The organism is Pseudarthrobacter enclensis (genome assembly GCF_030811655.1).
GTDB classification, from domain to species: Bacteria; Actinomycetota; Actinomycetes; order Actinomycetales; family Micrococcaceae; genus Arthrobacter; species Arthrobacter enclensis_A.
On record NZ_JAUSRE010000014.1, the window covers coordinates 1 to 111585 of the forward strand.

112 protein-coding genes (1 of these 112 only partly in view) are annotated in these 111585 nt (G+C 66.6%); 43 read left to right on the forward strand and 69 right to left on the reverse strand.

Translation table 11 applies throughout. The features are described from left to right. Positions 1-153: 153 nt before the first annotated feature. Positions 154-1986 carry a gamma-glutamyltransferase gene (gene ggt, locus J2X98_RS13695; RefSeq protein ID WP_307309073.1) on the reverse strand — a complete coding sequence of 611 codons (1833 nt, stop codon included), beginning with the start codon at positions 1984-1986 and terminating at the stop codon, positions 154-156. An 87-nt stretch (positions 1987-2073) separates the two neighbouring features. On the opposite strand from ggt, the gene J2X98_RS13700 reads away from it, so the two are divergent. Both J2X98_RS13700 and J2X98_RS13705 read left to right on the forward strand, forming a co-directional pair. Further along, a complete protein-coding gene (locus J2X98_RS13700; protein WP_141945087.1) occupies positions 2074-3021 on the forward strand; it encodes an L-lactate dehydrogenase in 948 nt (315 codons plus the stop codon). Between the two features lie 115 nt (positions 3022-3136). After that, the gene (locus tag J2X98_RS13705) at positions 3137-4453 is read left to right on the forward strand and encodes an ATP-binding protein (RefSeq protein WP_141945085.1); all 1317 of its coding nucleotides are present in this window, start codon (positions 3137-3139) and stop codon (positions 4451-4453) included. Here J2X98_RS13705 and J2X98_RS13710 read toward each other — a convergent pair. Then, positions 4450-5058, reverse strand: coding sequence for an HD domain-containing protein (locus tag J2X98_RS13710; RefSeq protein ID WP_141945083.1), 609 nt, complete (start codon positions 5056-5058; stop codon positions 4450-4452). The two genes, J2X98_RS13705 and J2X98_RS13710, sit on opposite strands and share 4 nt — an antisense overlap. 28 nt (positions 5059-5086) lie before the next feature. Continuing rightward, on the reverse strand, positions 5087-5968 hold the full coding sequence (gluQRS, locus tag J2X98_RS13715; protein WP_307309079.1) for a tRNA glutamyl-Q(34) synthetase GluQRS: 882 nt from the start codon (positions 5966-5968) through the stop codon (positions 5087-5089). Between the two features lie 326 nt (positions 5969-6294). Between gluQRS and J2X98_RS13720 the strand changes: the two genes are divergently transcribed. Further along, positions 6295-6756: an Lrp/AsnC family transcriptional regulator gene (locus J2X98_RS13720; RefSeq protein WP_174237621.1), complete on the forward strand. Its 462-nt coding sequence runs from the start codon at positions 6295-6297 to the stop codon at positions 6754-6756. An 11-nt stretch (positions 6757-6767) separates the two neighbouring features. On the opposite strand, the gene J2X98_RS13725 is transcribed toward J2X98_RS13720, so the two are convergent. Then, entirely contained in the window at positions 6768-7223 is a 456-nt protein-coding gene (locus J2X98_RS13725; protein WP_307309082.1) for an Lrp/AsnC family transcriptional regulator, read from the reverse strand. A gap of 106 nt (positions 7224-7329) precedes the next feature. On the opposite strand from J2X98_RS13725, the gene J2X98_RS13730 reads away from it, so the two are divergent. Next, positions 7330-7986 carry a LysE family translocator gene (locus J2X98_RS13730; RefSeq protein ID WP_307309085.1) on the forward strand — a complete coding sequence of 219 codons (657 nt, stop codon included), beginning with the start codon at positions 7330-7332 and terminating at the stop codon, positions 7984-7986. Here J2X98_RS13730 and J2X98_RS13735 read toward each other — a convergent pair. From J2X98_RS13735 to J2X98_RS13755, 5 genes are all read right to left on the reverse strand, one after another. After that, positions 7983-8960: a hypothetical protein gene (locus J2X98_RS13735; protein WP_307309088.1), complete on the reverse strand. Its 978-nt coding sequence runs from the start codon at positions 8958-8960 to the stop codon at positions 7983-7985. The genes J2X98_RS13730 and J2X98_RS13735 overlap by 4 nt on opposite strands. A 43-nt stretch (positions 8961-9003) precedes the next feature. Then, positions 9004-9507, reverse strand: coding sequence for a DUF456 domain-containing protein (locus J2X98_RS13740; RefSeq protein WP_307309091.1), 504 nt, complete (start codon positions 9505-9507; stop codon positions 9004-9006). 94 nt (positions 9508-9601) lie between these two features. Continuing rightward, positions 9602-10801 carry an NAD(P)-dependent malic enzyme gene (locus tag J2X98_RS13745; RefSeq protein WP_307309094.1) on the reverse strand — a complete coding sequence of 400 codons (1200 nt, stop codon included), beginning with the start codon at positions 10799-10801 and terminating at the stop codon, positions 9602-9604. 287 nt (positions 10802-11088) lie between these two features. Continuing rightward, positions 11089-11697, reverse strand: a complete 609-nt coding sequence (locus J2X98_RS13750; protein WP_307309097.1) for a TetR/AcrR family transcriptional regulator — start codon at positions 11695-11697, stop codon at positions 11089-11091. A gap of 136 nt (positions 11698-11833) precedes the next feature. Then, positions 11834-13120, reverse strand: coding sequence for an MFS transporter (locus J2X98_RS13755; RefSeq protein WP_307309101.1), 1287 nt, complete (start codon positions 13118-13120; stop codon positions 11834-11836). A 126-nt stretch (positions 13121-13246) separates the two neighbouring features. Here J2X98_RS13755 and rraA point away from each other — a divergent pair, with 126 nt between their 5' ends. From rraA to J2X98_RS13770, 3 genes are all read left to right on the forward strand, one after another. After that, positions 13247-13741, forward strand: a complete 495-nt coding sequence (gene rraA / locus J2X98_RS13760; protein WP_307309104.1) for a ribonuclease E activity regulator RraA — start codon at positions 13247-13249, stop codon at positions 13739-13741. Between the two features lie 96 nt (positions 13742-13837). Further along, a complete protein-coding gene (locus J2X98_RS13765; RefSeq protein ID WP_141945065.1) occupies positions 13838-15502 on the forward strand; it encodes an MDR family MFS transporter in 1665 nt (554 codons plus the stop codon). A gap of 200 nt (positions 15503-15702) precedes the next feature. Beyond that, the gene (locus J2X98_RS13770) at positions 15703-17142 is read left to right on the forward strand and encodes a sugar porter family MFS transporter (RefSeq protein WP_307309110.1); all 1440 of its coding nucleotides are present in this window, start codon (positions 15703-15705) and stop codon (positions 17140-17142) included. Positions 17143-17297: 155 nt separating this feature from the next. Here J2X98_RS13770 and J2X98_RS13775 read toward each other — a convergent pair whose 3' ends face one another. From J2X98_RS13775 to J2X98_RS13800, 6 genes are all read right to left on the reverse strand, one after another. After that, on the reverse strand, positions 17298-18524 hold the full coding sequence (locus tag J2X98_RS13775) for an MFS transporter (protein WP_307309113.1): 1227 nt from the start codon (positions 18522-18524) through the stop codon (positions 17298-17300). A 43-nt stretch (positions 18525-18567) separates the two neighbouring features. Beyond that, positions 18568-19008: a MarR family winged helix-turn-helix transcriptional regulator gene (locus tag J2X98_RS13780; protein WP_307309329.1), complete on the reverse strand. Its 441-nt coding sequence runs from the start codon at positions 19006-19008 to the stop codon at positions 18568-18570. A 41-nt stretch (positions 19009-19049) separates the two neighbouring features. Continuing rightward, positions 19050-19541, reverse strand: a complete 492-nt coding sequence (locus J2X98_RS13785) for a GNAT family N-acetyltransferase (protein ID WP_307309331.1) — start codon at positions 19539-19541, stop codon at positions 19050-19052. Between the two features lie 179 nt (positions 19542-19720). Further along, positions 19721-20884, reverse strand: coding sequence for a mannitol-1-phosphate 5-dehydrogenase (locus J2X98_RS13790; RefSeq protein ID WP_307309115.1), 1164 nt, complete (start codon positions 20882-20884; stop codon positions 19721-19723). Beyond that, positions 20884-22929: a PTS mannitol transporter subunit IICBA gene (locus tag J2X98_RS13795; protein ID WP_141945058.1), complete on the reverse strand. Its 2046-nt coding sequence runs from the start codon at positions 22927-22929 to the stop codon at positions 20884-20886. Before J2X98_RS13795 ends, J2X98_RS13790 begins: the two co-directional genes overlap by 1 nt. 87 nt (positions 22930-23016) lie before the next feature. Further along, positions 23017-23745: a TetR/AcrR family transcriptional regulator gene (locus tag J2X98_RS13800; RefSeq protein ID WP_141945056.1), complete on the reverse strand. Its 729-nt coding sequence runs from the start codon at positions 23743-23745 to the stop codon at positions 23017-23019. A gap of 161 nt (positions 23746-23906) precedes the next feature. Between J2X98_RS13800 and ptsP the strand changes: the two genes are divergently transcribed. From ptsP to J2X98_RS13815, 3 genes are read left to right on the forward strand one after another with little or no spacing between them, the layout of a single operon-like run. Beyond that, positions 23907-25592: a phosphoenolpyruvate--protein phosphotransferase gene (gene ptsP / locus J2X98_RS13805; RefSeq protein ID WP_307309120.1), complete on the forward strand. Its 1686-nt coding sequence runs from the start codon at positions 23907-23909 to the stop codon at positions 25590-25592. Between the two features lie 36 nt (positions 25593-25628). Next, the gene (locus J2X98_RS13810) at positions 25629-26066 is read left to right on the forward strand and encodes a helix-turn-helix domain-containing protein (protein ID WP_307309123.1); all 438 of its coding nucleotides are present in this window, start codon (positions 25629-25631) and stop codon (positions 26064-26066) included. A 59-nt stretch (positions 26067-26125) separates the two neighbouring features. After that, complete coding sequence (locus J2X98_RS13815; RefSeq protein WP_307309126.1) at positions 26126-26899, forward strand: alpha/beta fold hydrolase; 774 nt, start codon at positions 26126-26128, stop codon at positions 26897-26899. A gap of 24 nt (positions 26900-26923) precedes the next feature. Here J2X98_RS13815 and J2X98_RS13820 read toward each other — a convergent pair whose 3' ends face one another. After that, complete coding sequence (locus J2X98_RS13820) at positions 26924-28144, reverse strand: PucR family transcriptional regulator (protein ID WP_141945050.1); 1221 nt, start codon at positions 28142-28144, stop codon at positions 26924-26926. A 233-nt stretch (positions 28145-28377) separates the two neighbouring features. Here J2X98_RS13820 and ald point away from each other — a divergent pair, with 233 nt between their 5' ends. Further along, positions 28378-29496, forward strand: a complete 1119-nt coding sequence (gene ald / locus J2X98_RS13825; RefSeq protein ID WP_141946682.1) for an alanine dehydrogenase — start codon at positions 28378-28380, stop codon at positions 29494-29496. Between the two features lie 72 nt (positions 29497-29568). On the opposite strand, the gene J2X98_RS13830 is transcribed toward ald, so the two are convergent. The 6 genes from J2X98_RS13830 to J2X98_RS13855 form a co-directional block, all read right to left on the reverse strand. Further along, a complete protein-coding gene (locus J2X98_RS13830) occupies positions 29569-30630 on the reverse strand; it encodes a Gfo/Idh/MocA family protein (RefSeq protein ID WP_307309128.1) in 1062 nt (353 codons plus the stop codon). Between the two features lie 87 nt (positions 30631-30717). After that, positions 30718-32433 carry an ABC transporter family substrate-binding protein gene (locus tag J2X98_RS13835; RefSeq protein WP_141945046.1) on the reverse strand — a complete coding sequence of 572 codons (1716 nt, stop codon included), beginning with the start codon at positions 32431-32433 and terminating at the stop codon, positions 30718-30720. 10 nt (positions 32434-32443) lie between these two features. Next, complete coding sequence (locus J2X98_RS13840) at positions 32444-34681, reverse strand: ABC transporter ATP-binding protein (RefSeq protein ID WP_307309133.1); 2238 nt, start codon at positions 34679-34681, stop codon at positions 32444-32446. After that, positions 34678-35667 carry an ABC transporter permease gene (locus tag J2X98_RS13845; RefSeq protein ID WP_141945042.1) on the reverse strand — a complete coding sequence of 330 codons (990 nt, stop codon included), beginning with the start codon at positions 35665-35667 and terminating at the stop codon, positions 34678-34680. The genes J2X98_RS13840 and J2X98_RS13845 overlap by 4 nt, the downstream gene beginning before the upstream one ends. Positions 35668-35669: 2 nt before the next feature. Beyond that, positions 35670-36653, reverse strand: coding sequence for an ABC transporter permease (locus J2X98_RS13850; RefSeq protein ID WP_141945040.1), 984 nt, complete (start codon positions 36651-36653; stop codon positions 35670-35672). Between the two features lie 266 nt (positions 36654-36919). Then, a complete protein-coding gene (locus J2X98_RS13855; RefSeq protein ID WP_307309139.1) occupies positions 36920-37531 on the reverse strand; it encodes a TetR/AcrR family transcriptional regulator in 612 nt (203 codons plus the stop codon). Positions 37532-37650: 119 nt separating this feature from the next. Between J2X98_RS13855 and J2X98_RS13860 the strand changes: the two genes are divergently transcribed. The 4 genes from J2X98_RS13860 (at position 37651) to J2X98_RS13875 (ending at position 40674) form a co-directional block, all read left to right on the forward strand. Then, the gene (locus J2X98_RS13860; RefSeq protein ID WP_307309143.1) at positions 37651-38208 is read left to right on the forward strand and encodes an NAD(P)H-dependent oxidoreductase; all 558 of its coding nucleotides are present in this window, start codon (positions 37651-37653) and stop codon (positions 38206-38208) included. A gap of 187 nt (positions 38209-38395) precedes the next feature. Continuing rightward, the gene (locus J2X98_RS13865; protein WP_307309145.1) at positions 38396-39688 is read left to right on the forward strand and encodes an aminotransferase-like domain-containing protein; all 1293 of its coding nucleotides are present in this window, start codon (positions 38396-38398) and stop codon (positions 39686-39688) included. A 44-nt stretch (positions 39689-39732) separates the two neighbouring features. After that, positions 39733-40161, forward strand: coding sequence for a universal stress protein (locus tag J2X98_RS13870; RefSeq protein WP_307309148.1), 429 nt, complete (start codon positions 39733-39735; stop codon positions 40159-40161). Positions 40162-40338: 177 nt separating this feature from the next. Further along, positions 40339-40674 carry a hypothetical protein gene (locus J2X98_RS13875; RefSeq protein ID WP_141946678.1) on the forward strand — a complete coding sequence of 112 codons (336 nt, stop codon included), beginning with the start codon at positions 40339-40341 and terminating at the stop codon, positions 40672-40674. Positions 40675-40720: 46 nt separating this feature from the next. Here the strand turns inward: J2X98_RS13875 and J2X98_RS13880 are convergent, their stop codons facing one another. The 5 genes from J2X98_RS13880 to J2X98_RS13900 form a co-directional block, all read right to left on the reverse strand. Continuing rightward, positions 40721-41338, reverse strand: a complete 618-nt coding sequence (locus tag J2X98_RS13880) for a phosphatase PAP2 family protein (protein ID WP_307309151.1) — start codon at positions 41336-41338, stop codon at positions 40721-40723. 3 nt (positions 41339-41341) lie between these two features. Continuing rightward, entirely contained in the window at positions 41342-42826 is a 1485-nt protein-coding gene (locus J2X98_RS13885) for a dihydrolipoamide acetyltransferase family protein (protein ID WP_307309154.1), read from the reverse strand. A 7-nt stretch (positions 42827-42833) separates the two neighbouring features. Continuing rightward, positions 42834-43814, reverse strand: coding sequence for an alpha-ketoacid dehydrogenase subunit beta (locus J2X98_RS13890; protein WP_141945029.1), 981 nt, complete (start codon positions 43812-43814; stop codon positions 42834-42836). Further along, positions 43814-45046, reverse strand: coding sequence for a pyruvate dehydrogenase (acetyl-transferring) E1 component subunit alpha (pdhA, locus tag J2X98_RS13895; RefSeq protein ID WP_307309161.1), 1233 nt, complete (start codon positions 45044-45046; stop codon positions 43814-43816). The genes J2X98_RS13890 and pdhA overlap by 1 nt, the downstream gene beginning before the upstream one ends. 150 nt (positions 45047-45196) lie before the next feature. Continuing rightward, entirely contained in the window at positions 45197-46315 is a 1119-nt protein-coding gene (locus J2X98_RS13900; RefSeq protein WP_141945025.1) for a histidinol-phosphate transaminase, read from the reverse strand. Between the two features lie 103 nt (positions 46316-46418). Between J2X98_RS13900 and J2X98_RS13905 the strand changes: the two genes are divergently transcribed. Both J2X98_RS13905 and J2X98_RS13910 read left to right on the forward strand, forming a co-directional pair. Continuing rightward, positions 46419-46844, forward strand: a complete 426-nt coding sequence (locus J2X98_RS13905; RefSeq protein ID WP_307309164.1) for a phage holin family protein — start codon at positions 46419-46421, stop codon at positions 46842-46844. Positions 46845-47037: 193 nt separating this feature from the next. After that, positions 47038-47949 carry a hypothetical protein gene (locus tag J2X98_RS13910; protein WP_307309167.1) on the forward strand — a complete coding sequence of 304 codons (912 nt, stop codon included), beginning with the start codon at positions 47038-47040 and terminating at the stop codon, positions 47947-47949. A gap of 60 nt (positions 47950-48009) precedes the next feature. Here the strand turns inward: J2X98_RS13910 and J2X98_RS13915 are convergent, their stop codons facing one another. Further along, entirely contained in the window at positions 48010-49386 is a 1377-nt protein-coding gene (locus tag J2X98_RS13915; RefSeq protein ID WP_307309170.1) for a hypothetical protein, read from the reverse strand. Further along, a complete protein-coding gene (locus J2X98_RS13920) occupies positions 49383-49673 on the reverse strand; it encodes a hypothetical protein (protein ID WP_307309173.1) in 291 nt (96 codons plus the stop codon). Before J2X98_RS13920 ends, J2X98_RS13915 begins: the two co-directional genes overlap by 4 nt. Positions 49674-49854: 181 nt before the next feature. On the opposite strand from J2X98_RS13920, the gene purB reads away from it, so the two are divergent. Continuing rightward, positions 49855-51297 (forward strand): adenylosuccinate lyase, encoded by a 1443-nt coding sequence (gene purB, locus J2X98_RS13925; RefSeq protein WP_307309176.1) that lies wholly within the window; start codon positions 49855-49857, stop codon positions 51295-51297. Between the two features lie 137 nt (positions 51298-51434). After that, entirely contained in the window at positions 51435-52112 is a 678-nt protein-coding gene (locus J2X98_RS13930) for a histidine phosphatase family protein (RefSeq protein ID WP_141945015.1), read from the forward strand. On the opposite strand, the gene J2X98_RS13935 is transcribed toward J2X98_RS13930, so the two are convergent. From J2X98_RS13935 to J2X98_RS13945, 3 genes are all read right to left on the reverse strand, one after another. After that, positions 52109-53098, reverse strand: coding sequence for a serine/threonine-protein kinase (locus tag J2X98_RS13935; protein WP_307309180.1), 990 nt, complete (start codon positions 53096-53098; stop codon positions 52109-52111). The genes J2X98_RS13930 and J2X98_RS13935 overlap by 4 nt on opposite strands. Continuing rightward, positions 53095-53400: a hypothetical protein gene (locus J2X98_RS13940; protein ID WP_141946674.1), complete on the reverse strand. Its 306-nt coding sequence runs from the start codon at positions 53398-53400 to the stop codon at positions 53095-53097. Before J2X98_RS13940 ends, J2X98_RS13935 begins: the two co-directional genes overlap by 4 nt. Before the next feature lie 76 nt (positions 53401-53476). Next, positions 53477-53992 (reverse strand): MarR family winged helix-turn-helix transcriptional regulator, encoded by a 516-nt coding sequence (locus tag J2X98_RS13945; RefSeq protein ID WP_307309182.1) that lies wholly within the window; start codon positions 53990-53992, stop codon positions 53477-53479. Between the two features lie 159 nt (positions 53993-54151). Between J2X98_RS13945 and J2X98_RS13950 the strand changes: the two genes are divergently transcribed. Together J2X98_RS13950 and J2X98_RS13955 are read left to right on the forward strand one after the other, a co-directional pair. Beyond that, positions 54152-54655 (forward strand): GNAT family N-acetyltransferase, encoded by a 504-nt coding sequence (locus J2X98_RS13950; RefSeq protein WP_307309185.1) that lies wholly within the window; start codon positions 54152-54154, stop codon positions 54653-54655. A gap of 67 nt (positions 54656-54722) precedes the next feature. Next, the gene (locus J2X98_RS13955) at positions 54723-55157 is read left to right on the forward strand and encodes an acyl-CoA thioesterase (RefSeq protein ID WP_141945006.1); all 435 of its coding nucleotides are present in this window, start codon (positions 54723-54725) and stop codon (positions 55155-55157) included. Positions 55158-55208: 51 nt separating this feature from the next. Here J2X98_RS13955 and J2X98_RS13960 read toward each other — a convergent pair whose 3' ends face one another. Continuing rightward, positions 55209-56270: an FAD-dependent monooxygenase gene (locus J2X98_RS13960; RefSeq protein WP_307309190.1), complete on the reverse strand. Its 1062-nt coding sequence runs from the start codon at positions 56268-56270 to the stop codon at positions 55209-55211. Positions 56271-56319: 49 nt separating this feature from the next. On the opposite strand from J2X98_RS13960, the gene J2X98_RS13965 reads away from it, so the two are divergent. Further along, the gene (locus J2X98_RS13965) at positions 56320-56859 is read left to right on the forward strand and encodes a TetR/AcrR family transcriptional regulator (protein WP_141945000.1); all 540 of its coding nucleotides are present in this window, start codon (positions 56320-56322) and stop codon (positions 56857-56859) included. 27 nt (positions 56860-56886) lie between these two features. On the opposite strand, the gene J2X98_RS13970 is transcribed toward J2X98_RS13965, so the two are convergent. From J2X98_RS13970 to J2X98_RS13980, 3 genes are all read right to left on the reverse strand, one after another. Further along, complete coding sequence (locus J2X98_RS13970) at positions 56887-58077, reverse strand: 4-hydroxybenzoate 3-monooxygenase (RefSeq protein ID WP_307309194.1); 1191 nt, start codon at positions 58075-58077, stop codon at positions 56887-56889. Positions 58078-58190: 113 nt separating this feature from the next. Continuing rightward, on the reverse strand, positions 58191-58934 hold the full coding sequence (locus J2X98_RS13975; RefSeq protein WP_307309196.1) for an IclR family transcriptional regulator: 744 nt from the start codon (positions 58932-58934) through the stop codon (positions 58191-58193). 104 nt (positions 58935-59038) lie between these two features. Further along, positions 59039-60103 (reverse strand): FUSC family protein, encoded by a 1065-nt coding sequence (locus tag J2X98_RS13980; protein ID WP_307309198.1) that lies wholly within the window; start codon positions 60101-60103, stop codon positions 59039-59041. 154 nt (positions 60104-60257) lie between these two features. Here J2X98_RS13980 and J2X98_RS13985 point away from each other — a divergent pair, with 154 nt between their 5' ends. The 6 genes from J2X98_RS13985 to J2X98_RS14010 all read left to right on the forward strand — a co-directional run bounded on the left by J2X98_RS13985 (position 60258) and on the right by J2X98_RS14010 (position 66452). Continuing rightward, on the forward strand, positions 60258-61094 hold the full coding sequence (locus J2X98_RS13985) for an ACT domain-containing protein (protein ID WP_307309201.1): 837 nt from the start codon (positions 60258-60260) through the stop codon (positions 61092-61094). Between the two features lie 259 nt (positions 61095-61353). Continuing rightward, on the forward strand, positions 61354-62712 hold the full coding sequence (locus J2X98_RS13990; protein WP_307309204.1) for an MFS transporter: 1359 nt from the start codon (positions 61354-61356) through the stop codon (positions 62710-62712). A 79-nt stretch (positions 62713-62791) separates the two neighbouring features. Beyond that, complete coding sequence (locus J2X98_RS13995; RefSeq protein WP_307309207.1) at positions 62792-63475, forward strand: GntR family transcriptional regulator; 684 nt, start codon at positions 62792-62794, stop codon at positions 63473-63475. Next, positions 63472-64260: an aspartate/glutamate racemase family protein gene (locus tag J2X98_RS14000; protein WP_307309210.1), complete on the forward strand. Its 789-nt coding sequence runs from the start codon at positions 63472-63474 to the stop codon at positions 64258-64260. The genes J2X98_RS13995 and J2X98_RS14000 overlap by 4 nt, the downstream gene beginning before the upstream one ends. A gap of 30 nt (positions 64261-64290) precedes the next feature. Further along, positions 64291-65718 carry an amidohydrolase family protein gene (locus J2X98_RS14005; protein WP_307309213.1) on the forward strand — a complete coding sequence of 476 codons (1428 nt, stop codon included), beginning with the start codon at positions 64291-64293 and terminating at the stop codon, positions 65716-65718. An 8-nt stretch (positions 65719-65726) separates the two neighbouring features. After that, entirely contained in the window at positions 65727-66452 is a 726-nt protein-coding gene (locus J2X98_RS14010; RefSeq protein ID WP_307309216.1) for a maleate cis-trans isomerase family protein, read from the forward strand. Positions 66453-66473: 21 nt separating this feature from the next. Here the strand turns inward: J2X98_RS14010 and J2X98_RS14015 are convergent, their stop codons facing one another. The 6 genes from J2X98_RS14015 to J2X98_RS14040 form a co-directional block, all read right to left on the reverse strand. Further along, positions 66474-67394 carry a diacylglycerol/lipid kinase family protein gene (locus tag J2X98_RS14015; protein ID WP_307309219.1) on the reverse strand — a complete coding sequence of 307 codons (921 nt, stop codon included), beginning with the start codon at positions 67392-67394 and terminating at the stop codon, positions 66474-66476. Between the two features lie 82 nt (positions 67395-67476). Continuing rightward, complete coding sequence (locus tag J2X98_RS14020; protein ID WP_307309222.1) at positions 67477-68850, reverse strand: NAD(P)(+) transhydrogenase (Re/Si-specific) subunit beta; 1374 nt, start codon at positions 68848-68850, stop codon at positions 67477-67479. Beyond that, positions 68847-69167 (reverse strand): NAD(P) transhydrogenase subunit alpha, encoded by a 321-nt coding sequence (locus J2X98_RS14025; RefSeq protein ID WP_141944961.1) that lies wholly within the window; start codon positions 69165-69167, stop codon positions 68847-68849. Before J2X98_RS14025 ends, J2X98_RS14020 begins: the two co-directional genes overlap by 4 nt. Continuing rightward, on the reverse strand, positions 69167-70363 hold the full coding sequence (locus J2X98_RS14030; RefSeq protein ID WP_307309226.1) for a Re/Si-specific NAD(P)(+) transhydrogenase subunit alpha: 1197 nt from the start codon (positions 70361-70363) through the stop codon (positions 69167-69169). The genes J2X98_RS14025 and J2X98_RS14030 overlap by 1 nt, the downstream gene beginning before the upstream one ends. Positions 70364-70506: 143 nt before the next feature. Then, complete coding sequence (locus tag J2X98_RS14035) at positions 70507-71319, reverse strand: IclR family transcriptional regulator domain-containing protein (protein ID WP_307309332.1); 813 nt, start codon at positions 71317-71319, stop codon at positions 70507-70509. Positions 71320-71427: 108 nt separating this feature from the next. Beyond that, positions 71428-72264, reverse strand: a complete 837-nt coding sequence (locus J2X98_RS14040) for a shikimate dehydrogenase family protein (RefSeq protein ID WP_307309230.1) — start codon at positions 72262-72264, stop codon at positions 71428-71430. Positions 72265-72408: 144 nt separating this feature from the next. On the opposite strand from J2X98_RS14040, the gene J2X98_RS14045 reads away from it, so the two are divergent. Continuing rightward, positions 72409-73746: an MFS transporter gene (locus J2X98_RS14045; protein WP_307309232.1), complete on the forward strand. Its 1338-nt coding sequence runs from the start codon at positions 72409-72411 to the stop codon at positions 73744-73746. Between the two features lie 78 nt (positions 73747-73824). On the opposite strand, the gene J2X98_RS14050 is transcribed toward J2X98_RS14045, so the two are convergent. The 16 genes from J2X98_RS14050 to J2X98_RS14125 form a co-directional block, all read right to left on the reverse strand. Next, the gene (locus J2X98_RS14050) at positions 73825-74250 is read right to left on the reverse strand and encodes a hypothetical protein (RefSeq protein WP_141944954.1); all 426 of its coding nucleotides are present in this window, start codon (positions 74248-74250) and stop codon (positions 73825-73827) included. Positions 74251-74257: 7 nt separating this feature from the next. Next, complete coding sequence (locus J2X98_RS14055; protein ID WP_141944952.1) at positions 74258-75499, reverse strand: ABC transporter permease; 1242 nt, start codon at positions 75497-75499, stop codon at positions 74258-74260. After that, a complete protein-coding gene (locus J2X98_RS14060) occupies positions 75496-76215 on the reverse strand; it encodes an ABC transporter ATP-binding protein (RefSeq protein ID WP_307309241.1) in 720 nt (239 codons plus the stop codon). Before J2X98_RS14060 ends, J2X98_RS14055 begins: the two co-directional genes overlap by 4 nt. A gap of 2 nt (positions 76216-76217) precedes the next feature. Beyond that, positions 76218-77747 carry an efflux RND transporter periplasmic adaptor subunit gene (locus J2X98_RS14065; protein ID WP_307309244.1) on the reverse strand — a complete coding sequence of 510 codons (1530 nt, stop codon included), beginning with the start codon at positions 77745-77747 and terminating at the stop codon, positions 76218-76220. Positions 77748-77856: 109 nt separating this feature from the next. Then, on the reverse strand, positions 77857-78669 hold the full coding sequence (locus J2X98_RS14070) for an IclR family transcriptional regulator domain-containing protein (protein WP_307309247.1): 813 nt from the start codon (positions 78667-78669) through the stop codon (positions 77857-77859). A 23-nt stretch (positions 78670-78692) separates the two neighbouring features. Beyond that, positions 78693-79367, reverse strand: coding sequence for a 3-oxoacid CoA-transferase subunit B (locus J2X98_RS14075; protein WP_141944941.1), 675 nt, complete (start codon positions 79365-79367; stop codon positions 78693-78695). Between the two features lies 1 nt (position 79368). After that, entirely contained in the window at positions 79369-80070 is a 702-nt protein-coding gene (locus J2X98_RS14080; protein WP_307309253.1) for a 3-oxoacid CoA-transferase subunit A, read from the reverse strand. A 3-nt stretch (positions 80071-80073) separates the two neighbouring features. Then, positions 80074-81270, reverse strand: coding sequence for a thiolase family protein (locus J2X98_RS14085; protein ID WP_307309256.1), 1197 nt, complete (start codon positions 81268-81270; stop codon positions 80074-80076). Beyond that, a complete protein-coding gene (gene pcaC, locus J2X98_RS14090; protein ID WP_141944935.1) occupies positions 81267-81707 on the reverse strand; it encodes a 4-carboxymuconolactone decarboxylase in 441 nt (146 codons plus the stop codon). The genes J2X98_RS14085 and pcaC overlap by 4 nt, the downstream gene beginning before the upstream one ends. Beyond that, complete coding sequence (locus tag J2X98_RS14095) at positions 81704-82522, reverse strand: alpha/beta fold hydrolase (RefSeq protein ID WP_307309260.1); 819 nt, start codon at positions 82520-82522, stop codon at positions 81704-81706. The genes pcaC and J2X98_RS14095 overlap by 4 nt, the downstream gene beginning before the upstream one ends. Next, the gene (locus J2X98_RS14100; RefSeq protein ID WP_307309262.1) at positions 82515-83987 is read right to left on the reverse strand and encodes a lyase family protein; all 1473 of its coding nucleotides are present in this window, start codon (positions 83985-83987) and stop codon (positions 82515-82517) included. The genes J2X98_RS14095 and J2X98_RS14100 overlap by 8 nt, the downstream gene beginning before the upstream one ends. After that, complete coding sequence (gene pcaG, locus J2X98_RS14105) at positions 83984-84541, reverse strand: protocatechuate 3,4-dioxygenase subunit alpha (RefSeq protein WP_141944929.1); 558 nt, start codon at positions 84539-84541, stop codon at positions 83984-83986. The genes J2X98_RS14100 and pcaG overlap by 4 nt, the downstream gene beginning before the upstream one ends. A gap of 2 nt (positions 84542-84543) precedes the next feature. Next, positions 84544-85413 (reverse strand): protocatechuate 3,4-dioxygenase subunit beta, encoded by an 870-nt coding sequence (gene pcaH / locus J2X98_RS14110; protein WP_307309265.1) that lies wholly within the window; start codon positions 85411-85413, stop codon positions 84544-84546. A 45-nt stretch (positions 85414-85458) separates the two neighbouring features. Continuing rightward, positions 85459-87342, reverse strand: a complete 1884-nt coding sequence (locus J2X98_RS14115) for a bifunctional sugar phosphate isomerase/epimerase/4-hydroxyphenylpyruvate dioxygenase family protein (RefSeq protein WP_307309268.1) — start codon at positions 87340-87342, stop codon at positions 85459-85461. Further along, positions 87342-88223, reverse strand: coding sequence for a shikimate dehydrogenase (locus J2X98_RS14120; protein WP_307309271.1), 882 nt, complete (start codon positions 88221-88223; stop codon positions 87342-87344). The genes J2X98_RS14115 and J2X98_RS14120 overlap by 1 nt, the downstream gene beginning before the upstream one ends. A 149-nt stretch (positions 88224-88372) precedes the next feature. Further along, complete coding sequence (locus J2X98_RS14125) at positions 88373-89236, reverse strand: IclR family transcriptional regulator (protein ID WP_373460890.1); 864 nt, start codon at positions 89234-89236, stop codon at positions 88373-88375. Positions 89237-89469: 233 nt separating this feature from the next. Here J2X98_RS14125 and J2X98_RS14130 point away from each other — a divergent pair, with 233 nt between their 5' ends. After that, positions 89470-90789 carry an MFS transporter gene (locus J2X98_RS14130; protein WP_307309274.1) on the forward strand — a complete coding sequence of 440 codons (1320 nt, stop codon included), beginning with the start codon at positions 89470-89472 and terminating at the stop codon, positions 90787-90789. Positions 90790-90893: 104 nt separating this feature from the next. Here J2X98_RS14130 and J2X98_RS14135 read toward each other — a convergent pair whose 3' ends face one another. Both J2X98_RS14135 and J2X98_RS14140 read right to left on the reverse strand, forming a co-directional pair. Further along, the gene (locus J2X98_RS14135; protein ID WP_141944918.1) at positions 90894-91979 is read right to left on the reverse strand and encodes an ATP-dependent DNA ligase; all 1086 of its coding nucleotides are present in this window, start codon (positions 91977-91979) and stop codon (positions 90894-90896) included. 52 nt (positions 91980-92031) lie between these two features. Continuing rightward, entirely contained in the window at positions 92032-92955 is a 924-nt protein-coding gene (locus tag J2X98_RS14140; RefSeq protein WP_141944917.1) for an AEC family transporter, read from the reverse strand. A 151-nt stretch (positions 92956-93106) separates the two neighbouring features. On the opposite strand from J2X98_RS14140, the gene J2X98_RS14145 reads away from it, so the two are divergent. Both J2X98_RS14145 and J2X98_RS14150 read left to right on the forward strand, forming a co-directional pair. Further along, a complete protein-coding gene (locus tag J2X98_RS14145; protein WP_307309280.1) occupies positions 93107-94357 on the forward strand; it encodes a pyridoxal phosphate-dependent aminotransferase in 1251 nt (416 codons plus the stop codon). A gap of 105 nt (positions 94358-94462) precedes the next feature. Next, a complete protein-coding gene (locus tag J2X98_RS14150) occupies positions 94463-94699 on the forward strand; it encodes a hypothetical protein (RefSeq protein WP_141944914.1) in 237 nt (78 codons plus the stop codon). Between the two features lie 78 nt (positions 94700-94777). Here J2X98_RS14150 and J2X98_RS14155 read toward each other — a convergent pair whose 3' ends face one another. From J2X98_RS14155 to J2X98_RS14165, 3 genes are all read right to left on the reverse strand, one after another. After that, positions 94778-95098, reverse strand: a complete 321-nt coding sequence (locus J2X98_RS14155) for a MoaD/ThiS family protein (RefSeq protein WP_373460891.1) — start codon at positions 95096-95098, stop codon at positions 94778-94780. Next, complete coding sequence (locus tag J2X98_RS14160; protein ID WP_307309284.1) at positions 95058-96167, reverse strand: WD40/YVTN/BNR-like repeat-containing protein; 1110 nt, start codon at positions 96165-96167, stop codon at positions 95058-95060. Before J2X98_RS14160 ends, J2X98_RS14155 begins: the two co-directional genes overlap by 41 nt. Positions 96168-96233: 66 nt before the next feature. Next, on the reverse strand, positions 96234-96434 hold the full coding sequence (locus J2X98_RS14165; protein WP_141944910.1) for a hypothetical protein: 201 nt from the start codon (positions 96432-96434) through the stop codon (positions 96234-96236). A gap of 275 nt (positions 96435-96709) precedes the next feature. Between J2X98_RS14165 and J2X98_RS14170 the strand changes: the two genes are divergently transcribed. The 6 genes from J2X98_RS14170 (at position 96710) to J2X98_RS14195 (ending at position 102462) form a co-directional block, all read left to right on the forward strand. Next, on the forward strand, positions 96710-97678 hold the full coding sequence (locus J2X98_RS14170; RefSeq protein WP_307309287.1) for a hypothetical protein: 969 nt from the start codon (positions 96710-96712) through the stop codon (positions 97676-97678). Between the two features lie 101 nt (positions 97679-97779). Next, positions 97780-98541, forward strand: coding sequence for a class F sortase (locus J2X98_RS14175; protein WP_307309290.1), 762 nt, complete (start codon positions 97780-97782; stop codon positions 98539-98541). 81 nt (positions 98542-98622) lie between these two features. Then, entirely contained in the window at positions 98623-99135 is a 513-nt protein-coding gene (locus tag J2X98_RS14180; RefSeq protein WP_307309293.1) for a universal stress protein, read from the forward strand. A 306-nt stretch (positions 99136-99441) separates the two neighbouring features. Next, entirely contained in the window at positions 99442-99807 is a 366-nt protein-coding gene (locus J2X98_RS14185; RefSeq protein ID WP_141944902.1) for a metal-sensitive transcriptional regulator, read from the forward strand. A 56-nt stretch (positions 99808-99863) separates the two neighbouring features. Continuing rightward, the gene (locus J2X98_RS14190) at positions 99864-100091 is read left to right on the forward strand and encodes a heavy-metal-associated domain-containing protein (RefSeq protein ID WP_307309297.1); all 228 of its coding nucleotides are present in this window, start codon (positions 99864-99866) and stop codon (positions 100089-100091) included. 25 nt (positions 100092-100116) lie between these two features. Continuing rightward, positions 100117-102462, forward strand: coding sequence for a heavy metal translocating P-type ATPase (locus J2X98_RS14195; RefSeq protein ID WP_307309300.1), 2346 nt, complete (start codon positions 100117-100119; stop codon positions 102460-102462). Here the strand turns inward: J2X98_RS14195 and J2X98_RS14200 are convergent. Beyond that, positions 102443-102715: a DUF2277 domain-containing protein gene (locus tag J2X98_RS14200; protein WP_221384378.1), complete on the reverse strand. Its 273-nt coding sequence runs from the start codon at positions 102713-102715 to the stop codon at positions 102443-102445. The two genes, J2X98_RS14195 and J2X98_RS14200, sit on opposite strands and share 20 nt — an antisense overlap. 213 nt (positions 102716-102928) lie before the next feature. Here J2X98_RS14200 and J2X98_RS14205 point away from each other — a divergent pair, with 213 nt between their 5' ends. Further along, positions 102929-103192 (forward strand): WXG100 family type VII secretion target, encoded by a 264-nt coding sequence (locus J2X98_RS14205; RefSeq protein ID WP_141944894.1) that lies wholly within the window; start codon positions 102929-102931, stop codon positions 103190-103192. Positions 103193-103343: 151 nt separating this feature from the next. On the opposite strand, the gene J2X98_RS14210 is transcribed toward J2X98_RS14205, so the two are convergent. Beyond that, entirely contained in the window at positions 103344-104378 is a 1035-nt protein-coding gene (locus J2X98_RS14210; RefSeq protein ID WP_307309307.1) for an EamA family transporter, read from the reverse strand. A 71-nt stretch (positions 104379-104449) separates the two neighbouring features. On the opposite strand from J2X98_RS14210, the gene J2X98_RS14215 reads away from it, so the two are divergent. Further along, positions 104450-104995 (forward strand): CGNR zinc finger domain-containing protein, encoded by a 546-nt coding sequence (locus J2X98_RS14215; protein ID WP_307309310.1) that lies wholly within the window; start codon positions 104450-104452, stop codon positions 104993-104995. Between the two features lies 1 nt (position 104996). Here J2X98_RS14215 and J2X98_RS14220 read toward each other — a convergent pair whose 3' ends face one another. The 3 genes from J2X98_RS14220 to J2X98_RS14230 all read right to left on the reverse strand — a co-directional run bounded on the left by J2X98_RS14220 (position 104997) and on the right by J2X98_RS14230 (position 107507). Beyond that, the gene (locus tag J2X98_RS14220; protein ID WP_307309312.1) at positions 104997-105374 is read right to left on the reverse strand and encodes a hypothetical protein; all 378 of its coding nucleotides are present in this window, start codon (positions 105372-105374) and stop codon (positions 104997-104999) included. Positions 105375-105473: 99 nt separating this feature from the next. Then, complete coding sequence (locus tag J2X98_RS14225; RefSeq protein WP_174237557.1) at positions 105474-106058, reverse strand: hypothetical protein; 585 nt, start codon at positions 106056-106058, stop codon at positions 105474-105476. A 78-nt stretch (positions 106059-106136) separates the two neighbouring features. Next, positions 106137-107507 (reverse strand): MATE family efflux transporter, encoded by a 1371-nt coding sequence (locus tag J2X98_RS14230; protein WP_373460892.1) that lies wholly within the window; start codon positions 107505-107507, stop codon positions 106137-106139. Positions 107508-107615: 108 nt separating this feature from the next. Here J2X98_RS14230 and J2X98_RS14235 point away from each other — a divergent pair, with 108 nt between their 5' ends. Continuing rightward, positions 107616-108050 (forward strand): DoxX family protein, encoded by a 435-nt coding sequence (locus J2X98_RS14235; protein WP_307309315.1) that lies wholly within the window; start codon positions 107616-107618, stop codon positions 108048-108050. Positions 108051-108179: 129 nt separating this feature from the next. Then, a complete protein-coding gene (locus J2X98_RS14240) occupies positions 108180-109178 on the forward strand; it encodes an acyl-CoA thioesterase (RefSeq protein ID WP_141944885.1) in 999 nt (332 codons plus the stop codon). Here J2X98_RS14240 and dnaB read toward each other — a convergent pair. Beyond that, on the reverse strand, positions 109175-110557 hold the full coding sequence (gene dnaB / locus J2X98_RS14245; protein ID WP_141944884.1) for a replicative DNA helicase: 1383 nt from the start codon (positions 110555-110557) through the stop codon (positions 109175-109177). The two genes, J2X98_RS14240 and dnaB, sit on opposite strands and share 4 nt — an antisense overlap. 751 nt (positions 110558-111308) lie before the next feature. Between dnaB and J2X98_RS14250 the strand changes: the two genes are divergently transcribed. After that, positions 111309-111585, forward strand: the start of a protein-coding gene (locus tag J2X98_RS14250) for a hypothetical protein (RefSeq protein WP_307309319.1). It continues 290 nt past the right edge of the window; the window shows 277 of its 567 coding nt (coding positions 1-277); it begins with the start codon at positions 111309-111311; its stop codon lies beyond the right edge, outside the window.

Consider the following 111585-nt stretch of genomic DNA (forward strand, 5'->3'; position numbering starts at 1 on the left):
CGCCCCCCCCCCCCCGCCCCCGGGCCCCCCCCCGGCGCCCCCCCCACACAAACAACAAACCCCCCCCCCCCCCCCCCCGGGGGGGGGGGGGGGGGCGGCCCCCCCCCCCCCCCCCCCCCCGCCGTCGGGGTTTAAACGGGCGGTTCCTTTCGGTTACTTCTCCGGTTTCACCACCATGGCCGAGCCGCCGCCGCGCCTGACGGGTTCCGCGGCAGCCAGGGTGCGTCCGTCCTCCAGGAACTCGATGGCGGTGGCTGCCCCGATCTCCGAGGCGGACGTGAACGAGTCGCCGGAGGGGGTCAGCTTGTGGCCAAAGCGGGACGTCAGTGCCGCGCCGTACTTGTCGATGAAGGCAGGCTCAGCGGTGACACTCGCCGTGTTCCGCTGAGAGGCGCGGGGCGCCGCGATGGCGTCCGGGGTACTCATGCCCAGGTCAATGCGGTTGACGATGGTCTGCAGGACGGTGGTGATGATGGTGGAACCGCCCGGGGAGCCCAGCGCCAGGAAAGGCTTGCCGTCCTCCAGCAGGATGGTGGGTGACATGGAGGAACGCGGCCGCTTGCCAGGCTCAATCCGGTTGGGGTCCGTGGCGCTGTAGACCGCCGAGAAGTCCGTGAGCTCGTTATTGAGCAGGAAACCGCGGCCGGGAACAACCATGCCGGAACCGCCGGTCTGTTCAATGGTCAGCGTGTACTCCACCACGTTGCCCCACTTGTCGGAGACGGTCATGTTGGTGGTTGAAATGTTCTCCGTGTCCTTTTCATCGGCGAGCGCTGCCGGCTTGGCCGGGCAGCTGGCGTCGTAGTTGGCCACGTCCCCGGGCAGCACCGGCTTGGCTGCGGCGTGGTTCGGGTCCAGCTGGCAGGCCCGTTCCTTTCCGAAGATGGGATCGGTCAATTCTTTGGTGGGCACATTTACGAACGCCGGATCGCCCACGTACTTGCCACGGTCGGCGAAGGCCAGGGCGCTGGCTTCGAGGTAGTGGTGCAGCACGGCGGGCTGATCAGCCTTCAGGCCCGGGAGATCGAACACGTCCAGGATGTTAAGCGACTCCCCTACCGTGGTGCCGCCGCTGCTGGACGGAGCCATGCCGTACACGTCATACCCGCGGTAGTTCACGTGGGTGGGGTCCTGGTCCACAGCCTTGTAGTTGGCCAGGTCCTCGGCGGTCATGGAACCCACCGGGACCGGCAGCGTGGTGTCAGGGGACTTCGGCGGGCTCTGGACGGTCTTGGCGATCTCGTCGGCCAGCGGTCCGTTGTAGAACGCGTCCATGCCGTCGCGGGCCAGCATGCGGTAGGTGTCGGCGAGGTCGTGGTTCTTGAAGACCGAGCCCACCTCCGGCAGCTTGCCGCCCTGCAGGTACAGGTCCTTGGTGGAGGTAAATGCCTCGAACCGGGCCTGGTTGTCTTTGGTTTGGTTGCGGAAGGTATCGTCCACTACGAAGCCCCGGTCGGCCACTTTGATAGCCGGCTTCAGGGCGTCCCCGAGGCTCAGCGTTCCCCACCGCTCCAGGGCGCGTTCCCACGTGGCAGGGGTGCCGGGGACGCCCACGGAGACGCCGCTGGTGACGAGTTCCGGAGTGAACCTGTACGGCTTGTTGGTGGCGGGGTCTATGAAGGCATCCGGCTTGATCCCTGCCGGTGCCGTTTCCCGCCCGTCGATGGTGCTGACCTTCCCGGACTTTGCGTCGTAGTAGACAAAGTAGCCTCCACCGCCGATTCCGGCGCTGTACGGCTCAGTGACTCCCAGGGTTGCGGCCGCGGCGACGGCAGCGTCAACCGCGTTCCCACCCTTGCGAAGGACCTCGATGGCCGCCGCCGACGCTTCAGGATCGACGGTGCTGACCGCCCCGCCATACCCGGTGGCAGTGGGGTTTTTGTCGGTATGCCGGGGATCGGCTGACGCGGGGCTCATGGCTCCCGTGGTGACGCTCATCGCCAGCGCCGCAGTAACAGCTGCGAGCCGGCGTCCGAGATGTGGCATGGTGGCTCCTAGGTGGGGGTCGAGTGATGTGGGCCACGCTACTCTTCGGGTAGGACAGTCTCAACGACTCCGGGAAGGACGGGGACCATGGCAGGATCCAAACTGGCAGTTGTCGGCGCCGGCAGCGTGGGTACCTCGCTGGCCTACGCCGCGCTGATCCGCGGCTCGGCAGCCAATATCGCATTGTTCGATGTCAACGCGCCCAAAGCGGAGGCGGAAGCCCTGGACCTGGCGCACGGCAGCCAGTTCGCCGCGGCCTCGGCCGCTGTCAGCGGAGGCGGGGATATCGCGGTGACCGAGGGCGCCGACGTCGTGGTCATTACGGCGGGCGCCAAGCAGAACCCCGGCCAGAGCAGACTGGACCTGGCCGGCACCAATGTGCGGATCCTGGAGCAGCTGATGCCGCAACTTCTGGACCGTGCCCCTGACGCGGTCTACGTCCTGGTGACGAATCCCTGCGACGTCCTGACGGTGGCCGCCCAGCGCATTTCCGGCCTGCCCGCGGAACGGATCTTCTCCTCCGGCACGGTGCTGGACACCTCCCGGCTGCGCTGGCTCCTGGCCCGCCGTGCGGGGGTTTCAGTCACCAGCGTCCACGCCAGCATGGTTGGTGAACACGGCGACACGGAATTCCCCCTGTGGTCAGGGGCCACCATTGGTCCCGTCCCCATCCGCGAGTGGACTGAAGGCGGGGAGCGGATCTTCACCTCCGAATATCTGGCCACCACCGCCCGGGAAGTGGTGCAGGCCGCCTACAAGGTCATCGCCGGGAAGGGCGCGACGAACTACGCCATCGGCCTGTCCGGCGCCAGGATCGTCGAGGCGTTGCTTCGGGACGATAATGCCGTCCTGCCCGTCTCCACCGTACTGTCCGGGCTTCACGGGATCTCCGGGGTGGCACTCTCCCTCCCCAGCGTGGTGGGCCGCGGGGGCGTGCACCGGGTCCTGGAAACACCCATGGACGACGGCGAGCTGGCGGCCCTGCGGCATTCCGCTGACACCCTGCGCAACACCATGGACGCACTGGGCATTTGAGCGCGTGAGCCTGCGTAATGCAACGGCGCCGCAACCCTGCGCCGCAAAGGTTCGCATAAGCTCACAACAGAAATGCACGCTGAACGGCTCAACGACGAACCAACAGGAGTAACGCATGACCAACTGGCGGATCAGGGATTTCCACTCGGCCGACCTGGACGGGATCCTGCACCTGTGGGAGACCCTGAAGGCCAACAACGTCGAACCCGTCTACGCCCTGTCCGAGGTCCTCGCATCCTGCGAGAAGGACCATGCCGTGGTGGCGGTACAGGGCGAACAGGTGGTGGGCGCCGCAGTGGGACGCGCCGCGCACGACCAGGGCTGGATCGTGTTCCTGGCCACCCTGCCCGAGTACCGCGGCCGGGGCATCGGCACCTCGCTGCTGGCCGCCGTCGAAAACCGGATGGCCCCGCACGGGCTGAACAAGCTCTCCGCCCTGATGCCCGAATCCGAGACCCGGGTGGAGGCCTTCCTGGGCCGCGGCTTCGCGCTGAAAAAGAACCTGCGCTACTTCGAACGCACCATCCCGGTCCAGCGCCAGGAACTCGGCGCCCTGGGCCAGCTCGGGGGCCGCGTCCTGGCCCGCGACCTGTGGGAAAACGTCGCCGGAATGCACCGGGAGAAGGAACTGCTGGAACGCCGCCTGGTCCTCCCCCTCGCGGAGGCGGACCTGGCTGATGAGTTCGGCGTGGTGCCGCCGCGCGCCGTCGTCCTCTTCGGTCCGCCCGGTACCGGCAAGACCACCTTCGCCAAGGCCATCGCCTCCCGCCTGGAGTGGCCATTCGTTGAAGTCTTCCCCTCCCGTCTGGCCGGCGACCCCCGGGGCCTGGCAGGTGCGCTGCGGGAGACCTTCCTGGAGATTGCTGAGCTGGAACATGCCGTGGTGTTCATCGACGAGGTGGAGGAGATCGCCTCGCAGCGTGCCGGGGACCCGCCGTCACCGCTGCAGGGCGTCACCAACGAGCTGCTCAAGATCATCCCGGCGTTCCGCGAGCAGCCGGGCCGGCTCCTGGTCTGCGCCACCAACTTCATCCGCGCCCTGGACTCGGCCTTCCTCCGGCACGGCCGGTTCGACTACGTCATCCCCATCGGCCTGCCGGACCGGCAGGCCCGCGCGGCCATGTGGCAGCGGTTCATCCCCGCCACCGTGGTGGACGGCGTGGACGTGGAGCTCCTGGTGGAACGGACCGAGGGCTTCTCCCCCGCTGACATTGAGTATGCCGCCCGCAGCGCCTCACAGCGCGCGCTGGAAAAGGCAGTGTACGACGACGGCGGGCTGGCCTCCGGAGGCGACGTTTCCGTCCGCGAGGCGGTGCGGAAGGGACCCTCCACCCAGGACTACCTCGACGCCATCGGTGATACCCGCACCACCGTGAGCCCCGAAGTGCAGGCGGATTTCCTGGAAGACATCGAGGCCCTGGGCCGGGTCTAATCCCCCGGCCCGGCGCCGTACCGGAGGTTTTCGTAGTCGGTGTCGTCCGCCTCGTCCAACTCTGCGTCGAATTCCTCCAGCAGCCAAGGGTTGACGCGGGCCAGGATCTTGCGGATCTCCTGCTCTTCGACGGCGGCGTAAAGTACCGGTCGGGCGTCCCGGTATTTGGTGACAGGCGGCTTGTCGGGCCACTTTTCGGCCAGCGCCTGGACGCGTTCGGGCAGTGAGTTGTGGGCATTGTCGGCGATCTTGACCAGGGCAGCATCATGGTCCCGGGCTATCTCACGAATCCCCGACAGGTAGTCATCGGGGTTGCTGTGCAGCCGGTTGGTGACCCGTTCAATGATGTCCACCGAGCGCTTTGGAACCCCCATGTCCAGCAACGCCTGCCGGGTCATCGGGGTGTCTTCGGCAATGTCGTGAAGGTAGCCGGCGATCCGGATGTCGTCGTCGAAATCCGCCAGCGCGTCCCCCACCGCCAACACGTGGTCTTTGTAAGGCCGCTTGAGCTTGTCCTTCTGGCGGTTGTGCGCCACCTCCGCCAGGACGCGGGCCGTCTCGGGCGTGAAACTGCTGGCGGCGCGGTGCTGCGGGGAATCTGGCATGCCTCCAGCCTACGGGGTGGAGCAAGTGCTAAGGGGCGGACCAGACCCACGGTTCCCGTGGCAGGCGGCTGGGATCGAACACTGCCAGGGCCCGTTCGAGTGGTCCGGGCGGGAGCCCCAGTGAGTCCAGAAGGCAGTCCCGCACAGCGCCGGAAGTAATACCCTCCGCTGCCAGGTCCGCGAGCGTCACTGCACCGTCGCGCTTGGCCAGCCTGGCGCCGTCGTGGTTCACCACTAACGGAACATGCGCATATTCCGGAACCGGAATACTTAGCAGCGACGCGAGATAGGCCTGGCGGGGGGTGGAGGGAAGCAGGTCGTCGCCGCGGACCACCTGATCGATGCCTTGTTCGGCATCGTCCACCACCACGGCGAGGTTGTAAGCGGTCACGCCGTCGCTCCGGCGCAGCACAAAGTCATCCACCGCTCCCGTGTATTCGCCGCGGAGGACGTCCCGCACGGTGTAGTCCGCCACGCCGGCGCGCAGGCGGATTGCGGCAGGGCGCATGGACCGCTTGTACTCCAGCTCCGCCGGGTCCAGGTCGCGGCATGTTCCGGGGTAGGCGCCCTGGGGCGAATGCGGGGCCGACGGCGCCTCCTGGATCTCGCGGCGCGTGCAGAAGCACTCGTAGGTCAGGCCCGCCTCCTCCAGGCGGCCAATCGCCTGGGCATATAGGCTTTCCCGGTCTGTCTGCCGGACGACGTCCCCGTCCCAGGTCACGCCCATTGCGGCCAAGTCGCGGAGCTGCACTGCCTCGGCTCCTGCCCGGGCGCGGTCCAGGTCCTCCATCCGTAACAGGAAACTGCGGCCCGTGGACCGGGCGAAGAGCCACGCAAGGATGGCCGTCCGCAGGTTGCCCACGTGCAGTTCGCCGGAGGGGCTGGGGGCAAAGCGGCCGGCGGAGGTCATACCCCCACCCTAGACGGCACAACACAAGAGCCCCTCAGCTACCGATGACTGCGGAAATCCGACCGTCGGTAGCTCAGGGGCTCTTGCCGTGTATGCAGAGTGAGAGTGGTGTGAACAAGCCTCAATCAGCGGCGGCCTCCTTGCGGGAAGCGGTGTCCAGGGTGCCGGGTGGTGTGCCGGGAATCTGTAGCCTGCGGGCAGCAGCGGTAGCTTTTGCCCTTGTTGCCACTATTCCAGCAGGAACCCTACAGTTGGAGCAACAAGCGTCATCTATATTGGTCACTCTGACCAGTTCGCGGAGTTACAGCAGGCAGGAAGTGGTCAAACTGCAGGAACTGGATGCCACAGACAAGCGGATCCTCAGCGCCCTCGATGAGGATCCCCGCGTCCCGGTCATGGTCCTGGCGCAGCGGTTGGGGCTGGCACGCGGGACGGTCCAGTCGAGGCTGGAGCGGATGTCGGCGTCCGGTGCCCTCCGGCCCAACAGCAGCAGGGTGCTCCCGGCGGCACTTGGCCGGGGGGTGGCGGCCGCCGTCAGCGCCGAGCTGGACCAGAGCCACCTCAACGAGGCCATCGCCGCCCTGCGCAAAATACCCGAGGTCCTGGAGTGCCATGCTCCTGCCGGCGACACGGACCTCCTCATCCGCGTGGTGGCCAAAAGCCCGGACGATCTCTACCGCGTATCCGAGGAAATACGGCTCTGCCCCGGCATTGTCCGGACGTCCACCAGCATGTTCCTCCGCGAGGTCATCCCCTACCGCACCACAGGGCTCCTCGGGGACCAGTAGGAGGAGCTTGGCTACACAGGCGGACCGGCGTTGGATTTCAGGTTCTTCATAACCAGCGTTGAGGTCAGCCGCTCCACCCCGGGCAGGGATGTGAGCTCCGTGTCGTAAAAGCGCTGGTAGGCCGGCAGGTCTGCCGCGATGATCTTCAGCAGGTAGTCCGGTGAACCGAACAGCCGCTGGGCCTCAATGATGTTGGGATTCTCCGCCACCCGGTTCTCGAAGATCTCCATGGTGGATCTGTCCACCTGGCGCAGCGTGACAAACACGATCGCCTCGAACCCCAGGCCCACGGCAGCGGGGTCAACGTCTGCTTTATATCCGCGGATGACTCCGGACTGTTCCAGTTCCCGCAGCCTCCGGTGGCAGGGTGCCACGGTCAGTCCCACCTTCGCGGCGAGCGCAGTGGCCGTCATCCGGCCGTCCTCCTGAAGGTGGCGCAAGATAGTTCTGTCGATCGCGTCAATCACGCAATAAACCTATCGCCTCCGCTGCGGGTCCGGCGAAAAAAGGACAGCACTTTTGGGCGGATTCTCCCTATGGTTGCTCCTGAGAGCCCTTAGACAGGAGAACCCGATGAACCCCCAGCTGTTCCTGGCCTTCTTGGTGGTGGCTGCAGCCCTCGCCTGCACCCCGGGAGTGGACTGGGCCTACACCATCGCTGCGGGTCTTCGGCAACGCAGTTTCGTTCCCGCGGTTGCCGGCCTCTGCGGCGGGTATGTCCTCCACACGGTCCTTCTGATGGCAGGGCTGGCCGCCGTACTGGCGGGGATGCCCGGCGTCCTCGGCTGGATCACCCTGGCGGGCGCGGGCTACCTGCTGTGGCTCGGGGTAGCCACCCTTCGCTCCTGGCGTGGCGCCAGCTTCAGCGCCGATGCCGGCGGAGGTTCCGGTACCCAGCTGCGCACGTTCCTGCAGGGCATGGGCACCAGCGGGATCAACCCCAAGGGCCTGCTTTTCTACGTGGCCCTCATTCCGCAGTTCATCAGTGCCGACGCCGCCCTGCCCGTGCCGGTGCAGTCGGGGTTGCTCGGCATGACGTTCGTTGCCTTGGTGGGCGTTGTTTACACGGTGGTGGCCCTGCTCTCGCGCACGCTTCTGCAGAGCCGCCCGGGTGCCGCCCGGGCTGTCACCCTGGCCAGTGGCATCATCATGGTGGCGCTGGGAGTGGTACTGCTCGGTGAGCAGCTGCTGCCGCTGCTGGCCAGCCGGTCCGTGGACCTGGTTGGCTAGTCGCCGCTGAGTTCCTTCCAGTCCTGCTCCCAGATCCGGCGCATTTCCTCGTCCTTGCGGATGGGGGACGGAGCTTCCAGCTCCCGCTGCGGTTCGGGGTCCCCGCGCCGGCGTCCCCAGTCGCGCGGGTTCAGCGATCGGCGGCTTGATTCCAGGACCAGCAGCGCCCGGTCGGTCAGCGCGTCATTGCGAAGGGCAAGATGTGTCTTGCGGCGGCGCAGGACCTCGGCAATCGCCTGGTGCGCCGCATCCAGCCGGCCTTCCCGGCGCAGGGCGCGGGCACGGACAAGCAGCAGGGCAGCGGAGAGATCGTCCGCGTTCAGCAGTCCCTCCGTCCAGTCGATGACGGTTCGGCTGCGGCCGAGCGTGAGGGCCAGGGAACAGCGTGCAAGGGCCACGGGGAGCGACGGCGGCAGCCCGGTCAGCGCGTCGAGCGCCGCTTCCGTGCGGCCAGTCTCGCGCAGCGAGTGGGCCAGGGCCAGGAACACCGATTCCTCACTGAACAGCACGGGAATCTCCACCCGCTCGGCCAGTTCGATCCTGGTGACAATGCGGGTGAGGTAGGTGGAGGAGTAGCGGTTGGCTTCGTCGTCGTTCCTGGTGGTGAGCCCGCGCTGGAGGAGCTCGGACGCGCGCAGGTACCCGCCGTGCTTGTACACCAGCAGCCCGGCCATCAGGTAGCAGAGTCCGGCCCAGCCGGGGTAGGCGCGCGCCAGCGTGATGAGGCGGTCCGGCTCGCGGCTGGTGAAGACGGCCTCGTGGACGGCCCTGGCCGGCTTGGGCATCAGCCGTTTAAGCCGCGGCACCTCGCCGTCGATGGAGAGCAGTGCCGCGTTGCGTCCACCCAGGACCTCTGTCAGCAGGCCGCCCACTCCGCCGGCGAGGTCATGGACCGGGGTGCGGAGCTGGGCCCGCCCAAAGGGGGTGAGGTCGCGGCTGTCCCAGTAGATCGGTGCAGTTTCCCCGGCGCTCATCTTTCCATGCTAACCGCGAAGAGGTAAGGGCCGGGCGGTGTGGTCAGCTCCCGGATGCAGTAATCCACACCCCGATGATCCAGGTGCTGGCAGCGAGGCAGGCCAGCGCGAATTCAGCGAGCATGCCCAGGCCTGTTGCCTTCAAGGCAGCCCAGCTGGACCGCGCCGCCGTCGGGAAGTTGCGGGTCCGGAGGAACTCACTGACCAGCAGGCCGGCAGCGAAGCCCGCGAAGAGGCCCACTACCGGGATGACGAACATGCCCACCACGCCGGCCGCGAGGGCCACCACGACGCTGCGGCTGGGAATGGCGTGCTGCTTGAGTTTCCTGCCCGTGAGGAGGGCACCGGCCGCCATCCCGGCGGCAACGAAGACCATAGCCACGGCGAAGATGACCCACCCCACCGTCCCGGCCCCTCCCCAGATGGCCCAGGCCAGCAGGCTCACGGCGATCAGGACGCTGCCGGGCAAAACCGGAATGATGATCCCGGCGACCCCCACCAGGATCGCCAGGCCGCACAGGATGGTCACCACGGTTTCGGAGCTCATGGACCCCAGTCTAGGGGGACGCTTTTAACGCCCGACGGCGGTGCCTCCCCTTCAAAAGGAGGCACCCCCGTCGTGGTTTCGGCAGGAAGAAGCCTTACTCCGCTTCCGCGGCTGCAGCGACGGCGGCGGTGACCGCGGGGGCCACACGCGGGTCCAGTGGGCTGGGGACGATGTAGTCGGCCGACAGGTCCTCGGCGGCAAGGTCCGCAATCGCACGGGCGGCCGCAAGCTTCATGGCCGGCGTGATGCGGCGGGCGCCGGCATCCAGGGCACCGCGGAAAATGCCGGGGAACGCCAGCACGTTGTTGATCTGGTTGGGGAAATCGCTGCGGCCGGTGGCCACAACGGCTGCATACTTCACCGCCACCTCGGGCAGGACTTCGGGGTCCGGGTTGGAGAGGGCGAAGACGATGGCGTCCTCGTTCATCGAGGCCAGGTGGGACTCGTCCAGCTTGGAGGAGGAGACACCGATGAAGACGTCGGCTCCCGCCAGCGCTTCGGCCGGTCCGCCGGTGACGCCCCGGGGGTTGCTGCGGCCGGCAATGTCCGCCTTCTTGCTCCCGGGGCTGGCGGCCAGGTCCTCCCGGCCGGAGTTGATGACCCCCCGGGAGTCGAGCAGCACGACGTCGCTGATGCCTGCTGCGAGCAGGATTTCGGCGACGGCGATGCCGGCGGCGCCTGCGCCGGACACCACTACTTTGAGGCCTTCCAGGCCGCGGCCGGTCACCTTGGCGGCGTTGGTCAGGGCGGCGAGGGCCACGACGGCGGTACCGTGCTGGTCGTCATGCATGACCGGGCAGTCCAGGGCTTCGATCAGCTTTTCCTCCAGCTCGAAGCAGCGCGGCGCGGAAATGTCTTCCAGGTTCACAGCGCCGAAGCTGGGGCGGAGCCGGACCAGGGTTTCCACAATCTCGTCCACGTCGGTGGTGTTGAGGACCAGCGGGATGGAGTCAAGGTCGCCGAAGGTCTTAAAGAGCGCGGACTTGCCCTCCATGACAGGCAGCGAGGCGCTGGCACCAATGTTGCCCAGGCCCAGGACGGCGGTGCCATCGCTGACGACGACCACCAGGCGCTCGGCCCAGGTCAGGGTCCGCGCCAGTTCGGGCCGGGCGTGGATGGCACGGCTGACCTCGGCCACACCCGGGGTGTAGGCGATCGAAAGGTCCCGCTTGTTGGACAGCGGGACGGTGCTGGTCACGGACAGCTTGCCGCCCTGGTGGGCGCCGAAGATCTCGTCCTCGGTGAGGGCCGTGGCTGCTGAATTGTCGGTGGCGGTGATTGCGTCAATGGACACGTCATTGTCTCCTGGTGCTCGCCGTGGGCACACGGCACATGGGGCTGGAGCCCGGCCGGGCCCAAGCGGGGAAAGAAGTGCGACAGGAAACCCAGGGGTGGTGGGTCCATGGGAACGCCGGGGATGTTTCCGCCCTGCCGCTCCGGTGCCTCCATGGTAGGCAGGCGTGGAACGGCAGGGAGGAGCCTCTTGACACGGCATCGCAATGCCAAAACGATTAATCAGCCCTGTTAGTGATCCACATCACGGGATTATGGCGTATTTAATCCGCTTTTGGTCTAGACCAGTTACGCGGACTTACCTACTGTGAAGCCGGATTCCGCGTCCGGGGAGAGTCTGCCGCAGGCCTTTTTCAGGTCCTCCTCGGCTTCGAAGAGGGAAAGCCGCCGATTGCGCACGGACTGGACCAGACCAGTGACTGTCAGGAGGAGGACCCGGGCGCCCACAGCGTCCCCGCAGGCTCCCGCCACGAGTTTTTCACTAAGTGCGTCTATCTCGCGCAGGAGTTCGGTGGTGTCCTTTTCGGGGACGTATACGCCCCGGCTGAGGCACTGCTCCACTGCGGGCTGCATGACGCGCATGTGGAAGATCTCCATCAGCAGGCCGGAGAGGGCACGGCCACGGAAGCGCGGCGAGGAACCGCGGGCACCGGACTGCAGCTCGTCCAGCTGCTGCCGGTACAGGGCGAGCATCAGGTGCGTGGGTGAGGGGAAGTAGCGGTAGAGCGTACCCAGCGGCACGTCGGCTTTCTCTGCGACCTGGGAAAGTTCCACGGCATCAAGTCCCGTGCGCGCAAACCCTGCAGCTGTCTCCAGGATCCGGGCGTAGCGGAGGCGCTGGCGTGGAGCGGAAGGCCGGGCGGCCATGGGCGGATGGTCTGAAAAAGTCTCGGGCATCAGCATTCCGGGGTTGTGTTTTAGCGGCTGCGGCCAGGAGCGCCCCCACTTCCGTACCGCCCTGCAGCCGCTTCAACTATACGGCACACCTCCGTGCCCTAATTCGTCAGCCAGCCTTACTATCGGTACTTCCGGGTCACCTGACGCACTTGATTTTCACCACGAAGACGGCGCCGAGCAGCCCAATAACGGCAGCCGTGAGGAACAGCGTGCGGTAGCCGCCCCAATACGTCACGGCCACCAGCGCCAGGGTGGGAGCCACCACCTGGGGCAGCGAGTTGGCCACATTGATGACCCCCATGTCCCGGCCCCGGCTGACGGCGAACGGCAGGACCTGTGTCAGCAGCGCAAAGTCGACTGCCAGGTAGGCGCCAAAGCCGATGCCGAGCACTGCGGCTCCGGCGAGCGCGCCGGGCCACACGGGGAAGAAGGCCATGATGGCCCCGGCCATGGCGATAGTGGCGGACGACCCAATGACGAAAGGCTTCCGCCTGCCCGCCCGGTCGCTCCAGGGCCCGGCCGCCACGGCAGTGATCATCACCATCGCCGCGTATATCCCGGTCAGGACCAGCACCCCGGCTGCGGGATCCTCATAGCCGATGACATCGCGCAGGAAGAAGAGCAGGTACACGATGGTCAGTTGGTTGCCCACGTTGACCAGGAAGCGGGTAAGCCAGGCCCATGCGAAGTCCGGGTGACGCACGGGGCTGATCCAGAAGCCCCTCAGGAACCCGGCAATCCGGAACCTGGCGTTGGCGTCCCCGGGCAAAGCCGGGTCGTTCCGGTGGAACAGGTACGGCAGCACGGACAGCAGCAGGGCGGCAGCGCACAGCCAGTAGCCCACCATGAAGTTTCCTGACACCACGGCGCCGAAAACGGCGCCGGTCAGGATGCCAAGGGTCTGGCCCATCGCCGCCAGTCCGCCCACTCCCCCGCGCTGGACCACGGGAACACGGTCCGGGACCGCGGCCGTGATGGCGGCATACGCGGCGTTTGCCCCGAGCTGCACCAGGCACCAGAACAGCACCATCAGCGCCACGGCAGCCGAGAAAGACATGGCCAGCAGCGCCGCCGTTGCCAGCACGGCTCCGGCCAGCACCCACGGGGCACGGCGGCCAAAGCGCGAAGTGGTACGGTCCGAGAGCGCACCGAAGAGCGGATTGGCCACCAGGGAGACGGCAGCGCCGCACGCCGTCACCAGTGACAGGATTGCTTCCTTGCCCGGCGCGTCGATACTGATTGCCTGCTGGCCGATGAACACGTTGATGGGACCGAAGAACGCGGCATTGATACCCACGTTGACCAGCACCAGGCCCGTTACCCAGCGTGCGGTAACTTTTTCCACCGGCTCCGCGAGCGCCGCCGTCGGGCTTTTGCCTGCCGGAGCACCGTGCGGCGGCGCGGGCATGTTGGACAGACTCATTGGCGTAGCTCCCCTTGGTGCGGCCGGTGGGCGGTGGGATCAGACTATCGTGGGCGTTGGCTGGGCCCGCGAACCTGCGCCGGCCCGCTTGCCCGCGAGCCAAGTCCAAGCATGGAGGAGAACCAGATGAGCGCACCTACACCGGCTGGAGGCACAGCGGTGAACACCGCGGACCTCTACGACGAGCGCGGCGACGGGCTGGCGTCCGTCTCACTGCAGTTCCAGTCGCTGGGCGGACGTTCACACTTCAGCGGCCCCGTCCGGACCATCCGCTGTTTCCAGGACAACGCCCTGGTGAAGTCCACCCTGGGCTCGCCCGGCAATGGCGCGGTGCTGGTGGTGGACGGCGGCGGCTCGCTGGGCACCGCCCTGATGGGGGACATGATCGCCGAAAGCGCCGTGGCCAACGGGTGGGCCGGCGTCGTCATTAATGGCGCCATCCGGGACCGGGTGGCCATCGCCCGGCTGGACCTTGGCGTCAAGGCCCTGGGCAGCAATCCGCGGAAGAGCCTGAAAACCGGCGCCGGCGAGGTGGACGTGGACCTGGTGATCGACGGCGTGACCTTCCGCCCCGGAGCCACCATCTGGTGCGATCCGGACGGCATCCTCGTGGAACCGTAGGAGGAATTTTGGCGGCCAGGGAATAGAAAGAACAGCTAAGATAGTTACTGAAAGCAACTATCGCTGCTTAAGTCCCTTTCTTCCCTTGGAGCACCCATGTCCAAAGCCACTGCCGCGCCCGGCGCCGGAGAAGTCCTGACGCGCCGCCAGATCGTCACAGTGATGGTGGGCCTGATGCTGGGCATGTTCCTGGCATCCCTTGACCAGACCATCGTCTCCACGTCCATCTACACCATTGCCAACGACCTGGACGGGCTCTCCCTGCAGGCCTGGGCCACCACCGCCTACCTGATTACGTCCACCGTCAGCACGCCGCTGTACGGCAAGCTGAGCGACATCTTCGGACGCCGCCCGCTGTACCTGACCGCCATCGCCGTGTTCCTGGTGGGCTCGCTCTACGCCGGGTCGGTCCATTCGATGACCGAACTGGCCATAGCCCGCGGCATCCAGGGCCTGGGCGCCGGCGGCCTGCTGGCACTGGCGCTGACCATCATCGGCGACATCGTCTCGCTCAAGGACCGCGCAAAGTTCCAGGGCTACTTCATGTCCGTCTTCGGGATCTCCTCGGTCCTGGGTCCGGTGGTGGGCGGCGCCTTTGCCGGTTCAGCCAACATCCTGGGCTTCGACGGCTGGCGCTGGGTGTTCTTCATCAACATCCCCATCGGCCTCGCCGCCCTGACGGTGGTGTTCCTGTTCCTGCACCTGCCTGCAAAGCACCTGAAACAGAAGATCGACTACTGGGGCGCCGCCGCCATCACCGTGGCCATCGTGCCGCTCCTCCTGGTCGCTGAGCAGGGCCGCACCTGGGGCTGGACCTCCACCAACTCCTTCCTCTGCTACGGGCTGGGCGCCGTGGGCATTGCCTGGTTCCTGCTGGCCGAAAAGCGGGCCGGCGACTACGCCCTGATCCCGCTGCGGCTCTTCCACAACGTGACGTTCGGGCTCTCCTCGCTGCTGAACTTCATCATCGGCATCGGCATGTTCGGCGCCATCGCCATGCTCCCCATGTACCTGCAGCTGGTGAAGGGCCTCACTCCCACCGAAGCGGGCCTGATGATGATCACCTTCACCGTGGGCATCCTGTTCGGCTCCATCACGGCAGGCCGCACCATCTCGGCGTCCGGCACGTTCCGCATCTTCCCCATCATGGGCACAGGCATCCTGACCGCCGCCGCCCTGGTGATGGGCTTCTCCCTCGGGGTGGACACCGGCCTCTGGGTGCCGGGCCTGATCGCCGTGTTCTTCGGCGTGGGCCTGGGCTTCTGCATGCAGCCCCTCACCCTGGCCATGCAGACCTCGGTTCCGCCGCGGGACATGGGCGTGGGAACGTCCTCCGCGGCGTTCTTCCGCTCCATGGGCGGCGCGGTGGGAACCGCCGTCTTCATCTCCATGCTGTTCAGCCTGGCCGCTGACAGGATTGCCGAGGGCATGAAGACCGCCACCACCGATCCGGCCTACCTGGCAGTCCTGAAGGACCCGGCAGTCGCGTCGGACCCGGCCAACGCCAAGCTGTACGACTTCTTCAAGAACGGCGCGTCCAACGATTCGCTGAACGACACCAGCTGGCTGCACACCGCCAACAGCACCCTGACCAGGCCCATCACCGAGGGCTTCGCCACCTCCATCGACACGGTGATGCTGACCGCCGCGGCCCTGACCGGCCTGGCGTTCCTCATCAGCTTCGCCTTGCCCCGGAAGAAGCTGACCGACCAGAAAGCATCCCCGCAGGACGAGGACAACATGCAGATTCCGGCCCACTAGGCCGGAAGGGCAGGGAACGGACGACGACGGCGGCACGGCCCGCCGTCGTCGTCCTGCTTTAAGGAGGACAAGAGGCGCCAAGTGGAACATGGGCCGGTGACGTGCCACACTGTTTAGCGCGTGTGCGCCGGCCCCTCTGGCCGGTACCGCAGCCGACGACGTCCGCACCGCATCCATAGAACCCAAACCCAGGGAGAACCATGCCCACTGCACAGGAGCAGACCACCACCGGGATACCGCGGCGGGTGATCTGGCTGGCGCTCGCGGGGGCGGTGGGCGGATTCCTCTTCGGCTTTGACTCGTCCGTGGTCAACGGCGCCGTGGACGCCATGAAGGAAGAATTCGCGCTGTCCGAGGCTGTCACCGGCTTCGCCGTCGCCATCGCCCTGCTGGGCTGTGCCGCCGGAGCCTTCCTGGCAGGCAAGGTGGCCGACCGGTATGGACGCATCCCGGCCATGAAGCTGGGCGCCCTGCTGTTCCTGGTCAGCGCCATCGGTACGGGATTCGCGTTCGGCGTGTGGGACCTGGTGTTCTGGCGCCTGGTAGGCGGACTGGGCATCGGCCTGGCCTCCGTGATCGCACCCGCATACATCTCCGAGATTTCGCCGCGCAAGGTCCGCGGCCGCCTCGCGTCGCTGCAGCAGCTGGCCATCACCACCGGTATCTTTGCCGCCCTGCTCTCGGACGCGCTCTTTGCCACCAGTGCAGGCGGCGCGGACCAGTCGTTCTGGCTGGGCATCGAGTCGTGGCGGTGGATGTTCCTGGCCGCTGCCGTACCGGCCGTCGTCTACGGCTGGGTCGCCTTCACCCTGCCCGAGTCCCCGCGGTTCCTGGTCTTCCAGGGCAAGGAGGACGAGGCCCGGAAGATCTTCGCCTCCATCGCCCCCGGGGAGGACACCGACCGGCATATCCGTGACATCCGGGAGGCCATCGAGGAAGACAAGCTGGCGGGCCAAAAAGGTTCCATCCGCGGTAAGACGTTCGGCCTGCAGGCAGTGGTCTGGGTGGGCATCATCCTGTCCGTGCTGCAGCAGTTCGTGGGCATCAACGTGATCTTCTACTACTCCACCACGCTGTGGAAGGCCGTGGGCTTCCAGGAAAAGGACTCCCTGGCCATCTCGGTGGCCACCTCCATCACCAACATCCTGGTAACCCTGGTGGCCATCGCTTTGGTGGACCGCGTGGGGCGCCGCCCCATCCTCCTGACCGGCTCCGTGGGCATGGCCGTGTCCCTCGGCGCCATGGCGCTGGCGTTCTCCTCGGCAAAGGGCAGCGGCGAAGACATCACCCTGCCCGGCGCCTGGGGACCCATCGCGCTGGTGGCCGCCAACGTCTTCGTGGTCAGCTTCGGCGCGTCATGGGGGCCGCTGGTGTGGGTGCTCCTCGGCGAGATCTTCCCCTCCAAGATCCGTGCCCGTGCGCTCGGCCTGGCGGCTGCGGCACAGTGGGTGGCCAACTTCGTGATCACCCTCAGCTTCCCGGTGATGGCCGCGGTTTCGCTGCCGCTGACCTACGCCATGTACGCCCTGTTCGCCGCGGCGTCCTTCTTCTTTGTCATGTTCAAGGTGCCGGAGACCAACGGCATGTCCCTGGAACAGGCCGACACCCTGTTCGTACCCAAGGGATCCGCCAAGGCCTAGGAACGCCCCATCACGTTCCGCGGTTTATCCCCCGACGCCCCATCACGTTCCGCGGTTTATCCCCCGACGCTCCATCAGCTTCCGCGGTTAAACAGCAAACCCTCCATCACATGTCGTGATGGAGGGTTTGCTGTTTCCTGCGGGGGGAACGGCGGTTAGACGACGTGCGGTTCGTGCGAGGACAGGTAGGCGCGGCCGCCAAACGCGATCGCGATGGCCACCACCATGGCCACGGCCCCGGCGAAGAACGGTACCTGCGGGCCAAAGTGCTCGCCCAGCTGCGCGGCCGCGAACGGGGCCAGGGCGCCGCCCATCCAGCGGACAAAGTTGTAGCCGGAGGATGCCACGGGGCGGGGTGAGTCAGAGACGCCCATGGCCAGCTCGGTATAGATGGTGTTGTTGACTCCCAGCAGGGCGCCGGCAACAATCACCAGGACGACGACGGCAGGAACGGAGTGCCCGGCCGCCAGTCCCAGCCCGGCCAGGTCCAGCATGAGCAGGAACAGCGTGCCCGTGAGTACCTTGACGGCGCCGAAGCGGGCCTGCAGCGGGGGTGCCACGAAGACGGAGAATACGGCCACGGCCACCCCCCAGCCGAAGAAGACGCCGCCAATGCCGTAGGCATTCATGCCCAGGATGAACGGCGTGAAGGCCAGGATGGTGAAGAAGCCGTAGTTGTAGAACAGGCCGCTTGCCGCCGTCGTCCGCAGGCCCTTGTGCCCGAGTGCCAGCAGGGGGTCGCGCAGGCGGACCTTGCGCTCGGGCAGCGGGGTCTTGGGCAGCAGGGCGATCAGGGCGATGAACGCGGCAGCCATCAGCACGGCGGTGCCGAAGAACGGGGCGCGCCACTGCCAGCCGCCGAGAAGGGCGCCGAGCAGCGGGCCGAGGGAAATGCCCAGGCCCAGGGCGGCTTCGTACAGGATGATGGCCGTTCCGGCGCCGCCGCTGGCCACGCCCACGATCACGGCGAGGGCGGTGGCCACGAACAGGGCATTGCCCAGCCCCCAGCCGGCACGGAAGCCCACCAACTCCCCGACGCTTCCGGACAGGCCGGACAGCGAGGAGAAGACGACGATCACGGCCAGGCCGATCAGCAGGGTCTTCTTGCCGCCGATCCGGGAGGAAACGAAGCCCGTGATCAGCATGGCCAGCGCGGTGACCATGAAGTAGCTGGTGAAGAGCAGGGAGACCTGGCTGGGCGTTGCCTCGAGGTTGGTGGCGATGGCGGGGAGGATGGGATCCACCAGGCCGATGCCCATGAAGGCGAACACTGCGGCGAGGGCGGTGGCCCACACCGCCTTGGGCTGCTTCAGGAACGAGGCCTTTTCAGCCTGCAGGGTGTTTTCTGGTGCCTGCAGGGTTTCTGCGAGCTGGCCGTCCATGGAGGTTACTCCTAAGTTCGAGGCTGGTTTGGTACTGATCAGTTCAGTTCTGGATGAATGCATTGATCTTGTCGATGACCGGCAGGGCGTCCGCCAGGGCTTTGCGGTCCTGGTCGGTGAGGGTGCCGAGGATCTCGGCCATCACCTGGTTGCGGCGCTTGTTCGCGGAGTCGACGGCGGCACGGCCTTCGTCAGTCAGGATCACCCGGACAGCGCGGGAGTCGGTTGGGTCCGGCTCCCGCCGGGCAAGGCCGGCGCGTTCAAGCTTGATGATCTGCTCCGTAGCGCTGGGTACACGCACGCCGAGGTTCCGGGCAATCTCGCCGACGCGCTGGCCTTCTCCCATCAACATCTTGAGGGTGCTGAGCTGGGCGGCGCTGAGTTCACCGTCGGCGTCCAGGCGCCGAACGAGGTAAACACCGTGTCGGAGGGCTTCGCGGAACCCGCTGGCGAGTTCCTGCAGTTGGGCATCGTTCGTATTCATCATTAGGTAGCCTAACAGTTAGGGTACCTAACGGTCAAGGGTTAAAGCTTCAGCTTCATGCCCACATGGCTTCCTTCGAACCCGAGCTGCCCGTAGAACCGTTGGGCCGCTGAACGGCTCGCATGGGTGGTCAGCTGCATCAGGCTGCAGCCGCGCCTCCTTGACTCCCCGATTGCCCACCCCACCATGAGCTTCCCCACGCCCTGGCCGCGAAGTGCTGCCGCTACCCGGACGCCCTCAAGCTGCGAGCGCCAGGCTCCCTGCCTGGAGATGCCGGGGAGGAAGCTCAGCTGGAAGGTGGCAACCACCGGGCCGCCCGGTTCGCCTGGCGGCACCAGCCCGCCCACCAGCAGCAGGTGGTTGGGATCGGCCTCGATCGCCTCGAAAGCGCGCAGGTACGGCTCCATGTCCTCGGCAATTTCGCGGCCTGCGCCCAGGGCATCGTCTGCCAGCAGCCGCACCATGGCAGGCAGGTCGTCGCGGGTGGCATGGCGCAGGCGGAACGTGCCGCCTTCAACCTCGGCGGTGAACACGACAGGAGCGGCATCGTCAGTAGGGATCACCCGCCCAGCTTGGCACAGGAAAAGAACGACGCCGGCACTCGCGGAAGTGCCGGCGTCGTCCTGATGCGGCGTTGCCGGAATTCCTGCAGGATCTGATGGAGCGTGGCGTCAGGGGGTGCAGGAAGTGATGGCGCGTGGCAGGGGGTGGCTCAGGCGGGGGTGCCTGCCATTTCCGCCTGCCGTTCCTCCACCAAGGTGGCAACGGCGTCGAACAGCGGGTGCCCGGGCTCGAGGCCGGTGATCCTGGCCGTGGCGTCAGAGGGATTCTCGGACCCCAGGATGGCCGCGAGCTCGGTGGCCTCGGCATCGGCGGGATCGTTGAACCGAAGGGCGGACGCAATGGCACCCAGCAGGGCCTCCGGCACCACGCCGCGTTCGGCGAGTTCCGCGGCCGGGCCGATGAAGCGCTCGTGCCGGCCCAGCTTCCGGAGAGGAGCCCGGCCCACCCGGTTTACGGTGTCCGGCAGGTACGGGTTGGTGAACCTGGCCAGGATCTTCCGGACGTAGGCCTCCTGCTCATCGTTGCTGAACTCGTGCTTGGCCACCAGGAGCTGCTTGGTCTCCTCCAGCACTGCGCGCACATCCTCGGCCACGTCCTGGTCCGCCATGGCCTCGGAGATTTTCTCCAGGCCTGCTTCGAACCCGAAGTACGCCGCCGAGGCGTGCCCGGTGTTGACCGTGAACAGCTTCCGTTCGATGTACGGCGAAAGGTCGTCCACGAAGGTGGCTCCGGGGATTACCGGGGCGGCATCACCAAAGGCGGTCCGGTCGATGACCCACTCGTAGAAGGTTTCCACGGTAACGTCCAGGCCCTGCCCCGCCTCCTGGTTGGGCACGATCCGGTCCACGGCGGTGTTGGCGAAAACCGCCTTCCCATCCAGCACAGCGGCGGTGACCCCCGGCTGGGAGGCCACCTCCTTTGCCAGGATGTCCGTGGCGTTGATCGCGTTCTCGCAGGCCATCACCTGCAGGGGCGCCATGCCGGGCTCCCTGGCAACGATGCCCTTGGCGATCACGGGCGCCACGAACTTCAGGATGTGCGGCCCCACGGCGGTGGTGACGATGTCCGCCGTCGCAATTTCCTGGACCAGCTCCGCTTCCTGGGCGTTGGAGTTCAGGGCCCGGAAGTTGTCCACCGTGCGCACCGCGGGGTTCTCGCCCACCTCATGCACGGCGTAGCTGTCCGCTTCCTTGAGCCGGTTGATGAGTTCCTCAGCGACGTCCGCGAACACCACCTCGTAGCCTGCGTCGTGCAGGAGCAGGCCCACGAAGCCGCGGCCGATGTTGCCGGCACCAAAATGTACTGCCTTCACTACGCGTTGACCTTTCCGAAGAGCTCCAGGACTTCGTCCTCGGACGTGGCAGCCTCAAGCCGTGCCACCTGCTCCTTGTTCGTGAAGACCTTGGCGATGGAGGACAGGATGTGCAGGTGTTCGTTGTTGATGCCTGCGACACCCACCACGAACTTAACTTCCTTGCCGTTCCAGTCGATGCCTTCGGGGTAGCGGATGACGGACACTGCCGACTTGCGGATGTGGTCCTTGGCGGCGTTGGTGCCGTGCGGGATGGCAAGGAAGCTGCCCATGTAGGTGGACACCGATTCCTCGCGTTCGTGCATGGCGGCGATGTAGCCTTCGTCCACGGCGCCACGGGCCAGCAGCAGCCTGCCCGCCTCGTCAATTGCGGCGTCGCGGGTGGTGGCGGAACCGGTCAGGATTACGCTTTCGCGCGCCAGGATCTCCGGGGAGCCTGCCGGTGCCGCGGCAGCGGCTGCGGGCTGGGCGTCCAGCGGCGCGTCGGCGGCGTGCGCGCCGTGGGTGGCACCGGCGTCGCCTGCTTCGCCCTCGGTGTTGCTCTCCCGGACCAGCTCTACGATCTCGTCATAGCGCGGGCTGTTCATGAAGTTGTCCACGGAGTAGTGGACGGCACTGGAGGTGACCGGCTTGGCGCGTTCGGTCAGGTCCTGGTGGGTGACCACAACGTCGTAGGTGTCGCTGAGGTTGGCGATGGAGGCGTTGGTGACCTTGACGTCCGGGAACCCGGCCGCCTTGATCTTGTTCCGCAGCACCGAGGCGCCCATGGCGCTGGAGCCCATGCCGGCGTCGCAAGCGAAGACGATGTTCCGCACCGGGCCGGCGAGGACGCCCACTCCGCCGCGGCCGGCGGCAGCGGCGCCTGCGGCAGTCCCTGCACCGGCACCGGTGAGCGTGGAAGCAACGGAGCTCTTCTTGCCCTTCATTGCCTCCATGCGGGAAGTGGCGTCGCCGAGGTCCGCCTCGTCACTGTGCTTGGTGGTCCGCAGGATCACCGAGGAGACCAGGAAGGACACCGTCGCGGCGAGCACCACCGACAGGATCACGCCGAAGTAACTGTCGCGGGAGGTCTGCGCCAGCACGGCGAAGATGGAACCAGGCGCGGCCGGTGCCACGAGGCCCGAGTTGGTGATGGCCAGGGTGGCGATGCCGGTCATGCCGCCGGCGATCGTGCCCAGGATCAGCAGCGGGCGCATCAGGACGTACGGGAAGTAGATCTCGTGGATGCCGCCGAAGAACTGGATGATGGCCGCGCCGGGCGCCGATGCCTTGGCAGCGCCTCGGCCGAAGAACGTGTAAGCGAGCAGCAGGCCCAGGCCGGGGCCGGGGTTGGCCTCCAGCAGGAACAGGATGGACTTGCCCTGCTCCAGGGACTGCTGCACGCCCAGCGGGGTGAGCACGCCGTGGTTGATGGCGTTGTTGAGGAACAGGACCTTGGCGGGTTCGATGAAGATGCTGGTCAGCGGCAGCAGGCCGTTGTGGACCAGGAACTGCACGAAGTTTCCCGCGGCCGTACTGAAGGCGGTAACCAGGGGCGATATGCCGTAGAAGCCCAGCAATGCCAGGAGCGCACCCCAGATGCCTGCGGAGAAGTTGTTGACCAGCATTTCGAAGCCGGGGCGGATCTTGCCGTCCCAGATCATGTCGATCTTCTTCATGGTCCAGCCGCCCAGGGGGCCCATGATCATGGCGCCGATGAACATCGGGATGCCGGCGCCCACGATCACGCCCATGGTGCCGATGGCACCGACCACGCCGCCGCGGACGTCGTAGACCATCTTGCCGCCGGTGTAACCGATGAGCAGCGGCAGGAGGTAGGTGATCATGGGGCCTACCAGGCCAATATTGGGCTTTCCATCAGTCTCGCCGAAACCACCGAGCTGCGGAACGGGCAGCCAGCCCTTCTCGATGAAGAGGGCGGTGATGATGCCCCAGGCGATGAACGCGCCAATGTTGGGCATGATCATGCCGGACAGGAATGTCCCGAACTTTTGGACGTGCACGCGCGCGCTGGTGCGGGGTTTTGCAACTGTCTCTGTTGCCATGTGATTTCCTAACCGTCATTCCTGCTGCTCCGCAGGATTGGTCCGATGATTACGACGACGTACTGCTGGGTATTGCGGGTTGTGGGGCTAACCGGCCGGGCTTGTGGAGATCCGGTGCAGCCATTCGAGGAAAAGCTTGAGTTCCGAGCTGGAAAGCTGGTCAGAGTGCGAGGCCTGAAGTGCGGCGTTCAGGGCGATCGCTGCCACCACCACCGAGGACTTCCCGGTGCCGCCCGTGGCCGGGCCGCTGGCGGGCTCGGCGGACACCGCGAAGATCATGGCGTCCCGGGTCATGGTGGACAGTTCAAGGTTGCGTTCGGTGGCGGGCTCCGCAATCAGCATCAGCGTCACGCCCACGTTGGCCGCCAGGATGGACCTGGCCGCCTCCCTGGGCTGGACGTTGAGCTGGCCCGCCGCCGCTGCCTTGTTCAGCATCTCCTCCATCAGTGCCTCGGCGTCAGCCACGATGGCCGGCCGGCTTTCCGGGCGGATGTTGCCGAACATCACCAGGTACAACTCGGGCTGGTTCAGGCCGAACTGGACGTGGTTGTCCCACATTCTCCGGATGTCCTCAAGAGGCTGTCCGGAGGGGGCGAAGTCCCTTTCGCCCGCGACATATTCTTCAAACCCTGCGGCGACGACGGCGTCGAACAGACCTTCCTTGTCACCGAAGTGGTGGTACAGCGTAGGAGCCGACACCCCTGCCAGCTGGGTGATCTGGCGGGTGGAGACCGGAGCCCCCGCGGAATTTGCCAGCAGTTCCGCGGCAGCACGGAGCAGCCGCATTTTGGGGGGAAGCTGGCCATCCAAACTCATAACCGCTACCCTAGCACCTATAGCGTTGCTATATGAACTGAATCACATACAATTTTTTCAGGCACGTTTCCTGCCCCTGGACGTAGCAGTCCTCCGGCGGACCCGGCACGGCGCCGGAGAACTTGGCGGGCCTGTCTACCGGCAGAGAATGAGGACCTTCAGTGCAGAACTTCCCAGGAGTAGGCGTCAGCCCCGGCCGTATCATCGGCACCATCCGGCAGATGCCCAAACCCATCAGTGAGCCTCCCGCCGGTGAACAGCTGGCACCGGACACCACTGCCGAGGAAGCCACTGCAGCACTGAAGGCGGCCTCCCAGGCCGTCCATGACGAACTGAAGGAGCGCGCCGCGCACGCCGTAGGCGATGGCAAGGCGGTACTGGAAGCCACGGCGCTCATGGCCAAGGACACCATGCTGATCAAGGGTGCGGCCAAGCTGGTGGCCCGGGGCACCTCCGCCGAACGGGCCATTTGGGAATCCGGCTCCTCCGTGTCCGAAATGCTGCACAACCTGGGCGGTTACATGGCCGAGCGCGCCACCGACGTCCTGGACGTCCGCGCACGCATCGTGGCCGAGTTGCGGGGCGTGCCCGCACCCGGCATTCCCGCCTCCAGCACCCCGTTCGTCCTGGTGGCGGAGGACCTTGCCCCTGCCGACACCGCCACGCTTGATCCCAACAAGGTGCTGGCACTGGTTACCGCGGGCGGCGGCCCCCAGTCGCACACCGCCATCATCGCCCGCTCCCTGGGCCTGCCGGCCGTGGTTGCTGCCGTGGGCGTCGACGAACTGCCGGACGGCACCGAGGTGTACGTGGACGGCGCGGCCGGCCTCATCACCGCCGAGCCCGATGAATCCCTCCGCGCGACGGCTGAGGCATGGGCTGCCACGGCGTCGCTGCTGGCTGAGTTCACCGGCACGGGCACGACGGCGGACGGCCACGAAGTGCCGTTGCTCGCCAACGTGGGCGGCGGCAAGGACGCAGAAGCGGCCGCGAAGCTGGGCGCCCAGGGCGTGGGCCTGTTCCGCACGGAGTTCTGCTTCCTGGAACGGGACACCGAACCGTCCGTTGAGGAACAGGCGGCCGCCTACAAGAGCGTCTTCGATGCCTTCCCGGGCAAGAAGGTGGTCCTGCGCACCCTGGACGCGGGCGCCGACAAGCCGCTGCCCTTCCTCACCGACTCCACGGAGCCCAACCCGGCCCTCGGCGTCCGCGGCTACCGCACCGACTTCACCACCCCCGGCGTCCTGGACCGGCAGCTCGAAGCCATTGCACTGGCGCAGCAGCAGTCCGAAGCCGACGTCTGGGTCATGGCCCCCATGATCTCCACAGCGGAGGAAGCCTCCCGCTTCGCATCCATGTGCGCAGACGCCGGGATCAAGACCCCAGGCGTGATGGTTGAGGTCCCCTCGGCTGCCCTGACCGCCGAGTCCATACTCCGCGAAGTCGCCTTCGCCAGCCTGGGCACCAATGACCTCACCCAGTACGCCATGGCCGCGGACCGCCAGCTCGGCCCGCTGGCCAACCTGAACACCCCGTGGCAGCCCGCGGTCCTGCGCCTCGTGGGGCTGACGGTGGAGGGGTCCCGGGCGGAAGGCCACAACAAGCCCGTTGGCGTCTGTGGTGAGGCTGCCGCGGACCCGGCCCTCGCCGTCGTCCTCACCGGCCTTGGCGTCAGCACCCTCTCCATGACGGCGCGTTCGCTCGCCGCTGTGGCAGCGGTCCTGAAGACAGTCACCCTGTCCGACGCCCAGGAACTGGCCAAGCTGGCCCTGTCCGCACCGAGCGCCACCGAAGCCCGCGCGTGGGTGCGGGAGAAGCTGCCCGTACTCGAGGAGCTGGGCCTCTAACCCCGCCGCCGGCCGCACGCGGGATAGGCTACGTCCATGGCACTGATAGCCCCCCGCGTCACGGCCGGCCTCCCTGCCGGTGAGGCCCGCAGCCTTGCGCGCTCCCTCGAGGACAGCAATGACATCACCGTCTTCGTGGACGGCACCGTCCACCGCCTGCCCGGGCAGGCCCGGGACGCCGTCGTGGACCTGCTCGCCAGGCTCAGCCGCGGCGAAACTGTGACGGTCAGCAGCGTGGAGGAGATGCTCACCACCTCACGGGCAGCCGAACTCGCGGGCATTTCGCACACCTACCTGCGGAACATGACGGACCGCGGCGAGATTCCCGTGGAGTACCGGGGGTCGCACCGCCGGATCCGGACAGCCGACATCATGGCGTGGCTGGAGCAACAGAAGGCCGCCGCCCAAAAACACGCGGACCAAAAGCACAAACACGAGAAGGCTGCCGCGGACCCCGCCGGCGCAGGTAAATAGTGCTGCCCCGCTTGTTCCGCGTGCGGGGCCGGAAGGACCCGCGGCTTCAGGCAACCGAGGTGGAAGCAAACGGACTCAGGGGCCGCATCCTCTGGGCCGGCAGAACTCCCGCCCCGGGACCGGACGCCGCCGGCTCCGCAGCACCCGCCTACATCCTCATCCACGGCATCGGCGTTTCCCACCGCTACCTCCGGCGGCTCCACCACGAACTCGCCGCCGTTGCCCCCACCTATTCCCTGGATTTGCCGGGCTTTGCCGGCACGCCAAAACCCGGGCGGCAGCTGTCCGTGGCGGACTATGGCGCCTTCATCGCCCAGGCGCTGAAAGCGAACGGCATCAGGTCGTACATCCTGGTGGGCCACTCCATGGGCGCACAGTTCGCCATCGAGACGGCCCTCTACGCCCCCGGGCAGGCGCAGCGGCTGGTCCTGATGGGTCCGGTCGTGGACGCGCGGCACCGTAGTATCCGGCGGCAGGGCCTGGCGCTGTTCCTGGACGCGCTCCTCCGGGAAAGTGCCTCCTCCAACTGGCTCGTCTTCTCGGACTACTTCCGCTGCGGCCCGCGCTGGTACTTCACTATGTTGCCCGTGATGTTGGCCTACCCCACGGAGTCGAGGCTGGCAGGGATCAACGTTCCCGTGCTGGTCCTGCGCGGCAACCATGACCAGGTGGCCGGTGCCGACTGGTCGCTCCGGCTTTCGCAGGTGGTGCCGCAGGGCAGCTTCGTTGAAATTGCCCGGGCAGGACACGTGGCCCAGCACCTGCGCCCGCGCGAAGTGGCAGCCGCGATCAGGTCCTTTGCCGGTTCACCGGATGGAGCGGCCGCCGGGTAGCTCTGGTCCCGGGCCTTGATTTCCTCAGATGCGCGGCCGCGACGCCCACCGGCGCATCTTGAGTGCGGCGTGCAGTTCCAGCCGGGGCAGGCCCTTCAACGGGTCCACCCCCAGCAGCTGCCGGATCCGGCCCAGCCTGTTGTAAATGCTGCTGCGGTGCAGGTGGAGCCTGGTGGCCACGTCCTGGACGGAACCGTCGTTGTCATAGAGCAGCTCAAGGACAGGGATGAGCTCGCCGTTGCGGTCATGGTCCTCCAGCATCCGGAAGTACACGGAGCCCGAGTCAGCCCAGGCGCCCACCCCTCCCCCGGCCGAGGCCAGGAGCTGGTACACGCCGGTGGACCGGCAGTCCACCAGCTCGCCAAGCTGGGAATCCACCGCCGCCGCCTGGGCTGCCACCCGGGACTGCCGGTACGCCTCCGAGAGCTGGCGGGTTTTGGCAAAGCCCTCGCTGATGCCCAGGATGATCCGGTGCACCGGGCGGCCGGAACGCTTGGCCAGCTCAAGCTGGTAGTGGACCAAAAGCTGGGCGTGGTTGGCCCGGCCCGTGGTCTCGCGGAACAACACCACGGAGTGCGTTTCCGTTCCGGCACTGAAGAGCGCGGCATCCATTCCCACCGTTGCCTGCAGGGCGGTGGACCGATGGATCAGGGTGGACGCGATGGGGTCAGGTCCGCTGGCCCATCCGTCCGCGTCCAGCACTGTGACCATCTGCCATGGACCCCGGCCCTGGACTTCCTTCCAGCCCGCCACCGCGGCCACCGCATTGGGCTCCCCGGAACATGCCAGCAGGAACTCCCGCTCACGGCCCCGGCGGAACTCGGATTCAGCCGTATTTGAGTCAAGCAGAAGGCCTGACAGCAGCTCAAGCTCATGGTTGACGCCCGGCAACTGCGTGAGGATCGCCGTCGGGCTTTCCTCTGCCGACTCCTGCTGCACCCACAGGTAGCCCACTCTGAAACCCCGGACCATCAGCGGGACGCAGACGCGGCCCAGCATGCCGAGCTCCGGGTTGGCGGGAATCACGACGGGGCGGACGGCCGTGGCGATTCCGTGCGAGAGCTGCCATGCGCTCACGTCCGCCGGGACCTTCTTGCTCAACAGGAAATTCACGCGCACCCTGTCGGCATGCGACTGGTTGGAGCTGTAGGCGAGCAGGAGTCCGTCCAGGTCCTCAAGGGACAACCCGCGGCCCAGCTTCTGGGCCACCTGCTCGACGAGCTGTTCCACATCCTGCTGCTGCATGGGGCAACACTACTGCCTTGGCGGCGCGACAGACGAACCAACAGGAGGCGACACCTGACGCTTCAGGACTCGACAGGTGTCGAGCCGACGGTACGAAAAACCGCGGAATATCAAGGTTGTTAACGTCCCAGGTTTGACGGCCCATGTCGCCTGGCTCACAGCCGGATTTATCGTTGAAACACGAAAGCATTTCCGCATTTCCGGCCCACCGGCCCTACAAACTGGAGCAGACGATGATCATCGGCGTCCCCAAAGAAATCAAGAACAACGAATTCCGGGTGGCCATCACCGCCGCCGGTGTCCACGAATTCCTTACGCACGGCCACACCGTCCTCGTAGAGCGCGGGGCCGGCCTGGGTTCGGGCATCACCGACGAGGAATACTCGATCGCCGGCGCCGAGATCGTCAACGAAGCCGATGACGTCTGGGCACGCGCCGACATGGTGATGAAGGTCAAGGAGCCCATCAAGTCCGAGTACCACCGCTTCCGCAAGGGCCTGATCCTCTTCACCTACCTGCACCTGGCAGCCGAGCCGGAACTGACCAAGGAACTCATCAACTCCGGCGTCACCGCCATCGCCTACGAAACCGTCCAGGAGGGCCGCTCCCTCCCGCTGCTGGCACCGATGTCCGAAGTTGCCGGCCGCCTGTCCGTCCAGGTCGGCGCCACCTCGCTGATGGCCCCCGCCGGCGGCAAGGGCGTGCTCATGGGCGGCGTGCCCGGCGTCCGCCCCGCCAAGGTGGTTGTCCTGGGCGCCGGTGTTGCCGGCACCAACGCAGCAGCCATGGCTCTGGGCCTGGGCGCCGACGTCACCATCCTGGACATCAACATTAACCGCCTGCGCGAACTGGACGCCCTGTACCAGGGCCGGCTGAAGACGGTGGCCTCCAACAAGTACGAGATCGAAAAGTCCGTGGTGGACGCGGACCTGGTCATCGGCTCGGTCCTGATCCCCGGTGCCAAGGCCCCCAAGCTGGTCACCAACGACCTCGTGGCCCGGATGAAGCCCGGCTCGGTCCTGGTGGACATCGCCGTGGACCAGGGCGGCTGCTTCGAGGACACCCACCCCACCACGCACCAGGAACCCACCTACAAGGTGCACAACACCATCTTCTACTGCGTCGCCAACATGCCGGGCGCCGTCCCCAACACCTCCACCTACGCTCTGACCAACGTCACCCTGCGCTACGCGGTTTCGCTGGCGAACCTGGGCGTCAAGGCCGCCTTCGACCGCGACCCCGCCCTCGCCGCCGGGCTCAACATCGCCGCCGGCCACGTGGCTCACCACTCCGTGTCCGAGGCCCACGGACTGCCCCTCGTCGCTGACTGGCACGAGCTGGTTTCCGCCTAGTCACCCTTCATCGATTGCTCCGTAGTTGTCCTTTTGAACGCTCAGAACGGCAATTACGGAGCAATCGATCACTCATTTAAATACGCGTGCGGCTTCGATAACCTTCAGGACCTCCACGGCATCCTCCGGGTTTACGGGAAGGGGCAACTGTGAACTGGCGCCGCCGTCGAGGATTTTCGCTGCCAGCATGCGGTAGAACTCGGGGTAGTTCCCCCGTTCCGTGGGGAGCCGGTCCAGGTGTGCGTCCCGGCCCAGGAACCCGGCCCATTCCGTGTCTTCCCGGCCGTAGGCAGGGTCCAAAGGGCTGCCACCGGCAGCAAGGTAGGGCTCCTGAGGGTCCACGCCGTTCTTGGTGAAGCCGCCGATGGAGCCAAGGACACGGAAGCGGGGCCCCTGCTGTGCGCACAGCACATTCATGCTGAGGTGGCTGGTCACCCCGGAATCATGGCGCAGAACCAGGAAAACATCGTCATCCGCACGCTCGTCGGACCGCCGCGCCTTCAGCTCGGCGTGGAGCACCGTGGCGGGTCCAAACAGCTGCAGGGCCTGGTCGATGAGGTGGCTGCCAAGATCGAAGAGCACCCCACCTCCGTCCGCCGCCGTGGCCCGCGCCTTCCACGCCTTGGCGATGGCCGGGGACCAGCGCTCGAAACGTGATTCGAACCGGGTCACGGCGCCGAAGGCCTGGGCAGCCAGCAACTTCTGCAGGGTGAGGAAATCGCCGTCCCACCTCCGGTTGTGGAACACGGTCAGCACCCGGCCCAGCTGCCGCGCCAGCTCAACCAGCTCCTGCCCCTGCGCGCTGGTGACCGCGAACGGTTTGTCCACCACAACATCCAGCCCTGCTTCCAGGGCGGCCCTGGCCAGCGGATGGTGCGTCGCCGGCGGCGTGGCCAGCACCACCAGGTCAAGGTCCGTTGCCCGTTTAAGGACCTCCGCCAAGTCGCGCACCACATCAACCCCCGGAAGCCGGGATGAGGCACCCGCCTGCCGCCCGGCGTCGGACGTTGCAATGACGTCCAGCGAATAGCTGGGGTCGGCAGACAGCAGCGGGGCGTGGAATACGCTCCCTGCCAGCCCGTAGCCGACGACGGCGGTGCGGATGCTGCGCGGGGAGCCTTCGGTTCCGGTCATGGAAGCTACGCTACCCCTCGGTGCGCACTGTTAAACAGGGCCGGCACCCCTGGCCACCAGGGGTGCCGGCCTGTCCGCTGGGCTGTGTTACTTCTTTTCCCAGCCGATGGTGGTCCAGTCCGGAACCTGGGACAGGCTCTGGAACAGCGACGGGCCGTAGTTGGCCAGGCCGGAACGGACGAAGGAGATCTGCGGGCCGTTGAAGACCACGCCCATGGAGTAGTACTTGGCCATGTGCTCCTTCTCCACGTCCATGGCTGCCTTGTTGCGGGCGGCGTTGTCCTCGATGGAAGCGAGGTCGGCGATCTTCTTATCCAGCTCGGCGTCGCCCAGCTTGTTCTCGTTGACCTTGGAGTCGTAGTACTGCTTGACCGCATCAGTGGCATCGGGACCAACGGTGTAGCCGGAAATGCTCAGATCGAATTCGCGGCTGCCCAGGACCTTGCCGAAGTCGGCGGAGGCGCGCTGGTCAATCCCGACATCCATGCCGCCCGCCTGGAGCTGCTTCTGCAGGGTCTGGGCCACTGCGAGGGTGGTGGGATCGTCACCGAAGTTGCTGATCTTGAAGGCAGCGGGCTTGCCGTCCTTTTCCATGATGCCGTTGGCGTTGGCCGTGTAGCCGGCGTCGGTGAGGACCTTCTTGGCGGCATCGGGTCCGGTCTCCTTGACCGGGTAGTTGTCCTGGTAGTAGTCGGAAAACGGCATCAGCATCATGGATCCGGAGCTGGGCTCCTCCCAGTTGAGGCCGTTGAAGCGGACCTTCCGGAGGGCTTCGCGGTCCACGGCGGCGAAGATTGCCTTGCGCACGTTGACGTCGGTGATGCGCTGGGCGTTGAGGTTCAGGCCGCCGGCAAAGAGCCGCTGGCCGCGCCGGATGTCGGTGTCCTTAGTGCCGTCAAGCTGCTTGTAGAGGGAGATGGTGTTGGCGTTCATGGCGTCGATCTCGCCGTTCTTGAACGCAGCAATCTGCGCGCTGGTCTCCAGCTGGCGGAAGGTCACGTTGGACAGGACGGGCTTCTGGCCCCACCACTTGTCGTTCGGCACCATGGTCACCGTCTTGGCCGCGGCATCGTACTGGTCCAGCTTGAAGGGACCGGCCATCCACTCGGGGTGCAGGTTGCCGTTGAAGCCCTCGTTGAAGATCTTGGGGGTGTTGACGGCGGGGTGGATGAGGCCGAAGAAAAGCGAATCCACCGGGAACACCGGACGGCTGGTCTTGACAATGACTTCCTTGTCGTTGCTGCCGGCCTCGACGGAATCGACGAACTCGTAGGCGCCTGAGCTGACGATGTCATAGCCGGCGTCCGGGCTCTTGAGGATGTTCCAGGTGTTCTTGAAGGCCCTGACGTCGATGGGGGTGCCGTCATTGTAGGTGGCCTTGGGGTTCACCTTGATGGTGATGGTCTGCTTGCCGTCCTTGACCACGCTGTCCACCGACTCGCAGAAATCCGGGTTGGGGGTGACCTTGCCCTTGAAGTCCACCTTCCAGCAGCCGCCAATGCCGCCGCTGTTCATTGCCACCGGGTTCATGGGGACCTGAAGTGCGGAGTTGTCAGCGCTGTTGCCGTTGTTGGAGAAGCCGTTGAAGTCAGGGCCGATGTTGCCCACGGGAAGGGTGACCTTGCCGCCCTGCTGAAGATCGGCTGCCGGCTTCTCGTTAATGCTGATCAGTTTGGAGAGGTCGCTCCCCGAGTCCTGTCCCTTTGCTGTCTCCGGGCCGCTGGCACCGCCACCGCCGCAGGCCGTCAGCGCCAGGGCCGCAGCAATGGCTGCAGCTCCGGCGATCCTGTTCAGTTTCCTCATGGTTTTCCCTTCATTGTGGTGCGAGTGGTGGTGCTTGGGGTCGAGAAATCTCAGGGGGAATGGTGCTCCGCGTTTCGTGGACCACCAGCATGTCCTCATCCAGTTCCCCGTCAGGGAAGAAGCATGCGAACCGCTGGTCTGCGGTGGAGGCCGCGGCTTCCAGTGGCGGTTCCAGGGTGAGGCACTTTTCCTGCTTGGCCGGCGGCAGCGCCGCAAAGACGGGACAACGGGTGGCGAAGTTGCACCCCTTGGGAGCCTGCAGCGGCGAGGGCAGGTCGCCCTGGAGGATGATCCGTTCGCGGGTGCGTTCCAGCTGCGGGTCCGGTACGGGGATGGCGGAGAGGAGCGCGCGGGTGTAGGGGTGCCGGGGGTTATCGAAGACGCGGTCCACCGCGCCGATCTCCACGATCTTCCCGAGGTACATGACCGCCACGCGGTTGGAGATGTGGCGCACCACCGATAGATCGTGCGCCACGAGCAGGTAGCTCAGGCCCAGGTCTGCGCGCAGGTGGTCCAGCAGGTTGATAACGCCGGCCTGGACAGACACGTCAAGGGCTGAGACGGGCTCGTCCAGGACCACCAGCTTGGGGTTCACCGCGAGGGCCCGGGCGATTCCGATCCGCTGGCGCTGGCCGCCGGAGAACTGGTTGGGGAAGCGGTTGACGTGGTCCGGCTGCAGGCCCACCAGCTTCATCAGTTCCATGATCCGTTTCCTGATGGCCTCCCGGCCCATGCCGGCGTTCTCCAGGGGTTCGGCCAGGACTTCGTAGACGGTGAACCGGGGATCCAGCGCGCCGGTGGGGTCCTGGAACACCATCTGGAGTTCGCGCCGCATCCCGGCTTTGGTCTTAGCGTCGGCCGCCTGCTTGTTGCTGAGGCTCCCGATCACCACCTCGCCGTCCTGGCCGGGGTGGAACTCCATGATTTCCAGCAGGGTGGTGGTCTTTCCCGAGCCCGACTCGCCCACAATGGAGAAGCACTCGCCTTCGCGGATGTCGAAGCTCACGCCGTCCACGGCCTTGACGGTGCCGATTTTCCGCTTGATCAGGGCACCCCTGGTCAAGGAGAAGTGCTTGCGCACCTCCTTGAGCTGCAGCACGGTCCGGCGCTCCTCCCGGGGTACTGTGTCGAAGCGGGACACCGGCACCGGCGGGGCAGCGAACACGTCGTGGACATCCACGGAGCCGCCAAGGGATCCCGACTTGATGCAGGCGGCACGGTGCAGCGTACCAGCGCCGACCGGTTCCAGGTCCGGCTCACCGTCGAGGCATGCGTCCGACGCGAGCGGGCAGCGGGGGGCGAACGAGCAACCCGTGGGAGGGGTCAGGAGGTTCGGCGGCATCCCTTCGATGGGAACCAGCGAGGTCTTTTCCGTCACGTCCACCCGGGGGACGGCGCCGAGCAGCCCCAGGGTGTAGGGCATACGGGGACTGTAGTAGATATCGTCCACGGCGCCGGTTTCCACCGGCTTTCCCGCGTACATGACCATGATGTCGTCTGCCATCCCGGCCACCACACCAAGATCGTGCGTGATCATGACGACGGCGGCGCCGGTCTCCTCCTGCGCCGTGTGGAGCACCTCAAGGACCTGGGCCTGGATGGTAACGTCCAGGGCCGTCGTCGGCTCATCGGCGATCAGGACGCGCGGGTTGTTGGCGATGGCAATGGCAATCATGACGCGCTGGCGCATCCCGCCGGAGAATTCGTGCGGGAACGCCTTCAACCGTTCCCTGGGGCTTGGAATACCCACCATGGCCAGGAGTTCGACGGCGCGTGCTTCCTTTGCCTTCCTGCTCATGGCGGGGTGGTGGATGGTCAGCGCCTCGATGATTTGCGTGCCGACGGTAAACACAGGGGTCAGCGAGGAGAGGGGGTCCTGGAAGACCATGGCAAGGTCGTTGCCGCGGAACGCGCACATGTCCTTGTCGCTCAGTCCCAGCAGTTCCCGGCCCTTGAGCCGTACGGAACCGGAGACCTGGGCCGTTGGCGGGAGCAGTCCCATGATGGCCAGCGAGGTGACGGACTTGCCCGACCCCGATTCACCCACGATTCCCAGCGTCTTCCCGGGCAGGAGGTCGAAGTCGACGCCCCTGACAGCGTGGACCACGCCATTTTCGGAGTTGAACCGGACATTCAGGCCCCGAACGGACAGGACGGCATCGGCAGGGGCATGCAGCCCCGCCGCGTGCAGGCGCTCCACGCCGGCCCGGGCTGGTTCGGTGGCTCCGGTGGTGGTTTTGCTGCTCATGCCGCCTTCTTTTCCGCGCTGGTCTTGCGGGCTTTGGCCTTCTTGGCTTTTCCGGTGGAACTTGAGCTGGGATCAAAGGCGTCCCGCAGGCCATCGTTCATCATGGCCAGGGAGCCGGTCAGCAGGAACATCACCGTGAGTGGTACCCAGAACATCCAGGGGAAGGTCTGCACCTGGGAGGTGGCGCCCCCGATCAGTACGCCGAGGCTCACGTCCGGCACCTTGATGCCGATGCCGATGAACGAAAAGGCCACCTCGGCCAGGATCGCCGCCGTGACGCCGCGGGTGATGTCCAGGATCAGGAGGGAACCAATGTTCGGAACCAGGTGCCGCCACACGATGCGCCGCGGCGGGACGCCCATGTACTGGGCTGCCTTGACGAAGTCCCGCTGCATCAGCGACATCGACATGGAACGGATCAGGCGAGCCGTTCCCATCCAGCTGAACACCAGCAGGACGATGATCAGCAGCAGCCAGGAAGGAACGTCGCGCTTAAGGCCCGCACCTCCGCCGCTGGTGGCGACGGCGACCACCAGGAGCGCCGGCATCATGATCAGCGCCTCCAGGATGAACAGCATCACCTTGTCCACCTTGCCGCCGAAGTAGGCCATGGTGCAGCCGTAGACGGCGGCGATCAGGACTGACACCAGGCCCACCACAAGGCCGATGAGGATGGAGATCCTGGTGCCCTCGACGGTCATGGCATAGAGGTCGATTCCCGCCTGGGACGTCCCAAGATAGTGGTCGGCGGACGGCGGCATCCCGATGTTGAAGGGGTCGATGGTTTCCTTGTCCCACGGCGTGAAGAACCCGCCGATGAACGAGAAGACCGTCAGGGCCACAAAGATGGCGAGGCCCGCCACTGCCGTCCTGTTGCGCAGGAACCGGCGGAAGATGATGGTGTTCTTGCCGATGACGACGTCGGCACTTTCCAGGTGCGCGTCCTGCGCCACCGCTGCCGGGTCAACGGCGTTCAGGTTGGTCATGGCTACTGCACCCGTACTCTGGGGTCGACAAGCGTGGTGGCGAAGTCCGCCAGGATGGCGCCGATGGCGAAGATGACAGAGCCGTAGGCCAGCGTTGCCGTGGCTGCGTTGACGTCCTGCAGGGAGATGGCGTCGATGCTCCAGGAGCCAACGCCGGGCCAGGCGAAGATCTTTTCGGCGAAAAACCCGCCGGCGAAAATGGCCGGGACGGTGAAAGCGATGCTCTGGGCCACGGGGATGAAGGAAACGCGGAGGGCGTGCCGGGCGATTGCCCGGTTCCGGCTTAAGCCCTTGGCCCGGGCGGTCCGGACAAAGTCTGCATTGACGTTGTCCAGCAGGTATTGCCGCTGCGCGATCTGGTAGGCGCCCCAGCCCACCAGCGTGATGGCAACCGTGGGCACCACATAATGCGCCAGCAGGTCAACGAACTGGGGCCATCCGGGGGCAACCCCTGGCGTGGAGATGCCGGTGACGAAGAAGATCCGGTCACCCACGGTTTCGTTGATGCTGATGGCACCCAACTGCACCAGGAAGTAGGCGATGGGAGCAGGAACGATGTAGGCGAGGTAACTATAGGACGTTATGACGCGGTCCTGGAACTTGTACTGCCGCGCCGCCGAGTAGACACCCAGTGCGACCCCGATGACGAGGGTCAGGATGATGGACGCCAGGAAGAGCCGGGTGGAAATCCAGACCCGGTCCCCGAACTCGGCGTTGATGTATGCCCCATTGGGACTCCGGCCCCAGTCCCAGCGGGTAACAATTGCGGTGAGCCAGTCCACGTAGCGCTGCCACGGGCTGAGGTCCGGGTCCAGGCCCTTCAACCGCATGGAGTTGGCGACTTGTTCCGGAGTGGGCCGGGGAATGCGTTCCTGCTCCAGAAGCGCCGGCTTAAGCGAGCTGACCGCCAGGAAATAGCCGGCGGACGTGGTGAGGAAGATCATCACCACATACGTGATGCCGCGCTTGGCGAGGTACTTGAGCATGGGCGCCGCTGCATCCTTCCGTCTTCCCCGGACGAGTACGGATTGTGCCGCCTGACCGGGTCCTGCACCAGCGGTAACTGGCCTTCCCGCAGCCTCATGGGCCTGTCCTGGTGGACTATGTCGCGGGTCACATTCCAGAGGAAACTATCACAAGGCCCAAGCCGAAAAGGGCGCGAATACCCCGAAATCCGGCGCGCCGTATCAGATCGTTATGAATAGTTCTGTGAAGTTGTTTTGACTGGACGCAGGGAACCGCAATGCGTATTCTACGTGGCCATTACAACCCGTGTGACAAGATCACGCCACGACACTGCCAGTCGCTCAGTTGTGACGCCATGCTGACGGATGAGGTGCAGGAGCCGCTCCGGGTCCAGAGTGGCGGTCAGGGATCCGGCCATCAGCCACGGTTCCGGTGAACGGAAGCCCGCCTCGCGAAGCAGCATCTCCACATGCCGGTTCCAGAGAGCAACGGCCGGGACCTCGAACCTTCCCCTGGCTGCGTGGCCGGCGGCCAGGACCAGGTCCCCGTACTCCACCACGTAGGCAATCCGCTCGGCCCCAAAGGCCAGGAGACGGTCCAGTGGTGGGGCGCCGGGTCCCAGTGGCGGCGGCCCGAACAGGAAGCGTGCCTGGAAGGCGGCCTCGGAGTCGTCCAGGAGGGTCAGCATCAGTCCGGCCCGGCTGCCGAACCGCCGGAAGACCGTACCCTTGCCCACGCCGGCACGCTCCGCCAAGCGGTCCATGGTGAGTGCGGCCACGCCACCCTCCTCAATGAGATCGCGGGCGGCCAGCAGGAGGCGCTCCCGGTTCCTGGCGGCATCACTGCGTTCCGCGGCTGCTGCCGGCGTCATGTCCGGGCGCACTGGGATGGAACTCACAAGGACAGTGTAGTCATCGGGAATACAACCGGACCGTGGTCCGTTTAGTCTGGTGAAGGCTCCCCGAGCCCCAGTTTCCACCGCAAGCGGCCCCCGCCGCCCAGCTATCAGGAGTTCCCATGACCAAGAGCACAGTCTTGACCCTTGTCGGCAGCCTCCGCGCCGAGTCCACCAACCAGAAGCTGGCCGAGGCAATCCAGCTCAACGCCCCCGAGCAGGTTGACGTCGTCATCCACGAAAGCCTGGGCAACATCCCGTTCTACAACGAGGACATCGACGTGGAGGGCAAGGTTCCGGCTGCCGCAGCGGCACTGCGCGCAGCAGCCGAGAAGGCCGATACCGTCCTGCTGGTCAGCCCGGAACACAACGGCACCGTTCCTGCGGCCCTGAAAAATGCCATCGACTGGCTGTCCCGCCCCTTCGGCGCCGGCGCGCTGTCAGGCAAGCCGACTGCCGTCGTGGGCACCGCCTTCGGCCAGTACGGCGGAGTCTGGGCCCAGGACGAAGCCCGCAAGGCAGCCGGCATCGCAGGCGCCCAGATCCTCGAGGACGTAAAGCTCGCCGTCCCGGGCTCCATGGTTCGCTTCGCCGAGGTGCACCCCAAGGATGACGCCGAGGTAGTGGAGCAGATCAAGGGCATCTTCGACGCCCTTGCCGCTTCCGCACCGGCAGCCTAGTCAGGCCTGCCCCGCACGGTGCCCGGTACGCGTTGAGCGTGCCGGGCACCGCCCGTTTTCCCCGCCCGAAGTTCCGCGGCCAGCCATTCTCCCAAGCGATACCTTGGCGGGACCACGTATTTCTGGAGTAACCGCAAAGATAAACAAACGTTGCTTTGAGGGCAACGCCTGGCTGTATCCTGACTCTGTGACCCACGAAACACTTGACACGTCCGCAGGCACCCTCCCCGCGGAGGCCATTGATGCGATCGAGCGCGCCGCCACGTCGGCCCACCGCCATGACGAGCTGTTTTCGGAGCGCGCAGCCAACATCCGCCAGTCCGCCGTGCGCGATGTCTTCGACATTTCCATGCGGCCCGGCCTGGTGTCCCTTGCCGGCGGAAGCTCGTACCTGCAGTCCCTTCCCATGGAGCGGCTGGCAGCGACGGCAGCCAGGATCATTGCAGAGGACGGCCTGACCGCCCTCCAGTACGGCGCTGGCCAAGGTACCGCCGAACTCCGGGCGCAGATATGCGAAGTCATGTCAGCGGAAGGCATCGTGGATGCCCGCCCCGAAAACGTGGTGATCACTGCAGGCTCCCAATCGGCACAGGACGTGGCCACCAAGCTGTTCTGCAACCCGGGCGACGTGGTGCTGGTAGAGGACCCGACCTACGTGGGCGCATTGAACACATTCGAGGCCTACCAGGTCCAGGTGGAGACCATGGAAATGGACCGGGATGGCCTCGTGCCGCACCTTCTGGAGGCGCGGATAGCGGCCCTCCAGCTGGCTGGAAAGACCATCAAGTTCCTCTACACGATTCCCAACTTCAACAACCCCTCAGGCATCACCCTGGCCCAGGAACGCCGGCAGCAGGTGGTCGATATATGCAGCAGGGCGAATATCATAGTGCTCGAGGACAATCCCTACGGCCTGCTTCGCTTTGAGGGCGAGCCCCTCCCTCCCCTGCGGGCCGGCAATCCGGACGACGTCATCTACCTGGGCTCCTTCTCCAAGATCTTCGCTCCGGGCCTTCGCATCGGATGGGCCCTCGTCCCGGAGCACCTGCAGCGCCGCTACTATCTCGCGGCGGAATCTGTAACGCTCTGCCCGCCGGCCTTCAACCAGATGCTGGTCTCCGCCTACCTGCGCGACTACGACTGGAAGGGACAGATCGCTACCTACCGGGGACTGTATGCCGAGCGGTGCCGCGCCATGCTGGCCGCACTCAAGGAGTACATGCCCGCCGGAAGCACCTGGACCAGCCCGCAGGGCGGCTTCTTCGTCTGGGTGACGCTGCCTGAAGGCGTTGACACCTACCCGCTCCTGCACAAGGCGATCGACGCCGGCGTCGTGTTCATCCCCGGCGCGGCCTTCACGCCGTCGGACGAGCCATCCAACAAGCTCAGGCTCGCTTTCAGTGCCGTGCCTCCGGACGCCATCGCCGAAGGGGTGCGCCGCTTGGCGCCGGTGCTGCAGGAAGCCATCGCCGCGCTGTAGCGTAAGCCACACGAGAGCCGAAGACCGAGCAAAGGAACATGCATATGGCTGGAATCATCGTTGTAGGGGTGGACGGCAGTGAGACCGCGAAGAAGGCGGCGGAATCGGCAAGGGACCTGGCCGCAGGCATGGACGCTTCGCTGCACGTCGTCTCAGCCTTCGACAGCGACCGCACGGAGGTCTTCGGCAGCGGCAGCGACTGCTGGATCGTTTCCGACGCCGATGCCGCGGAGCAGGTGGCCCGCACGGTGGCCGAATCACTGGGCGGCGACACCCCCGTCACGTATTCCGCAGCGCGCGGCCGCCCCGCCGACGCCCTCATCAAGGAAGCTGTGCGGATGGACGCACGCATCATCGTGGTAGGAAACCGGCGCATGCACGGCATCGGCCGGGTGCTCGGCAGCGTGGCCAACAGCGTAGCCCACAACGCCCCCTGCGACGTATATATCGCCAACACCTACGAAACCGATTAAGCCACCCCCAACCGCCGGGGAGTAACGCGGAACACCCTCCGTGGTGGCGGATATCGCTGCGGGGGGTGTCCGTTCTCACCGCAATACCACCCTTTCAGCTGATGGCGCAACGATAAAATTGGGTAGGCCCCCAAAGGCGTGGACTCTGAAGAATCCACCTCCAGCGAAGGGCTTACCTTGATCACTCTGCAGCGCCGCCAGCTTGTTGGCCACGATATCCTCCTGGCCCGCCATGGCAACCACATCAGCTCCATGCGGGTGGACCGAAGCAATGACCGGGTGGTGGCCCTGCTTGATGACGGCAGCCTGGACAGCGCACCGAACCTCATCAGTCCCACTCTGCAGCTGCCTGCGACCGTACGCAGCGTCCTGCGCGAGGACTGGAAGATGCTCAGCGCATGGGCCGGCATGGCCGCGCTGGTGGGTGGCCTGATGACCGCAGCCGCAGTGGTGCTGGGAACAACGGCCGATCCCGCTATCCTCGACGCCCTCAGTTCCTACAACGCCTACTAGGCTCCACACCCCCGCCGCGCTGCCCCGCACGGCGAAGGGGCCTTTTTCAGTGCACCATCCAGCCCTGCAGCAGCCACCAAATCCCGGCCATGACTACGCCGCCGAAAAGCGAACCGGCCACCACCTGAGCCAGGGAGTGGGCCCGCAGCACCACCCGTGACCAGCTGACTGCGGGGATCAGCAGCAGCAGCGGGGCCCACCCGGAACCCAGTATCAGCACCGATACGACGGCGGCGCAGGACATGGCAGCGGCATGGCCACTCATCTTCCAGAAGGGGCTGACGGCGGCCATGACGGCCACGCCGCCCACCACCGCCAGGACCATCGCAACTACGGCCGGGGGCGCCCCAACGGCGTTGAGCACGAGCAACCCTACGGCGATGCTGCCCAGCGCCATCAGGAGTACGGGCGCACGCTGCTTCCGGTCGCTCACATGGTGATCTGTGACCTTCCCCATCCTGACCAGGACCAGCAGCACCACAAGCGGCAGCACGCAGACAAAGAGGGCCGCCAGCGCTCCATAACCAATGGTCGCGGGAAATCCAGGCTGTGACAGTGGACTGATCAGCAGCTGCAGGCTCACCACCACCGGCGGCTGGAGGACCTCCGTCACCCAGGTGGCGGTGCGGTTCTTCAGCCGGATTGCGCCGTTGGTCGCCGTCACTGCCTAGTCCAGGAGCAGCGCGGGCTCTTCCAGGATGGCCGCGACGTCAGCCATGAAGCGGGCCGACAGATCACCATCCACCACCCGGTGGTCGAAGGATCCGCCCAGCGTGGTGATCCAGCGGGGAATCACCTCGCCGTCCAGGACCCAGGGTTTCTGCTTGATGGTTCCGAAGGCAACGATGGCCACCTCGCCGGGATTGATGATCGGAGTCCCCGTGTCAATGCCCAGCGCACCGATGTTGGTGATGGTGAGCGTCCCGCCCTGCATCTCCGCCGGCTGCGTTTTGCCGGCCCTGGCAGTGGTGGCCAGGTTGTTCAGCGCCAGCGCCAGCTCCTTCAGGGACAGGTCCTGGGCGTTCTTGATGTTCGGCACCATCAGGCCGCGCGGTGTGGCTGCGGCAATGCCCAGGTTCATGAAGTGCTTGACCTGGATCTCGGCGCTGCCGTCTCCGTTGTCCACCCAGGCTGCGTTCACGCTGGGGTTGCGGGCGGCAGCCCAGATGACGGCCTTGGCCAGGATGAGGAGCGGGGAAACCTTGATGCCTTCAAAGTCACGGGAGGCCTTGAGCCGCTTGACGAACTCCATCGTGCGGCTGGCGTCGACGTCCACGAAGATGCTTACGTGCGGTGCAGCGAAGGCCGATTCCACCATTGCCTTGGCCGTGGCCTTGCGGACGCCCTTGACTGGAATCCGCTCCACCCTCTGGCCCTGCGGTTTTCCCGCCTTGCCCCAGAAGCCGTCCGCCTTGTCCAGTTCGGCATCGCGCTGCGCCTGGTAGCTGACCAGGTCCTCACGGGTTACCTCGCCATGGGAACCGGTGGCGACGACGTCCGCAAGGTCGATGCCGAGGTCCCGGGCAATCTTACGGACGGGCGGCTTGGCCAGGACGCGGTTGACCAGGCCGGTGATGGTGCCGCCGAAGGTGGGGCGGTTGTCGACGGCGGCCGCGGCGTCCGCGGACACCGCGGCGGGGGTGCGGGGCTGGACGGGCTCCACCTGGGGGGCGTTCACCGTCACGGCGGACGCCGGACTGGCGGTGTTTGAGCCGGTCGAAATTCGCGGGCGCCGCTTGACGGCGTCGGCCTTGGGGCCTGAACCCACCAGCGGACCGCCGGCCGGGGCACTTCCGCCCGCACCGCCGTCGGGCGTTTCCTCCCCTGCGACGTCCTCCGGCAGCTTGCCGTACAGCGGCTGGGCCGGTGCCTTGGGGGCGGGGACATCCGCGGGCGTGGGGTCGCCGTCCACCTGGTCGGTGACGCTGATGATGGCGGTGCCGACGTCGACCGTCACTCCTTCCTCCACCAGCAGTTCGGTGACGGTCCCGGCAAACGGGGATGGCAGTTCCACGATGGACTTGGCGGTTTCGATCTCGCACAGGACGTCATTGATGGCGACGGCGTCACCCGGCTTGACCTTCCAGGAGACGATTTCCGCTTCGGTCAGGCCCTCGCCGACATCGGGCAGGTTGAACTTGTTCAGGGTCATGGTGTCCTCAGTAGGAGAAGGCGCGGTCCAGCGCCTCCAGGATGCGGTCGATGTCCGGAAGGTAGTCTTCCTCCACCTTGGCAACGGGGTACGGCATGTGGAAGCCGCCGACGCGGATCACCGGCGATTCAAGCGAGTGGAAGGCGCGTTCGCTGATGCGGGCTGCGATTTCGCCGCCGATCCCGCCGAACGTGGGCGCCTCATGCGCCACGATCAGGCGCCCGGTCTTCTGCACTGAGGCGGTGACGGTGTCGAAGTCGATCGGCGAGATGGACCGCAGGTCGATGACCTCGACGCTCCGGCCGTCCTCCGCTGCGGCGTTGGCAGCCGCAAGTGCCACGGGAACCAGGGGGCCGTAGGCAACGACGGTTGCGTCCGTGCCTTCCCGCAGCACGTGCGCCTTGAAGGGGTCTTCCGCCGGGCCCTGGTCCTCGACGTCCACCTCGCCCTTGAGCCAATAGCGGCGCTTGGGTTCGAAAATGATCACCGGGTCCTGGCAGGCGACGGCCTGCTGGATCATCCAGTAGGCGTCGTGCGGGTTGGACGGTGTGATGATGCGCAGGCCGGCTGTATGGGCGAACAGTGCCTCCGGGGATTCGGAGTGGTGCTCCACTGACCCGATGCCGCCGCCGTAGGGAATCCGGATCACTACCGGCACTGTGAGGTTGCCGTGGCTGCGGGCGTGCATTTTTGCCAGCTGGGTGGTGATCTGGTTGAAGCCGGGGAAGACGAAACCGTCGAACTGGATCTCGCAGACGGGGCTGTATCCGCGCAGGGCCAGGCCGATTGCGGTTCCGATGATGCCGGATTCAGCCAGCGGGGTGTCCACCACGCGGTCCGGGCCGAACTCGCCGATCAGCCCGTCAGTGACGCGGTAAACGCCGCCCAGCGGGCCGATGTCCTCGCCCATCAACAGCGATTTGGGGTTGCCGGCCAGGGTGGCCCTGAGGCCTTCGTTGATGGCCTTGGCGATGGTCATGGTGGGCATCAGTGGCCTGCCTTTGCTGCCTGTCCGGCGGTCTCTTCCCCGTCGGCGAATCCTGCACTGTACTCCTCGAACCACGCCAGTTCCTCGGCCACCAGGGGGTGCGCTTCGGCATAAACGTTGGCGAAGGACTGCCGGATGTCAGGGTTTTCCAGATCGTGGGCGGTCCGCCGGACATAGGCGGCGAGCTCGTCACCGTCGGCCTTGACCTTGGCAAAGAAGGCGTCGTCGGCCAGGCCTTCGGCACGCAGGTACTTCTCAAGCCTGGCCAGCGGATCCTTGGCCCGCCAGGCGTCCTCCTCCGCCGACTGGCGGTACTTGGTGGGATCATCGGCGGTGGTGTGCGCGCCCACCCTGTAGGTGAAGGCCTCGATCAGGACCGGTCCGTTGCCTTGGCGGGCATGCTCCAGCGCCCACTCCGTGACCGCGTGCACGGCAATGACGTCGTTGCCGTCCACCCGGATGCCGGGGAAGCCGTACCCCTTGGCACGGTTGGAGAGGGGAACCCGGGTCTGGACGTTGGTGGGAACCGAGATGGCCCAGTGGTTGTTCTGGCAGAAGAACACGACGGGGGCCTTGTACGAGGAGGCGAAGACCATTGACTCGTGGACGTCGCCTTCCGAGCTGGCCCCATCGCCAAAGTAGGCGATCACCGCGGCATCTGGCTTCTGGCCTGCGCCGTCCGATGCCGCGGAGAGCTTCTGGTCCCGCTGGATGCCCATTGCATAGCCAACGGCGTGGAGGGTCTGTGCCGCCAGGACCAGCGTGTACAGGTGGAAGTTGGTGTCCTTGGGGTTCCAGCCGCCGTTGGACACTCCGCGGAACTGGCGCAGGAGCTCGGCAAGGTCCACGTTGCGGGTCAGTGCCACGCCGTGCTCACGGTACGTGGGGAAGATATAGTCCTGCGGCTGGCTGGCCCGGCCGGAGCCGATCTGCGCTGCTTCCTGTCCCGTAAGCGGCACCCACAGGGCCAACTGGCCCTGCCGCTGCAGGGCGGTTGCCTCGACGTCGAACCGGCGGATGGCAGCCATGTCGGCGTAGAGGCCGCGCAGGTCCTCAGGGGTGAGCTTGTCCGCATATCCGCTGAACACCGGATCAGTGCCCAGCTTTCCGTCAGGCGCGAGCAACTGCACCATCTGGGCCGGTGGCTCGCCCATGACGGCTTCAGCATCGGCTTCCCGCTGGTCGTCTACCGCTGTTCCGTCGAACTCGGTGGAAGGCAGATGAGTGCCCATACCGTTCTCCTCGCTTGCCGCATCCGGATGCAATGCAATGTCGCTGGGATATATGCCGCAAACGGAATACATTCCGTTTGCGGCATATACATTGGCTTACTGATCCTAACTTTATCTTCGGTAAGTAGCGGAAGGGCTACTTGTTAAGTGCTAGGAAGTTACGGGCGCCTTTGTATAGTCGGCACACAACTCAAGGAAGCGGGTATTCGCCTCGGGTTCACCGATGCTGACCCGGACGCCCTCTCCGGCGAAAGCCCGCACCGAGAGGGCACGCGCGCCTGCGAGCTCAGCGAAAGCTGCACTTTCAGCCCCGAGGGCAAGCCATACGAAGTTCCCCTGGGCATCCGGGATGGTCCATCCGAGCTTCCGAAGGCCCGCGGTTACGCGGTCCCGTTCGTCCACGAGTTTTTGTACCCTTTCCACAACCTGGGCGTAATTCTCAAGGGAAACAATTGCCGCTGATTCAGCGATCTGGGACACGGCGAAAGGGGTTGCCGCAACCCGAAGGTACTGGGTGAGTTCCGGGTGGGAGACGCTGTAACCGACGCGCAGCCCGGCCAGGCCGTGGGCTTTGGAGAACGTCCGGAGCACCACAACGTTGGGGTATTTGCGGTACAGGTCTATTCCGTCCACGGCGTCCTGCGCCCTGACGAACTCCTGGTAGGCCTCGTCGATCACCACCACTACATCTGCCGGGACCGACCGGATGAAGGCCTCCGTTTCTGCTGCAGTGAGGGCCGGGCCGGTGGGGTTGTTGGGCGTGCAGAGGAGGATGACTTTGGTGCGGGCACTCACGGCGGCCGCCATGGCTTCCAGGTCGTGCCGCCCGTCCGGGGTCAAGGGGACGCGGACGCTCTCTGCCCCTGCCAGGCCCACGCTGATGGGGTATGCCTCGAACGAGCGCCAGGCATAGATGACTTCGTCGGCCTTGCCGTCGTCATTCTGGCCCGCAAAAGCTGCGAGGATCTGGTTCAGGGCGCCCAGGCTTCCGGCCCCCGTGACGATGTCACCGGCGGGAACGCCGAGGAACCCCGACAGCGCCGCACGGAGCTTGCTGCTCAGCGGGTCCGGGTAGCGGTTGAAGTCCGTCTGGTGTGAGATTGCATCGAGGACGGCCGGAATCGGCGGCAGCGGGTTCTCATTCGAGGACAGCTTGTAGCTGGCCAGTCCACTGACGGCGGCAGGCGGCTTTCCTGCCACGTAGCGGGGCAGGCGGCTCAGCACCGGGCGCGGCGGAACTCCGCCCGCCGCGGTCTCAGATGAAGTCATGGCCCCTAGCCTACTTCCAGCCCCTGCGGGGAGCGGGGGCTGGCCGGCTGAATTTGGTGGCCGGCGCCAGCCACGCGGCAGGACCATATGGAAGCATAGTGGCATGGGTTCGTTCCTCCTTCGGGTCATCGTTAATGCCGCAGCCCTCTGGCTGGCCAGCTGGGTCCTGCCGGGCATGGACATTTCCAGCACTGCGGCATCCGACGCGGTGGCCCGGAGCGGTATTTCACAGGACACCCAGACCGTCGGGGTTGTCCTGGCTTATCTCTTCATCGGCCTGATCTTCGGCGTCGTGAACGCGTTCGTGCGGCCGCTGGTGCGACTGCTTGCACTTCCCATCACCATCCTGACCCTTGGCCTTTTCGCGATCGTCATCAATGCAGCGATGCTGTACCTGACGGCCTGGATCAGCAGTTACACCCCGGTGCACCTCACCATCGATTCGTTCTTCTGGACTGCCGTCCTGGCCGCAATCATCATTTCCCTGGTTTCACTGGTGGCGGGGTTGCTGCCGGGCGGCCGGCGCTGACCTTCCTCCAAGGGCCTGCCCGTCTGAGTACGCGTGCGCCCGGAAACAGGTACCCAACAGGTGCCGGTCCCCGTTACAGCTCTCCAAATTCCAGTACCGGCCACCCATGACCCTGCAGCGGCCTGCCTTCTAGGCTGCAAGCCGGGCCGGCAAATGGCCCGTACTGTCAGTTCCGGAATTTTGGGGGCCACACATGAAGCCCATAAAGACCCTGCTCGCTGCCTGCCTGCTTCTTGCCTGGCCAGGGGCCCCGGCCTGCGCAGATGCCGGGGCCGGCAGCACGGCGCCCCTGGCCGCGGTGCTGGGCAACGACATCTCCTGGCCCCAATGCGGCGGCGATCTTCCTGCCCCCTCTGCCTTCGCGGTGGTGGGCGTCAATGGAGGGCGGCCGGACACAGTCAACCCGTGCCTGGCTGCCCAGCTTGCCTGGGCGGACCAAAGCGTGGATCCACAGGGGGCCAAGCAGGCTGCTGTATACGTGAACACTGCAGCCCCAGGGCCGGCGGAGTCCCTGTGGTGGCCCGCAAACAACACCTACCAAAGCGTGGAAATCGCGAATCCTTACGGGATGTGCGGCGGGGATGCCTCTCCGGCCTGCGCGTTCATCCATGGCTACGCCATGGCGTCCAGCGCCGCGGCCGCCCTGAAGGATGCGGGCGGCAATGCCATGCGGCAGATGTGGTGGCTGGACGTCGAAACCGGTAACAGCTGGCAATGGGACAAGGCAGTCAATACGGCGGAGCTGGAGGGCATGACCGCTTATCTGCAGGGGGCAGGGGCCGAAGTGGGCATCTACTCCTCTGGATACCAGTTCAATGAAATTGTGGGCGACGTCAGTCCGCGCAGCAACCTGTACAACCTCCAGAACTGGCTGGCGGGCGCCTACTCCGCAGAGTCAGCGCAGGAGTATTGCGCTGCCGCCCCTTTGACCCCGGGTGGAACCGTCACCACCACGCAGTTCACGGCAGACGACCTGGACTATGACTACCGCTGCCCTGCCCCCGCCCCGGCACCGGCTCCATCACCGGCTGCCCAGCCGGCTCCTGCACCGGACAAGACGCGCTCGAATCTGTATGCCGAACTGCACGCCGCCCAAATCTCGTAAGTCCAGCTGCCGGGGGCGGACTGGGTCAGCTGCAGCCGGAATTTTCTGCAGGCTGGTCATTTACCGGGCACCCGGCTGCGGCCGTCCGGAAAAGGGGTCACGGCGATCCTTGGGAGCCGGGGGCGGCGGGGTCCTGGACAGGGAGAAACGGGTGGCAGTGACAGCACCGCCCGCGCCCAGGACAGCACCCAGCGCCGCCGTGGACTGGACCAGCGACGGGTCTTTGCTGAGACCTACCTGGCGGGCCGCCTCCTCGTAGCCACCGAGGCGATGCCCGGGCCCCAGGCCCGCATCTTCCCCATCAGGGGTAGTCACCGGGTTGGTCATGGTGACTGTCACCGTGTCCCGGGCATCCGGATTCGGAGCTCCGTCTGCGCCGGGGACCCAGTCCGCTTCATGCTCCAGATGCAGGGAACTCACCCCCGTTCCCGGTGTAATTCCGCCGACCGGTGATCCTGCAGTCAGCACGTACCGGACATCGTAAGTACGGAGGAAACGCGGATCGGCAGCGAGGTTCATGGCATGGATGCCGCCCTGGCTGTAACCCACCGCTACCACTGGGGCCCCCTGCTTGGCACCGGCGGCCTCGAGTGCCTCAAGGACGGCGGCATTCACTTCGGAGGAACCATAAAGCATTCCTTCGGCGATGCCTGCTTCATCGAACGGGTTGGAACCACCCGCTTGAATGCCTGCGGGCTCGGTGCCGGGGATGATAACGACGTAAGCGGTTTCCGCTCCGTTTGGCACCTCGAGGACTTCCATGAAGCCGGGGCCGCGTGCCTCTATCTGTCGTATCCGCGCCAGCAGGCCCGACGGCGAAGCCTCAAGTTCCACTGCCACTTCGTCTTCGCGCTGCACCCCGATGTGCCTCGGCCTGAAACCCGAGGCGAGGCCAAACACGGCATCCCGCACCCACGGGTTACGTGCAATGTTGGCTTTCATCACCGAAGCCCGCGCGCCGAGCTGGTTCACGAGCCATTCGACGGTTTGCCCGTCGGCGGCCTTGGAGGCGAGGATCACGAGAGCCGAACGCAGGAGCTCAGGCGGGCTGCGGTAGCCGAAGAACCGTCCGGCAGCAGCGCGGTCTTCGGCGTTCTCATAGTCCAGGATGCAACTGCGGACCCCGGCGCTGATCCGCTGCATTTCAGTGCGGACAGTCCGCAGCGCCCACCCGCTGTCCCGCACGCTTGCCACATGGCCCACATCTGACCACGCAGCCTGGTGGTCCACCCGGCACAGCTCGTCCAGGATCCGCCCGGCCTCCTCCTCAGCCCGCAGGAGGTCCTGTGCCAGCCATTCGAGCTTTTCGGCACCTGCAGTAAGTTCCTCAAGCTGCACACTGATGCCGGATGTGCCGCCGCGCACGCTGAGGCTGCCATCCCGGGAAGGGCCGTAGAGCCTGATGCCCCCATCTCCCGGCGGAGGCGCGGCGCTCATCCTGGCCAGCCGGAAGGAGCGAGTGGCCGGGCGCCGTCTTCCTGGGCCCGCCGTGCCACCGCGCGTCCCGCTTCCTCCAGCCGGTCGAGCGCACGGCGCAGGCTGGCTGCCTGATGGGCAACAGCATCCCGGTATGCCCGGCCAGCCGGAGATTGCCAGTCGAGCATCTGGATGTCCTGGAACCCGCCAAGCACCTTTTCCACCCCGGCGCTGCAGGACGCAAGACGTCCCGAGAGCGACTGCAGCTGGGCCGCCAGCTGCTGCGGGCTGCCCCCTGTCCCGTCCATCAGACCATTCCCCATGCCAGCTTCCCGTCCCGGCCCTTCCGGCCAGGTGATCCTCCTGGCCCTGCTGCTTCCAACGCTAGGGGCGCGCCCCACGCGCGGTAAGTGCCGACGTCGGCTATGTGGACAAGTAACGTGGACCCCGCGCTTAAGGCGCCGCCAGACTTCATGAAAGAATCAGTACATGCCTGAAACTGCCGCCACCGCTGATACCCGCACGCCCTCAGGACGCCTGGCCCTCGCCGCGTCATCTGAGAAAATCGCGCTTGGACCGCTCGACGGCCGTTACCAGGCCGCCGTCGCGCCTCTCGTGGACTACCTGTCCGAGGCAGCGCTGAACCGTGACCGCGTGGCCGTTGAAGTCGAATGGCTCATCCACCTGACCAGCAACAACGTCCTTCCCGGCGCCGGACCGCTCAGCACAGAACAGCAGGACCAGCTCCGCGCGATCGTCACTGAGTTCGATGCGGACTCAGTGACGGAGCTCGCCGAGATCGAAGCCGTCACCGTCCACGACGTGAAGGCCGTGGAGTACTACATCGGGCGCCGGCTGCCCGCCATCGGCATCGAAAACCTGACTGCCATGGTCCACTTCGGCTGCACCTCCGAAGACATTAACAACCTGTCCTACGCCCTCGGCATCAAAGGTGCCGTGGAGGACGTGTGGCTGCCCGCCGCCCGCAAGCTCGTGGCGCAGATCAGCACCATGGCCGAGGAAAACCGCGCCGTTCCCATGCTGTCCCGCACGCACGGCCAGCCTGCCACTCCCACCACGCTGGGCAAGGAGCTGGCCGTCATCGCGCACCGCCTGACCCGCCAGCTCGACCGGATCGCCAAGACCGAATACCTGGGCAAGATCAACGGCGCCACCGGCACCTACGCCGCCCACGTGGCCTCCGTTCCGGGTGCCGACTGGCAGCAGGTATCCAAGTCGTTCGTCGAGAGCCTGGGGCTCACCTGGAACCCTTTGACCACCCAGATCGAAAGCCACGACTGGCAGGCCGAGCTGTACGCCGACGTCGCGCGCTTCAACCGCATCCTGCACAACGTCTGCACGGACATCTGGAGCTACATCTCCATCGGCTACTTCGCGCAGATCCCGGTTGCCGGCGCCACGGGTTCGTCCACCATGCCGCACAAGGTCAACCCGATCCGCTTCGAAAACGCCGAGGCCAACCTGGAGATCTCCTCCGGCCTGCTGGACGTCCTGGGCTCCACCCTGGTGACCTCCCGCTGGCAGCGCGACCTCACCGATTCCTCCAGCCAGCGCAACATCGGCGTGGCCTTCGGCCACTCCCTGCTGGCCATCTCGAACGTTGCCAAGGGCCTGGAGCGCCTGGACGTTGCCGAGGACGTGCTGGCCGCAGATCTGGACACCAACTGGGAGGTACTCGGCGAGGCGATCCAGATGGTGATGCGTGCCGAGGCGATCGCCGGCGTCGAAGGCATGGAGAACCCCTACGAGCGCCTCAAGGACCTCACCCGCGGCCAGCGGGTGGACGCGGGGCGCATGCAGGAATTCGTGCAGGGCCTGGGCCTTTCCGCGGAAGCCGAAGCCCGGCTCCTGGCCCTCACGCCCGGCAAATACACCGGCATCGCCGACCAGCTGGTGGACCACCTGAAGTAAGGCTACGGGCAGGTCAAAACGTACGACGGCGGCGCGGGGCCCGGGAGGGTCCGGCGCCGCCGCCATATCCCGGCTTGGGTTACGGCCTGCCGCTGGTGCGTGTGAGCCGGTGTCCGATCGGGTGGGAAACTGGAATCATGAGGCTGCTCCTGATCCGACACGGCGAAACTCCCGGCAACGTCCTGGGCCAACTGGACACCGACCACCCCGGTCCAGGGTTGACCGAACTGGGTGAACGCCAGGCCGAGGCCATGGCACGGGCGCTGGCCAACGAGCGCATCGCGGCACTCTACGCCTCCACGCTGATCCGGACGCAGATCACCGCCGCCCCGCTGGCCCGCCTGCATTCCCTGGATATCGAAGTCCTGGACGGCCTGCATGAAATCGAGGCCGGCTCCCTGGAGAAACTCACGGACCACGAATCCCACAAGCGCTACATGGGGACGGTCATCTCCTGGGCCGCAGGGAACCTGGACCAGCGCATGCCGGCGGGACCCGACGGCCATGCCTTCTTCGAACGCTTCGACGCTGCGATCGCGAACGTGGTGGAGCGGGCAGTACGGGAACGGCACGGAACGGCTGCCGTGGTCAGCCACGGCGCCGCCATCCGCACCTGGGCCGGCCTGCGGGCCCGGGGTGCAGGCCACGATTTCGCGGCACGGCACATCCTGGCGAACACCGGAATCGTGGCAGTCGAAGGCAGCCTGGACGCCGGGTGGAACCTGATCCACTGGGATGGAAGCCCGGTGGGCGGCCTCGCCCTCGCAGACCCGACGGCGGAGGATCCGACAGGACGGGATGTGGCGGCGCCCTAGGCCCGCTGCCGGTGGCGCCGGGCCGGGAATACCAGCATTGCTGAACACGGGCGGACGGCGCCTCGGTTGCGCACGGTACCTTCGCCGCGCTCGATGCTTTGGCGGGGTCTGATACCTGAATTCGTAAACTGCGCCGCCGGGATGAGGCGGCCGGCCATCGCGGCGGCGGCAGCCGCCGTCGGGCGCTCATGGGGATTCATGGCGGTGAGGTGACGCAGGAGGACGCTCCAGTCGCCGAGGGTGTCCGGGATTTCCGGCGACCGCAGCGTACGGGCCACGAGGGACTCGATGGCAGTCCCTGGGAACGCCTTGGCGCCTGTGAGAAGCTCCAGCAGCACGAGCCCCATGGAGTACACGTCCCAGGAAGGGTCTGTTGCTCCGCCAGCTGCTTGCTCCGGGCTCATGTAGTGCACGGTTCCTGAAGAGATGCCGGGTTCCGGAGCCGCGCCGGCTGCAGCAGCTATCCCAAAGTCAATGATCCTTACAGGGCTTCTTCGCAGCCCGCTAAGCATCAGGTTGGCAGGTTTGATGTCGCGGTGCACCAGCCCTCTGGCGTGGAGGTGCGCAAGCGCGTCGAAGAGGCCGCGGGCCCAGCGTGCTACCTCGCCGGGCTGGGGGCGTTGCCCCCGGCCGACCTCGGCCAGGCTGGTCCCCAATGCGAGTTCCTGCACCAGGAAGGGCCGTCCCGACTGCGGGCCGCCGCCCGGCATGACCCCGTGCGCAATGAGCCGCACAATGGAGGGGTTTCTAAGGCCGCCCAGGACGCCGGCTTCGTTGCGGAGCCGTTGGTGCTGCTTGGGGCCGTTGGCCGCCGCAATTTTGACGGCGACGTCGGGCCCGCCCTCCAGGTCCACCGCACGGAAGACCTCGGCGGCAGAGCCGCGGCCCAGTCGTTCCCTGAGCTGGTAGCGCCCGGAAATGCGAGGGCGCCCGTCGGCTTCCAGGGCCAGTTGCGGGGCCGGTCGGCTCGCTTCGCTGACACTCATGCCGTCAGCGCCATGGACGCGTGATCCTGGCGTGATCCGGCGATCCCTGCATCGAGCTGGAAGCCGCAGCTGCAGCGCCATACCGGGGGAAGCGTGGTGCCATCGGCCCCCATGGACGCAAACGTGTAGCTGGCGCCCTCCCAACCAATTGCCGGCGTGACGAGCTGCATGCGTGTGCCGCAGTGGACCGCCGGTTCTCCCTGCGGCGCTGTGGTGCCGTCCAGGGAGGAAGGGGTCAGGCCCGGAACTGGGGCACCCAAGCGGGGATCAGGCGGCGAAACTTCGAGGAAAGTAACCAACACACTCACGACTCCGTTGGGAAGCAACAGCAGGAACAATCGTAAGCTTACATATAACTAGGCTAACTAGCTAGTCAGGCTAGTGAACTTTTAATTCTTCGCTTTCGTGCACCTGGAGTGACTCCGTCATCCGCTGGAGAAAATCGACCACGATGCGCGCTTCCTCCGCGGACAGGCTCTCCGCAACGGCCATCATGCGGCGGTGCATTGCGCCGAGGGTCTCGCGCACCTCTTTGTCCGATTCAACCGTGGGAACGACGACCACCGAGCGGCGGTCCGAGGGATGCGCTTCGCGGCGGACGTGGCCACTGGCCACCAGGCGGTCGATGAGCGAGGTGGTGGAGGCGCTAGTAATATTGAGGAACTTACTCAGGTCCTTGGGAACAACCTGCTTGCCCGAAGCCTGCACCCTCAGCAGGTACCGCAGGGCGAGGATGTCCGTCTCCCCCATCCCCATGGAGTCCCTGGTGCTGCGGCGGATCTCAGTCTCAGCCGCCCTGTAGTCCCGCAGTGACTTCAACACCGCCGCACTGTAGTCCAGCTGCCCGTCGGGTCCGTACCAGTAGCCGGATCCCTCGTTGCCCGTAGAAACCATGGCATCATTCTAGACCAGCTGATAACTAGCCTGCCAAGCGACCTCTCCATGGCCTACCGGCCGCGAAACGTTATCCGGGCCCTAACGGACGGGAAACACCGGCGTAACCGTGCCCCCGTAGCCTTGTGAGGCATACCCCTCCGGCGAATCGAGGCAGTCATGCAGACCAATCCCAGGCTTAACATCCGCCAGGTTTCCTGGTCCAATCCCGTCGGCGCCGACCTGCGCCGGGCCCAGCAGGCAGAACTGGACGCGCGCTTTGGCCGGGCCGACCACGAACCGGGGCCGCCGCCGTCGGGCGCTGACTGTGCCGTATTCCTCGTGGCGTACGACAAAGGCTCCGGCCAGCCCGTCGGGTGCGGCGGACTTCGCCTCCTGGATGGATCCACCGCGGAAATCAAACGCCTCTACGTCCTGCCCTACACGCGGGGCTCCGGGGTCGCGAGCTCCATCCTGGCAGCCCTCGAAGCAGAGGCATTCCGGCAGGGCATCACCCGCATCAAGGCCGAAGCGGGGTCGGCGCAGCCGGACGGGCGCAACTTCTACCAAAATTCCGGGTTCGAACCAATCCCCAACTTCGGCCCGTACGCCGGCGTGGAGCACTCATACTGCTACGCCAAAAGCATCAACGCCCACAGCGCGGCCCAGACCGCCATGGCCTGACAGCCGCCCTGTTCGGCGTAGCCGTCATACTGGCCCGGGGGCCGGACCGTTCAGCTAACCTCACCCTATGGAAACAGCAGACATCACATTCCGGACCCGCAAATGGGTGCGGCCCGAGGACCTCAATGCCAACGGGACGCTCTTCGGCGGCAGCCTGCTGAAGTGGATTGACGAAGAAGCCGCCATCTATGCCATCCTCCAACTCGGCAATGGGCGCGCAGTGACCAAGTACATCTCGGAGATCAACTTCGTCAGCTCGGCTGTCCAGGGCGACCTCATCGAGATGGGCCTGACAGCCACCCGGTTCGGCCGCACCTCGCTGACCATGAGGGCCGAAGTCCGCAACATGATCACCAGGCAGAGCATCCTCACCATCGAGGAAATCGTGTTCGTGAACCTGAACCAGGACGGCAAGCCAGAGCCGCACGGCTACACGGAAATCACGTACGACAGGGACCGCATCCCCACCCACCACCTCAGCGCAACGGCTCACCAGGACTGAACGTGACCAGCCGACGGGGGACCCAACCTCCGCCTTGCTTGCCATTTGGGGTCAGTGGGAAGAACCGCTGCCGACGGCGGGAGGTTCCTTCCGCCGTCGGGCCAGGTTGAGCAGGGCGTCACGGACGGGCTGGCCACCTTCCGCCAGGGCTACCCGCATCATCACCGCCGAGGCGCGGCTAAGCGCCCGGGTCCGCAGCCACCGCTGCCTGTTGTAGGCGGCAAGTGCCTTCCCCCGCGGCAGGCTGTTCAAGAGGTCCGCCAGGGTGACGGCATCCACCAATGATTCACACGCGCCGCGGCCCAGGTTGGGCATCATGGCATGGGCCGCGTCGCCTGCCAGTACGGCGGTGCCGCGGACGTAGGATCGCAGCGGGGGCGTGGTCCAGATCCGCTGGGCGAGGGAAAGTTCCGGGACCGCGGCGGCAAGCACCGCACTGATGGCGGGAGCGTGGCCGGCAAAGCGGTCCCGGGCCTGCCCAAGAGCCTCCTCAACGTCTATGCCGTTGGGGCCAAGCCCGGAGCGCCAGCTGGCATACCAATTGGTTCCGCCTGGGGACGCTGCGATGCCGAACAGGTCCCCGCGCCCCCAGTATTCGCCCACCTCATCGGGATTCACCGGCGCCGGGATGGTGCCCCGAACGGCAAGGCAAGACGTTGCCCTCGCGTCCGTCGCGGCGCCCCAGACCTGGTGGCGGACCAGGCTGTGAACACCGTCGGCACCCACCACGAGGCCGTCAGCGGGAGGCAATGACCGCAGGTGGCTGGTGACGCGGCGGACGCTTCCCGGGACGGCCCGGTCGAGGAGCGTCAGCAGGTCAACCCTGGACATCCCAAACAGCTCGCCGCCGCTGACCGTGGCCCAGGGCTCACCAGCCGCATTGCGGATGGATCCGCTGCCCAGGATGGGACTGACCCCACGGGCCTGGCCCAGGATGCCGATCCGGGCGAGGGCCCGCTGGGCATTGGGCCACATAGCGAGGACGGTGCCAACGGTGGGCAGCTCCGGCCGTTTCTCGTAGACAGTGACCTGGAAACGGTCCGGTTCCAGGCACGCCGCGAGGGCCAGCCCTGCGATTCCACCACCACGATCGAGATCGTTTCCATGCCCCAATTTTACTACTTTTGTAGTTTATTGGAAGGGGTCCCATTACACTGAATCCATGCCCGACCGACGCACCCAACTGCTTGACGCAGCACTCAGCGTCGTGGCGGACAAGGGAATGAAGGGCCTCACCCACCGGGCAGTGGACGCGGCCGCTGGCCTGGCCGAAGGCACCACGTCCAACTACTACCGCAGCCGGGCAGCGTTGGTGGAAGCGGTCCTGGACCGCCTGCTCCAGCTGGACGCCGAACTTCTGCAGGACGTGGGTCCGGCAGGAACCCCACGGGACGTTGACCAGCTGGCAGGACAGCTGGCGGGGATGGTACTGGCGCTTTCCCGGCAGCATTCAGGCCTTACCCGGGCCCGGCTGGCCCTTTCGCTGGACCGTCCCGAAGCCGTGACAGCCGGGCACCACCTCCTGCTCGGCGGACTCGAACAGATGCTGGCAACACTTGGAGTGCCTGCCCCCGCGGCCCGGGCACGGGACGTGGCGGATTACGCGGACGGCGCCCTGCTGCACCTGCTCACGGTGCGCCGCGAAGACGATCCCAACCCCAAAGCCATCGCCGCCACCATCCGGCGCCTGCTGATGCACTGACGCCCCCGGGCCGCCGTCGTACTCCTGTCAGGAAGCTCCGGGCCAGCCCGTGTAAGCCTCGGCGAGGTAGGCCATGCCGTGCCGGGAGGAGACCACCGAGTTCAGTTCGCCGAGCTGCTGCCGGGCACGGGAAAAGTCGTCGGCGTCCGCGGGAGTGTGAAGCATGGTGGTCATCCAGTACGAGAACTGCTGCGCCTTCCACACCCGGTCCAGGGCACGGTCGCTGTAGCCCTCGAGGATTGCGTCGGAGCCGGAGTTGTAGTGGCTGTCCAGCCCCTCGAACAGGACCCTGACGTCGTTAATGGCGAGATTAAGGCCCTTGGCGCCGGTGGGCGGCACCGTGTGGGCGGCGTCGCCCGCCAGGAACAGGTTGCCGTGGCGCATGGGGGTGTGGACGAAACTGCGGAACGGCAGCACCATCTTCTCCAGGACCGGGCCTTCCTTGAGCTCGAAGCCGTTGCCGTTGACGCGGCTGCGGAATTCGGCCCAGATCCTGTCGTCATCCCAGTCCGCCGCGTTTTCCCCGGGGTCGCACTGGAAATACATCCGCTGCACGGTTTCGGTGCGCTGGCTGATCAGGGCGAAGCCGTTGGCCGAGTTGGCGTAGATGAGTTCGTCGGAGCTGCGCGGCGCCTGGGCCAGGATGCCGAACCAGGCGAAGGGATATTCGTGGAAGTACCACTTGCGGCGGCCCTCGGGGATCTGGACCCGGCAGTGGCTGCGTGAGCCGTCCGCGCCCACCAGGAAGTCGGCCTGGATCTCGAAGTCGAGGCCGTCGGCATCGGTGAACCAGACCTTCGGCTTTGCCTCCAGGTCATGGACGGACGTGTTTGTGACGCTGTAGCGGACATCGCCGCCGTCATCCTTCCGGCGCGCGGCCAGGTCCAGGAAGACGTCCGTCTGCGGGTACAGCCACACGGACTCCCCCACCAGGCCTTTGAAGTCGATGCGGTGGCTTTCGCCGTTAAAGCGCAGTTCGATGCCGTCATGCCGGTCGCCGTCGCGCAGCACCCGGTCCGAGACGCCGCTGTCCACCAGCAGGTTGACGGTCCCGTGCTCCAGGATGCCGGCACGCACCGTGTGGGCGATTTCCTCGTGGCTGCGGATCTCGATCACCGTTGACTCGATCCCCGCCGTGGACAGCAGGTGGGAGAGCATAAGGCCCGCGGGACCGCCGCCCATGATGGCTACCTGCGTGGTGACGACTTTTCGTGCCATGGTCTGTTTCTCGCTTCATTGCGGGGCCGCCGTTGGCGTACCGGTTGTTTCCTCTGCCCATCAGCGTGCGCGAAAGAGAGTGACCTCCGTTACTGCAATTCCGTTGAATGGTGTCAGGAATCAGCAAGCTGCCGGGCGATCCCCCGGGCGGCCGTCTGCAGCGCCGGTACCAGCGCCTGGAGGCGCATCTCGCGGAGGGGAACCACGACGCCGAGCGAAGCCACCGCGAGATGCCTGCGGTTGAGGACCGGGACGGCTATGCCCCAGGTGTCCGGGTCCACCGCGGCCTTGAGCTGCGCGTATCCCTCCCGGCAGGTTTCGGCGAGCAGCGCCCGGACGGCGTCCGGCCCGGCCATCCCGTCAGGGTCGGGCAACTGGCCGAGGTATTCCTCCTGCACCGCCTTGTCCTGGTGCGCCATCAGCGCCAGGCCAGCGGACGAAATGTGGACAGGCATCCTTCCTGCCACCTGGGCCCGGTTGGCCACCGAACCCCGCCGGGACAGCCGCTCGACGAACAACGCCTCCCAGCCATCCAGGACCGCCAGGTTCACATTCTGGTTCAGGACCTGCTGGATGTCCTCCATGAACGGCATGGCGGCCTGTCGAAGGGCGAGCGTGGGGGACGCCCTGTTCACCAACTCCCACAACCGGACGCCGGGGCGGACCGTGCCGCCCGGCGCGGTCTCGAGCAACCGGTGGGCGGCGAGTTGGCCCACCAGCCGGTGCGTGGTGGTCAGCGGCAGGCCCGCCCGCTGGGCAAGTTCGCTGAGCTGCAGGGCGGTGACATCCGGCGGGAAGGCGGAGATCAACCGGACAATCCGGTCCACCACCGAATCACCGGATTGTGAGTTGGCCACCGCTGACACCCGCTTCCATTCAATGGGGAATCCAGCGTACCCCGGACAGGACGCGGCAGGGTGCCGAGGCGCCCCCGGACAGGTGCGGCGAAAGGGAAAGGCGGTCAGGCCGTCGTCGCGCTTTGCCTGGCACGGCGCCAGGCCCCGGGGGCCAGCACCACGGCGATGCCGACGGCGGCGCCAATGACGGTCTCGATGATGCGGTCGCGCAGCAGGGCGGACGGCGAGGCGGGGACCACCAGGAGTGTGGAGACCAGCGCCAGTGGTGTCACGAAGACCTGGGCCAGGAGGTACTGGCGGATGATAAACATCTCGGCGCCGAACTGGCAGAGCGCCATCACCAGCACGGTCTGCCAGGGCTGCAGGCCTATCAGCAGGACCGCGGCCAGGACCAGCAGTCCCAGGACGGTCCCGATGATCCTTTGGATGCCGCGGCGTACCCGGTGCCGGGTGGTGTGGCCTACCAGGGGAACCACGGCGGCCACCATGGCCCAGTAATTGTGCCCGAATCCCAGCCGGCCGCCTGCCCACGTGGCCAGCGAGCCGGCAAGTCCCGCGGCCACCAGGTAGCCGGACCCTTCAAGCCACGCTGTTCGCTTCTCAGCGCGGGTCCGCCGGATCCGGGGAGGCCTGGTCCAGGGGGTCCGGTGGCTGGCGATGATGCGGGAAGAGAAGCCCACCAACAGCGCGAAAACGGTGGTGAGGACTGCCACCAGCATGCCCTGCCACAAGGGTGGCTGGTTGGGAATGGAGGCGATGGCGGCGAACGCGAAGATGTGGAAGAGCGAACCGGCCGGCCGCAGCCTCAGCCAGGAGATGGCGACGGAGCAGGCGCCGGCCACCAGCGTTGTGGCCAGGACCAGCAGCCAGGTGTGGGTGGCGGCGTCCAGGCCCCAGACCGGTCCCATCCGCGCCGCGAGCGCCGCCATGAAGATCACCAGCAGCATCAGCAGCCCTGCCCGCAGCTGCAGCACGAAGCGGACCGCATGTGGTTCGCCGCGGCCGTAGATCCCGGTGAAGGCGCCAAAGGACGCGAAGATTGCCAGGTCCAGCCTGTTCAGCAGCACCAGTGTGATGAGGGGGACAAAGACGCCCACCGCGCACCTGAACGCAGGGTGGTGATCCTTGTTGCCAGGGCCAATGCTGAACATTTCGGCAAGCATCTTCACGGGCAGCGCCTTCCTGGGGGTAAATTCTGACGGGCGGCCGCGCTGACGTTCCGGATAGATCCTACGGCGCGTGCTCCCGAAAGCCCCCGTCGCGTTCCCATGAATGGAATCGGAAGGCAACGCGGCGGTAACAGCGCCGCACGATGCTTGATCCATGAAGCGCCTTCCACACAACACGCCCGCCGCCGAGCTTCGCTGTGAGGTGTGCGGCCAGATGCCCGAGCCGCCCAAGGGACGCCTGACCCTGGCGAACGTGGCGGCGATGCTGCCCATCGAGCTGCTGGTGCATGCCCTGGTACTGGAGGTCCACCTCCCCTACGTGGCGAAGGTGCTGGTGCTGACCTTCACTGCAACGGTCCTGGTGATCTGGGTGGCCGAGCCGTCAGCCGCCCGGATCCTGCTCCGCTGGCTGCACGCGCCGGCCCTGCGGCACCGCCGGCAGCTGGCGGCAGCCCCTTCGCTGTGGCGCGCCCGGACCGTACTGCGGGACCAGCCCGGCTCACTGCAGCGGATTACACGCGCGCTGGCGCGGCTGGACACCAACATTTTGAGCATCCACGTCCACCCCGTGCCGGGCGGCGTCCTGGACGAGTTTGTGCTGTCCGTGCCGGGGGACGTGGGCGAGAGTGAGTTGCTGGCGGCACTGCACGACGGCGGGGGAACCGGCGCCCATGCGTGGCCCACCACGGCGCTGGCCATGGCCGACGGGCAGACCGGGGCGCTCACCCTCGCGGCGCGGATCGCCGCAGCCCCGGACGAACTGCCGCTGGCGGTGGCCGAGCTGCTGCACGCACGGATCATCCCGCCGTCGGACGCCGGCACCAGCGCCGCCGACGACGGGACGTACCTCAAGATCCCCACCGCATGGCAGGGGCCTATTGCCTTTTCCCGGCCCGGGGAACCCTTCACGCCGGCAGAGTCGGCCCGCGCCCACCGGCTTGCGGAGCTGGCCGAGATACTTTCCCACCGGCGCGAGGACTCCCCGGCATAGCCAGCCGGGGGCAGTCACAATCCGTTCGCACGGCCTGCCGGCGCGGGGACAGCAAGAAACCCTTGACAGTGGCGGGAGTCACTCCTACCTTTGATTTTGGGATCCCAAGTTGGGATCCCAAAAATGCGGCAGCACCTGGCGCTCCGGATCGCCTGGCGCACCGCCCTCCCGCCCGGCAGGCGCACCTGCCCTGCCGGGCGGACTCCATGCACCTTACGCTCCCTCCCCCATCCGTAAACTTCCCCGTGAAGGAGAAGCTGTGTCCATCCCAAACACTGAAACAACGGCCACGCCAGACGAGGCCGCAGCCCTGACCACCGAACAATCCGGAAAGGGCGGCACGCAACGGCGCACTGCCGTCCGCTGGAAGCTCTTCCTGCTGCTCCTGGTCCTGGTGTCCGTCAATTACATCGACCGCGGATCCATCTCCGTGGCGCTGCCCATCATCCAGAAGGAATTCAACCTGGCGCCCGAACTGGTGGGCCTGCTGCTGTCCGCCTTCTTCTGGACCTACGCCCTGATGCAGGTCCCCGTCGGCTGGCTGATCGACAAGTTCGGGCCGCGCAAGGTCATGACGGCGTCCTGCCTCGGCTGGGGCGCAGCCACGGCGGCGTCCGGCATGGCCGGCGGCTTCCTGAGCATGTTCATTGCCCGTCTGGGCATCGGCGTCACCGAGGCCGGGGTGATGCCCGCCGGCGGCAAGCTCAATGCCATCTGGATGCACAAGTCCGAACGCGGCCGCGGCGCCACCATCCTGGACGCCGGCGCACCGCTCGGCGCAGGGCTGGGCGGCATCATCATCGCCGGCCTCATCGCCTCCACCGGGAGTTGGCGCTGGTCCTTCGTCATCGCCGGTGCGGCCACCGTCCTCATGGGCCTCGCCGTTTGGTGGTACGTCCGGGACAATCCCCGCCAGCACCGCGGCGTCAACGACGCCGAGGCCTCCTACATCGAAGCCTCGCATGCCGCCGAGGACGCCGAGGCAGCCGTGGATGGCAGCAAGGGCAAGCGCGGCCTGCTCCCCTACCTCAAGTTCCGCTCCTTCTGGGCCATGTGCCTGGGCTGGCTGGGATTCAACGGCGTCTTCTACGGCCTGCTGACCTGGGGCCCGCTGTACCTGGCCCAGGCCAAGGGCTTCGACCTGAAAACCATCGGCTGGTCCACGCTGGTCATCTTCGGTGCCGGCTTCGTCGGCGAAATCATCGGCGGCACCATCGCCGACAAATGGCGGGCATCCGGCGCATCGGCAAACCTGGTGATGCGAACCCTCCTGGGCATCTCCAGCGCCATCGTGGTGGCCGGCCTGGTGGGCGTCACCGTGGTCCCGGACGCAACCACCGCCGTCGTCCTGCTCTCGCTCGTCCTGTTCTTCCTGCGCTGGGTGGGCCTGTTCTGGAGCATCCCGGCCATCCTGGGCGGACGCACCAACGCCGGCGTCCTGGGCGGTGCCATGAACCTCAGCGGCAACATCTCCGGCTTCGTCACCCCCATCGTCGTCGGCCTGATCGTCGGGGCCACCGGTTCCTACACCTGGGCCCTGCTGTACTTCGTCGGTTCCGCAGTGATCATGGGCGCCTCAGTCCTCACCCTGAACTACAACAAACGGCTTCCTGTCTAAGCTGACCCTCGCAGGGAAACTTGCAACCAACGCCCCCGCAGCCGGGAGCAGTGCCAACGAGAATCCGAAATGGAGCATAATGCTGACCGCAGAAGAGACCCAGGACAAGGACCGCCCCCTTCGCGAGACTGTCCGGGACACCCTCCGCACCCGGATCTTCGAAGGACACTACGCTCCCGGCACGCGGCTGGTGGAACGCGACCTCGCTGCGGAATTCTCCGTCTCCCGGCTGCCGGTGCGCGAGGCCCTGCGGATGCTCCGCCAGGAAGGCCTTATCAGCGACCGGGGCGCCCGCGGGGCCGAGGTGAGCAGCCTCAGCCCCAAGGACGTGGAGGACCTCTTCGACGTCCGCCAATCCCTGGAGGTGCTGGCCTGCCGGCTCGCCGCCAAGCGGGCCACCACGGAAGACCTGGCCTACCTCGAGGGTCTGCTGGACAACGCGGAGGCCTTCCTGGCCAAGGGTTCGGTCATGGAGGCACACCGCGCCAACAGCGAATTCCATGACGCCATCACGGCCATCGCGGACAACAACTTCCTCAAGTCCGCCCTGGAACCCCTCCAGGGCCGCATGCACTGGCTGTTCCGGCACGTCAGCGACCTGCCCGAGCTCATCCGCGAACACCGCGAACTGTACGCCGCCATCGCCAGCGGCGACCCGGACAAGGCAGCCGCCCAGTCCGCTTCCCACATTGGCAAGTACCGGGACCAGTTCCCCGAAGACTTCCAAAAGACCGAACCAGAATTCCACCGGAAGAGAAAATGAAACTCCTGGTCATCAACCCCAACATCAGTGCCGACGTCACGGCGCTGATCGAATCCGAGGCCCTCCGCGCCGCCTCCCCCGGCACCGAGCTGCTGGTCCGGACCGCCGGCCACGGCGTGGAGTACATCGAGACCCGCTTCGAAGCACTCATCGCCGCCGGCGCTGTAGCCGAAATCATCGCCGAACACACCCGGCCCGGGGCAGACCCTGTGGACGCCGTGGTGGTGGCTGCCTTCGGCGACCCCGGCATGCCGGCACTCAAGGAAATGGCGGACGTCCCCGTCATCGGCATCACCGAGGCCGCCCTGTCCGCGGCAGCGCTGCTGGGCCACCGGTTCTCCATCATCGCCATCTCCGACCGCATCAAGCCCTGGTACCGGGAGTGCGTGGAGCGCTCCGGCCTGGCGGGACGGCTTGCTTCCATCCGCTCCATCAACGACTCCCTCACCAGCATCGCCTCCGTCCAGCAGGACTTCCGGGACACCCTGCTGGCACTCAGCCGGCAGGCCGTAGCCGAGGACGGCGCCGACGTCGTCATCCTTGCAGGCGCACCACTGGCCGGGCTGGCCCGCGACCTCAAGGGACAGATCCCCGTACCGGTGGTTGACGGGATCTCGGCCGGGATCCGCGTGGCGGAGGCCGTGGCCGCGCTGCAGTCCGGCCTGCACCGCGCCGGCGCCTTCGCTCCACCGCCGGCCAAGGACCGCAAGGGCCTTTCCGGCAACCTGGACGCAGTCTTCGCCGCCCGCCAGGAAACCGCCGGCACCCCGCACCCCGCAGCCTAAGCAGACTTCACCATTCCAGGAAGGACACCGATGTCCCACCAGCCAGACCTTGTTATTTCCAATGCCACCGTGGTGAACAGCGACGGCCGCCGGGAAGCCCACATCGTGGTTTCCGAGGGCCGGATCGCAGCCCTCGTGGATGCCGCCCAGCCCGTCCCGACAGCCGGCCGCACCATCGATGCCATGGGCAAGCTCGTGATCCCCGGCGGCGTGGACGGACACTGCCACGTGGCGCAGGTGACCGGCCGCTTCCGCACGCTGGACGACTACCGCACCACGTCCACGGCAGCCCTGTGGGGCGGGACCACCACCATCATCGACTTCGGCATCCCCCGGGACGCCCAGGAAAGTCCCCTGGCCGCCGTCCTGCACAAGAAGGAACTCGCCACCCAGTCCCGGTGCGACGTGGCCCTCCACGGCGCCGTCATCAGCTGGGACGAAACGGTGCCGTGGCAGCTCGAACAGCTGGCCGCGGAAGGCGTCCGTTCGGTGAAGATGTACACCACGAACCGCGGCACCACCATGGCAGACGGCGATACCATCCTGAAGGTGATGCGGGAGATGGTCCGCCTGGACGGGCTCACGTACATCCATGCCGAGCACGACCCCATCATTGCCGACTGCACAGAACAGCACGCCCAGGACGGCCGGATCGGCATCGAGCACCTGCACCGGACCCGGCCTGAGCTGGCTGAGGAGATCTCCGTGAAGGAGACCCTGGCCATGGCCGAATACACGGGCGCGCCGGTCTATTTTGTCCACCAGTCCACACCCGGCGCCGTGGACCTGGTGGCACAGGCACGTGACCGCGGCCTCGACGCATACTCCGAAACCTGCCCGCACTACGTCACCCTGGACGACTCCGTCTACGCGTCCACCTTCCCCGAGTGGTTTGCCTGCTGCCCGCCCATGCGCAGCGCGGAAACCGTGGCGGCCCTCAAGGAGCGGCTGGTGTCCGGTGCCATCCACACCATGTCCTCCGACCACTCCTGCTACGACCTGTCGCAGAAACGCGAGCGCACCGACGACGTGCGTGCCATGCCGCACGGACTCCCCGGCGTGGAGACGCGCATGCCGGTCACCTTCACGGCCATGACGTCCGCAGGTGCCACGGTGGAGCAGTTCGTCAGCGCGTTCTCCGCCGAACCCGCACGGATCAACGCCGTCCCCGGCAAGGGCCGCATCGCCGAGGGGTTCGACGCCGACCTGGTGATCTTCGACCCCGCCGAGGAACGCACGGTGGACGGCGCAGCACTGCACATGGGAACTGACTTCTCGCCTTTTGACGGGACGGCGCTCACGGGCTGGCCCGACGTCGTTGTTTCCAACGGCCGCGTGGTTCTGGACAGGGACGGCTTCCATGACCCCGGAGCCACCGGCCGTTTTATCCACCGCAACGGCTTCAGGGAGCATCAATCAACAGCCGCCGAATCCCACCAGCCCGCCGGGATCTTCTAGGAGCCTCCATGCCTGCAACTACACGCCCCCGCCGCATCGGCATGATCGTGCCGTCCTCCAACACCTGCCTGGAACCCCAGACGTACCGCATCCTGGGCGGCCGGGACGACGTCACGGTGCACTTCACCCGGATCCCCGTCACCCGCATCGCCCTCGATGACTCCTCCGACCGCCAGTTCGACCCCGCGGTCATGCGCGGGGCGGCACAGCTGCTGGCGACGGCGGACGTGGACGTGATTGCCTGGAACGGCACGTCCGGCTCATGGCTGGGGTCGTCCCACGACCGGGAACTGGCCGCGGAGATCACCGGCGCCACGGGTATACCCGCCACCACCTCCACGCTGGCCTACCTCGAGGCATTCCGGGCCTCCGGCACCGAACGGATCGGCCTGTTCACGCCCTACACGGAGGACGTGAACCGCCAGGTGATCGCCTGCTATGAGCGCGAAGGGATTAAAACCGTGGACCACCGGGCCCTGGGCCTGAGCGACAACGAGTCCTTCGCCCGCGTCAGCGACGACGAGATGCGCCCGGGCTCCCTGGAACTGGCTGCCGCGGCGCCCGACGCCCTGGTGTACCTGTGCACCAACCTGTACGGGGCCAACATCACCGCGGAAATCGAGGAAACCACCGGTGTTCCGGTCCTGGATTCCGTGGCCGTCACGCTCTGGCACGCCTTGAAGCTCGCGGACGCGCCGCTGCTGGACTTCCGCTGGGGCCGGCTGCTGGGGTAGAACCCCTGCATCCGCAGGTCCCTACATCCGCAGGGTCAGGGCACCGGGCTCCATGGTCATGAGCACGTGCTTACCCTGGCCCTCGTGGTCGCCGTCCAGCTGGTAGTCGTCCTTGTGTTCCAGGGTGATCTCTACGGTCTTGCCCTGGAAGTACTCCACAGCGGTGTCCTTGCCCCGGCCCTTGCCGATCATCCCTGCCACCACGGAGAGCCAGCCCAGCTTGCCGTGGTGGGGTGCCAGGACGGCAATGTCCAGCAGGCCGTCGTCGATTTTGGCGTCCGGGAAGATTTCCAGGCCGCCCTGGACCTTGCCGCAGTTGCCCACCATGACGCTGCGCACGCCGCGGTGGACCACTGATTGGCCGTCGATCACCACGGTTGCCTTCACGGGCTTTCCGGGCAGGTTACGGATGCCGGCATCCACGTAGGCCAGCCAGCCCACTTTGTCTTTCAGGTCCTCGTTGGTGTCCGCCATGATGGTGGCGTCGTAGCCCATGCCGGCCATGACCAGGAACAGCTGGTCCTTGTCCGGGTCGCTGCGGCGGGCACGGACCACGTCGATCTTCCGTTCGGTACCGATCAGCGCACCGGACATGGCGCCGTCGTAATCGGTGACATCCATGCCCAGGTTGCGGGCCAGCAGGTTCCCGGTGCCCAGGGGCAGCAGGCCCATGGGGGTCTCGCCGCCGGAGAGCACCTCGGCCACGCAGCGCACGGTCCCGTCACCCCCTGCAGCGATCACGATGTCCGCCCCCTGCTCCAGCGCTTCCTTGGCCTGCCCCACGCCGGGATCCTCCTTGGTGGTCTCAAGCCAGATGGCTTCCCCCCAGCCGTTTTCCACGCAGTGCTTGGCCACCAGGCCGCGCACGTCGATGTCCACCGGCTTGGCGGGGTTGACGATGATGGCGGCGCGCTTGGGTGAAGTGGAGCTGATGTCAGTCATGGCGTCCTCTGATGGCGGATGGAAAGCAAGCTTCTGAAAGAAGGGTAACCCGGCACGGGGGTGGTCAGGCGCAGCGCGGGGCCTACAGGGCCTTCACCGCGCCCAGCACCTGGGCCAGGGATTCCTTGGCATCGCCAAACAACAGCGAGGTCTGCGGTTCATACAGCAGGTCATTTTCGATGCCCGCGAATCCCGGCCGCATGGACCGCTTCAGGAACACCACCTGCCGCGCCTCCGCCACTTCCAGGATGGGCATGCCGTAGATCGGGGACCCGGAAGAGGTCTTGGCGGCCGGGTTCACCACGTCGTTGGCACCCACCACCAAAGCCACGTCCGCGGTCTTGAACTCCGGATTGATCTCGCCCATCTCCTTCAGTGACTCGTACGGCACATTGGCCTCGGCCAGGAGTACATTCATGTGCCCGGGCATGCGGCCGGCCACCGGATGAATGGCGAAATCCACCTCGATCCCCCTGGCCTCCAAAGCCAGCGCCAGTTCCGCGGCCGTGTGCTGGCCCTGGGCCACCGCGAGTCCGTACCCCGGGACGATGATCACGCGCTGGGCGTAGCCCAGCAGGACCGCCACGTCCTCCGGCGAGGACGAGCGCACCGGACGCTCGCTCACGGCGGTGGATCCCGCCGTCGAGCCTCCCCGGAAAGCACCGAACAGGATGCCCGCCACGCTGCGCCCCATGGCCGCCGCCATGGCCCGGGTGAGGATGGTGCCGGAGGCGCCCACCAGGGTGCCGGCCACCACCAGCAGGACGTTGCCCAGCACCAGGCCGGACGCCGCGACGGCCAGTCCGGTGAACGCGTTGAGCAGCGAGATGACGATGGGCACGTCGGCGCCGCCCACGGGCAGCACCAGCAGGACACCGGCGGCGAGGCCCAGGACCAGCAGGAGGACCGCAAGGGGCAGCGAAGCGGTCGTCACCACGGCCACGCCGGCGGCCACCGCGGCCAGCAGGACCACGGCCATCACCACGGGAAGCCCGGGGAACACCACCGGACGGGTGGTCATGAGCTCCTGCAGCTTGGCGAAGGTGATGCCTGATCCGGCAAAGGACACGGCGCCCACCAGGAGCGTGAAGACAATGGCCACGCGCACCCAGGGATTTTCCGCGTGGCCCAGTTCCAACAGCGCCACCAGGGCCGCCGCCCCGCCGCCTACGCCGTTGAACAGGGCCACCAGCTGCGGCATCTGGGTCATTTTCACGCGGCGTGCCACCGGAGCTGCCACCGCGGAACCGACCGCAATGGCGGCCAGGATCCAGGGAGTGTTCTCCAGCCGGGCGGACAGGAAAACAGTGACGACGGCGATCAGCGCCCCTAGTGCACCCACCAGGTTTCCGCGGCGGGCGGTGCGGGGAGAGCTGAGCCCGCGCAGGGCCAGAATGAAGCAGACCGCCGCGGCGAGGTAGAGCAAGGAGGTCCAGACCGGATCGAGGACGCTCATTTGCCGCCTGCCTTGGGCTCCGCGCCTGTCCTGGCGGCGTCCTTTTTCGCGTGGAACATGTGCAGCATCCGGTCCGTTACCACGAACCCGCCCACCAGGTTGGCGGTGGCAAGGACGACGGCGAGCAGCGCCACGGCCAGGACCCACGGGTTGGCTGCCTGGCCGGCCACGATGATGGCACCCACCAGGATGATGCCGTGGATGGCGTTGGCGCCGGACATCAGCGGGGTGTGCAAAGTGCTGGAGACCTTGGACACCACTTCGAAGCCAACGAACACTGCCAGGACCGTGATGGTCAGCAGGGCTGTTCCGTCCATCAGAGCGCTCCTTCCTGCCGGGCCACAGCTGCCGGTGTCCCTGCTGCCGCAGCCGCACGTGCTGCCAGCAGCTCCGCGGTGGGCTGGTGCCGTACCTCCCCGGCGTGGGTGAGGCAGGCGCCCGCCACCACTTCGTCATCGAAGTCGAGGACAAGCGCACCGTCCCGGACCATGAGTGCCAACAGGTTGGCCACGTTTTTGGCGTAGAGGCGGGAGGCGTCCGAGGCCATGGCGGAGGCGGCGTCCTTCAGCCCCACCAGCGTGATGTGCCCGGTGCCGTCGCCCGTGGGGATGGGGATGTCCCGGCCGGGCACGGAGCCCTCCACGTTCCCGCCGGACTCTGCCGCCAGGTCGACGACGACCGAGCCCGGGCGCATGCCCTGCACCATCTCGCGGGTCACCAGGAGGGGCGCCGGGCGCCCGGGGACGGCCGCCGTCGTAATCAATACGTCCGACTGCGCCACGTGCGGTGCCAGCAGCTGCCGTTGCCGGGTGCCGGCGTCGGAGCTTAGCTGGCGGGCATAGCCGCCGGCTGCCTCCGCGGTCTCGAGGTCCAGCCTGATGAAGGTGCCGCCCATGGACGCCACCTCATCGGCGGACGCCGGGCGGATGTCGTTGGCGAAGACGCGGGCACCCAGGCGCTTGGCCGTGCCAATGGCCTGCAGCCCGGCCACACCGGCCCCGAGCACCAGCACGCGGGCCGGCGGGATGGTGCCCGCGGCAGTCATGTACAGGGGGAAGAAGCGGGGCAGCCGGATGGCGGCCTCCAGTACGCAGCGGTACCCGGCCACCAGCGCCTGGGACGTCAGGGCGTCCATGGACTGGGCGCGGGAAATGCGGGGCACCAGTTCCAGGGCAAAGGAGGTCACCCCGTTGTCCGCGAGCGCCTGGACTGCCGGGAGTTCGGACGACGGCGACGCGAGCCCCACGGTCACGGCTCCCTTTTTGAGGCACGCGGCAACGCGCGGGTCCAGGGGACGGACGTGGGCCAGGATGTCGACGGCGGAGATGTCCAGTTCCGGAACAATGGCCGCACCGGCGTTGTGGTATTCGGCGTCTGCGTGTCCGGCCCCGTTCCCCGCACCGGCTTCCACGGCGACGTCAAGTCCCATCCCGGTCAACTGCCTGACGGTATCCGGCGTGGCAGCCACACGCCGCTCACCCTCCCGGCGTTCCCGCGGAATCCCCAGTTTCACCCGCCGACTCCTCTTCCTGACGAGCAATGCAGCGGCTCTGCTGCACGCAGTTGGCTAGAGTCTAGGGCCACTGCCGCCGCTGCGGGAGTAGTGGCGCCGGCTTCGGTGGCAAAGCGTTACCTCAGCCGCACCGGGAACCTCGGTCAGTGCGCGGCCCGGCCCGCTTTGGGGGTGGCAGGGGCGGCCTTGGGTACCGGTCCGCCGTAGTCGAGCGCGATGCGCCGTGCGGCTTCCATCAGCTGGGGCAGGACTGACGCTTCGATGTCCTGGGCCGCAGCCCTGTGGGTCTGCAGCGAAACGTTGGCCGCGGCCACAACCTCATGTCCGCGCAGGACCGGGACGGCCACGCCCCGCAGGCCTTCCTCCAGTTCCTGCGACACCATGGCCCAGCCCCTGGTCCTTGCCGCCTCCACCTCGGCACGCAGGTCCTCGACGCTGCCGATGGAGCGGTCGGTGTAGCGTTGCAGCCGGACCGAGTGGAGGTAGTCCTCCAGCTGCGGCGCGGGGAGCCCCGCAAGGAGGACCCTGCCCATGGAGGTGGCCCAGGCCGGGAAGCGGGTACCCACCGTGATGGACACGCTCAGCAGGCGCGGTGAGGGTATACAGGCGACGTAGACCACGTCACCGCCATCCAGGATGCACAGCGACGTTGTCTCATTGAGCTCCGCCGCCAGGTCCCTCAGATGCGGCTCGGCCACCCGGGGCAGCGTCAGTGCGGCCAGGTATGACCGGCCCACATCCAGGGACCGCGCCGTCAGCTCGAAAGCCGGCCCGTCAGCACGGAGGTAGCCAAGGTCGGCGAGGGTGAGCAGGAAGCGCCGGGCAGATGCCCGGGTCATGTCCGTCCGGGCGGCCACCTGCGACACGGTAAGGCGGGGCTGGTCCGGGGTGAAGGCCAGCAGGACATCAAAGGCCTTCTCAACCGACTTAACGAAGTAGCCTGCCTGCTCCTCCACGTTGCTGTTCCCCTCCGAACCAACCGGGCATGCCGGCACGGGACTGCCGGTCTTTCGCACCTGTTCGATCATATCGGGCGGGGAAGACCCCGCCCGGCGACGGCCAGCCTAGTGGGTATCCCGAAGCCGGACGAGCGTGTCCTGCAGCAGACTGCCCGCTCCGCTGTCCAGGCCCAGAAGTGGCACCATGGCCACCGCCTGCTCCCGAAGGTGGTCCCACCCGTCGATGCACCGCACGCCCATTGCCTGTGCGCAGGCAACGGTGGCGGTGGTATGCCGGGCGTACACGAAGTCGTACAGGACGGCATCCGGGGCCAGTGCGGCACCGCCCCAGGCCGGCACGTCAGACCTGCTTTTTCCAATGGGCGTCGCGTTGACGATCAGGGAAGCACCAGCGGCGGCCTCCTGGGCTTGCTCCCACGTGACGCCGCGCGCGTCGAGGCCCAGCTCGCGCGCAAGCTCCAGCAACTCCGCGGAAGCATGGGGATCGCGGTCGGTGATGGACACAGCCCCCACGTGTTTCCGGATGGCAATGAGGGCCGCACGGGCGGCTCCCCCTGCTCCGAGCAGGAGGGCATGGCGCTGGTAGGTGTTGCCGAGCAGCACTTCGGCAGCGGTGATGTCGGTGTTGTGGCCTTCCAGGCCGCCGCCCGCCCGCAGAAGCAGGTTGCAGGCCCCGCTCAGCCGCACGGACTCGTCAGCATTATCGGCTGTTTCAGCTGCCCAGTGCTTGTGCGGCATGGTCACGTTGGCGGCGAGCATATCCCGTTCCAGGAGCCTCCTGCGGACCTGCGCAAGATCGCCGTGGGGTGGGACATCCCATGCCTCGTACGTCCAGCCGTTGCCCAGCCGGGCCAGAACCGGATTCCAAAGCCCGGGCGACATGGCCTGGGAAGCCGCCGACCCGATCAGGACCAGCCGGAAAGCCTGGGTGCGAGGTTCCATACAAAGATCCACCTTCCGCCGACATCGACGTTGTGATTGCCGTCACCGGCTAGTATCCTCTTTCTAGGCGCATTTCGCACACTTGTTCGGAATGCGTACAAATTAGAAAAAGATCCCCACCTTCAGCGTGGAAGGGACCCCACAATGACCAACATCGCAGCAGGAGCCCAGGCCCAGTCGACGCCTGAGGCGCAGCGCCGTCTCAGGCGCGCAAAAAAGGCAGCGTTGGCAGCCTTCCTCGGCGGCGCACTGGAGTACTACGACTTCTTCATCTACGCCACGGCCGCCTCCCTCGTCTTCTCAAAGATCTTCTTCCCTGCGGGCGATCCCACCGTGGCGCTCATCGCGTCCTTCGCCACCTTCGGTGTCGCCTACGTCGCGAGGCCGTTCGGCGCAGTGGTGTTCGGGCACCTGGGTGACAAGATCGGCCGCAAGAACACCCTCGTGCTCACCCTCGTCCTGATGGGCAGCGCCACCTTCCTGATCGGCGCCCTGCCGGACTTCAGCCTGGCAGGTTACTGGGCCCCCGGACTGCTGGTGGTGCTGCGCCTGCTGCAGGGCCTGTCCGCCGGCGCTGAAACCGCCGGCGCTTCGGCCTTGTCCACGGAGGAAGCCCCCGAGGGCCGCCGTGGTTTCTTCGCCAGCTTCGCCATGAGCGGCATTTCGGCCGGCATCGTGCTGGCGTCCCTTGCCTTCCTGCCCGTGGCTGCCATGAGTGAAGCAGACCGGATCGCCTGGGGCTGGCGGATTCCGTTCTGGCTCTCCCTGGTGGTCCTCATCGTCGCCTATCTCGTACGCCGCTCCCTGGAGGAACCGGAGGTCTTCGAGGAAAAGCATGACCACGGCGAACTGGTGAAGGTCCCCTTCGCCAAGATGTTCCAGACCCACCCCGCCCAGTTCTTCCAGGTGGCGCTGATGTCCTTCGAGACCGTCACCAACACCTTCATGCAGTCCTTTGGCCTGGCCTATGCGGTTTCGGTGGGCGTCCCGGCCTCCACCATGCTGTGGGTCAGCATCGTGGGCAACGTCCTGGCCATCGTCAGCCAGCCCCTGCTGGCGCGGATGTCGGACACCTTTGGCCGCCGTCCCATCTTCATCGGGGGCGTGCTTGGTTCCGGGGCCATGATCTTCGTGTACTTCTGGGTCATTTCCACCGCGAACATCCCCATGATCTTCCTGACCAGCACCCTGATCACGGCCGGCACCTACGCCATGTCCAATGCCATCTACCCGGCCTGGTTCGCGGAGCTGTTCAACGTCAAGGTCCGCTATTCGGGCATGGCCATCGGCCTGCAGATCGGCATCCTCTGCGCCGGCTTCACGCCGCTGCTCGGCACTGCCCTGGTGGGTGCGGACAAGGCGAACTGGGGACCGGCTGCCTGGATCGTTGCCGGTTCATCCGTCCTTGCCGTCGCAGGTGCCTGGTGGGCGCGCGAGACCGCCAAGACCCCGTTGCGCGAGCTGGGCAACCACGTGCGGTAGGGGCCTTCCCGGCAACGCAGCGAACAAAAGGCGGACGACGGCGGGAGGCACCCGCCGTCGTCCGTTCCCTTTTTCGCCTTATTGTCCGGCCGGCGCCGCCGGGGCGCTGGCCGGGGCTGTAGCCCCGTTGTTCTGGCTACGCCGTCCCTGGCCCGGTGTTTGGGTCCCGGCATTGTTGCCGTTGCCGGCACCCGCGCGGCCATTGGTTCCCTGGAAGTTCCCCGCATTGGTGCGGGCGCCCCGGGCACCCGTGTCCAGCTGTTTCTGCACCATGGAGCCGCCGAAGAACCCGGCCACCACCAACAGCACGCACACCAGGACCTTCGTGGAGCGGCCCGGCGTATAACGCTTCCTGGGAATGAAGGGCTCGTCGTCGGGTTGGGCCTCTGCGGGTTCGTCGGGGAAGGGCGCGGGCTCCCCGCCCGAGGCCGTCAGGAAGACCGGAGCCGGCAGAGCCTCGGTGACATCGGCGGTGTCCGGATTGCTTGGACTGGAACTGTTCACTGGATTCCTATTCATAGCGGAGGGCATCAATGGGCCGCAGCTTCGCGGCCTTGTTGGCGGGGTAGACCCCAAATACCAGTCCAATGACGGCGGATACCGCCAGGGACAGCCAGACTGTCCATGCCTGCACCTCGGGTTGTACACCGAGAACCGGGAATGCGCTGCCGGCGAAGCCGACGGCGATCCCGGCCACTCCACCGATTACGGAAATCACCAGGGATTCGATCAGGAACTGCGTCACGATGCTGCCCCTGGACGCACCGATGGCCTTCCGGATGCCGATCTCGCGGGTACGTTCGGTCACGGTGACCAGCATGATGTTCATGACACCGATCCCTCCCACCAGGAGGCTGATGGCCGCCACGGCGCCGAGCAGGATGGTCAGTGTCTGGGTGGTGTTGGTGGCGGTGGTGAGGATCTGCGCCTGGTTGCGCACCTGGTAGTCGCGGTTGGTGGAGTCAACGTGGTGGCGGGCGTCCAGGATCATCTGGATCTCGTTTTGTGCCTGGTTCATGACGTCCGCGGAGGCAGCCTGCACGGTAATCGATGCCAGCGTGGGCGCGTACCCGGTGAATTTGTTCTGCGCGGCGGAGAACGGCACCACCACGATGTCATCCGGATCGTTCAGGCCCGTGGACCCCTTGACTGCGAGGACGCCGGACACCGTGAAGTTCTGGCCGTTCAGCTGGATGGTCTGGCCCACCGCGGAACCGGTGGCGTTGCCGAAGAGGTCGCTGGCCACCGTGTTGCCGATGACGGCCACGGGGTTCCCCGCCTGCTGGTCGGCGTCGGTAAAGGACGCCCCGGACGCCATGGCGCTGTTGGTGATATCGAAGTACGACGCCGTGGTCCCCAGGAAGCTCGCCACGGAATGGGTGGCGCTGGTGTACGTTGCGGTGACGCCCTGCGCCTGGGCGATCGGTGCCGTCCGGGCCACATCCGGCGCCAGCACAGCGTCCGTGAGCGCGTGCTCGTCGTCGAGGGTGAGGTTGGTGCTGCGGGTGCGGCTTGTCCCGGCCTGGCCGCCCGTGCTGCGTCCCCCCACGCTGGTGGAACGGCTGACGGTCAGGACGTTCGTGCCCAGCTTGCCGATCTGGGCCTTGATGTTGTTGCTGGTCCCGGCCCCGACCGCGAGCAGGATGATGACAGCGGCAATGCCGATCAGGATTCCCAGCGTGGTGAGTACCGAACGCATCTTGTTGGCGGCCACCCCGGACAGGGCGAACCGCGCGGATTCGAGAAGGTTCACGGCGCCACCGCAAAGGTTCCCGCGGGCACCGGTTGCTGCCGGACATCGGATACGATCCTGCCGTCCTGCATCCGCACCACCCGGCCGGCACGCTCTGCGACGTCCATTTCGTGGGTGATCATCACGATGGTCCGCCCACTGGCGTGCAGGGTCCCGAAGAGATCCAGGATCTCGGCCGAGGACCGCGAATCCAGCGCTCCGGTGGGCTCATCGGCCAGAAGGAGGACCGGGTTGGTCACCAGGGCCCTGGCGATGGCGACGCGCTGCTGCTGGCCGCCCGAAAGCTGCGACGGCTTGTGTCCCGCCCGGCTGGACAGTCCCACGGTATCCAGCATGGCAAGCGCGCGGCTGCGCCGCTCGTGCCGCCCCACTTTCGCGTAGGCGAGCGGCATGGCCACATTGTCCACGGCCCTGGTCCTTGAGATCAGGTTGAAGTTCTGGAACACAAAGCCGATCTTGCGGTTGCGGATCTGTGCCTGCTGGTATTCATCCAGTTCCCGGGTGTTGATGCCGTCCAGGCGGTAGCTTCCCGTGCTCGGGGCATCGAGGCAGCCGATGATGTTCATCATGGTGGACTTGCCGGATCCCGAAGCCCCAATAATGGCCACGAAGTCGCCCCGCTCGATCGAGATGTCCACCTTGTCCAGTGCGCGGACCTCAGCCTCGCCCCTGCCGTAGACCTTGCTGACGCCGGACAGTTCGATGACAGTGGGCATGTCTACTGGCCGCCGTTCCGGGCGCCGCCCCGGTTGCTGCCGCCGCCCAGCCCCCCGGCGCCGAAGCCGCCGCCGGTCGGGGTGCTGCCGGTGTCAAGGGTGCTGGAGATGGCGGGCAGTTCAACCTGGTCCCCTTCGGCGAGGCCGGTCAGGACCTGGGTACGCCCGTTGGCGCTGATCCCCGTGGTGACCGTTACCGGTGTGGGGGTGCCGTTTTTCAGGACGTTGACGGTCTGCCGGTTACCCGTAGTGGTGATGGCCAGGCTGGGGACCACCAGGGCGTCGTCGGCCGTGGCCGTCGTGACCGAAATGTTGGCACTCTGGCCAAGCCTCAGCCCTGCCGGCGGATTGGCGATGGAGACCGTCACCGGGTAGGTGACCACGCCGTTGGTCGTGCTCGCGGTCTGGGCTATGGAGACCACCTTGCCGGTGACTGGTGCCGCGGCCGGGTCCTGTGCCAGTGCGGGAAAAGTGAATTGGGCCGTCTGGTCCGGTTTCATGCTGGTGACGTCGGATTCAGAGAAGCCAGCCACCACCTGCAGGTGGCCCGTGTCGCTGATGGTGACCAGGCCGCTGCCGGAGCTTGCCCCGCCGGACGACGAGCTCGCCGACGAGGCGGACGCGGCCGCCCCGGTGCCGCCACTGGCTGCCGTCCCGGAGGAACCTGCCGAGGAAGCCGGGGAGGACCCCGTCAGCGCGCCGGCCGTCGCACTGACCGAGGTGACGGTTCCGGCCACGGGTGAGGTCAGATTGCAGGCGGCGAGGTTTGCCTTGTCGGTGTCGACGGCGAGTTGGGCGCTGGTGACGTTGGTGCCCCCTGCCGAGGCCGCGCTGTTCTGGGCGTTGCCCAGGGCGGTGGTGGCGGAGGCGACCTGCTGCTTGTCCTTGAGCTGCGTGGACGCCTCCTGGTTCTGGGCCTGGGTCAGCGCGGCCTGGTCCTTGGCCAGCTGGTTTTGGGCTGCCGCCACCGGGTCCGTCCAGTTGGCAGGTTTCGGGCTGGGGACGGGCACGGACTGCGCGGCAGTCACGGCAGCGTTATCGGCATCGACAGCTTTCTGGGCCGCGGACACAGTTGCCGACTGCTGGGACGCGTCCAGGCCGGCGGACTGCTGGGCGTTGACCAGGGCCTGGTTTGCGGTGGCCACCTGCCCGGCGGCGGATACCTGCTGCTGGTTGGCCTGGGCCGTCACTGAATCGAGTTGGGCCTGGGCGGCGTTGAGGGCGTTCTGGGCGTTGGTGGGATCGATGGACAGCAGCGGCTGGCCGGCGGTCACCTGCTGGCCCAGTGTTGCTGCCACCGAAAGGATCACGCCGCTGCAGTTTTGCGCGTTGACCACCGTGGTGGTTTGCGGGGCGACATTGCCCGAGGCTGTGGCCACCGAGGAGATGGCTGCCTTGCTCACCGTTACCGTTCTCGTGGCCGCCGCCGGGGTGGTGGATCCAGCCGCGGTAGCCGTGAGATAGGTGCCTGCGCCGAGGGCCACGATGACGGCGCCCAGGCCCAGGTTGATAACGAGGGTTTTTGAGGTCATGGCTGGACCCTAAAAGGGCCGCCTGAAGAAATGCCGTGAAATTAGTGGGAGCAGGGCGATTGAGACTTAATGTTTCGTTCCAACCAGGTTCACCCGCCTGCAAATGGAGCTACCCCCGCGCAGTGAGGTCTGCGGAGATGAGCCTGGCGGTGGCCATGATTTCCTGTGCCACCGACGCGAGGTAGCCTTCGGGGTCAGGCTTGGCCTCGACTGACTGGGCCTGCAGCGACACGTTCACGGCTGCCACCACCTTGGCACCGTCATACACGGGCGCCGCGACGGACATGAGGCCAAGTTCCAGTTCCTGGTTGAGCAGGCACCAGCCTTGCGCGCGGACGGTTTCCAGGACGGCCAGCAACTCGGCCGCTGTGCCCAGGGCACGCGGAGTGAGCGGCTTGATGTCCGCGGCCGCCAGGTACTCCTTGAGCTCGGCAGGGGGCAGGTGCGCGAGCAGTACCCGGCCCATCGACGTGGCGTACGCGGGGAAGCGGGTGCCCACTGTGATGCCGATGGTCATGATCCGGCGGGTGGTGACCCGGGCAATGTAGGCGATGTCGGTGCCGTCCAGCACGGCAGCGGAGGTGGACTCGCCCAGCTTCAGGGACAGTTCCTCCAGGTGTGGCTGCGCCAGCTGTGGCAGGGACAGCCCCGAGAGGTACGCGTACCCCAGCTGGAGGACCTTGGCCGTCAGGGCGAACGTCTTGCCGTCGGTCCGGACGTACCCCAGTTCCACCAGGGTGTGCAGGAACCGGCGGGCGGTGGCGCGCGTCAGGTCGGTGCGGGAGGCGACCTCGCTGAGCGTCATGACGGGACGCTCAGCGTCGAAGGCCCGGATCACGGCCAGGCCCCGGGCCAGCGACTGGACATACTGGTCGCTGGCCTGCGGGGCTGTCCTGGTCTCTGTCCCTGCGGCGTCGGTCATGGTTACCAATCCTAGGGGCGTCCTCAGGCAGACGCGGCCTTGAGGGGGACGGGGATGAGCTCCTGGAGTTCTTCGAGGGTGCAGCCGAAGGTTTCGCGGACGGTCACGCCCTCGGGGCCGGTGAGGAACACGCCCCTGTCGGTGTAGACGCGGGTGACGCAGCCGACGCCGGTGACCGGGTAGGTGCAGGCGTCCACGATCTTCGAGGCGCCCTCGCGCGTGAGGAGGGTCATCATGACGAAGACGTCCTTGGCGCCGGTGGCGAGGTCCATGGCACCGCCGACGGCGGGAATCGCGCCGGGTGCGCCAGTGTGCCAGTTGGCCAGGTCGCCGGTGACGGAGACTTGGAACGCGCCCAGCACGCAGATGTCCAGGTGCCCGCCACGCATCATCGCGAACGAGTCCGCGTGGTGGAAGTACGACGCGCCGGGGAGTTCGGTGACCGGAATCTTGCCGGCGTTGATCAGGTCCTCGTCGATCTCATCCCCCTTGGCCTCGGGGCCCATGCCGAGCATCCCGTTCTCCGTGTGGAGGGTGATGTTCTGTTCCTCGGTGAGGTAGTTGGACACCAGCGTTGGCTGGCCGATGCCCAGGTTCACGAAGGACCCGGGCGCGATGTCGCGGGCTACCAGCTTGGCGAGGTCATCGCGGCCGAGGGCGGTTTCGGAGGTCTTGATGCTGGTGTCGGTGAGGCTCATTTCAGGCCGCCTTTCCTGCCGTGGTGGAGGTGCCCAGGCCGCTGCCGGCAACCTTGACGATGCTGTTGACGAAGATGCCGGGGGTCACGATGTTCTCCGGGTCCAGGACGCCGGTGGGGACGATGTCGGACACCTGCACAATGGTGTGTTTCGCGGCGGCGGCCATGATGGGGCCGAAGTTGCGGGCGGTCTTGCGGTAGACGAGGTTGCCTTTCCCGTCCGCCTTGAGTGCCTTGATCAGTGCGACGTCGGCGTGGATGGGGGTCTCGAAGACCTGCCATTTGCCGTCCAGGAACCGGGTTTCCTTGCCCTCGGCCAGCATGGTGCCGTAGCCGGTGGGGGTGAAGAACCCGCCGATGCCGGCACCGGCGGCGCGGATGCGTTCGGCGAGGTTGCCCTGCGGCACCAGTTCGAGCTCGATCTGGCCGGCCTTGTACTTGGCGTCGAAGTGCCAGGAATCGGACTGCCGCGGGAAGGAGCAGATCATCTTCTTCACCCGGCCTTCCTTGATGAGCAGCGCCAGGCCCTGGTCACCCTGCCCGGCATTGTTGTTCACCACCGTCAGCTCCGTGGCACCGCACTCCAGCAGCGCGTCGATCAGCTCAAACGGCTGGCCGGCGTTGCCGAACCCGCCGATCATCACGGTGGAGCCGTCCTTGATCCCGGCCACGGCCTCCTGGACCGACTCAACAAAGTTCAGCATTACTTACGCCTTTCCAGCGGTGACGTTTTCGAGGACGACGGCCAGGCCCTGGCCGACGCCGATGCAGATGGCGGCCACGCCCCAGCGTTCCCCGGAGGCCTGCAGGGACCGGGCCAGGGTGCCCAGGATCCGGGTCCCGGAAGCACCCAGCGGGTGGCCCATCGCGATGGCGCCGCCGTGCCGGTTCACAATGTTGTGGTCGATGCCCCAGGCGTTGATGCAGGCCAGGGACTGCGCGGCGAAGGCTTCGTTAAGTTCGACGGCGCCCACCTGGTCCCAGCCGATGCCCGCCTTTTCGAGGGCCTTGTTCGCCGCCTCGACGGGGCCGTAGCCGAAGTACTGAGGGTCGTTGGCGTGCGCGCCGCGCCCGGCAATACGGGCCAGCGGATCCAACCCCAGCAGCCCGGCGGCCGCCTCGGACCCCACCCAGGCCGCGGAGGCGCCGTCGGACAACGGCGACGCGTTGCCGGCGGTAACCGTGCCGTTCTCGGTCCGGAACACCGTCTTGAGCCCCGCAAGCTTCTCCGCGGACGAGCCGGGGCGCACCCCTTCGTCCCGCACCAGGTCCGTTCCCGGCACCGGAGCCACCAGGTTGTCATAGAACCCTTCGTCCCAGGCGGCGGCGGACAGGTTGTGCGAGGCCGCGGCGAACTCGTCCTGCGCCTCCCGGGTGACCCCGTACTTCTCGCGGAGCCGCTCGGTGGCCTCGCCCAGGGAAATGGTCCACTCCTTGGGCATCGCCTTGTTCACCAGGCGCCAGCCCAGCGTGGTGGACGCCAGGGTCATGTCGCCGGCCGGGTACGGCTTCTCCGTCTTCGGCAAAACCCACGGGGCACGGGACATCGATTCCGCACCACCGACGAGCAGCAGGTCGGCGTCGCCGGCATTGATCTGGCGGGACGCGATGATCGCCGCATCCAGCGAGGACCCACAGAGCCGGTTTACGGTCGTGCCCGGGATCGACACCGGCAGCCCGGCCAGCAGGGTGCCCATCCGGGCGATGTTGCGGTTTTCCTCGCCGGCGCCGTTCGCGTTGCCGAACACCACCTCATCAATCCGCTCAACATCAAGACCCGGAGCGCGCCGCACCGACTCCTTGATCACGTGCGCGGCAAGGTCATCCGGACGCACAGCGGCAAGCCCGGAGCCGAACTTACCGAACGGGGTGCGCACGGCGTCGTACACAAAAGCCTGGTTCATGAAGGTTCATCCATTTCTTTGAAGACCTGCTGGGCGGTCTTGAAGGCGGTGTTGGCGGAGGGAACTCCGCAGTAGATGGCGGTCTGCAGCAGGATTTCCTTGATCTCGTCCCTGCTGAGGCCGTTGGTGATGGCAGCACGGATGTGCATGGCCAACTCCTCCCAGTGGCCGTGCGCCACCATGGCGGTAATGGTGACCGCGGAGCGCATCTGCCGGGTCAGGCCGGGACGGGTCCAGATGCCGCCCCAGGCGATGCGGGTGATCATGTCCTGGAAGTCGTCGGTGAACTCGTCCTTGTTGGCGTTGGCACGGTCCACGTGTGCATCACCCAGGACTTCACGCCGGACCACCATGCCGCCGTCGTAAATTTCCTGGCTGGTGGCGCCGGGTTGGACTACGCCGCGACGGTCAGCAGACTGCCGTTCCGCGCCGCTCATTTGGCTGCCGCCCGCGATTCGACCCAGCTGATCAGGCTGCGCATGAGATCGGCGACATGCGCCGGGGCCTCGGCGGGAGCCAGGTGGGCGATCCCCTCGATGGTGACAGCCGTGGCGGTGCCGCCCCCGGCGGTGATGCCCGCAGCCACTTCCTCCGCCATGGCCGGGGTAGCCACACCGTCCAGTGCACCGGCGATGACCTGGGTGGGGACGGTGATGCCGCCGAGCTCATTGCGGACGTCAAAGGCGGCCAGCGCTTCGCAGCAGAAGGCGTAGCTGAAACGGTCCGCGTCCCGGAGGGAATGCAGGAGCCGGCTGCTGAATTCGGGTTCCCGGTCCATGAAGCCCGGGGCGAACCAGCGCTGCGCGGAGCCCTGGATCATTACCGGCGTGCCCTGGGTGCGGACGGTTTCGGCGCGCTCCAGCCAGCCCTCGGGGGTACCGATCTTGGCGCCGCTGTTCTGCACGGACAGGCTCTTGAGGCGCTCCCCGTGCCTGATGCCCAGCTGGAGCCCCACGGCACCCCCCAGGGAAACACCGGCGTAGTGGAAATTCTCACCGGGGGCGATCGAATCAACCAGGTCCACCAGAGCGTCAGCCAGCGCGGCGACGTCGAACGCGGCGGTGGCGACCGGAGAAACCCCGTGGCCTGGCAGGTCCCACGCCACCACGTCGTAGTCATGGCCGAGCAGGGATGCCACCCTGTTCCACAGGATCGACGAGGTGCCCAGGGACGGACCGGCCACCACCAGGGGGTGGTCGCCCAGGGGTCGCTGGGGGGACAGCAGCGCTGCTTTCAGGGCCGGTTTAGCCATGGGAAGCTCCATTCGCGTCGGGGGAAACAAAGTCAGGGAAGGCTGCCAGGATGCGGCGGGTAATCTCCGCCGACTGGCCAAGGTAGCTGGCGGGGTCCAGGAGCTCTTCCAGCCGTGCATCAGGGACGACGAGGGCGGGAACTGCGTCACGGACCAGCTTGCGGTACGTGGCGGCCTGCTCTGCGGGGGGCACCTGCAGCGTTTGGTCCACCACGTGCTGCAGCTGCTGCTGGCCGCTGCGGCCGTCCTGCTCCGTCAGCAGTGGGGCCACTGCGGTGCTAACGCCTTCGGCCAGCAGCAGCGGTCCGGCAAGCTCCAGGTTGCGGCGCATGGCGGCCGGGAACACGCCCAGCCCTTCAGCGAGTTCCCGGATGTGCCCGGCCGCACCGAGGGTGAGGGCCAGCAGCTGCCGCAGTGCCGGCCACTCGGTATGCCAGGCCCCGTCCGGGCGTTCGTCGTTGAAGTTGGCGGCCGCCACGTGCAGCTGGGCTGCCAGCTGTGGCGCCTGCAGGGCGGCACTGCGGACCAGGACGGACAGTACGGGGTTCTGTTTCTGCGGCATGGCGGAGGACACCCCGCGGCCGGCGGCGCGCGGCTCGGCGAGCTCGGCCACTTCCGGACGGCTCAGGAACAGGACATCCGCGGCGATCTTGCCGAAGGCGTCCAGTACAGAGGCGAGAGCGTGCCCGAGGGACGTGATGGCAAGGCGGTTGGTGTGCCAGGGAGCCGGGGCCGGGGCCAGGCCAAGCTGGGCTGCCAGGTTGTCGGCAAGGCTGAACGGCGTCGCGTGCGAGCCCTCTGTCAGCACGGTTCCGGCCGCGAGAGTTCCGGCCGCACCGCCGAACTGGACCGGGAACTGCAGTGCCTCCAGCTGGCGGCCCGCGGCGGCCACGCCCTGGAACCACTGCGCCGCCCGAAGCCCGAAGGTGTAAGGAAGCGAATGCTGCGTCAGGCTCCTGCCCACGCACAGGGTGTCCCCATGCTGCCCGGCCAGGTGCGCGAGCGCCGCCGTGGTGCCTTTCAGGTCCGCCAGGACCGCGTGGACGGTGTTGCGGGCCAGCAGCATCAGGGCGGTGTCCAGGACGTCCTGGCTGGTCAGCGAGGTGTGCACCGCCCGCGCCGCACCAACTCCGGCGGTGTCCAGCGCCGCAACCTTCTTCCGGAGGTCCGCCAGCAGCGGGATTACCGGGTTGCCGCCGCCCTGGGCACGCAGCGCAGTATCGGCCAGGTCGTAGCGCCCCGCCTCAGCGGCGGAGGCCACGACGGCGGCGGCACCGGCAGGTGCCAGGCCCGCCCGTTGCAGCACGGCGGCCCAGCCCGATTCGACGGCGAGGATCGCCGCCAGCACTGCCCGGTCCCCCGTCAGCGCCGCCACCAAGGGTGACGCTGAGACGGGACTGAGCAGGCCGGCGTCGGCCTCTTCCGCGAAGGCGCGCAGATCTCCCGTGGCGGCGGCGTGGGTCACTGGAAGTCCAGGAAGACCGTCTCGTCCCCGCCCTGGAGACGGATGTCCCAGGTGAGGCCGCCGTCGGGATCGCGGCGGGCGATCAGCGTCTTGCGGCGCTCGGGGTCGAGCGCGCTGAGCAGGGGGTCGTTGGCCAGGGCCTCGGTGTCCTCGGGGAGGTAGATGCGGGTGAACAGTCGGTTGGTGAGGCCCCGGGCGAAGAGCGCCACGGAGATGAAGGGTGCGGCACCCGGCTTGGTGGGGCCGGGGTTGACGGTGGTGAAGGTGAACACGCCGGTGTTGCCCACGGCGCCGCGGCCCCAGCCGGTGAAGGTGTAGCCGTCACGGACCAGGGACCCGGTGCGCTGGACGATGTTGCCCTCCGCGTCGGGCTGCCAGATTTCCAGGATGGCGTCCGGAATGGTGTGCCCGGCGCCGTCATACACGGTGCCCTGCAGGCGGATGGAACCGGGTGAGCCCGGGGCCAGGAGTTCGTTGTCCTTCTCGAACGGGAGGGCGTAGCCGTAGAACGGGCCCACGGTCTGGCCGGGGGTGGGTACCAGTTTGGTGCTCATCTCTACTCCTCATCCCCGGCGTCGCCGTATGCTTCATTTTCGGTCCAGGTCCGCTTGGGACCGGTCAGGACGATGTCCCAGTTGTAGCCGAGTGCCCACTCGGGTTCGGTGAGGCTGTGGTCGTAGGTGGCCACCAGCCGGTCGCGGGCGTCCTGGTCCACGATGGTCTGGTAGATGGGGTCCAGCGGGAAGAGCTGGTCTCCGGGGAAGTACATCTGGGTGATGATGCGCTGCGTGAATTCGGTGCCGAACAGCGAAAAGTGGATGTGCGCCGGGCGCCACGCGTTCAGGTGGTTCTTCCACGGGTAGGCGCCGGGCTTGATGGTGGTAAACCGGTACGAGCCGTCCGGGCCGGTGATGCAGCGGCCGATACCCGTGAAGTTGGGGTCGATCGGGGCAGGGTGCTGGTCGCGCTTGTGGATGTAGCGGCCGGAAGAGTTGGCCTGCCAGATCTCCACCAGCTGCCCGGCTACCGGGCGGCCGTCGCCGTCCAGGACCTTGCCGGAGACGATGATGCGCTCACCGAGCGGTTCGCCGTTGTGCTGGATGGTCAGGTCCGATTCCAGCGCGTGCACGTCCTGGTGCCCGAACGCCGGCGAGTACAGCTCGATGGTCTCGGGGTCGGCGTGCTGCAGGCTCTTGGTGGGGTGGCGCAGGATGCTGCTGCGGTACGGCGGGTAGTCCAGGCGGGGCTGGATCTCGGCCTGGGCGCCGTCTTTGAGGGCCCGCTGGTATGCCTCGCCGATGGCGTTGATCTCTGCACTGAGGTCCGCCTGGGATTCGATGGCCTTGTCCAGCTGGTGGGCAGCCTTCGGTTCGGCCGGGGGCACGAGTTCCTCGGACTCCAGCTCTGCGGTGATGTCTTCCGGCACGGCTGGCTCCTTTCTGATCTGTTGGTTGTCTTGCGTCTGTGGCTTTTACGGCCGGGGGCTGCGGTGCAGCGAGTCGTACTGCACGGCGTGGCGCACCGGAGCATTCGGGGCGCCGTAGCCGTCATAGTTTCCGCGGCGTTCCACCATCTCGAAGAACACACTGCCCACCGTGGCCGTATAGAAGTGCAGGAATTCGCCGTCGGCGTCGCGGTCGAACAGCAGGTTGAGTTCCTGGAGGGTGGCCAGGAATTCCGGCTCAAGATCAAACCGGGCGTCAAGGTCCTCGTAGTAGTTGGCCGGGATCTGCAGGAATTCCAGGCCCCGGTCCCGCGCGGCGCGGGCCGTTGCCACGAGGTCGTCCACGGCGAAGGCGATGTGCTCCTGGTAGGTCTTGCGGGCCTCGTTCCGCGCCTGCTGGATGGGGGCGAGGTTCAGGACGAGCCGAACCGCACCGTTGGAGGTCTGCATGACCTGGGAACGGACCAGGCCGCTGGGGCTGGGCACCTCGGCAAAGGGCTGGGGCTCCAGGGCCAAGGCACTCGCATAGAAGAGGACCGCTTCGTCGAAGTGCTGCCACGGCTGGGCGAGGTTGACGTGGTCAATGACCGCCCTGGCTCCAGCGGAGGGGTGTTCCAGCCCTTCCCCAAATTCGTGCGTCCAGGCAGCCGTTCCGTCCGGGCTGCCCTGGCAGAGGAAGATCTCGGTGGAGTCCGGCGCGGAAATGCCTTGGAACACTTCCTCGTCCGCCTGGACCTTGCGGGCCACCACCGGGGCCTTGAGCTGCTGCGCCCGGGCGGAGGCAATCACGGGGGAATCGACGTCGAACCCCAGCGCGGCGATGGCAGGTTCCGCGTGCTGCGCGGCCTGTTCGTTGATGATCACCCGGGCCTGGCCCATGGTCCACAGCTGGACGTCCTTGGTGCGGTGCCGGCCCTCGAACGCGAAGCCGAGCTGGCCAAGGAGCTTCTCCAGCTGCGCGGTATCGTCCGCCTTCACTTCGGCGAAGTTGAACCCGGCTGGTTCGTTCACCTTGGGCAGCGTGGCCAGTTCCATGGGATAACGACGGCGGTTCGGGCCGCCGGCGCCCTGCACGGTGTCCGTGGAGGTGCCGGCAAGCCACTTGGCGCTCTGTTCCTCCAGCCAGATGAGGGAGCGCATGGCGTCCACCGCGGTGCGTTCGACGTCGGACTGCCGGAAGACGTCGTTGAAGACCTCCAGCGAGACCGGCCCGGTGTATCCGGCGCGGACCACGTGGCCCATGAACTTGGCCAGCTCGAACTGCCCCTCTCCCGGGAAGACCCGGTAGTGGCGGCTCCAGGACAGGACGTCCATGGAGAGCTTGGGGGCGTCGGCTACCTGGACGAAGAAGATCTTGTCCGGGTTGAAGGCCTCGATGTGGGAGGTCTCCCAGTCGCGGGACAGGATGTGGAAGGAGTCCAGGCAGGTGCCGAGGTTGGGGTGGTCCACCATCTCCACGAGGCGGTGGGCGTGCTCGTAGTCGTTGACGTACTTGCCCCAGGCCAGTGCCTCGTAGGCGACTTTGATGCCGTGGTCGCCGGCGAGGTTGGCGAGCTGCGCCAGCTGTTCGGCGCGGACGGTGTCGTCGTCAATCGTGGCGGTGGCAACGTTGGAGCAGACCAGGATGGTGTCCATGCCCAGGCGGGACATGAGCTTGAATTTCGCTTCTGCGCGGCGGAGGTTGGCTTTCAGCAGGTCAGGGGTGACGCCGTCGAAATCCCGGAACGGCTGGTACAGGTCCAGGCCCAGGCCCAGGTCCGCGGCCATGGTGCGTACCTGTTCGGGGCTGAGGGGCGAGGTGACCAGGTCCTGCTCGAAGATCTCGATGCCGTCGAAGCCCGCGATGGCGCAGGCGTGCATCTTTTCCTTCAGTGTGCCGGAGAGGCAGACGGTGGCGATTCCAGTGCGCATCAGGCGGCCACCTCCTCGGCGGCCACGAGTTCGAGGAAGTGCGAGCGCATGCGGTCAGGATCCGCGTCCAGGCCGGTGAAGATGCGGAACGCGTCGGCGGCCTGGCCCACGGCCATGCGGCCGCCGTCCAGGACGTCGCAGCCTTTGGCGCGGGCGCCGCGCACCAGTTCGGTCTCGATGGGCCGGTAGACAATATCCGCCACCCAGTGCCGGGATTCGACCAGGTCGAGGTCCAGGGGGACCCCGGGGTGGGCTGCCATCCCCACCGGTGTGCAGTGCACCAGGCCGTCGGCCAGGGGCATGAGCTGCGGCAGCTCCGCCGTCGTGCCTGCCGTGATGGTGCGGCCGGGGAAGAAGCCCGCGAGCTCGGCTGCCCGGGCTGCGGCCCGCGCGGGGTCAACATCCACCAGGTGCAGCGTGCGGACTCCGGCGGTCAGCAGGGCATAGGCGACGGCGGACCCGGCGCCACCGGCGCCAAGCTGCATCACGCGGTCCAGCCTGGCTCCGGGCAGGCCGGTTGCCAGCGCTGCAGCGAAGCCCGAGAAGTCGGTGTTGTGGCCGATGAAGCGTCCGTCGCGGATGACCACGGTGTTGACGGCGCCCAGCCGGCGGGCGTCCGGGCTCACCTCATCGAGGTGTTGAAGGACCAGCTGCTTGCAGGGGTGCGTGATGTTCAGGCCATTGAAGCCCAGGGTGCGGGCGCTCTGCAGGATGGCGCCCACAGACTCACCGGGCAGTCCCAGCTCCAGAAGGTCGATAGGCCGGTACAGGTAGCGCAGGCCCTGCACGTCGCCTTCCCGTTCGTGCATGGGCGGCGTGAGCGAGGGCATCACGCCATCACCAACCAGTCCCACGAGGTAGGACTCAGTTCGATTGCTCATGCGGGCAGCTCCTTTGGTACGGCACCGGATACGCATAACTGGCGGCGTAGCGGGTGATAGGGATTACAGTACAGCAAATGTTCACGTCTCGCACTAGTGTTCTAGATACGAACAAATTGGGCAGGAAGAGCCCGCGACCCGGATAACTCCTACCGTTGCGGCAGCCGGGCGGCCAGTTCTGCGGCAGCTTCCTGCAGCAGGGGCACGTGGGTGGTCAGCCCCTCGAGGTCCAGCCGGAACACCGGCACGGCAGTTGCCAGCGAAGCGAAGGCATGCCCCTGGTCATTGAGCAGCGGTACGGCCACCGCGCGCATGCCGGCCTCGTTTTCCTCGTCCATGACGGCGTAGCCCTGTCGGCGCACCTTCTCGATTTCAGCCCTGAAGGCATCGCGGTCCGTGATGGATTTCCCGGTGAGCGCCTCCAGCGGAAGCTCGGCCAGCAGCTTTTCACGCTCCGCATCCTCCGCGAACGCCACCAGGGCCTTGCCCACCGCCGTAGTGGAGAGCGACCCGAGGTGGCCGGGGTCGCTGGTCACGCGGAAAGTCTGCGGCCCATCCACCTTGCTGACGGTCAGGTGGTGCAGGCCGTCGCGGACACTGAGGATGGTTGCTTCGCCGGTTTGCTCAGTGACGCGGCGGAGGATGGGCATGGCCGTCCCGGCAAAGCCATGGTGGTTGGAGACACGCTGCCCCAGCTGGAAGATTCTCAGGCCCAGGTGGTAGCGGCGCCCGTCCGGCTCATAGTCGACAAAGCCATCGCGGGTCAGGGAGCCAAGCAGCCGGTAGGTGGTGCTGAACGGAAGCTCCGCCCGGCGCGATATGTCCGCGGCGGTAGCGCCACGCGGTTCGTCACCCAGCAGGACGAGCAGGCCAAGGGCCTTGCCCACCATGTCCGTGCGGTCGGCAGGACGCGCGCCGACCTTCCCCGCCGGAGGCATGGCATTTACGGGTTCTGCGGCCGTTGCGGCGACAGCGGATTCTTCATTGGCCGCTGTGGTTTGGTTCACACTCATAACTCCATATTGCCACAATGTGAGAGCTGCTTCTAGATGATGATTATTTTTCTTGACAGGTGACAGCCCTCACAGTCATAGTTTCTATATCGCACAAGTAGCTCCCACAATGTGGCTACTTATGCCGGGTCTTTTCCGGACTCCAGCCGCATCGCACCCCGCCCGCACCAAGGCAGCGGCGGCTGCGACCCCCAGATCCATCCGCGACAATGTCGTCACACCAAAGGAACACCATGAGCAAGACACTTCCGTCCGCCGGGGCGGGTGCCCTCACCTCCGCCGGGACGCCCAGGAAGGCCGCCCTCGCCAGCTTCCTCGGCAGCGCCGTCGAGTACTACGACTTCTTCATCTTTGGCTCCGCCGCGGCGCTGATTTTCCCCACCGTATTCTTCCCCAGTGCGGATGCCAACGCTGCCATCATGTCCTTCGCCACCTTCGGGTTCGCCTACGTGGCCCGGCCCATCGGCGCCATCATCCTGGGCCACTTCGGCGACCGGGTGGGCCGCCAGAAGGTCCTGATGTTCACTTTGGTGCTCATGGGTGCATCCACCTTCGTCATCGGCTGCCTGCCGGACTTCCGCACGGTTGGCTGGTGGGCTCCGGCCCTGCTGGTACTGACCCGCCTCTGCCAGGGCCTCTCCGCCGCGGGAGAGCAGGCCGGCGCTTCTTCCATGACCCTGGAGCACGCCCCGGACAACCGCCGTTCATTCTTCACCTCGTGGACCCTCACCGGCACCCAGGGCGGCCAGATCCTCGCAGCCCTGGTATTCATCCCCGTCCTGACCCTGCCGGATGAGATCAAGTTCGGCATCGGCTGGCGCATCCCGTTCTGGCTCAGCGCCGCCGTGGTTGTTGTAGCGTTCCTGATCCGCCGCACCCTGCACGAACCGCCCGCCTTCGAAGAGGCCCGGAAGACAGCCCAGATCGCCAAGCTGCCCGTAGCGGACCTGCTCAAGGGCCACTGGCGCGACGTGCTCCGCGTGATCTGCTGCGCATTCATCGCCGCGGTCTCCACCGTTTTCGGCACCCTGGCCATCAGCTACGCCAAGACCGTGGCCGGCGTGGACGGCACCACTACCCTGTGGCTGGTGGTTGCTGCCAACATCGTGGCCCTGGGCACCCAGCCGTTCTTTGGGATGCTGGCAGACAGGATCGGCCGCAAGCCCGTCTTCATCTACGGCGCCCTGGCCAGCGCCGTCCTCACGCCCGTGTTCCTGCTGAGCCTGGAGTCCCACAGCGTTCCCCTGATGTTCCTGGCCGCGATCGGTTACTTCTCCGGCGGCTACGCAGCCGCCAACGCGGTCTGGCCGTCCTTCTACGCCGAAATGTTCAGCACTAAGGTCCGCTTCTCCGGCCTGGCCATCGGAACCCAGCTGGGCTTCCTGATGGCAGGCTTCGCACCGGCCATCGTGGCTGCCATGGGCGGCATCAAGCCCGGCGGCTGGGTGCAGATCACCATCTTCACCGGCATCATCTGCGCCGTTGCGGCTGTGTCCGCCTTGACCGCCAAGGAATCCTTCCGGACCCCCACCAAGGAACTGGGCCTGAAGTAGGGCGGCCCTTACAGTCCAGCCCGGTCTTAAGACCCAGAGCCCGTCATTCCCCCAAATGGCGGGCTCTCCCCCTTTAAAGGAGGGCCAGTTTGGCACCACCGTGGTTACCTGCCGGTCTCCAACACTGAGGCGAGGTCGAAGTTCACCGGCTCCTCCAGCTGCTCATAGGTGCACGATTCCGGATCCCGGTCCGGGCGCCAGCGGTTGAACTGGGCCGTGTGGCGGAACCTCTCGCCCTCCATGTGGTCGTAGCGGACCTCCACCACCAATTCGGGCCGCAACGGGACAAAGGACAGGTCTTTCCCGGCGCTCCACCTGCTGCCTTCGGCATTCCGCGGGGTCCGTTCGCCTTCTGCCTGTTTGGCCCACGCCCAGGGATGGTTGTCGAAGTCCGTCACCAGGGGCTGGAGCTGTTCGAACAGTTCCTGGCGCCGTTTCATCGGGAAGGCGCCGATCACGCCCACGCTGGCCAGGCCGCCGTCGTCCTTGTACAGGCCCAGCAGCAGCGAGCCGATGGCGTCCGGCCCGCTCTTGTGCAGCCGGTAGCCGGCCACAACGCAGTCCGCGGTGCGCTCGTGCTTGACCTTGAACATGACGCGCTTGTCCGGCTCGTACCGGCCGTCCAGGCGTTTGGCCACAATGCCGTCCAGTCCGGCGCCCTCGAACTGCTCAAACCACCGCGCCGCCGTGTCCTTGTCCGTGGTGGCGGCCGTCAGGTGCACGGGTGCCTTGCTGGCCGCGAGCGCCTTCTCCAGAGCCGCACGCCGCTCCGCAAAAGGCCTGCCGGTATAGTCGTCGGCATCCAGGGCCAGGAGGTCGAAGGCCACGAAACTTGCCGGTGTCTGCTGTGCCAGCAGTTGTACCCGGCTGGCGGCGGGATGGATCCTTTGCTGCAGGGCGTCGAAATCAAGCCGGTCACCGGAGGCACCCACCAGGATGATTTCGCCGTCCACCACGCAGCGCGGCGGCAGGTTTTCCTTGAGCGCCGCAACGAGTTCCGGGAAATAGCGGGTCATGGGCTTTTCGTTGCGGCTGCCGATCTCCAGGTCATCCCCGTCGCGGAAAATGATGGACCGGAACCCGTCCCACTTGGGTTCATAGCTGAGCTCCCCGCCTCCCGGGATTCCGTCGATGCCGCTGACGGCCTTGGCGAGCATGGGCGGGACGGGCGGCATCACGGGAAGTTCCATGTGCCCATTCTTGCCCGGCCGGCGCCCCGGGCGGTAGGGCGGCGCGCGCTTGTCAGGCCGCCAGCAGCCAGACGACCAGGACCAGGACCGGGGCTGCGGCGGCCGTGGTGAGCAGGATGGTTTCGCGTGCCACCGCCACGCCGCGCCCGTACTTGCTCGCGAACAGGAACACGTTCTGCGCCGACGGAAGGGCTGCCATGAGCACGACCCCCAGGAGCATGCGGTGGTCCAGGTTGAAGAGGAAACGTCCGACGACGAACGCCACCGCCGGCATCACGGCGGACTTCAGTGCCGTGGCGGTGAGGATTTCCGCTGTGTGCCCCCCGCTGCGGAGCATCGTGGTCCCGCGCAGCGACATGCCGAAGGCCAGGAGAACCACCGGGACCGCCGCGCCCCCCAGGAGGGTCAACGGCGCCATCACCGGGGACGGCAGCTGCACGTGGAACGCGGCGAGGACCACGCCCAGGAGCGAGGCGATGATCATGGGATTGCGGAAGGGCTGGGTCAGGACCAGCCTTGGTGAGAACCGGCCGGCCTCGGAGAGGTCCAGCAGGGTAAGGACCAACGGGGCGAACAGGAGCAGCTGGACCAGGAGGACGGGAGCCACCGCCGTGGCGTCACCCAATGCGTAGAGCGTGATGGGTATGCCGATGTTGTTGGCGTTCACGTAGGACCCGGCCATCGCGCCGACCGCCGTTTCGGCCATGGGCCGCCGGAACCAGATCCTGCTGGCGGCCACGTACAGCAGTCCGGTGACCGCGGCTGTGATCATGGCCAGCGGCACATAGGCGGAGAAGACCACGGAGAGGTCCGATTTCAGCACGACGGTAAAGAGCAGCACCGGATTGGTGATGAAGAAGGCGGTCCGGGTCAGTGCGGAGATGGTGGGTTCATCGCCCAGGCCGCACCGCGCGGCGACATAACCCACGGCAATGACGACGCCGATCACCGCCAGTCCGATGAGCACACCGCCCACGTGGGGTACTTCCTTCCGCTACCGCCATGCACTACTGCGGAATGGCAGTACTACAAGTCCCAAACTTATCCGATGGGCGCGGCGATGCCGGGAGGCGTCCACAGTATGGCCCGGCTGCCATCCGCTGCCCGGCTTTGTGAAAAAATCAGCCATGCACGCCATGCAGCATTCCAGCAAGCTCGAGAACGTCCGGTACGAACTCCGGGGGCCGATCCTCCAGGCAGCCAAGAACATGGAGGCCGAGGGCCACCGGATCCTGAAGATGAATCTCGGGGACACGGCACCGTTCGGCCTGGAAGCACCGGAGTCGGTGGTGGTCGACATGATCCACCACCTGCGCGGCGCCCAGGGCTACAGCGACTCGAAAGGCATCTTTACCGCCCGGACCGCCATCTCGCAGTACTACCAGACCCGTGGACTGATGAACATTGGGGTCGAGGACATCGTGATCGGCAACGGCGTCAGCGAACTGATTTCCATGTGCCTCCAGGCGTTCATGGAGAACGGCGACCAGATCCTGGTCCCGGCGCCGGACTATCCCCTCTGGACGGCCGCCGTAACCCTCACCGGCGGCAAGCCCGTGCACTATCTTTGCGACGAGGCGGACAACTGGTGGCCGGACATGGCCGATGTGGAGGCAAAAATCACCAGCCGTACCAAGGGCATCGTGATCATCAACCCGAACAATCCCACCGGCGCCGTCTACCCTCGCCACATTTTGGAGCAGTTCGCGGCCCTGGCGCGGAAGCACAACCTGGTCCTGTTCTCGGACGAAATCTACGAGAAGGTGCTGTACGGCGGTGCCACCCACATCCACACGGCATCCGTGGCCGAGGACGTGTGTTGCCTGACGTTCAGCGGCCTGTCCAAGGCGTACCGCATGCCCGGCTACCGGGCAGGATGGGTGGCCGTCACCGGGCCGCTGGCCGCCACTGCGGCCTACCGGGAAGGACTGGAGTTACTGGCCTCCCTGCGCCTGTGCGCCAACGTTCCTGCCCAGCACGCCATCCAGACCTGCCTGGGCGGGTATCAAAGCATTGAGGCACTGGTGAAACCGGGCGGCAGGCTGCGCGAGCAGCGGGACCTCGCCCACAAACTTCTCACGGCCATTCCCGGTGTCACCTGTGTTCCTGCGTCCGGCGCCATGTACCTCTTTCCGCGGCTGGACCCGGAGCTCTATCCGATCGCCAGCGACGAGCAGTTTGTGCTGGATCTGCTCAAGGACCAGAAAATCCTCGTATCCCACGGCTCGGCTTTCAACTGGCCCACCCCGGACCACTTCCGGTTCGTCATCCTTCCGTCGGTCCGCGAGATTGAGGAAGCCGTGCGGCGGATCTCCACGTTCCTGGCCGCCTACCGCAACCGTGAGGCGGACTACGAGGTGGAAACAGTTGCGGATTAAAGAACTAACCGGTCCCTAACAGCCAGGAAACCGGTCGGCAACATTGGACGCACACACTGGTTAGTGCAGGCAAGAGCCGGCACCAGCTCCAGCCAGGAGGCCCCGATGTTGAAGAAAGCGACGCCGCATGTAACCAGAGTGCGCGCCCTGGACCAGCTCCACCGCGGCGACGAAATCGAAGCCCGCCTTTCGGTGGGGCCGTCCTACGACGACGTGGTGATCCGCCGCGGCAGCGTGCAGGAAACGGCACCCGGAATTGGCGTGGTGTGGATCCTGGACCGGATCACGGGCGTCCGGAAAGCCATCAATACCGATGAGTGCAGCGTCTGGCGGGTGGCGTAGGAGCTGTGACCCGGAAGCCGGATCCGGTACGGCGGGTGTAGTCAGCCAGGACTGCCCGCCAGCCATCGGCCCTTCGCGTCACCCGCCTGCAACGGACTGGATCACCAGGACCTCCTGTCCCGGTGAGACCTGGGTTTCCATGCCCTGCAGCCGCCGCACCTCATTGCCGTCGACATAGATGTTGACGAACCTCCTGAGCGACCCGGTTTCGTCGCGGAGCCGCCTGCCAAGTACGGCATACTCCGCGGCAACCGCATCAAGCAGGCTTGCCACCGTCACCGGCCCGTCGGCGGGCGCAGTCAGTACGGACTGCCCGCCGGCCAGGGGCTGCAGAACGCTGGGGAGCAGCAGCACAATGTCAGGCACCGGCCACCACTGCCGCCCGGACACACAGGACATCGGGCAAGTGGGAGGCCACCTCCCTGAACGTTTCCCCTTCATCCGCACTCGCGTAAACCGTGCCGCCGCGCGTACCAAAGTAGACGCCTGCCGGTTCAGCGGTGTCCACCGACGCTGCGTCCCTGAGCACACTGTTGTACTCATGGTCGGGAAGGCCCGCGCTCAGGTGCTTCCAGGTATTTCCGGCGTCGTCCGTGCGGTGGACGGCGAGCTTCCCATCCGGAGGGATGCGTTCGCCGTCGGCCTTGAGCGGCACCACCCACGCGGTGCCTTCGCGCCTGGGATGGGTCAGCATCACGAAGCCAAAGTCGGCCGGCAGGCCCTCGGCGATGGACTTCCAGGTGTCCGCATTGTCGTCTGTCCGGTACACGCCGTGGTGGTTCTGGGCGTAAAGGCGTCCCGCCGCCCCCGCGTCGGCGGCGATCTTGTGCACGCACTGGCCGAACTCGGGGTTGGGGTCCGGCATGAAGTAGGCCGAGATCCCTTTGTTGCGCGGTTCCCAGGAGGCGCCGGCATCGAGCGATCGGTAGACCCCACCGGTGCTCATGGCTACGTGCACCGTTTCGCCGGCCGGGTCCACAACGATTGAATGCGCTGCGGCGCCGCCGTAGCCCGCTCCCCACTCGCTGCGGTGCGGGTGGTCCCACAGGCCGCGGTTCAACTCGAAGTGTTCGCCGCCATCCGTGGATTTCCACACGGAAATCGGCTCGGCCCCTGCCCACACCACTCCGGGCCGGGACCCGGCGTCCGGGTAGATCTGCCAGACGCGCTCCAGTGCAGCCCCCGTGTCCGCAGGGAATCTGATGGCGCCCTGTTCCGGTTCGGTCCAGGTGGCACCCAGGTCATCCGAGTGCGCAACCGTGGGTCCCCAGTGCGGGCTGCGGACCCCCACCAGGATCCGGGTACGGCCTTCCCTCGTATCGATCCCGATGCTGGGAATCTCCGCCATCAGGAAATGCGGGCCGGTCAGGGACCAGTCCTGCCTGTCCGGGCTCGTGGCCAGCCACAGCCCCTTTTTCGTGCCGATTGCCAGGACAAATGTTTCTGACGCCGTTGCCATGCGGACCATGCAACCACCGGATGGGCCCCGGCGCAACGGTTTTCAGCCCTGCAAACCCCCCGTCCCGGCGGGGGATCAGTCCACGAACTCCGACTGGGTCTCGATGAAATCCCAGTCCGCCGCCGTCAGGACGCCGGCCGGGTTCCCCGGATGGGGACCGCCGGCCTCCGCGATGCCTTGGAGCACCGGAAGGGGCAGATCCTCCGCACGGAGGTTTTGCCGCAGCCACTCCTTGCTGGCCAGGTCCAGGTCCAGCCACCACATGAAGATTTCCACCGCTCACCTCCTTCACCCATTTAAAACGGTAGGCGTGGCCGTGGCCGTGGACAAGGTGCTCCCGCAGAAGCAGGTAACCGGGACGAGACTTCGGGTACTGGCAGGTAACTTGCCTGGCCAGCCGGGGGAAAAGACAAGTACCCCCTACTGGCGACTGCCTTCGGCGGCGCCCCTAGCCTGAAATCTCAAAGCAAGCTGACCGTGCTGCTGAGGCATAGGGCTTAACCGCTGGCCTTCCCTCGCCATGGTCCGTTTGACATATCTGGGGAGAAAAAATGAAACGCACCTTAGCAACAATGGGGGTGATGGGGCTTGGCCTTATCAGCCTCACAGCACCGGCCATCGCGGCTTCCGACCAGGCTGCGCTAGCCCACTCGGACGGAAGCGCCGTGATCCCGCTGGAATTCAATGTCAACGGCACCAACAACGGCGGCGGCAACGCCGGCGGCGGAACTGACAATGGCGGCGGCAACGGCGGCGGCAACGGCAACGGCGGCGGAACCAACACTGGCGGCGGCAACGGCGGAACCAACAACGGCGGCGGCGGAACCAACACTGGCGGCGGCAACGGCAACGGCGGCGGCGGAACCAACAACGGCGGCGGCGGAACCAACACTGGCGGCGGCAACGGCGGAACCAACAACGGCGGCGGCGGAACCAACACTGGCGGCGGCAACGGCAACGGCGGCGGAACCAACAACGGCGGCGGCAACGGCAACGGCAACGGCGGCGGCAACGGTGGCGGCAACGGCAACGGCAACGGCGGCGGAACCAACAACGGCAACGGCGGCGGCAACGGTGGCGGCAACGGCAACGGCAACGGCGGCGGAACCAACACCGGCGGCGGCGGCACCAGCACCGGCGGCGGCGGAACCAACACTGGCGGCGGCGGCACCAGCACCGGCGGCGGCACCAACACTGGCGGCGGCGGCACCAGCGGAAACACCGGCAGCGGCGGAACCAACACTGGCGGCGACACCACCACCGGTGTAACCAACACCGGAACAGGTCTCGTCACTGTGGTTCCGAACGCTACAGCCCCCGCCCAGACGCCGACTTCCGCACCCAAGGCTGCTGTCCCGGCCCCGGTCGCCGTCGGAACCAACCAGGGCTACAACGCCCAGACCGCGGTGGGAGCACCCGATGGCCTGCCGGGGTGGCTCGCCGGCCTGGGAGCGCTGGCTGCCGCGGGGACCGCAGTGGCAGTACGGCGCCAGTCGCGTCCGCTGCACACCGGCGGCTAGCCGGAACACCGCCACCGCCCGTGGCCCCTGACAAGGAAGGCGTTCTGCCAGTGCCCGGCGGGGCGCCTTCCTTCCACCCCCGCCGACCCGTAAGGAATGCAATGGGCCAGGATCGAAGCCGGCACGCAGCGCCCATGCGGCGCGGCATCCTGCGGTGGAACCGGGGCGATCTGGCCATCTTGGTGTGTGGATTCCTCGCCTTCCTGTCGTTCACGTTCGGCGCTCCCCTGTTCCAGCCTTCGGCCCAGTCCCACCCCACAGCCCTAGCCCGCCCTGCGCCGTTGCCTGCCGCCAGGACTGCCCCTGCGGCCCCAGCACCCTCTGATGGCGGGGCCGCGGCCGGAGCAGCTGGGCCTGCCCAGCCTGCGGAAGCCCAAACGCCGGGCTCTTCGGAAGCAGCAGGGCCCGAAGTTCCGGCCGCAGCCCCGCCCATCCACATCCGTTATCCGTCGGCAGCCTTCGACGTGGCCATCCATCCACTGGACCTGGACGGTGAAGCCCAGTCCAGCCGGACTATCGAACCGCCCGCAACGAAGGATGGCTACTGGCTGACGCCGTTCGGAGTCCCGGGGAAAGGCTCCGGCAACACCACCTACGTCATTGGCCACAGCTGGGAAGGCGCGGATGCCCCTTTCAACCACCTCAGTTCGGCGGCGGCCGTCGGCGACCACATTGAGGTAGAAACCGCAGCCGGAACCATCAGCTACCGGGTGGACAGCATCACGACGTACCTGAAGTCCGGACTCAAGGACAGCGCCGTGTGGGACATGGTGCCCAACCGGCTTGTCCTCATCAGCTGCTACACCGAGGACCCGTGGGGCAAAAACGTGGTGGTCACGGCATACCCCGCCGACCCCCAGTAGCCGCCCGGGCGGCGGTGCTGCGCGTCTTTCCGGGCCGAACGGACCTGTTCACACCCCGCGGCCAGGCGGACAATTGGCCGCATGACAGGGGAACACATCAATACTGCTCCGCTGCTGGTGGGGATCATGCCCAAGCAGCACCCGGAGGTCCTCCAAACTGCGACCATGCTGGCTGCCCGACTGGGGGTGCCTTTGGTCTGCGCCTATGTGGACGAGGCCAGCTACCTGGTGGAATGGGATCCTGCCCGGTCCGCGCACCGCCTTTCACTGCACCCCGATGCCGACGACGACATGCTGGCCCTCACCACAGGCCTGAAGTCGCAGGTCCAGGCCACGGTGGACAACCTGCCGCCGGACCGCGGGACGCTGGACTGGTCCTTCCGCACACTCACCGGCGATCCGGCCCGGGCCCTGGGCCAGGTGGCAGCCGAGTTGGATTCCCCGATCATCATTGTTGGCACTTCCGAACGGGGATTCTCGCACTGGCTCTCGGAGGCCCTCAATGGATCGGTGGGGGCGTGGCTGAGCCATCACCAAAGCCGCCCGGTCCTGGTGGTGCCCTACCGAATGCCGGCGCATGAAGACCGGCCTTAGTGTGGGCTTTCCGGCAAAATACCCGGCATTGGGGCCTGCTTAAAGTAAAGCGAAAGTAGTTATTCGGGATGCTGGCGCAGTGCCGTACCAGCCAGTAAGCTGGTTCAAGCAAGGCCGATCCGCCCAGGTGGAAGCCGGAATTGCCCAAGAGCTGCTCCGGAGTGCGTATCCCCCAATAACGCACTCCGGAGCTTTTTTGTGCCCTGAACGCCTTCGTCACAGTGCCACCAATTCATGGCCGGGTTCCGGTCGGATACCCCGTAGGGGTACTTGTGCTGATACCCCTATGGGGTATATGTTTGCGGCATGGACGCCACTGAAGAAGCCGTTGCCACCGTGGCAGCTACGGGGTCGGCCCCCGATGCCCGAACTGTGCAAGAGCACGGGTACACGGGAAACAAAGACGCGTACCTGCGGCGCCTGAAGCGCATTGAGGGCCAGGTGCGGGGCATTGCCCGGATGGTGGATGAGGACAAGTACTGCATCGACATCCTGACCCAGGTTGCCGCCGTCACCAAGGCCCTGCACGCCGTCAGCCTTGGCCTGGTGGAGGAACACATCGGCCACTGCGTGGTGGGGGCGGCCTCCGAGCCGGATCCCGATGCACGTGCCGAAGCCATTGACGCCAAGGTAAAGGAAGCTGCCGACGCCATTGGCCGCCTGCTGCGCTGACCCCACAGTCCACAATCCACCCCGGCCAGCGCCGGCACCACATGAAGGAGCAAGCCATGAGCACCACCACAACCGTCAGCGTCTCGGGCATGACCTGCGGACACTGCGTGTCGGCAGTCAGCGAAGAACTGGAAGCCATCGACGGCGTTGAAGCAGTGGCCGTGGACCTGAACGCCGGCGGTATCTCCACCGTGACCATCACTTCAGGCAAGGAACTCTCCCCCGCGGAAATCGGCGAAGCCGTCGCCGAAGCCGGCTACCTGGTGGTGGCCAACGAAGCCTAGACCCCCCCCAACACTGAAAGGTGACATGAGCCAGGAACTGCTGCACCCGCCGGGCACCCGCGTTGTCGAACTGGACATCGAGGGGATGACCTGCGCCTCCTGCGTCAACCGCGTGGAGAAGAAGCTCGGCAAGCTCGAGGGAGTGGCCGCCACCGTCAACCTGCCACTCGAGTCGGCCTACGTCACGGTCCCGGAGGGCATCACTGACGAGCAGCTCACCGCAACGGTGGAAGCAGCTGGTTACAAGGCAAAAGTCCGGCCACAACACACCCCTGCTCCGGAAACCGGGCCCGCGGACCAGCCAGCCGCGATTCCCGCTTCCCGGCTTCGCCCGCGCCTGGTCCTGGCCGCCATCCTGACCGTCCCGGTGTTCCTGGTGAGCATGGTCCCGGCGCTCCAGTTCCCCAACTGGGGCTGGGTGGCTGCGGTACTGGCGCTGCCGGTGGTCACGTGGGCGGCCTGGCCCTTCCACCGCGCGGCTGCCATCAACGCCCGGCACCTCGCCTCCACCATGGACACGCTGGTGTCCCTCGGAGTGGCGGCGGCGTACCTGTTTTCAGCGTGGCAGCTGCTGGCCGACCCCGGCATGACGGCGCATCCGGGCATGGAGGACATGTCCGGCGGCCTGTACTTCGAGGTTGCCTCCGTGGTCACTGCATTCCTGCTCCTGGGCCGGTACCTGGAGGCCAACGCCAAAAAGAAGGCCGGGGACGCCCTGCAGGCCCTGCTGAACCTGGGGGCCAAAGACGCCACGGTCCTGCGCAACGGAAGCGAACAGAAGATTCCCGCCGAGCGTCTGCGGGTGGGCGACGTCCTGGTGGTCCGCCCGGGTGAGAAGATAGCCACCGATGGGGTGGTGGTGGACGGCGCTTCCGCCGTGGACGCCTCCCTGGTCACCGGCGAATCGGTTCCCGTGGAGGTCGGTCCGGACAGCCGGGTCACCGGTGCCACCATCAACACGTCCGGCCGCCTGCTGGTGCGGGCCACCCGGGTCGGCTCCGAGACCACCCTTGCCCAGATGGCCCGGCTGGTGTCGCAGGCCCAGACCGGCAAGGCCCCCATCGCACGGCTCGCGGACCGCATCAGCGCCGTCTTCGTCCCGGTGGTCCTGGGCATCGCCGCCCTGACGTTCGTGCTCTGGCTCCTATTGGCCGGTCCGGACGCCGATGGCGGCCATCTGCGGCAAGCCTTCACGGCCGCCGTCGCCGTCCTGGTGATTGCCTGCCCCTGCGCCCTCGGCCTGGCCACCCCGGTGGGCCTGCTCACCGGCACCGGACGGGGTGCACAGCTGGGCATCCTGATCAAGGGCCCGCAGGTCCTGGAGGACACCCGCACGGTGGACACCATCCTGCTGGACAAGACCGGGACCGTCACCACGGGCGTCCTGGCCGTGGATGCCATGTCAGCCTTCAGTGGTTTCCATGACCGCGAGGTCCTCCGTCTGGCGGGAGCCGTGGAGGCCGCCTCCGAACACCCGGTGGCACACGCCATTGCGGCAGCAGCGGCGTCGGCCGCACGGTCGGGAGATGCTGTGAACGACGGCGGCATCCTCCCGCAGGTGCAGGATTTCGCTTCCGCCCCGGGCGGCGGAGTGTCCGGAACCGTTGAGGGCAGGCACGTAATGGCCGGTCGGAGCGGTTGGCTGCTGGGGAACGGAATCGCGCTGGATGCCTCGCAACAGGCGCAGCTCGCGGCTGCCGAGGAAGGGGGTGCCACCGCCATCTGCGTGGCAGTTGACGGCACCCCGGGCGGAATCATCAGCCTGCGGGACACCGTCAAGGAAGGTTCCGCCGACGCCGTCGCGCGCCTGAAAGGGCTGGGCCTGCGGCCCATCCTGCTGACCGGGGACAATGCCGCGGTCGCTGCCCGGGTTGCTGCCGCCGTCGGTATCGCTCCCGGCGATGTCTACGCCGGCGTCCTGCCGGAAGGGAAAGTCGAGGCAGTGCGGACGCTCCAGGCCGGCGGCGCGACGGTGGCCATGGCGGGAGACGGCGTCAACGATGCCGCCGCACTGGCGCAGGCCGACCTGGGCATTGCCATGGGTTCAGGGACGGACGTGGCCATCGAAGCCGCGGACCTGACGGTGATGGGCAGCGACCTTGCCCAGGTGGCGCAGGCCATCGAACTGTCCCGGAGGACCCTTTCCACCATCAAGACCAACCTGTTCTGGGCGTTCTTCTACAACGCGGTGGGAATCCCCGTGGCCGCCCTGGGGCTGCTCAACCCGATGATCGCGGGCGCCGCCATGGCTGCCAGCTCAGTCCTGGTGGTCACCAACTCGCTGCGGCTGCGCAGCTTCGGACGGCACCAAAGCCAGGCCCAGGCCAAAGGGGCACGCTCCAGGACCAGGGTCAGGCCGCACCGTACCTGACCGCGGCACGGGCCCTCGCCTTGGCCGCCTCCGCCTCCCGGTCCTTGGGCGGCGCCTGCGTCACCAGCGAATCCAGCAGATGCTGCGTGATGTGCGCGATCTCATGCACGGCCTCGTCAAACGCTTCCTGGTTGGCCTTGGACGGCTTGGTACTGCCGCTGATCTTGCGGACATACTGCAGTGCGGCCGCATGCACTTCCTCGGACGTGGCGTGTGGCTCGAAGTTGTGGAGGGTTCGGATATTCCGGCACATACCGCCATGCTAGGCTCTCCGAATGCCTGGGATCGACCCCCTTTTTTCATGGTCTCCACCCGGCGTCCATGGGAAGCCCGGCATGGGCAGCGCTGCCCATCGACACTGTTTGGGGGCCGGGATAGGTTTTAGGCAATGGATCTTCCGGATGAGCCGGGGGGCCGCTGGGGATGCCGATCTGGTTCGGATCCACGACCTATCAAGGAGAAACTGATGGCTATTTGGGGTGCAGACGTTGAGCAGCTTCGCCAGCTCGGCAGCAAGCTTCAGGCAGGCGCGTCCGAGATCGAGACGCAGAAGTCCACTCTCACCAAGGTTCTGGGCAGCACCAACTGGGAAGGCCCGGACGCCACCAAGTTCCGCAACGAGTGGTCCGGTACCCACACCGCCATGCTCACCAAGGTTGCCGAGGCACTGAAGGAAGCCGGCGCGCAGGCCAAGCGCAACGCCGAGGAGCAGAGCCAGGCATCCCACTAGGCTTACCGCCGGTATCCGGAAAGGGCAGGGACACCATGCGGTGTCCCTGCCCTTCCCTGTTTGCGTCCGACGTCGGCACTCAGCCAAGGAGCCGCAGCGCCCACGGCCGGGGCCGGCTTCACTGGGGCCGCCCCTAAGGGGACGGGCCCGGCTAAGGGACGGGCTCGACGTCGTTCGCGTGCTCCAGCGGTGAGGCCCCAGTCTGCGCAGCCTTCCCGCCAGCCAGGGCGGCAGAGGCCCGCAGCTCGTCGAGCCGGACCAGGATGACCCCACCGACGATCAGGACGCCGCCCAGGAGCTGGATCGCGCCCGGCAGCTCCCCGAGCAGCAGCCACGCCCACACCACGGCAAACAGAACCTCGGTGAGTGACACGAAGGAGGCCACCTTGGAACCCAGGGCCCTGGCTGCCATGATGCCCGAGACGTAGGCCAGGACGGTGGCCAGCACCACCAGCCCCGCGAGGGAGACCCACCAGGGCGTGGTCCAGGCGCCCAGTGTGGTGTCCTCAGTATTGAAGGCCATGGGGAGCAGGCCGGTGGCGGCAGCGAGCCACATGGCCGCGGCACCCACCATGAGTCCGCCCGACGCCAGCACAATGGCCGGAAGTGTGTCATTTTCCTTGGCCGTGATGAAGAAGTAGATGGCCAGGCATACCGCTGCAGCCATGCCCCAAAGGACCCCCACCACGTCCACCTTCACGGCGCCTGTGAGGTCCAGGACCAGGACCAGCCCTGCCAGGGACAGCAGCGTCCCACCGGCAGTCAGCACGCGCGGGCGGCGGCTGGCAGCCCAGAGCCACAGCACGATAATCACCGGAGCCAGGTACTCCAGGAGGAGCGCGACGCCCACGGACAGACGCGCCACCGCGTTGAAGTAGAACAACTGGCAGGCCGCCACGCCGACGAGCCCGAACAGCACAATGGTGAGCCAGTTGTCCCGCAGTTGGTGCCAGCGCCCCTTAAGTGCGGACACGGCGGGGACCGCAAGGATTAGGGCGGCCCCTGTGAGGCGGGCGGTGACGGCTGCCCCGGGGGACCAGCCGGTTTCCAGCAGGGACTTGGCGAACGAGCCGGACAGGCCGAAGACGGCAGAGGAGAACAGCGCGATGCCGAGCCCGGATGCCAGGAAGCCGGTCCTTGTACCGGGCAGCTCCGGGGCGGAGATGGGGTTTTTGGCGGCAGGCACCGTTGCCTCCTGTCAGGAGTAAAGTGGGGTAATGCTCATGACACTACGCTTCGGTGCTGTAAGGAGTCAACATGGTTTTCGCCCCTGACACTGAAGTGGCACTGCGAACGGTGGTGAACCTCATCAACACGGCCACGAACGGCAGGGAGGGGCTGGCCTCCATTGCCGATCTGGACAGCTTCCTGGACGCTGAAGGATTCTCCGGGGCACGCAGCAGGGATGCCGCCGAACTCGAGAGCGTGCGGCAGCTGCGCAGCGAACTTGCCGCGGTATGGACGGCGGACGAGGACACCGCCGTGGAGGCGGTCAACCGGCTGCTGCGGGACGCCAACGCGCTGCCCCAGCTGATGAAGCACGACGGGTGGGACTGGCACCTGCATGCCACCGCGCGCGAGGCACCGCTGGCGGACCGGATGGGCACCGAGGCTGCCATGGCCCTGGCTGACGTGATCCGAAGCAAGGAGAGGGACCGGCTGCGCATGTGCGCGTCAGAGGACTGCGACGCCGCCGTGCTGGACCTGAGCCGGAACCGGTCCAAGCGCTACTGCGATACCGGCAACTGCGCCAACCGGGCCCACGTTGCCGCCTACCGCGCCAGGCAGGCCGCGGCGGGCTAGCTTAGCCCCGGTCTGGTCCGCCCGTGCCATCGCCCGAAGCCATCGGGTCCTGGCTGCCGGGAGCACCGAACCCATGGCCGGGCCGGCCCTGCGGGGATGGTTTGGGCGCCGAGCTCAGGTTTACGCCCGACCCCTTGCCCAGGTGTTCAGCGTTCTCCTTGTAGCTCATCGACAGCATTGCCGCGATCACCAGGGTGACGATGAAGGCGATGCCCGCCGCGGTGAAGGCAAGGTCGAACCGGGGCGTACGGGCGCTTCCGCCGGAGGCAAAGATCAATACGGCGACGAAGGCGACAACGGCCCAGAATGCGGAAAACATCAGCGGCCCCTTCACCGAGGTCCGCAGCTTGCGCGGTTTTCCCTGATGCTGGTCAGCCACGGTGGTTCCTCCCTGCAGGCGGCGCTGGGCCGGCCTGGTGTACGAATTGCGGTGTCGCGCCAATCTTTCTACAGAAAGTAGAAGGGCACTCCCCCTAGTTTACGGCTTTCCTGCAACGCCGCGGGCATCATGCCGCAGCGTCAGGCCCGAAAGTACCCACAGGACGCCCGAAACAATCGCTCCTCCGCCGGTGACGCCAAGCAGGGCATGGGCGCCGAGGCTGACGAAGAACGGCAGCAGCGCCGCTGTGCCAATCCCGATGACCCCGGACGCGATCCAGTCACGCCCAAGCACATGGCGGCCCCTGTGCCGCAGGCCGCAGGCGAGTTCGAGGAGGCCTGCCACTCCCAGACCCAGGGCTGCTATCACCCCGAATAACAGGTCACTGTGCAGGAGGAGCACGGCGAAGCCGGCACCGGCCAGGACCGCTCCGGCGGCGGACAGCATCTTGCCCGAGTTCTGTGCGAGCCCCGCTGCCGGGACGGTCCGCAGGGACACCAGGCCGGCCGCCAGCAGGTAAAGGCCGCCGGCCCAGCCCATGACCTCAACGGAGGGAGACGTCCAGAAGACCGTCACTGCGCCAAACACCAGGGCAGCGGCGGCGCGGAGCAGGACCGGCCTCCAGAGGTCGATGCGGGGGGTGGTTGCGGGAGCAGCGCCCGCGGGGGTGGATGGTTGCGTCACCGGTCCAGTTTAGTGGGGGCTGCTGGGAGGTCTAACCGGACGGGCTGCCCGGGGCCCTTCGGTAGGCGCAACCGCGGTTCAGCCCGCACCGAGCACCATCCACCGGTCTGACCGGGCACGCAGGCCCAGGGTTACCGCGCGTGCCGCCATGTACCCAAGCGCGAAAACCGCCCAAAGCCAGCCGAGCCCGGGAGCCCCCGCGGCGCCGGACAGGGCAACCCATACCAGCAGCGGCGAGTAGACGCCAAGGTTCACCAGGCCGGCCAGGGCGAGATACTGCGCGTCGCCGGCGCCGATCAGCACACCGTCCAGGACAAAGACGTAGCCGGCAATGGGCTGGCCGGCGGCCAGGACCCAGAGGGCAAGGGCCAGGACGTGCTGCACCTGCGGGTCGGGCGTGAACAGCGCACCGGCCCAGGGGGCTGCCGCGGCCAGGAGCAGGCCGGTCACCACCCCGAAACCCGCGCCCCAGCGGATCATGGTGCCGGTCAACAGCCTTGCCCGCGCCGCGTTGGACGCGCCAAGCTCTTTCCCAATGAGCGCCTGCGCGGCGATTGCCAGGGCGTCCAGGGCGAACGCAAGGAACGAAAAAATGGTCATGGCCAGCTGGTGGGCTGCGAGGTTGACTTCACCCTGCGCGGTGGCCACCAGCACCGTCGCCAGGATGGCGGTGCGGAGGCTGAGAGTACGCAGCATGAGCCATGAGCCCACGCGCGTCATGGTGCGGATGCCCCGCCAACTTGGCAGCAGGGCCACGCCGTGGCGCACGGCGCTCCGGCGCACCATCACTACATACACCGCTGCCATGGCCCATTGCGCAACACTGGTGCCCAGGGCCGAACCCACCACCGACAGGCCCAAACCATAGACAAGCCAGAGGTTCAGCACGATGTTCGCACCGAAGCCGGCAGTAGCCACCACCAGGGGCGTCCGGGTGTCCTGCAACCCTCGGAGCACCCCGGTGCCGGCAAAGATCAACAGCATCGCCACCAGGCCCGGCATGGACCATCGGAAGTATTCGATGGCATAGGTCCGAACGCTGTCTTCGGCACCAAGCAGGCCGATGAGCGGGTCAGCAGCCGCGAAGCCGGCAGCTGCGAGGAACACGCCGAGGAGCAGTGCCAGCCAGACGCCGTCGCGCCCCGCTGCGAGGGCCTTGCCCAACTGCCCCTCGCCCAGGGCCCGGGCAACAGCGGGCGTCGTGGAGTAAGCCAGGAAGACCATGAGCCCCACAATGGTCTGCAGCACGGCGGAGGCGAGCCCCACTCCCGCGAGCTGGGCGACGCCGAGGTGTCCCACGATGGCGGAATCCGCCAACAGGAAGAGGGGCTCCGCCACCAGTGCACCGAAGGCCGGAACGGCGAGGCGGAGGATCTCCCTGGCCGGCCCCCGGCTTCCGGCCGCGGACGTGGACGTGGACGTGGACGTGGGAGCAGGCTGGTGGGGCACGGTGCCAGCCTAACCGGGGCAACCCATGGAAAGGAGCCGTCATGAGAAGGCCCACAAATCCAAAGAGATAGTTGACAGTTCAACTATCTCTTGGAGAGAGTGGGATCCATGAACCATTCACGACTGACCACCACAGCCCTTACCGCCCTTCGGATCATCCTCGGCTTCCTCTTCGCGGCCCACGGGTGGCAGAAGTTCACTGAGTGGACCATAGCCGGCACCCAGGCGTCGTTCGCCAAGATGGGCGTACCGGCCGCCGACGTCATGGCGCCCGCCGTTGCGGTCCTTGAACTGGCAGGCGGTATTGCCCTGATCCTTGGGGTCCTCACCCGCGTGGTTGCCGCACTCCTTGTCCTGGACATGCTGGGCGCCCTCTTCTTGGTGCATGCCCCGGCAGGTATCTTCGCCGCAAACGGAGGATATGAGCTTGTCCTGCTCCTGGCCACAGCAGCCTTCGCACTGGCGCTCACCGGCGCCGGCCGCCTGTCCCTCGACCGCCTCCTCTTCAGCCGCAGCAATTCGAGGTTGTCAGTCCTGGCCTAGCGGACTCTTCCAGAGACCTGCGACGGCGGTTGTGCACCCGGGTGCGCGGCCGCCGCCGCACTTTAACCGCCGGCAGTCCCCCGCAGGACCGAACCGGCCGGTAACCTGCGCCGTCAGTAAGATCGCAGCATGACTGAGACCGGCCGCCCCAACTCCGTAACCCTCCGATTCCTGGCCGCTCCCACCGACGTGGGCCACAGCGGCTCCGTGGACGCCGGCACCGTGCTCGAGTGGGTGGACAAGGCTGCGTATGCCGCAGCGGTGGGATGGGCCAAGTCCTACTGCGTGACCGCCTACGTGGGAAACATCCACTTTGCCGATCCAGTCAACAGCGGCGACATGGTGGAAGTGGAGGCCACGATCGTCTACACGGGCCGGTCCTCCATGCACATCCACACCGTGGTCTCGTCCGGGGATCCGAAGGGCGGCCCGGCCACGATGCGCAGTCAGTGCATGGTGATCTTTGTGGCCGTCGGCGAGGACGGCAAACCCATTCCAGTGCAGCAGTTCGAGCCCGCGACGCCTGCCGAGATCGAGCAGCGCGACCACGCGCTGGCCAGGATCAAGGTCCGTGAGCGGATCGTCGAAGCTATGAACGGGCAGGAATATACCGATGCCGGAACGGCGGAGCGGGTGACCTTGCGCTTCATGGCCGCCCCCACCGACGTTAATTGGGGCGGCAAGGTCCATGGCGGCATCGTCATGAAATGGATCGACGAGGCCGCCTATGTGTGTGCCTCACGCTACTGCGGACGGGACACCGTTGCAGTCTTCTCCGGCGGCGTGCGCTTCTACCGGCCCCTGCTGATCGGCCATGTGGTGGAGGTCGAAGCCCGGCTGGTCTACACCGGCACCAAGGGCATGCATATCGCTGTCCACGTCCGGTCCGGCGACCCAAAGGGCCGGGAGCTGCACCTCACCACGTACTGCCTCACGGTGATGGTGGCCCGCGACGGCGACGGCAACTCGGTGCCGGTCCCCGCCTGGGTGCCGGTCAGCGGGGAGGACAAGCGGCTCCACGCACATGCCCGCGAGCTCCTGGAAATCCGGGGGACAGCTCCGGGCAACCGGCTGCCCAACCACCTGCTGGCCGGCGCGGCTCCCGCAGCCGCCGCTAACGGAGCCTAGAAGCCGCCGCCCCCCGAGTCGCCCGCCATGTTGGCGAATCGGGAGTAATGGCCCTGGAACGCCACCACGATGTCTTTGGTGGGGCCGTTACGGTGCTTGGCCACCAGGATGTCCGCTTCCCCTGCGCGGGGCGATTCCTTGTCATAGACGTCTTCACGGTGCAGCAGGATCACCATGTCGGCGTCCTGTTCGATGGAACCTGACTCACGGAGGTCAGAGACCATGGGCCGCTTGTCCTGGCGCTGTTCCGAGCCACGGTTCAGCTGCGACAGGGCGATCACGGGCACCTGGAGTTCCTTGGCGAGGAGCTTGAGCGCACGGGAAAACTCGGAAACTTCCTGCTGGCGCGATTCCACCTTCTTGCCTGAGCTCATCAGCTGCAGGTAGTCGAGGATGACCAGCTTGAGATCATGCTGCTGCTTCAGCCGGCGGCACTTGGCCCGGATTTCCATCAGGGACATATTGGGGCTGTCGTCAATGAACAGCGGGGCATCGTTCATCCTGCCCATGGTGGTGGCAATCTTCGACCACTGTTCGTCCTTGATGGTTCCCTTGCGCAGGTCCTGGAGTCCAATGGTGGCCTCGGCGGAGAGCAGGCGCATGGCGATCTCGTTCCGGCCCATTTCCAGGGAGAACATCACCGTGGAGAGGTTGTTCTTGATGGCTGCGGAGCGGGCGAAATCCAAGGCAAAGGTGGATTTACCGACGGCCGGGCGGGCGGCGATGACGATCATCTGGCCCGGGTGTAGTCCGTGGGTCAGTTCATCAAGTTCGTAGAAGCCGGTGGGCACACCGGTCATGCCCTCCCCGCGGTGGCCGGACGCCTCGATCTCGTCCACCGTTGACTCCATGACGTCCTTCAGCACCACATAGTCTTCGGCGGTGCGGCGTTCCGCTACGGCATAAACCTCTGCCTGCGCCTGGTTGACCAGGTCCTCCACCTCGCCGTCGGAGCCATAACCCAGCTGCACGATCTTGGTTCCGGCGTTTACCAGCCGGCGGAGCACTGCGCGCTCGGCCACGATCTCCGCGTAATACCCGGCGTTGGCCGCGGTGGGAACGGTCTGGATGAGCTCGTGGAGGTAGGCCGGGCCGCCGATCCTGTTGATCTCAGCGCGCTTGGTCAGCTCGTCGGACACAGTGACGGCGTCCGCGGGCTCGCCCCGGCCGTAGAGGTCGATGATGGCCTCATAGATGGTCTCGTGTGCCGGGCGGTAGAAATCCTGCCCGCGGAGGATCTCCACCACATCCGCAATGGCATCCTTGGACAGCATCATGCCGCCCAGGACCGACTGTTCGGCCGCGATGTCCTGGGGAGGTTTGCGGCTCGCATCCGATCCACGGGTTGCCTCGACGGGGTCCAGATGCGCGATTGACAAAGCTGCCGTCCTCCATTTGTACCGGGTGTGCCCCGGTGGTCCATCCTGTTCGCAGCCGCCAATACAACCGCCGCCACCTGTCCAGGTTTACAACCAGGCCCCGACAATCGGATGCGGGGTCGGCCACACCTCCGACCGGGACTTATCCCCAGATTCCACAGTTTTCCACAGAGGGTGTGGAAAACTGGTGGAGGGCCGCGTCCAGGCTGCAGCTGGAACACCCGTAGTCCGGCCGCGAAGAACAGGTACCCCGCTACGGTAGCCCCGGTTGCGCCAGCGGCAAAGCCAACATGCCACGACCTCTGTGGATAACCTGTGCAGTATGTGGCATAGCTTGTGCACAGCCTGTGGGGAAATCTGTGGACAAAATAAAAATTTGAGCAGCATCGCCCGTCTGACCTGCGAAAACACTGCAGGCCGCATGTGGACTGAATATTTCTTCCAGGGAATTTCATCCACAGGGGTGGGCCGGGTGCTTGGGTGTGCGGGGAGGAGTCCGTCGCCTTCGAAAGGGTCAGGAGCGGAAGCGTGGCGCTCCTCATATTCCGCGTCTGGATTTTGTGCAATCCCCCCCGGACCTGTACGCGGCCCGGTACATATTGCTGTGGATAACCAGGATCAGGCTTAATATCTAGGTACGCCCGGGAGTGCAGGAGCGCAACCGGCAGCAGGAAGATAAGGCCGGCCGAAGGGCCGGCTCGGCAACCGCACCTGGCAGCGGCCAGGAAGTTACACAGAACGGCTTGTGAAAATGGAATCCCTCGCGGTCCCGGTCCTTATCCTGCTCGCGGTGGTAGCGGGGGTCACGCTGGCCTACCGCGCGGCCCGGAAACGCAGAACAGCCGATGATGCCGCCCGGCCCCAGCCTTCCGTCTCCGCCAAGGAGCTTGCCCGCGCAGCGGCCGACAGGCTGTCGGAAGACCAACACCGTCGGCTCTACGCCCTGATCGCCCAGGACCAGGGCTTGGCCGCCATCAAGCTTTACCACGAGGTCACAGGAGACGGCGTCCGGGCATCACGTGATGCCG

Coding starts and splice junctions, on each gene's coding strand:
- J2X98_RS13705 (WP_141945085.1), top strand. CDS start 3,137: ATGACCAACTGGCGGATCAGGGATTTCCACTCGGCCGACCTGGACGGG.
- J2X98_RS14125 (WP_373460890.1), bottom strand. CDS start 89,236: ATGAGTGTGAACCAAACCACAGCGGCCAATGAAGAATCCGCTGTCGCC.
- J2X98_RS14000 (WP_307309210.1), top strand. CDS start 63,472: ATGAAACTCCTGGTCATCAACCCCAACATCAGTGCCGACGTCACGGCG.
- J2X98_RS14010 (WP_307309216.1), top strand. CDS start 65,727: ATGCCTGCAACTACACGCCCCCGCCGCATCGGCATGATCGTGCCGTCC.
- J2X98_RS14170 (WP_307309287.1), top strand. CDS start 96,710: ATGAAACGCACCTTAGCAACAATGGGGGTGATGGGGCTTGGCCTTATC.
- gluQRS (WP_307309079.1), bottom strand. CDS start 5,968: ATGACCTCCGCCGGCCGCTTTGCCCCCAGCCCCTCCGGCGAACTGCAC.
- J2X98_RS13970 (WP_307309194.1), bottom strand. CDS start 58,077: ATGGCACGAAAAGTCGTCACCACGCAGGTAGCCATCATGGGCGGCGGT.
- J2X98_RS14115 (WP_307309268.1), bottom strand. CDS start 87,342: ATGCGCACTGGAATCGCCACCGTCTGCCTCTCCGGCACACTGAAGGAA.
- J2X98_RS13820 (WP_141945050.1), bottom strand. CDS start 28,144: ATGCAGCAGCAGGATGTGGAACAGCTCGTCGAGCAGGTGGCCCAGAAG.
- J2X98_RS14080 (WP_307309253.1), bottom strand. CDS start 80,070: ATGCTGAACTTTGTTGAGTCGGTCCAGGAGGCCGTGGCCGGGATCAAG.
- J2X98_RS13755 (WP_307309101.1), bottom strand. CDS start 13,120: ATGAGTCTGTCCAACATGCCCGCGCCGCCGCACGGTGCTCCGGCAGGC.
- J2X98_RS13730 (WP_307309085.1), top strand. CDS start 7,330: ATGAACCCCCAGCTGTTCCTGGCCTTCTTGGTGGTGGCTGCAGCCCTC.
- J2X98_RS13710 (WP_141945083.1), bottom strand. CDS start 5,058: ATGCCAGATTCCCCGCAGCACCGCGCCGCCAGCAGTTTCACGCCCGAG.
- J2X98_RS13995 (WP_307309207.1), top strand. CDS start 62,792: ATGCTGACCGCAGAAGAGACCCAGGACAAGGACCGCCCCCTTCGCGAG.
- J2X98_RS14175 (WP_307309290.1), top strand. CDS start 97,780: ATGGGCCAGGATCGAAGCCGGCACGCAGCGCCCATGCGGCGCGGCATC.
- J2X98_RS13800 (WP_141945056.1), bottom strand. CDS start 23,745: ATGAGTTTGGATGGCCAGCTTCCCCCCAAAATGCGGCTGCTCCGTGCT.
- J2X98_RS13955 (WP_141945006.1), top strand. CDS start 54,723: ATGGAAACAGCAGACATCACATTCCGGACCCGCAAATGGGTGCGGCCC.
- J2X98_RS13890 (WP_141945029.1), bottom strand. CDS start 43,814: ATGCCCACCATGACCATCGCCAAGGCCATCAACGAAGGCCTCAGGGCC.
- J2X98_RS13780 (WP_307309329.1), bottom strand. CDS start 19,008: ATGAATACGAACGATGCCCAACTGCAGGAACTCGCCAGCGGGTTCCGC.
- ald (WP_141946682.1), top strand. CDS start 28,378: ATGATCATCGGCGTCCCCAAAGAAATCAAGAACAACGAATTCCGGGTG.
- J2X98_RS14070 (WP_307309247.1), bottom strand. CDS start 78,669: ATGACCGACGCCGCAGGGACAGAGACCAGGACAGCCCCGCAGGCCAGC.
- J2X98_RS14005 (WP_307309213.1), top strand. CDS start 64,291: ATGTCCCACCAGCCAGACCTTGTTATTTCCAATGCCACCGTGGTGAAC.
- J2X98_RS13830 (WP_307309128.1), bottom strand. CDS start 30,630: ATGACCGGAACCGAAGGCTCCCCGCGCAGCATCCGCACCGCCGTCGTC.
- J2X98_RS14200 (WP_221384378.1), bottom strand. CDS start 102,715: ATGTGCCGGAATATCCGAACCCTCCACAACTTCGAGCCACACGCCACG.
- J2X98_RS14045 (WP_307309232.1), top strand. CDS start 72,409: ATGACCAACATCGCAGCAGGAGCCCAGGCCCAGTCGACGCCTGAGGCG.
- J2X98_RS13950 (WP_307309185.1), top strand. CDS start 54,152: ATGCAGACCAATCCCAGGCTTAACATCCGCCAGGTTTCCTGGTCCAAT.
- J2X98_RS13910 (WP_307309167.1), top strand. CDS start 47,038: ATGAAGCCCATAAAGACCCTGCTCGCTGCCTGCCTGCTTCTTGCCTGG.
- J2X98_RS14240 (WP_141944885.1), top strand. CDS start 108,180: ATGACTGAGACCGGCCGCCCCAACTCCGTAACCCTCCGATTCCTGGCC.
- J2X98_RS13920 (WP_307309173.1), bottom strand. CDS start 49,673: ATGGACGGGACAGGGGGCAGCCCGCAGCAGCTGGCGGCCCAGCTGCAG.
- J2X98_RS13850 (WP_141945040.1), bottom strand. CDS start 36,653: ATGCTCAAGTACCTCGCCAAGCGCGGCATCACGTATGTGGTGATGATC.
- J2X98_RS14155 (WP_373460891.1), bottom strand. CDS start 95,098: ATGTCCTGTGTGTCCGGGCGGCAGTGGTGGCCGGTGCCTGACATTGTG.
- J2X98_RS14190 (WP_307309297.1), top strand. CDS start 99,864: ATGAGCACCACCACAACCGTCAGCGTCTCGGGCATGACCTGCGGACAC.
- J2X98_RS13905 (WP_307309164.1), top strand. CDS start 46,419: ATGGGTTCGTTCCTCCTTCGGGTCATCGTTAATGCCGCAGCCCTCTGG.
- J2X98_RS13770 (WP_307309110.1), top strand. CDS start 15,703: ATGCCCACTGCACAGGAGCAGACCACCACCGGGATACCGCGGCGGGTG.
- J2X98_RS14040 (WP_307309230.1), bottom strand. CDS start 72,264: ATGGAACCTCGCACCCAGGCTTTCCGGCTGGTCCTGATCGGGTCGGCG.
- J2X98_RS14075 (WP_141944941.1), bottom strand. CDS start 79,367: ATGAGCCTCACCGACACCAGCATCAAGACCTCCGAAACCGCCCTCGGC.
- J2X98_RS13735 (WP_307309088.1), bottom strand. CDS start 8,960: ATGAGCGCCGGGGAAACTGCACCGATCTACTGGGACAGCCGCGACCTC.
- J2X98_RS14095 (WP_307309260.1), bottom strand. CDS start 82,522: ATGGCTAAACCGGCCCTGAAAGCAGCGCTGCTGTCCCCCCAGCGACCC.
- J2X98_RS13870 (WP_307309148.1), top strand. CDS start 39,733: ATGGCTGGAATCATCGTTGTAGGGGTGGACGGCAGTGAGACCGCGAAG.
- pdhA (WP_307309161.1), bottom strand. CDS start 45,046: ATGGGCACTCATCTGCCTTCCACCGAGTTCGACGGAACAGCGGTAGAC.
- J2X98_RS13860 (WP_307309143.1), top strand. CDS start 37,651: ATGACCAAGAGCACAGTCTTGACCCTTGTCGGCAGCCTCCGCGCCGAG.
- J2X98_RS13845 (WP_141945042.1), bottom strand. CDS start 35,667: ATGACCAACCTGAACGCCGTTGACCCGGCAGCGGTGGCGCAGGACGCG.
- J2X98_RS14020 (WP_307309222.1), bottom strand. CDS start 68,850: ATGAGCGTCCTCGATCCGGTCTGGACCTCCTTGCTCTACCTCGCCGCG.
- J2X98_RS13835 (WP_141945046.1), bottom strand. CDS start 32,433: ATGAGGAAACTGAACAGGATCGCCGGAGCTGCAGCCATTGCTGCGGCC.
- J2X98_RS13795 (WP_141945058.1), bottom strand. CDS start 22,929: ATGGCAACAGAGACAGTTGCAAAACCCCGCACCAGCGCGCGCGTGCAC.
- J2X98_RS13740 (WP_307309091.1), bottom strand. CDS start 9,507: ATGAGCTCCGAAACCGTGGTGACCATCCTGTGCGGCCTGGCGATCCTG.
- purB (WP_307309176.1), top strand. CDS start 49,855: ATGCCTGAAACTGCCGCCACCGCTGATACCCGCACGCCCTCAGGACGC.
- J2X98_RS13985 (WP_307309201.1), top strand. CDS start 60,258: ATGAAGCGCCTTCCACACAACACGCCCGCCGCCGAGCTTCGCTGTGAG.
- J2X98_RS14015 (WP_307309219.1), bottom strand. CDS start 67,394: ATGACTGACATCAGCTCCACTTCACCCAAGCGCGCCGCCATCATCGTC.
- J2X98_RS14160 (WP_307309284.1), bottom strand. CDS start 96,167: ATGGTCCGCATGGCAACGGCGTCAGAAACATTTGTCCTGGCAATCGGC.
- J2X98_RS13915 (WP_307309170.1), bottom strand. CDS start 49,386: ATGAGCGCCGCGCCTCCGCCGGGAGATGGGGGCATCAGGCTCTACGGC.
- J2X98_RS14060 (WP_307309241.1), bottom strand. CDS start 76,215: ATGCCCACTGTCATCGAACTGTCCGGCGTCAGCAAGGTCTACGGCAGG.
- J2X98_RS14085 (WP_307309256.1), bottom strand. CDS start 81,270: ATGAACCAGGCTTTTGTGTACGACGCCGTGCGCACCCCGTTCGGTAAG.
- J2X98_RS14120 (WP_307309271.1), bottom strand. CDS start 88,223: ATGAGCAATCGAACTGAGTCCTACCTCGTGGGACTGGTTGGTGATGGC.
- J2X98_RS14145 (WP_307309280.1), top strand. CDS start 93,107: ATGCACGCCATGCAGCATTCCAGCAAGCTCGAGAACGTCCGGTACGAA.
- J2X98_RS13700 (WP_141945087.1), top strand. CDS start 2,074: ATGGCAGGATCCAAACTGGCAGTTGTCGGCGCCGGCAGCGTGGGTACC.
- J2X98_RS13965 (WP_141945000.1), top strand. CDS start 56,320: ATGCCCGACCGACGCACCCAACTGCTTGACGCAGCACTCAGCGTCGTG.
- J2X98_RS13775 (WP_307309113.1), bottom strand. CDS start 18,524: ATGGACGGCCAGCTCGCAGAAACCCTGCAGGCACCAGAAAACACCCTG.
- J2X98_RS14135 (WP_141944918.1), bottom strand. CDS start 91,979: ATGGAACTTCCCGTGATGCCGCCCGTCCCGCCCATGCTCGCCAAGGCC.
- J2X98_RS14150 (WP_141944914.1), top strand. CDS start 94,463: ATGTTGAAGAAAGCGACGCCGCATGTAACCAGAGTGCGCGCCCTGGAC.
- J2X98_RS14235 (WP_307309315.1), top strand. CDS start 107,616: ATGAACCATTCACGACTGACCACCACAGCCCTTACCGCCCTTCGGATC.
- J2X98_RS13900 (WP_141945025.1), bottom strand. CDS start 46,315: ATGACTTCATCTGAGACCGCGGCGGGCGGAGTTCCGCCGCGCCCGGTG.
- J2X98_RS14025 (WP_141944961.1), bottom strand. CDS start 69,167: ATGGACGGAACAGCCCTGCTGACCATCACGGTCCTGGCAGTGTTCGTT.
- J2X98_RS14195 (WP_307309300.1), top strand. CDS start 100,117: ATGAGCCAGGAACTGCTGCACCCGCCGGGCACCCGCGTTGTCGAACTG.
- J2X98_RS13810 (WP_307309123.1), top strand. CDS start 25,629: ATGGCACTGATAGCCCCCCGCGTCACGGCCGGCCTCCCTGCCGGTGAG.
- J2X98_RS13750 (WP_307309097.1), bottom strand. CDS start 11,697: ATGCCCGAGACTTTTTCAGACCATCCGCCCATGGCCGCCCGGCCTTCC.
- pcaC (WP_141944935.1), bottom strand. CDS start 81,707: ATGAGCGGCGCGGAACGGCAGTCTGCTGACCGTCGCGGCGTAGTCCAA.
- rraA (WP_307309104.1), top strand. CDS start 13,247: ATGAGCGCACCTACACCGGCTGGAGGCACAGCGGTGAACACCGCGGAC.
- J2X98_RS14065 (WP_307309244.1), bottom strand. CDS start 77,747: ATGACCTCAAAAACCCTCGTTATCAACCTGGGCCTGGGCGCCGTCATC.
- J2X98_RS13885 (WP_307309154.1), bottom strand. CDS start 42,826: ATGACCCTGAACAAGTTCAACCTGCCCGATGTCGGCGAGGGCCTGACC.
- J2X98_RS13840 (WP_307309133.1), bottom strand. CDS start 34,681: ATGAGCAGCAAAACCACCACCGGAGCCACCGAACCAGCCCGGGCCGGC.
- J2X98_RS13935 (WP_307309180.1), bottom strand. CDS start 53,098: ATGAGTGTCAGCGAAGCGAGCCGACCGGCCCCGCAACTGGCCCTGGAA.
- J2X98_RS14180 (WP_307309293.1), top strand. CDS start 98,623: ATGACAGGGGAACACATCAATACTGCTCCGCTGCTGGTGGGGATCATG.
- J2X98_RS13765 (WP_141945065.1), top strand. CDS start 13,838: ATGTCCAAAGCCACTGCCGCGCCCGGCGCCGGAGAAGTCCTGACGCGC.
- J2X98_RS14215 (WP_307309310.1), top strand. CDS start 104,450: ATGGTTTTCGCCCCTGACACTGAAGTGGCACTGCGAACGGTGGTGAAC.
- ggt (WP_307309073.1), bottom strand. CDS start 1,986: ATGCCACATCTCGGACGCCGGCTCGCAGCTGTTACTGCGGCGCTGGCG.
- J2X98_RS14130 (WP_307309274.1), top strand. CDS start 89,470: ATGAGCAAGACACTTCCGTCCGCCGGGGCGGGTGCCCTCACCTCCGCC.
- J2X98_RS14185 (WP_141944902.1), top strand. CDS start 99,442: ATGGACGCCACTGAAGAAGCCGTTGCCACCGTGGCAGCTACGGGGTCG.
- pcaG (WP_141944929.1), bottom strand. CDS start 84,541: ATGAGCACCAAACTGGTACCCACCCCCGGCCAGACCGTGGGCCCGTTC.
- J2X98_RS13930 (WP_141945015.1), top strand. CDS start 51,435: ATGAGGCTGCTCCTGATCCGACACGGCGAAACTCCCGGCAACGTCCTG.
- J2X98_RS13945 (WP_307309182.1), bottom strand. CDS start 53,992: ATGGTTTCTACGGGCAACGAGGGATCCGGCTACTGGTACGGACCCGAC.
- J2X98_RS14205 (WP_141944894.1), top strand. CDS start 102,929: ATGGCTATTTGGGGTGCAGACGTTGAGCAGCTTCGCCAGCTCGGCAGC.